Source organism: Neptunitalea chrysea, from assembly GCF_027924145.1.
GTDB lineage: Bacteria > Bacteroidota > Bacteroidia > Flavobacteriales > Flavobacteriaceae > Neptunitalea > Neptunitalea chrysea.
On the sequence record NZ_BRVP01000005.1, the window covers coordinates 1 to 115,343 of the forward strand.

Genomic DNA, 115,343 nt, shown 5'->3' on the forward strand with positions numbered 1-115,343 from the left:
TGCTAACAAATAGGGTTGGCAAACTAGCTTCTTACCAATTTACCCAATGAATCTATTAATTGTTGATTATCCTCCAATGCTATCTTTGCTACTGATTAATATTCACTAATCCAGTCATCAATCTTTACAAAGATATAAAAACTACCCTACAATTAAGTAAGATAAAATCATTCAACTCAAAAACAAAGGTTATTATTATTTAGAGTCTTTAATGCTGTTCAGACCTTTATATTGTTTAGTATCGGTTCGATTTTAGTTTTAGAGACGATGGTTTTAATATATTCCAATTTTTGATTTCTATGCGTAGAGTAAAGTAATTCACAACTGTTTGAATCAGTATTAGCGGAGTAAAGGCTTCTGAATCTTAGAATAAAACTATAATTCTTAAGGTTACAATTTAAAAGCTGTCAGAAATTTTGGAATTTAATATGATTAAATATGGATAATGGCCATTTCCTTTGTATCAAAACAAACCATTTCACGTCATAAAAAACCACTTTTTGTTTAACCATTGTTTAACCAAGTGGCACAAAAAAAGGCCTTTGATTTCTCAAAAGCCTTGGTTTATCTTGTAGCGAAGACGGGAGTTGAACCCGTGACCTCAGGGTTATGAATCCTGCGCTCTAACCAACTGAGCTACCTCGCCATATGTTGTGCATCTCTCAATGCGGGTGCAAATATATAACTTAATTTAAATACTCCAAATACTAATTGAAAAAATAATTATTTCTCTTTTTATTTTGATTTTTTAATTAAATACCTATATTGTCGTTCTGATATAATTTTTACAATTAACGAGCATTTCTATGGAAGAAAAAATAAAGTATGAGTTAGAATTTGTGGTTCAATCATCACCATCTTTGTTATATCAATATATTTCAACACCTTCAGGCCTTTCAGAATGGTTTGCAGATAATGTAAATTCGAGAGGTGAGTTATTCACTTTTATTTGGGATGGAGCAGAGGAAGAAGCAAAATTGGTTAAAAAGAAAAATGGCGAATTAGTAAAATTTCATTGGGCAGCTAACGATGATATATCGTTTTTTGAAATGAAGATTGTTGTTGATGAAATTACAAAAGATGTATCACTTTTAATTACTGACTTTGCAGATGAAGATGAAGTGGATGAGGCTAAAATGTTGTGGGAAAATCAGATATCTGATTTAAAACAAGTTTTGGGTTCTGCCTAATTCTTCTAAAAATATAGAATTAAGTATCTTTGCCCTGAAATTTTCAGGGCTTTTTTTATGATTAATTATAACGGTACAATACAACCTACAGATAACAAGCAACTTACCTTTAATAATAGAGGTTTTAAGTATGGTGATGCACTTTTTGAAACCATTAGAGTGATTGATGGAAAGGTAATTTTTGGAGAGGAACACTATTTGAGGTTAATGGCATCTATGCGTATTATGCGTATGGAAATACCTATGGAATATACACTTGAATTTTTTGAAAGTGAAATTCTTAGACTTGTTAACGCAACCGGAATGAAAGGAAAGCCTGTTAAGGTTAGGTTTAATGTTTTTAGAAACGATGGAGGGTTGTACACACCTGTAAATAATGATGTTACGTTTTATATACAGGCTACTCCGCTAAAAAATGCCTTTTATATTATTACAGATGATGTTTATGGGGTAGATATTTTTAAAGATTTTTACCAGGCGCCGGGTTTATTGTCTTCACTTAAAACAACCAATAAAGCTTTGCAAATTATAGGGGGTGTGTATGCAAAGGAAAATGATTTACAGAATTGTTTGGTATTAAACACTAATAAAAGTGTAATAGAGGCGTTAAACGGAAATTTATTTTTAGTAAAAGGGACTACTATTAAAACACCTCCCATTGCAGATGGTTGTTTAAATGGGATAGTAAGAAAACAGGTTTTAAAACTACTTCAGAAACTTGAAGGGTATACCGTAGAGGAAGTATCTATTTCTCCGTTTGAATTACAAAAGGCAGATGAATTGTTTATTACGAATTCGGTTATTGGTATTCAACCCATAAAAAAATATCGCAAAAAAGAATTTACAACTACTTTTGCAAAAGGGTTGATAGGTAAGCTAAACGCTGTTGCACGTTTAGGGTAGCTTAGAGGTATTATATACAATCTAAAAAATTAATTAAAACTAGGGTTTTCTGGGGCGTTTGCCCATAAAAGGTAATCTCCTCCCAACTCTTGTATTTTCTCTTTCCAGAAGGTACGAGATGGTTTTCTAATAACATTACTGCTATAGGTGTTTTTGGCAATAACCCATGAGTTGGCATTAAGTTCGTCTATTAGCTGTTCCGCTTCCCACCCTGAATAACCTAAAAAGAATTTAATATCAGATTCTCTTATTTTGCTGTCATTAATAAGATGAATAATGCTTTCAAAATCGCCACCCCAATAAATACCTGAAGCTATTTCTATACTGTTAGGTATCATTTCAGGAATCTTATGTATAAAATAAAGGTTTTCTTGTTCTACCGGTCCTCCATTATATACCTTAAAGGTTTTATGAATTTCAGGAACAAGTTCATTTAATTTAAAGTCTAACGGTTTATTTAAAATAAATCCTACCGAACCAATTGTGTTATGATCTGCTAATAAGATCACCGACCTATTAAAGGAAATGTCACCAATAATGGAAGGCTCGGCAATAAGTAAAAGTCCTTTCTGGGGTTTTAGAGCTTCCATACGCAATAACTTTTAATTAAACTTAAAATATTTTATTTAGAATAACAAATAAAGCATACAATAAAAAAAGCACCTTACTTTAAGGTGCTTTGGTATATGATATATCGTAAGGATATTAATTAATAGCGTCGCTTAATTCTGCACCTGCTTTAAATTTAACAACTTTTTTAGCGGCAATTTGAATTGTAGCTCCAGTTTGTGGATTTCTTCCTTCTCTTGCTGCTCTTTCAGATACAGACCATGATCCAAAACCTACTAAAGAGATTTTACCACCTTCTTTTAAAGTTTTTTCAACATTTCCTAAAAATGATTCTAAAGATTTTTTAGCTGCTGCTTTTGTTATACCAGCATCTGCTGCCATTGCATCAATTAATTCTGTCTTGTTCATAAGTTTAAATTTAAATTATAATTTGGGTTCACTAATTTTTGTAAAACCATAACAAATTTATACGGATTTCGTTATTACACAAGTATTTCAAGGTTAAATCGGTATATTTGTTAATAACTTAACACCATTGTTAATAAACGCGCTTTTATCTTAAGGCTTTTTTAATATTGCCAGTGTTTACAAGGGTTAATCCATTAACGCGTTGGGTGCAAAGTTAAAGCCATTTAAAACGGCACTAATATGCATTCGTTTTTTTGCTGGCATTTGTATTTCGTTTAATTTTATGTATCCATCTTGTACAGCTACTTTTACACTTTTTTTGGAAACTACTAAAGTTCCTGGTTTTTCTGCTACCGAAACAATTTCTTTGCTTACATCATAAACTTTTATGTTATATGATTCTCCTTCTTGTTGTAATAGTGTCCATGCTGTAGGATACGGACTCATACCTCTAATAAAGTTATAAACGTTTTTAACGGTATCATCCCAATTTATTTTACAAGTGTTTTTATGTATTTTAAAAGCATCTTTTGTAATTTGATTATCATCTTGTAACGTAGTACTAATAGTGTCTGTTTTTATTTGTGCTACGGTTTTCACTACTAAATTTGCACCAACATGCATTAGTTTATCATGCAGTGTTCCGGCGGTATCTTTTTCATCAATAGCTACTTCTTCTTGTAAAATCATTGCACCGGTGTCAATTTTTTCGTCAATGAAAAAAGTAGTTACTCCGGTTTTTTCTTCGCCATTTATAATAGCCCAGTTAATTGGTGCTGCTCCACGGTAGTTTGGTAATAAAGAGGCATGTAAATTAAAAGTTCCGTATTCTGGTAATTGCCATACCACTTTAGGTAACATTCTAAAGGCAACCACTATTTGTAAGTTGACCTTTAAAGCTATTAATTCTTTAGTAAAGTCCTCGTCTTTTAAGTTGGTAGGCTGTAATATATTCAGGTTTTTTTCTAGAGCGTATTGTTTCACAGCCGAATATTGTAGTTTTCTACCTCTACCGGCTGGTTTGTCTGGTGCAGTAATAACACCTACTATGTTATAGTTTTCTTCAACTAATTTATCTAAAATGGTAACCGCAAATTCTGGTGTACCCATAAAAACTATTCGCAAGTCTCTCATATTATAATAGGTCAAATTCGTTTTTGGTATTTATATTAATGATCTCGTCTTCCATCATTTTTTTTAATGTATTCAAGATGTGTTTTTCAGTAAATTGTAAAGTACTGTATAATTTTTGTGATGTAGCCGGAGCTTGATTTAATATATGTATAATATCTTGTTTTACCTTTTCGTATGTAGGTTCAGATAGTTTTAGTTTATCTGCAATACATACCGAACATATTTTACACTCCTCGGTATCGGTTTCTCCAAAATAGGCTAAGAGTTGTTGGCTTTTGCAAACTGAATCGTTATTAATAAACGAGATTAGAGACAATACTTGCTTTTTTATATGTGTATTCTGTTGTACAATTTGTTTGGCTATTGTATTAATTGTTTGATTGTCTTCTCGTGGTGTTAAAAATGTAATTTCAGTATCGGCCTTGGTACTATTGTATGTTATAATATCATTTTTTTGCAATTGATTAAGCAACTCTATAATAGTAGTTTCTTTAGTACCACATTTAGTAGCAATAAGTGACGGATTAATGTTGGTTTCATAATTAAAGACACCTCCATAGGTTCTTAAAATTACGTCCATAGGCTGTTTTACATACGAATATTTGGCTACATAATTTTCAAAAGTAGCTTGGGAAGTATGAATATGTATAAGGTGCTTTTCAAAGAAATTTTCACTTAGTGATATAATAGAAAACCGATCGAGCATTTGTAGTGCCAAATAGGTTACCGATTGTGAAAGTTTATAGCTATTACAAAATTCATTAAAATTAAAGGAACAGGTTTCACCTGAACCTTCACCAAAAGGAATTTGAAAATAATTGGTTAGTTTTCGGTAAATGAATTTTATAATATCAACATTTGGTAATACATCTATATACTGATTAATGGCCTTGTATTCTTCTGCTTTATTTTTAAACAAAATAGCAAACGACTTTTTACCATCTCTACCAGCTCTACCAGCTTCTTGAAAGTAACTTTCAATGCAATCTGGATAACTAAGATGAATTACAGTACGTACATCAGGTTTATCAATCCCCATTCCAAAGGCATTGGTAGCTACCATTACCTGTATTTCATTAGAAAGCCACTGGTTTAGTCTAACCACTTTTTCATTAGCGGTAAGTCCACCATGAAAGTAAGTAGCCTTGAAATTTTCTTTTTCAAGAAATGTACTTACTTCTTGTGTGGCTCTTCTGTTTCTAACATATATAATAGAAGTACCTGTATTTTTTCTTAAAATTTGAACTAATTTAAAATTCGGATTTTCCTCTTTTAGCGTCATGTAGGCTACGTTAGGTCTCGCAAAAGAGCTTTTAAATAACGTTGCGTTTTGAATACTTAGATTCTCCTGAATATCTTCTAAAACCTGTTTGGTGGCGGTGGCGGTAAGCGCTATTAACGGACAGGTAGGAAATAACTCTTTTAAAATTTTACAATTTCTATATGCTGGTCTAAAATTATTACCCCACTGACTAATACAATGAGCTTCGTCAATAGCTATCATAGAAACATCCATTCGTTTTATGCGTTCTATAACGAGTTCTTGCTGAAGACGCTCAGGAGAGAGATACAAAAATTTATAATTACCGTAAATAGCATTATCCAGAGTAGCATCTAAATCAGCTTTAGATAATCCACCTGTAATAGCCAGCGCTCTTATATTTTTTTCGGTAAGCTTTTGCATCTGTTCCTTCATTAAGGCTACTAGCGGAGATACCACAATGCAAATACCGTCCTTAACCATTGCAGGTACCTGAAAGCAAATAGTTTTACCACCTCCTGTTGGTAACAAAGCAATAGTGTCTTTGTTGTTTAAAACAGAGGTAACAATATTTTCTTGTAGGCTTCGGAAATCGTTAAATTTCCAATAATGCTTTAATATCTCCTTTGGTGTTGGCATTAATTAACTGTTATTAAGAGTACTTAGTATAAAATCGGCTCTTTCTTCAATAGTACCAAAAGGCACCTCAATTAAGTTGTAACCGTACTTTTTGTAGGTGGTTTTAAGATTTTCAAAAATTAAAATAGCCTGCTCATAGTTCTCATAACGTTCGTTATCAGAAATGTAAATTTCTTTCCAGGGGGGTAAAATAAATATAGTGTCGTAAATATACTGTTCACATGCATTTACAAAGATAGGAGGATAGGTGTTATTAATAAAATCCATATAAGCCACAACATCATGTATCCCTCTATCAAAAAAAAGATATGGAGTATCTAAATGAATTGTTTTGTATTGTACTATTCTACCATGCAAAAGGCGTTCGCTAAACAAGATAGGGTCTTTTAAAAATAGTTGATCTATCCCTTCACGTTTGGCTTCAAGAATAATTTCTCGGGATATTTCAGGTAAACAATGATGTTTCCTTTTTAACAGTTCGTTAATTATAGAAGTTTTTCCTGAACCTGGTCCGCCGGTAATTACAATTTTTTTTGAACTCATACATACTGTAAACAGGTTGTAAAAGTACTTATTTACCAGTATTAGCACAACCCCTAAATTTAAAAGAAGAAATTAATAGGAAAGATTGAGTATCTTTGCACTATTAATAAAAGAATATGAGTACTGAAAAAGAAGAAGAATTTTATAGTAGATTAAAAGAAGAATTGGGTAACACTTCTTTATGGCCATCAGAATATTTGTATAAATTTATTATACCTAGCGATGCTGAAAAAATGGCTTATATAGAAGGTTTATTTAATGGTAAAAATGCAGATATAAAAACAAAAGAATCTGCTACCGGTAAATTTTGTAGTATTTCAATAAAATTGAAATTGAAAAATCCGGATGAAGTTATTTACTATTATAAAGAAGTTGGAAAAATAGAAGGAGTAATAGCATTATAACTAAATGTTTTTTATTATTTTGCAAATAAATATATTGATTCTTTAATAAATTGAGATTTTGATAGACGCTATTGAATATAATACTGAAAGAGAAAAACTAATTATACCAGAATATGGAAGACATATTCAGAAAATGGTTAATTATTGCAAATCTATAGCTGATAGGGCAGAGAGAAATAAGGTTGCACAATCAATTATAGGAGTAATGGGAAATTTAAATCCGCACTTAAGAGATGTGCCAGATTTTCAGCATAAATTATGGGATCAGCTATTTATTATGGCCGATTTTGATTTAGATGTAGATTCACCATATCCTACTCCTTCAAGAGAATTATATGCGCAGCGTCCAGAACCTTTAAATTATCCGCAGAACTATCCAAAGTATCGTTTCTATGGAAATAATATTAAACGTATGATTGATGTTTGTAACAGCTGGGAAGAAGGCGACCTAAAACAAGCATTGAAGTTTAGTATTGCTAACCACATGAAAAAAAGTTATTTGAACTGGAATAAAGATGTGGTAGAAGATGAAGCGATCTTTAAACATCTTTATGAGCTTAGCGATGGGAAAATAAATTTGGCTAGATTTGAAGAAGATCTTTCTTCTAGCTCAGACCTTTTACGTAGTAAACAAAAACAACGTACAAATAACAAAAATAACAATAGAAATAAAGGAAAAGGTTATATTAAAAAACGTTATTAATTACCTGAATTTTAATGGGAACTTTTAAGATAGAGGGAGGCCACAAGCTTCAAGGGGAAATTACACCTCAAGGAGCAAAAAATGAGGCTTTACAGATATTATGTGCTGTTTTGTTAACAGACGAAAAAATTACAATTCACAATATTCCAGATATTGTTGATGTAAATAAATTAATTAATCTTTTAGAAAACCTAGGAGTTAAAATCCAGAAAAAGGGCAAGGGAAGTTATATTTTCCAGGCAGATGATGTAGATTTAAATTATTTACATTCAGAGCAGTTTAAGGAAGAAGGAAGAGGACTTCGTGGTTCTATTATGTTGGTAGGCCCTTTATTAGGTCGTTTTGGTAAGGGCTATATTCCTAAACCAGGGGGAGATAAAATAGGTAGAAGACGTTTAGATACGCATTTTGAAGGTTTTATAAAACTAGGGGCAACATTTAGATATAATAAGGAAGAGCATTTTTACGGTGTAGAAGCTGAAAAACTAACAGGTGCTAATATGTTACTTGACGAGGCTTCTGTAACGGGTACCGCTAATATTATTATGGCTGCTGTTTTAGCAGAAGGAGTTACTACCATTTATAATGCGGCTTGCGAACCCTATCTGCAACAGTTGTGTACTATGTTGAATTCGATGGGAGCAAATATTACAGGTGTTAGTTCCAATTTATTAACCATTACAGGGGTTGATAAGTTAGGTGGATGTGAGCACACTATGTTACCCGACATGATTGAAATTGGTAGCTGGATTGGTTTGGCGGCTATGACAAAGAGTGAGTTAACCATTAAAAATGTGAACTGGGATATGTTAGGGTTGATACCTAATGTATTTAGAAAATTAGGGATTACTGTAGAAAAGAAAGGTGACGATATTTTTATACCTGCTCATGTTGATGGATACGAAATTCAGAATTTTATAGATGGTTCTATTTTAACTATATCTGATGCACCATGGCCAGGATTTACCCCAGATTTATTAAGTATTATTCTGGTAGTTGCCACTCAGGCTAGAGGCGAGGTATTGATACATCAGAAAATGTTTGAGAGTAGATTATTCTTTGTGGATAAACTAATTGATATGGGAGCTAAGATTATTTTATGTGATCCGCACCGTGCAACAGTTATAGGACATGATTTTAAATCTACTTTAAAGGCAACAACTATGACTTCACCTGATATTAGAGCAGGGGTGTCTTTATTAATTGCAGCGCTTTCTGCTAAGGGTACTTCTACCATACATAATATTGAGCAAATAGATAGAGGGTACGAGTTTATTGATACACGTTTAAGAGCAATTGGTGCTAGAATTGTTAGAGTAAGTTAATCTTTAAAAATTTTAGTTTACTTTTAAGTAATAATCTAAAATCAAGAATAGGATATCGTTATATGACAAAAAAGTATATTATAGGAGTTATAATTTCGGTAGTAGTACTTACCTGTAACCAAGTATTTATACAATATTGGTTACAGAAAAAGAAGGAAGATGCTGAAATTATTAATATTGCTGGTAGACAACGTATGTTAAGTCAGCGTATTAATCTTGAGCTTTATAAAATACACAATGATCATACAAATACCGAAACACTTGAGAAATTAGAGAAGCAATGGCTAGATGCCCATGAAATGCTACTTCATGGAAATGAAAGTCTTAATTTTACGGGGGTAGAGGATACAAAATCATTAGCATTATTAAATGGCCTAACTTCTAGAATGAAGAGTATCGCTAATGATATTTCTAAAGAGAGGTATTTAAGTGAGACTTCACTTAAAGATTTATCTGTTAAATTAGATTTGTTTTTAGTTGAAATGGATATTACGGTAAAGGCCTTAGAAAATAGTGCTAATAGAAAATTAACTTTCATAATTATAACTGAGATTATTTTAGCACTTATTTCAATAGGAGTAATTGTTGCAGAGGTTCTTTTAATTTATAAGCCTATAAGTAAACGATTAGAAGAACAAGTGTTAGAAATTCAAAAATCAGAAGTAGAGCTTAAGTTAAAAAATACAAAACTTGAAAAAATTGCTCAGATACAATCGCATAAATTAAGGAAACCACTTGCCAATATTTTAGGTTTAGTGCATCTTATTGAGTTTGATGATAGAGAAGAATTGAATGATCTTTATTTGGAAAAACTTAAGCATTGTGCTGAAGAGTTAGATGAAACAATATCTTCAATAGTAAACCAAACTAAAACGGTAGATAAAACAGTAAACAAGGAAGATGCTTTATAAATAAGTTATTTTTACCATAACTCTACGATTGGCGGCTTTATCTTCCTCCGTTTTTTCAGGATATACTTTGGGTTTTTTAAACCCATAACCTATGTACGAAAGTCTACTTTCTCTTATACCTCTTACTACAAGATAATTAAATACAGCATTTGCTCTATCTTTAGATAGTTTCATTTGCTTTTGCTTAAAGGTTTCTCTGTAATAAGTATATACATCTCCACAGCATACATGTCCTTCAATTCTTATTTGCACACTTTTATGGTTTTTAAGTTCCTGTACTAATGTATCTAATATTTTCTGAGATTCTTCTTCAAGATTTGTGGTGTTCAAAACAAAGTGCAAATTTTTCAATTCAATAGAGTCTCCGGGCTTAACATTAGTAAAAGGTTTCCCCATAAATTCATTAGGGTTAAGTGGTATGTATCCTGTTTTTTCTGCAAACATAATCACAACATCAACACGTCTGCTTTCAAGATCTCCCTTTTTGGCATTGTGTTGTACTAAGGTTTCTTTTGAAACCAGCTCTCCGTGTGCAGAAGTATTAATGCTATTTATAAGTTGCGGATAGTTTTGTTTAATGAAGTCTTTAATAATATCAGCACGCTTTTTGGCTAATTTCATATTATAGTCTTCAGAAGCCACATAATCCGTATATCCTGTAATATTGAAATAGTAATTATTACCATTGTTAAGCGTATCAAGTGTTTTAGATAATAATTGTTTTTGTTCTTTGGTTAGCGTATGTACATCCATACCATAAAATAATTGAACAAGTTTATTTTGTGAATACACAAAAACACTTAGGAAAAGAAAGAATAAACACAAGAGGTTAGATTTCATACTTGTTTATTTTTTCTAAAAATACAAAAATCATTCACTATTTAAAGCCTCCTTGTAAGTATTTAAGCATCTGTTTCTTGCAAACGAATGCTCCACTATAGGATTTGGATATTTAGAGGTTCCGAATTCAGGAATCCATTTTTTTACATATTTATGATGTTTATCAAATTTGTCTAATTGTGTTTTCGGATTAAATATTCTAAAGTAAGGAGCTGCATCTACCCCAGAACCAGCAACCCATTGCCAATTACCAATGTTACTAGCCATTTCGTAGTCTAACAATTTTTCGGCGAAATAAGTTTCACCCCATTTCCAGTCAATAAGTAAATGTTTGCATAGAAAGCTACCTACTACCATACGTACTCTATTATGCATATATCCGGTTTTGTTTAGTTCTCTCATACCAGCATCTACCATTGGGTAACCTGTTTTTCCTTCTTTCCAAAGTTCAAATTCAGATTCATCGTTTCGCCATTGTATGGCATCGTAAGCAGGTTTAAAGCTTTTGGTAATGGAATGAGGAAAATGCCATAATATTTGCATGAAAAACTCTCTCCAAATGAGTTCATTTAAAAAGGTTTCATTACCCGATTGTTTGGCAGTTTTCACCATTTCTCTAGTACTTACTGTGCCAAAACGTAGATGTGGACTTAGATTAGATGTACTCTCTTTACCAGGAAAATTTCGTGTTTTTTCATAATTATTTATAAGTGATATAGAAGTATTAAATGGCTTTACTTTTATTTTTGAATGGGTAAAATCAATGTCGGACAAGGAAACGTTGGGGAGTGAAGAGTGCTGGTACATATTATCTAATACCTTGTCAGAAGGAAATTTATTAATCATTTCAGGAGTAAATATTTCTTTCCATTTTTTCATATATGGTGTATAAACCAAATACGGATTTCCATCTGATTTTACGATCTCATTTTTTTCAAATATTACCTGATCTTTAAAAGTATACAATGTGCAGTCTTTAGATTTTAAAAAGACTGCAATCTCTTTATCCCTTTGTAGTGCATAGGGTTCATAATCGTGATTGGTATAAACCTCTTTAATCGTATATTTTGAAAGTAACTTTTTAAATACATTCTCAGGAGTATCATAATATATTGCAATAGAGCTATTATGTTTGTTTTGTAGTTCCGACCGTAAACTTTGTAATTGATCAAAGATAAAAGTTACTCTTGCATCATCTTTCTGTAAAGAAGCTAGAATTTCTTTGTCGAATATGAATATAGGGAACACCTTATAACCGCTTTTTAAAGCATTATAAAGCCCTTTATTATCATACAAGCGTAAATCTCTTCTAAACCAAAAAATGACCCGCGGCTGCTCTTTCATTTTAAAAAGAATTGAATTGTAAAGTCGTAGGAATGTGCTCTAATTTGCCGAAAATAGAAGCTAATTTATCAGCTCTATAATGAAATATTTCTTTGAGTTTAGGAAGTACCATTATAGGGTGTGCCATTTGCCCTAGTATACCGCCAGGTAATTTATAGTCTACCACATCTCTCATGATGATGCCGCCATCTGTAACCTCTAAAAAATGTTTGTGATGCCAAAGCTGATAAGGACCAAAACGTTGTTCATCAACAAAATACTCTTTGTCTTGTACATGAGTGATTTCTGTAACCCACTTGGTTTTAATGTTGGCTACGGGCGTAACAATATATTGAATAATTTGACCTTGGAACATTTTATCCTCAGTACCTGAGAGTATATTAAATCCCATATAGTCAGGGGTAATAGTTTTTAAATTTTCTGGTGCACATAAAAATTCCCATGCTTCTTCTAACGATATGGGTAAACCTTGAACTGATTTTAATTGATACATCTTCATGAAATTAAAGATACAATAATTTTGTTTAATAGATTTTAAAAAATATTAAACAAAATAGAATACGTTTATTTTAAGTAAATATTAACATCTACGATAATGTCTTTGTTTAATTTTAGGCTTAATCAAAAACTAATTAAAATGAAGAATATTACACTTGCCATTATTTGTGCATTTGTTGGGTTTATGAGTTATGCTCAAATAAAAACACCACAAGCTAGCCCAGGAGCTAAAATTGAACAAACAATTGGTTTAACAGAAGTTACTGTTACCTATTCAAGACCTTCTATGAAAGGACGTGAGATTTTTGGAGACTTAGTTCCTTATGATAAAATTTGGAGAACGGGTGCCAATGCCAATACAGTAATTACATTTAGTGAAAATGTATTTTTTGGTAACACCGAAGTAGAAAAAGGTTCATACGCTATCTATACGAAACCGGGGAAAAAGAGTTGGGAAATGTATTTATATGCTGATACTAACAATTGGGGTGCTCCTAGAGATTTTGATATGGAAAAAGTGGTAGCAAAGGCTACGGCAGAAGTAATGGAAGTACCTTTTCAGGTAGAAACATTTACTATTGACTTTAATAATTTAAGAAACAGTGGTGCAGATTTAGAAATGATTTGGTCTAATGTATATGTCGCATTTCCTATTAAAACTATGACTAAAGAGCAAACAGTAAATAATATTAAAAAGGTAATGAGCGGACCATCTTCTCGTGATTATTATAGTGCTGCTGTTTTTTATTACACTGAGAATATGGAAATGAAAAAGGCTGTAGAAATGATTGACAAAGCAATTGAAATGGAAGGTGATAAGGCGGCATTTTATATGTATCGTCAGCAGTCATTAATTCATGATAAAGCGGGTGATAGAAAAGGAGCTATAAAAGCAGCAAGAATTTCTTTACAGAAATCTAAGGAAGTGGGAAATCAGGATTATGTTAAAATGAATGAAGATACCTTAAGAGAGTGGAAGGCACTATAAGTGATCTTTAATAATAAAATGAAAAAGCTGTTCGAAAGAGCAGCTTTTTCATTTTAAATAATAGGTATGTACCACGTCATATTGCTTAATAAGTGGATTGTATTTTCTTAGGTAGATAGCGTTGCAATCAAAAGAAGTTGGATGAAATTTTAATACTTTCTTACCTTTTTCAATATGTTCAGGATGTAGTCTTCTTCCAATAGTTAAATGCGGATTTACTACATCTCCTTGTAAACTAAGCTTTTGATGAAATAGTCTCATAACGTTTATAATATGATCTTTAGAAGTACTATTTGGGGCAATGTAGAGCGTACCAGTTTTATCAAAACTTTTAATTTCAGCTAAGTGAATTTGAAACGATTTTAAAACGTTACAGACACTTATTATTTGTTCGTGTATATGTTGTAAAGAGTTACTGTTTCCTTCAAACTCTCCAATAGTAAAATGAGCCATCGAATTTTTACTATGATACCATCCTATACAATCAGATAGTCTTAGTTTTAGAGCTCTTACGTGCTTTACAGTGCTATCATCAGGTATAATAGCAATTGAGTACTTATGAATATTCATAACACAATTATTCGTTAACGGTAGTGGTAAAAATACAGTTTAAACGTCCGAAATAAATACACAATTATGAGTATTTATTGTAAAAAGATTACCTTTTTAAACAGCTTCTTTTATATAAAAACCATTTGGTGAATTTGTGTCAAATATGTATATTTAGTAAGCACAAGGTGGGGGCAAGATTATATATCAAAACATTACCAATTTTTAGGAGAGTACTACAAATCAAACATATATATGGATAGATAATAATGTAGAAGATTAACTATGAGAAATTTATTAGTTTACTTGTTGTTCTTGCTTATATTTTTTGGGTGTAGTTATTCAAAAAAAGATTTAGTAGGTATTTATGTTAAAACCCCATCAGTAAATACAAATGATACGCTTTACTTGTATGAAAATAATGAGTACACTCAAAAAATATATTTTAAGACAGTAGAGCTTTTTTGATAATTGTTTTTATAGAAAGAGTTACTCTTCCGTATCGTCATCTACTCTAGTTAACCATTTTTGGTCTATTTGTTTACTAGCTTTAGCACCTAATTTTTTTAGTTTTTCTACTTTGGTAAGCAGATTTCCTCTACCAGTAAGTTTAGTCATGGTTCCGGAGTAACTGTTTTGTACAGTTTGAATTTGTTTTCCTATTTTTTCAAAATCTTCTAGTAGTCCTTTAAACTGGTCGTATAGTCTACCTGCCTGAATTGCAATTTCTAAAGCATTCTTATGTTGCTTTTCGTTTTGCCACATACTATCTATGGTACGCAATGTTGCTAATAGGGTAGAAGGAGTAACAATTACAATGTTTTTTTCAAAAGCCCAAGAATATAAATTGGTGTCTACCTGTGAGGCAGCAGCAAAGGCTGGTTCTAACGGAATAAATAAGAGTACAAAATCAGGACTTTCTATTTTATATAAATCTTGATAGTTTTTAGCGCTTAATTGCTCAACATGTTTCTTAACAGAAAATAAGTGCTCTTTTAATAGAGCAGGTTTTAAGGTTTCATCCTCTTCATTTACATAGCGTTCATAGGCTATAAGGGAAACCTTAGAGTCGACAATCATTTTTTTGTTTTCGGGTAAATGAATAATTACATCGGGTAATACGCGTTTACCTTCTTCTGTGGTAAAACTGTTTTGTACAGTATATTCACTACCTTTTTCAAGTCCTGATTTTTCTAGTACACGCTCTAAAACTAATTCGCCCCAGTTTCCTTGCATTTTAGTATCTCCCTTAAGTGCTTTGGTAAGATTGCTGGCTTCCTTAGTTATTTGTTGGTTGAGTTCGCGCAGGCTCTTTAATTGCTCTGTCATAGACGTATGTCTAATTACATTTTCTTTATTTGAGTCGTCAACCTTTTTCTCAAAGAGCTGAATTTTTTCTTGTAACGGACTTAATATGTTTTTAATGTTCTCTTTGTTCTGTTCTGTAAACTTAGAACTCTTTTCTTCTAATATTTTGTTAGCAAGGTTTTCAAACTCCTTAGTAAATTTTTCTTGTAACTTTTCTAATTCTCCTTTTTGTTCTTGAGAACGTTCATGCAAGTGTACATAGTCTGCTTCTTTTTTAGAAAGCTGAATAGCTATTGCTTCTTTTTCCTGACGTAGTTTTTCTGTCTCATTATGGTATATTTCTAATTGCTTTTGAAACTGCTCTTTTTGTTGTAACCATTGCTGTTCAATGGTTTTTTGCTGAGCGGTTAAAGCGTCTAACTTAGATTGTAACCCTTGGGAATTTGCATTGTTTTTAGAAGTTGCAATCGTTTTTCCGATATAGAATCCTATAGCGCCTCCTAGAATTAATGTAATGATAGCAATAATGGTTTCTGACATGAATTATTGAATTTTTTTGAACGGTAAAGATAAAAATAAAAGAGGGAATATAAATTGTGTAATAATGCTATAAACAAAAAAACACCTGTGAATTTCACAAGTGTTTAAATGTTGAATTTTACTCTATAATTGAGATGAAATGCTCAAAGACTTGTCTCTAAATAGCATTAATTGACTAAAGAAAGTTCACCACTTTCTAATGCCTTGTTTAAATCAACCGTAACGGTTTTATAAAATCGGAAGAATTTTTTACCATCTTTTCTAGCAATGGTTACTTCATTATTTTTGCCAACTTCCGTTATTACAATAGGAGTATTATAAACACTCTTATAATTGGCAACGGTGCCTCTTTTTATAAGTGTGTTTAATTTAGGGAAATCAATAGTATGAAATTCATTTCCTTTTGGTGTATTAATTACATACACGTCTCCTTTTTTTGGTTGATGGTTAACTGTAGTGTTGGTCGTAAATGCAGTTGTAGTAACAAAGATGATAGCTGCTACGCAAAGCTTCTTTAACATTGGTTATTATAATTTAAAATTTACGGGCGTAAATTTATAACCCTTAAAAGAACTATGATAGAATAGTTTTTAACAGGTTATTAGTCTTGTAACACTTTTTGAATACTAAGAAAGTTTGTATCATTAAAACAAACTAAATGAACTGTTTGTGTTGCAGTTTTTTAGTTTTTATAACGAAACAGGTAATAGTATTTAATATATCAATACGGGTGCACTATCTACACATTCAACCCCTGCAGGTTCTTGAGGGACATCACAGGTAGAAACCATCTCCCATTTATTATTATAAATGTTCTGAAAGCTATTGTAGTCTTCAACTAAGGCGAAAAATTGATCCGTATTTAAAGTCGTATTGTAGGCTATATACGCAGATGGACCACCACATGCTTTTTCTCCTACAGCTGTATAATCCCATTCAGAGGCATCTGTACACTCCACGCTTTGACCAAACTCAACAATTTTATCAAACTTTTCTTGTAGCTTAATGGTATCTTCTTCAAATGTAAGTTTATAATCTTCCTCGGCACATGCAACAAAAAGTAAGCTAAATATTAAAAACGCAGTGTACGATATAAATTTCATGATAATAAGTTTATCTAGTAGATGTAATAATTTTAAAATAGTTGCTTTAAGAAAGCTCACAAATTTAGTAACTATTTAAAGAAGTTTCCTTATGTTCTTAAAACTAAATTTTCAGTAAGGATTTTAGTAAACTACTTTGGGCTAAGCCTACGAAGTAATTAGTAAGCATTGCATTTCTACTTCGAGACAAGTCTCGGAGCATTTCATCTCAATTATTGAGTAAAACATAAAAGTAAAAAAAGCTCTTATTTCGGGTTTCTGTTGTTATTTTATTTTCAAAGAAATTATCTCGTCATGTGAATATAGAAACGCACTTAAGCGAAGATTATATTTGCGTAGCTAGTATTGTTTGCCATATAAACTAGCCATTTTTTTGTCCTATTAATAAGGTATTTGTATTTCGTACCTTTTTAAAGGTTTGTAGGTTGAAAGAAGCATTAAAAAAAGTTTCCAGCGTTTGGGTTTGTTTTTCGTTATTATCAGTAAGTGCCGCGTTAAAAATAAACCATCCGTTTGTATTAATTGAATTTTTAAGATTGACTAGAAATTCAGATTCGTAGACTAAGTTGGGTACTTCAGTGTCAATAAATAAATCGATGATAATTAAATCGAACGAGTGTTGATGCTGTTTTAAAAACTCAAAGGCATCTGCTTTTATTATGGTAGTGGTATCGCTGTTTGCAATTCCAAATTCTTCTTTGGCTATTGTAATCATTAAAGGATCTATCTCTACAGCAGTAATCGTATTGTTATAGTTGAGTTTTTGTAAGGTTTCAATCACACTTCCTGCTCCTAATCCTAATATAAGAATTGATTCAATCTTATCTAGCGGAATTTTATGTAACCCGAATTTCAATATTTTTTGAAGTGATCCGTAAGAGTAATTTGCATTTTCAGTATCCACCATTTTTTTTCCATTGAATAGGGTAATTTCAATGGTTCCACTAAAATTAGATTGATATTTGTTCGTGGTAACCGGAAATATAAAACTAAGTATTCTAATAAACAGGTTTTTTTTCAAAACTTATTTTGTATTTTGAGTGAGCAAGTAAATTTATAAATAAAAAATTCTTAATTTTACAAACCAAATACTTTTGGAAATATAATTATGAGTCAAAAAGTTCTTCTTTCTTCAAAAGAGATAAATGTAATCCTTCATCGTTTGGCTTGTCAACTTATTGAAAATCATTTAGATTTTAGTGATACTGTACTTGTGGGAATTCAACCGAGAGGTGTTTTTTTAGCAGACAGATTGGCAAAAATGTTGTCGGAGTTTTATGGAATAGATAACATAAAAGTAGGGAATTTAGATATTACTTTTTTTAGAGATGACTTTAGAAGGAGTGATAAACCTTTAGAAGCAAATTCTACTAAGATTAACTTTTTAGTAGATGATAAAAATGTGGTTTTTATAGATGATGTACTCTATACGGGTAGAAGTATTCGATCGGCATTAACTGCTATTCAGTCATTTGGAAGACCAAAAGCAATTGAGTTATTAACGTTAATAGACAGACGTTTTAGCAGACATTTACCTATACAACCTACGTATAGAGGTCGTCAGGTAGATGCAATTAATAAAGAAAAAGTTATTGTACACTGGGAAGAACAAAATGGGGAAGATACAGTGTACCTTGTAAATAGATAATTAATTATACCAGTAAATTTATAGAAAATGAGTGAGTTAAGTGTACCACACTTATTAGGGATAAAGTATATTAACGAAGCAGATATTCAATTGATTTTTGAGACAGCAGATCACTTTAAGGAAATAATTAATCGTCCTATTAAAAAGGTGCCTTCGTTAAGAGATATTACTATTGCCAACTTATTTTTTGAGAATAGTACCCGAACCAGACTATCCTTTGAGTTAGCAGAGAAAAGGTTGTCTGCTGATGTGGTTAATTTTTCGGCGGCACAGTCTTCTGTAAAAAAAGGAGAAACACTTATAGATACCGTTAATAACATCTTATCTATGAAAGTAGATATGGTAGTTATGAGGCACCCAAACCCAGGAGCAGGCGTGTTTTTATCTAAAAATGTAAAAGCAAGTATTGTAAATGCAGGCGATGGGGCTCATGAACATCCTACACAGGCTTTGTTAGATTCGTATTCTATTAGAGAGCGTTTAGGAGATGTAGCAGGAAAAAATGTGGTAATTGTGGGTGATATTTTACATTCTAGGGTAGCACTATCAAATATTTTTGCACTTAAGTTGCAAGGAGCCAACGTAAAAGTGTGTGGCCCAAAAACACTTATCCCAAAATATATAACTTCGTTAGGAGTTGAGGTTGAAACTAATTTACAGAAAGCTATAGAGTGGTGTGATGTGGCTAATATGCTTCGTATTCAGAATGAGCGATTAGATATTAGTTATTTTCCATCTACCAGAGAATATGTGCAACAATATGGTTTAACTAAACCAATGTTAGACAGACTAGACAAAGAAATTGTAATTATGCACCCAGGACCTATTAATCGTGGTGTTGAAATTACAAGTGACGTAGCCGATTCTGAACAGGCAATTATCCTTGATCAGGTTGAAAATGGAGTTGCTGTTAGGATGGCGGTAATTTATTTATTAGCATCTAAAATTAAGTAAGTTATGATTGTAACAAAAAGCAACAATACAAGTATTGTTACTAATGAGAAAATGACCGTAACAGACTTTTTAGCGAAACTAAAGGAGTCTTACAACGAAATCAAAAATGATCATATTATTATTAATTTGTTTTCAATTAATAAAATAGGAACTAGTGATATATTAGAGTTTTTACCATTATCTAATGAGCATAGGGGTAAAAACAAGTCGTTTGTAATAGTAGCTACAGGTATTAAATATGACGAGATACCAGAAGAATTAGAGATTGTACCTACTTTACAAGAAGCTCATGACATTGTTGAAATGGAAGAGATTGAGCGTGATTTAGATTTTGAAGAATAATGAAGGTTACCATTTTAGGTTGTTATAGTGCTACTCCACGAACGTTAAATAATCCAACATCTCAGGTGTTGGAAATTAATAATAGGATATTTCTTATTGATTGTGGTGAGGGTACACAAGTACAGCTTAGAAAACATAAAATTAAGTTTTCTCGTATAAAACATGTGTTTATATCACATTTACATGGAGATCACTTTTTTGGACTTCCGGGTTTGGTGTCAACATTTCAAATGCTAGGACGCGAAACCGAATTACATATTTATGGTCCTAAAGGAATTAAAGAGGCCGTACTTTTGTATTTAAAATTAGGGAATTCATATACCAGTTACCCGCTTATATTTCATGAGCTTACCGGTGCAGAATCTGAGATAATTTTAGATGATGAAAAAGTAACTGTAAGTACTATTCCTCTAAAACATAGAGTGTATACCAATGGCTATTTGTTTAAGGAAAAACCAAAGGAACGTAAGTTAAATATTAATGCAGTTCTTAATTATGAGATAGATAAATGCTATTATCAGAATATTAAGAATGGTAAAGATGTTACCCTTGATGACGGAACGGTTGTTTCCAATGAAGTCTTAACTTTTGATGCTCCTCCTTCTAAAAGCTATGCCTTTTGTAGTGATACTATTTATAAACCAGATATTGTACCTATAATAGAAAAGGTAACCACCTTATATCACGAATCTACCTTTTTAGATAAGCACAAACATTTATGTGCGCATACCAAACATACAACGGCGTATGAGGCAGGGTCAATTGCTAAGGAGGCAAATGTGGCTAATTTAATATTAGGACATTATTCTACACGGTACGATAATATTCACGACTTTAAAAAAGAGGCGCAAACAGTTTTTGAAAATGTTCATCTTGCCGAAGATGGAAAAGTTTTAGAATTTTAATTGTCTCGTAAGAAATAGCTTCTTTTAGTACCTGAATTATTTCATTCAAGAATGGTGTTTGTAAAATCTTCATAAAAATTAGGTAAACACACGTATAACTTCTTTTAAAAGATAACTAGAACTCGTAAATTGCTTATCAAATTTAGAATATGCAAAAAGATTTAGGCGAGTATAGAAAAGTATATCAGAAAAGTGAACTATTGGAAAATGAGGTTCCTGATAATCCTATGCAATTGTTTCAGACTTGGTTTTATGAAGTGGATAACCAAAATACGGTAGATGAAGCAAATGCGATGAGCGTGGCAACCATAGGAGCAGATGGTTTTCCGAAAACACGAGTGGTATTACTTAAAAAGTATACCCATGAGGGGTTTATTTTTTATACAAATTATGATAGTGAAAAGGGACATGCTATAGCACATAATCCGCATGTGTGTTTATCTTTTTTTTGGCCGGGTAGCGAACGTCAAATTATTATAAAAGGAACAGCTGAAAAAGTACCTGGTAATATGTCGGATGGGTACTTTGAATCGCGTCCGCACGGGAGTCAACTAGGGGCATTGGTGTCTCATCAAAGTGCTGTGATAGCTAATAGGTCGGTGTTAGAGAATGAATTGAATGTTTTAGAAGAACAATTTAAAGGGAAAGATGTACCGAGACCACCACATTGGGGTGGTTATTTAGTACGTCCGCAGTCGATGGAGTTTTGGCAGGGTAGACCTAACAGATTACATGACAGACTGCGCTATACATTACAACCCGATTACGAGTGGAAATTAGAGCGTTTAGCTCCTTAAAACTATACCATGAAAAATCTTGTATTTATAAGACATGGGAAATCTTCTTGGGATTATGATTTTGCCGACGATTTAAGGCCATTAAAAAAACGTGGTGTTGAAGACGGAAAATTAATAGGGGAAGAATTGATAACATGGAATTTAAATCCTGATGCTATTTTTTCGAGTCCGGCTAAGAGAGCATACGACACATGTAAGATAATCTCTGAAAAAATTGGTTATGATATAGATAATGTTGAAATTTCGGAGTTATTATATGATTTTGATGGTAAAAGAGTTCTTAACTTTATTATAAATTTAGAAGAGGATTTGGATACAGTAATACTATTTGGGCACAATCATGCTTTTACGGCATTGGTAAACTCGTTAGGTAGTGTAAGTATATCCAATGTGCCAACAACTGGCGTTGTTTGGATTTCTTTTAATACAAATGATTGGCATATAAAACAGACAGGAACAACAGTTAAAACATTATTTCCAAAGCAACTAAAAAACTAAATGGATACTGTAAAAAAACAATACGTTAATAGGGAGCTAAGCTGGCTTCAGTTTAATGCACGAGTACTACAAGAAGCGGCCGATCCAACAGTACCTTTGTTGGATAGGTTGAGGTTTATTGGTATATTTTCTAATAATTTAGATGAATTTTTTAAAGTACGTTATGCTACGGTAAAACGTATAGCTCATTCATCTGAAACAGGAGAGAATGTACTTGGAGGTAGAGCAGCAAAAGATCTTTTAGAAGATATTACCGAAATAGTAATTAAACAACAGTCAGAAAGTTTAGATATTCTTAGTGAAATTGAAAAGCAGTTACGAGAAGAGCATATTTATATTATTGATGAGACTGGAGTTTTAGAAGCTCATAAGGCTTTTATTAAAGATTATTACCTTACGAAAGTAGCACCGGCTTTAGTGACTATCATTTTGAATGAGCTTAATGAGTTTCCCGTTTTAAAAGATAGTGTGGCTTATTTAGCGGTTCGAATGATTTCTAAAAAGGAAGCTCAGGCTTCTGGTATCAAACGTTTTATGAAATCTGTAGCGGTTATAAATGAAAGCAGATATGCTCTTATTGAAGTACCTAGAACTATTGATAGGTTTATTGTGCTACCAAAAATAGGGGATGTTAATTATATTATCATGCTAGATGATTTAATTCGCTATTCTTTAAATTCTATTTTTGGTATTTTTGAGTATGATGAGATTTCTGCGCATATGATTAAGATTACTCGTGATGCTGAACTTGATATAGATAATGACCTTTCTAAGAGTTTTATTGAAAAAATACATAGTAGTGTTAAGGGAAGAAGTAGTAGTGAACCAGTACGTTTTGTGTATGATGAGAAGATAGAAAAAGAAACTCTTAATTATCTGATGAAGAAAATGGGAATAGACGATATGGATAGTGTTATTCCTGGAGGAAAATATCATTTCAGAAAAGATTATATGGGCTTCCCAAGTCTTGGTAGAACCGATTTACAATACAATAGCTATCCACCTTTGCCTATTAAAGGCCTAGATATGGAGGGCAGATTGTTACCAGTTATTGCAAAGAAAGATTACTTGCAATATACTCCGTATCATACTTTTTCTTATATCATACGTTTTTTAAGAGAAGCAGCTTTAGACCCACAGGTAAAAACCATAAAGATTACTATTTATCGTTTGGCGAAATTGTCTCAGGTGGCTAGCTCATTAATTAATGCGGTTAAAAACGGTAAAAAAGTTACTGTTCAGATAGAATTACAAGCACGATTTGATGAGGAGGCTAATATTAAATATGCAGAGCTTTTACAATCTGAAGGGGTAGATTTAAAATTTGGTGTTCCTGGATTGAAAGTACATAGTAAAATTTGTGTTATAGAGCGATTAGAGGAAGGTAATGTAAAGTATTACGGATTTATTAGTACTGGTAACTTTAATGAGTCTACCGCTAAGATATATACCGATTATACCATATTTACATCGCATCAGCCAATATTAAAAGAAGTGAATAAGGTATTTGAGTTTTTTGAAACTAATTACCGTATTCATAAGTACAAACATTTAATTGTTTCTCCGCATTATACTAAGAGTTCTTTCTCTCGATTGATTAAGAATGAGATTAAGAATGCAGAAGCAGGGAAGCCTGCTTTTATAAAGTTAAAGATGAATAGCTTAACTAGCTATAAAATGGTTGATAGGCTGTATGAAGCGAGTAAGGCAGGTGTGAAAATACAAATGATTGTTAGGGGTGTTTGTTGCTTAGTACCTGGAATTGAAGGTTTGAGCGAGAACATTCAGGTAATTAGTATAGTGGATAAATTTTTAGAGCACCCTAGGTTATACATTTTTGGTAATGGGGGCGATCCGGTATATTATATATCATCTGCCGATTGGATGACTCGAAATATTGAAAACAGAGTAGAGGTATCTTGTCCTGTTTATGATGAAGATATTAAAAAAGAACTTATGGATACGTTTGAGATATGCTGGAATGATAATGTAAAAGCCAGACGTATTAATGAACAACAAAATAATAAATATAGAACCAATGATAAGGCTAAAGTACGCTCACAGTTTGCTACTTATGAGTATTATCTTAAGAAGAGTAAGGTTCTGAAATAATTTAAAGAATGCTATTATGAAAGTTAGAAAGTTTGCCGCAATTGATATAGGTTCCAATGCAGTTAGGTTGTTAATTTCAAATGTTTTAGAAGTAGATGGGGCATCTCCTGTATTCTCTAAAAGCAGTTTGGTTAGGGTACCAATTCGTTTAGGAACAGATGTATTTTTGAACGGGAAGGTATCTGATGAGAACGCTGAGCGTTTAGCAGAATCTATGAAAGCATTTAAATTGCTAATGGGGGTTCATAAGGTAGAAGCTTATAAGGCATGTGCTACATCGGCAATGCGCGAGGCTAAAAACGGAGAAGAACTTACCAAACTGATAAAGAAAAAGTCGGGCGTTCAAATAAACATTATAGACGGTTCTGATGAAGCGGCTATTATTGCAAATACAGATTTACAAGCACTTATTGAAGGAGATAAAGCGTATTTATATGTAGACGTAGGTGGGGGGAGTACCGAGTTTACTGTGTATTCTAATGGAGAAACTATTGCTTCTAAATCTTTTAAAATTGGGACTGTTCGTATTTTAAATGAAATGGTAAAACATGAAACCTGGGTTGAGGTAGAACAATGGATTAGAGAGAATACCAAAGACTTTTCAAAAATATCTTTAATAGGTTCTGGAGGAAATATTAATAAAATTTTCAAAATATCTGGTAAAAAGGAAGGTACACCATTAACATATAAGTACTTAAGTAGTTACTACCAGTTTTTAATGTCGTTTTCTTATGAAGAACGCATCTCTATTTTAGGGTTAAACCAAGATAGGGCAGATGTTATTATTCCGGCAGCACGTATTTATATAAGTGCTATGAAATGGAGTAAGGCTATTAAGATTTATGTTCCTAAGATAGGATTGTCTGATGGTATTGTAAAAAGTTTATATTATAGCACCATAGAAGGGAATAAAGTGGTAGATACTGAATAAGTATCTACCCTTGTATAGTTTATCCGTGCATGGTTTCTTTTTTACCTAAATCAAGCATTATTTCTGCTTCAAAGGTAAGTAGGTCTTGCCATTTTTGATCTACTTCTTCACGTTTTCCATATTTTCTGGCAAAGCCTAAGAACATGGTGTAGTGATTTGCTTCACTTGCCATTAAATTTTTGTAGAATTCTGCTAATTCAGGGTCGTTTATTTCTTCAGATAGTAATCTGAAACGCTCACAGCTTCTGGCTTCTATTAGAGCGGCATATAGAAGTTTGTTTACCATGAAATTAACTCTGGAACCTCCTTTAGGGAAAAAGGTCATTAATCGGTTTACATATTCATCTTTACGGTCTCTACCCAATGTCCAGCCACGAGCAATAATTCTATCGTGTACCATTTTAAAATGACTAATCTCTTCTTTTACAAGAGCGGTCATTTCTTGTACTAAGTCTGTATATTCAGGAAAAAGTACAATAAAAGATATGGCGGTACTAGTAGCTTTTTGTTCACAAAAAGCGTGATCGGTTAAAATTTCATGAATGTTTTTCTCAACAATATTTACCCATCTTGGGTCGGTAGGAAGTTTTAAGCCCAGCATAATTACGTTGTTTTGCACAAAAGTAAATAAAATAAAAAAGACATTTCGCCCTAACCCGAAATGCCTTTTTTAAATATGGCAATTGCAATTTTTTACTTGTACCTATTAGACGCATAAAACTTAAAAAGGTTGCGTTTAAAAAATTAATTTATTTTGAGAGTTGAACAATTTTGTTTGTGGTATTCCAGTTTCTTGCAGTGCTAGCGGTTTGTAATGCTTTTTCTATCACCTTATTAGTAAGTTTAGATTTACCGGCAGATTCCCTATAATAAATGTAGACAACATCATTAGTAACCGTGAATTTATCGGTTCCAAAATTCATATCTAAAAAAGTTTCGATTTCTTTAGATGCCGGAATATTTTGAAGGTAACATACATACATTTTTTTTAAGTCAAAGTCAGAAAGATTGGTGTACGGATTGTTAGTTAGTATAGTTTCCATTTCATAGGGTGTTTTTATAATAACAGAAACATTTTTAGTACTAAATTTTTCTTCAATCTTTTGTTCTAATTCAGAAGCATTAGGAGTAGTGTCACTTTCAAAAATAATATTACCACTTTGTATATAGGTGGCAACATTCTTAAAACCAAGTGATGTCCAAAAAAGTTTTAAGTCAGCCATTTTAATAATGTTTGTACCAGAAACGTTTATACTTCGTAATAGACAAATGTATGTAGGCATAGCTTTTTAGTTTTAAATATCCAAATCGAATTCTTTTCTAAGTAAATCTATATAAGGGTTTACTTCCCTTAATTTCTCATATTTTTCTTGTGGTGTAAAGATAAACTTCTTAGAAGTTTCTTCGTTTACAGTAACGTGTAACGATAGGTGATAATTTCTAAGCTTCTTTTTAAGGTATGCCAGTAAAGCATTCTGTTGATGAATAATATCGTGCTTAATACCTTCGTTTGGAGACTCAATCCAAATAGTAGTTTCATTCTTTAAAGTAGGTGTATCTACCGTAAGGTTAGAAGCCATTATTTTTTTACCTTCTTTTTCAAGTTTAGCAACATACTTTTGCCAGTATTCCTGCATTTGTTTTTCGGTAAACTTTTCTTTCGGAAGGTTGGATTCATCTATTACTTCCTCTCTTTTATTGGCTTCAAATTCTTTTTTTGTTCTGATACTGTTTAAAGAGAGCCCTGAAACTCTTTTGGGTAGATTTTTTAAATCAATTTTAGGGATTTCTTTTTTAGCATCATCTTTAGTATCCAGTGACTTAGGTTGTGCTACTTTAGCTGAAGTATCAGTGTTGTTAGATGTTGTTGTATGTGGAGTAGCCTCTTTAACTTCAACAGGGTGTGTACTTATAAAAAAGGAAGAAGGAATTATAAAGTTGCTACCTTTTTTTTTTTCTCCATCATAAGTGATAGAGGCAAGTTGCATAAGACAAAGTTCAATTAATAATCGTTGATTTTTACTTGTCTTGTAGTTGAGGTCGCATTCATTGGCTAGCTGCAGTGCTTGTAACAGAAATGGCATGGATGTTTTCCTGCTTTGTTCAGCATATTTTTGTTTGGCTTCATCACCAACTTCTAGTAAGCTTAACGTTGCCTCATTTTTACAAACCATTAAATCTCTAAAATGACTCGCTAGCCCTGAGATAAAATGATGTGCATCAAAACCTCTACTTAATATTTCATTAAATTGAATTAGTAAGTCAGGAATCTTATTCTCTAAAATAGCCTCAGTAGCGGCAAAGTACGTTTCAAAATCTAATACATTTAGGTTTTCTGTTACTGCTTTTCGTGTAAGCTTTTTACCAGAAAAAGAAACTACTCTGTCAAATATAGAAAGGGCATCACGCATGGCACCATCAGCCTTTTGAGCAATAATATGTAGTGCATCATCTTCAGCTTCTATACCCTGTTCTTCGGCTATATATTTTAAATATTCCTTTGCGTCTGTTACCGTAATTCGTTTAAAATCAAATATCTGACAACGAGAAAGAATCGTAGGAATTATTTTATGCTTTTCTGTAGTAGCTAATATAAAAATAGCATGTTTAGGGGGCTCTTCAAGTGTTTTTAAAAAGGCATTAAATGCAGCAGAAGACAACATGTGAACCTCATCTATAATATACACTTTATATTTACCTACTTGAGGCGGTATACGAACCTGATCTATAAGATTACGTATGTCGTCTACCGAGTTGTTAGAAGCAGCATCAAGCTCAAAAATATTGAATGCAAAATCTTCATCTTCTTGTTCGCTTCCATCAGCATTAATCATTTTAGCAAGAATACGGGCACAGGTAGTTTTACCAACACCTCTAGGACCGCAAAATAATAAAGCTTGTGCCAGATGATTATTCTCAATGGCATTAAGTAATGTATTGGTAATTGCTTTTTGACCAACTACATCTCTAAAGGTTTGCGGACGATATTTTCTTGCAGATACTATAAAATGCTCCATACGTAAGGGCAAATATAAAAAATGACCTTTGAATTATTGTTACTACTGTTTTTGTATTTATAAGGACTTATTAACATTGTTACGCATGTTAATTGGTAGATAGCAAGTAAATATTATTACATATCAACTAAAAAAGCTACTTTTGTGGCTAGAAGCAGGCTACCTTATCGCTCGGTTTTTCGAGAGGAAAGTCCGGACACCATAGAGTAAGTATAGCGGCTAACAGCCGTCCGTTGTAAGGCGAGGACCAGTGCAACAGAAAGAATGTACAGGTAATGCTGTAGTGAAATCAGGTAAACTCTATACGGTGCAACGCCATGTAAACCAACGTTTGAGAGCTGCTCGTTCAATGTTGGAGGGTAGGCGGTTAGAATGTACGGGTAACTGTATGTCTAGATAAATGGTAAGGCTTAGACAGAATCCGGCTTATGGCCTGCTTTTAATTTTCTTCTTCGGTATCGTCGTCTTCACTTTCAGGAATTTCAAAGAAGCTAAAAACACTTCCTCCGTATCTTTTTAAAAAGCTGAAGTTAGGCAATTGCGATAGGTCGGTATGTTTAGAATGTTCAATGATTAAGAAACCTTCCTCAGAAACTAAATTTCTTTCAAAGACTAATTTTGTTATGGTAGCAAATTGTTCGTCTGAGAAATCATAAGGAGGATCAGCAAAGACAATATCGGCTGAAATTAATGTTTTCCCCAAGAATTTAAAAACATCACTTTTAATAGTGTTGATATTAAAATCGAGTTCTTCACTGGTTTTAGAAACAAACTGAACACATCCCTGATTTTGATCTACCGCTGTGATTTCTGTACAACCTCTACTAGCAAATTCATAACTAATATTTCCTGTCCCCGTAAAGAGATCTAATAATGATACTTCATTAAAATAATAGTAATTATTTAAGATGTTGAAAAGTGATTCTTTAGCAAAATCTGTTGTAGGTCTTACCGGTAATTTAGCCGGTGCCATTAAACGTTTTCCTTTATGTTTACCAGAAATGATTCTCACTATTGCATGTTTATTAGAGCAAAATTTTCTAAAACCTCTTCTTTAGTAAGGTTTATATATTTATTAAATAATGCTTGTTCAGAGTATATGTCTACAAATCTAATATAAGTGTAGAGTATTTTATATAATGGATGATCGTCTTTTGTATTTGCTATAAGAATAGCGGGTATATTCTCGGTATCTAATTCTAATTGTTCAAATACAAATAATACATAATAAATAAAGTCTTCAGGAGTATTGTAATTAAAACTATTATATAAAATTAGTTTCTTCTGGTTGATAACGATAAGCTGAAATTCATTTGTATTTGTTAAGTGAATAAACACTTTAGAGCCTTCACTAGCTTTAGAGATATTAAGTAACTTGTTTACTAATACAGTAGCTATATGCTCATATTCAAATTCGCCAAACCAGTCTAGAAAAAAGTTATTAATATTAACAAAAGGGATGTATACATTAACGAGTTCTTTCCCTTCAATCTTATCGTACGTAATAAAGTCGTTAGGAAGAATTTTAATATTATATTTTAAATATTCTGCAAGTAACTCTTCATTAAAAACTGCGTCAGGTACAAAAGCCGATAAATTATTTAGATAAATAACTTTAAGAGTATCAAAATTTTGTTTTAGAATTTCGGTACTATTTATAATCTTTTTTACTTCTTCTAAGAGTGATTCAGGAGAATTGTTACGAGTGGCAAATGTAACCGACTGAAGTTCTTCTACGGTATTGCCAATGGTATTATAAATACAAAAAGAAAGTCCACTCAGACTAATCTGAATGGACAGTTCTTTATACGTTTTATGTAAGATATTATTTCTTGTTAGTTTTTGCGTCATAAATTGTTGGCCAGTTACCATTTGTACTAACTTCATCAAGAGAACCTACCAAAATTTCTGGTCCTGTAATATCTTCTGTAATATTTTCAGAATTTTTCTCCTGTTCAACTAAGTCAGCAGGCTGATCTGCAAGAATATCTTCTTTATTAGCTTTAACCAAAAATACAGGAGCACTATAATTATTCTTTATAATTGTAGCAGCTTCTAAATCAAATTTTTTATTATCTGTATAAGGAACAAACATCATTTTCTTATATCTGTCCGATTTTTTAAATAATGAGTCTTTTACAGAAACAGTTCCAATAGTATCAATAATTTTTCCTTCTTTAAGAACATCAATAGCGTACGCTTTATCATATTCCGTCCAAGAAGTATCTCTTTGAGAAGTAAGTGTAAATTCACCTGTTTCAATAAATGTAACTAACGTATCAAAACTTCCGGTATACTTACCATTTACAGTTTTATAAGCTTCTTCGCTATTTCTGATATCTTTCAGAGTTCTAACAACTTTAGCATAACGTTTTTCTTTAAGTTTTTTAAATTCTAAAGGACCTGAAACAGATTTATAAATCATGTAACAGAAAAAACCGCTTAATATCCAAAGGACAACTTGTGCTACTATTTTCATTTTATTAATTGTGAAATTATTTTATACTGGTTTACGCAAAGCTACAATTTTTTTTAATTCCAAAAAGGATTTAACAATAAAATCATTTTGACTATTTATTTACAAGAATAATGCCAAAAATGATGAGTAACCATTTTTCTTTTTTAAATTTGACCTTCAATCAATTTGAATGGATTCTTTAGCATTTTACAAACTTCTAAAAACGAAATTCCCCTTTGAACCTACTTCAATGCAAGACATAGTGTTGCAAAAGTTAGCAGAGTTCTTATTATCAAAGGATAACAATCGTGTTTTCTTACTGAAAGGGTTTGCCGGAACAGGTAAAACTACCATCATAGCCACTACAGTGATTAATCTGTGGCATGCCAAATTAAAAGCGGTATTACTAGCACCAACCGGTAGAGCAGCTAAAGTTATTACCAGTTATTCTAACACAACTGCATACACAATTCATAAGAAAATTTATTTTCCTAAGAAGCAGAAAAATGGCGGGGTCTCTTTTACATTACAGCCCAATAAGCATAGAAATACGGTTTTTATTGTAGATGAAGCTTCTATGATACCCGATATCAATACCGATTCAAAGTTGTTTGAAAACGGATCTTTATTAGATGATTTGGTGCAATATGTATATTCTGGACACCAATGTAAGCTACTTTTAATAGGAGATACAGCTCAGTTACCTCCTGTAAATTTAAGTGTGAGTCCTGCTCTTGAAGAACATACATTAAGTAATCATTATAATAAAGAAGTTACATCTTTGGAAATGGATGAAGTAATGCGTCAGGCAGAAGATTCGGGTATTCTTTATAATGCTACCAATATTAGGGAGCAAATTGCGACTTATTTCACAGAGAATTTTCAATTTCAGATTAACGGCTTTACTGATATAATTCGTTTAGTAGATGGTTTTGAAATTCAGGAGGCAATAGATCAAGCTTATTCCACTGTAGGGAGAGAAGAAACGGTGCTTATTGTACGTTCCAATAAAAGGGCTAATCTATATAATCAGCAAATAAGGAGTAAAATTTTATTTAATGAAAATGAGTTGACTCCAGGTGATTTTGTAATGGTAGTTAAAAATAATTATTTCTGGATTAAAGCTACTACAGAGGCCGGATTTATAGCTAATGGCGATATTTTAGAAGTTTTAGAAATATTTTCTATTAAAGAGTTGTACGGTTTTCGATTTGCAGAAGTAAAAGTACAAATGGTTGATTATCCTAGTATGAAACCTTTTGAAACTGTGCTTTTGCTTGATACTATAAAGGCGGAGTCACCTTCGCTATCATATGAAGAAAGTAATCGATTATATCAGGAGGTGATGAAAGATTATGAAGAGGAAACTTCTAACTATAAGAAGTTTTTAAAGGTGAAGAACAATCCTTTTTTTAATGCCCTTCAAGTAAAATTTTCATACGCCGTAACTTGTCATAAGTCACAAGGAGGACAATGGAATACTGTTTTTATAGAGCAACCTTATTTACCAGATGGTATTAGTATTGACTATTTAAGATGGTTGTATACGGCTATTACCAGGGCTAAAGAAAAACTCTACTTGATAGGCTTTAAAGATGATTTCTTTATAAATTAAAAAGGTAAGAATTTTAATTAGTATTACCTTAGCATATAATAGATATAATATTTATGAAAGTTATAGCAATGATACCTGCGAGGTATGCAGCTTCTAGGTTTCCGGCAAAATTAATGCAAGAACTTGGGGGTAAAACAGTTATTTTAAGAACGTATGAGGCAGCTGTAAATACAGGCTTGTTTGATGCGGTATATGTAGTTACTGATAGCGATATTATTTTTAACGAAATAGAAGGTAATGGTGGGAAAGCTATTATGAGCATAAAGGAACATGAATGTGGAAGTGATAGAATTGCGGAAGCAGTAGCTAATATGGATGTAGATATTGTTATTAATGTTCAAGGTGATGAGCCATTTACCGAGGCTAAAAGTCTTAGCAAGGTTATTGAAGTTTTTAAAGACGATCATGATAGAGAGATTGATTTAGCATCGTTAATGACTCCGTTATCTGATTGGGAAGATGTAGAGAATCCTAATAATGTAAAGGTTATTGTAGATAACCGAAGTTTTGCGTTGTACTTTTCTAGATCTCCTATACCTTACCCTAGAGGTAAAGAAATTGAGGCTACCTATTATAAGCATAAAGGTATTTATGCATTTAGAAAAGAAGCGTTATTGGCTTTTCCTAAAATGGAAATGAAAATGCTAGAAGCTACCGAAAAAATTGAGGCCATAAGATATTTGGAGTATGGTAAGAAAATAAAGATGGTAGAGACAGACGTGACCGGTATTGAAATAGATACTCCTGAAGATTTAGAAAAAGCAAAGAAAATGTTATCTGATGTTTGATAAAATTAAAGTAATTGGATTTGATGCTGACGATACCCTTTGGGTAAATGAAACCTATTTTAGAGATACGGAAGCAGTTTTTGGAAAATTGCTTTCGGGATATGAAACACCCAATAAAATAGATCAGGAGCTTTTTAAAAAAGAAATAGAAAACCTGGAAATCTATGGATATGGTGTTAAAGGCTTTGTTTTATCTATGGTAGAATCGGCTATAGAATTATCTAACGGAACCATATCTGCAGAGATTATTGAAGAAATTTTAAATTTAGGGAAGCAAATGCTTTCTAAACCTGTTGAATTGCTTGATGGGGTTACTGAAGTTTTAGAGGCCCTTTATGGTAAGTTTACACTTATAGTATTAACGAAAGGAGATCTTTTAGACCAAAAAAGAAAACTTGAAAAATCGAATCTAAGTGGTTATTTTCACCATATAGAGGTAATGACCGAGAAATCTGAAAAAGATTATGGAGAGGTTTTAAAACACTTAGATATTCAACCAGAAGAGTTTCTGATGGTGGGTAATTCTTTAAAATCGGATGTGTTACCCTTGTTGAAAATGGGGAGTAATGCCGTGCATGTTCCTTTTCATATTACTTGGGCACATGAGAAGGTGTCTGAAAAGGTGGTTGGAGAAACTAACATTGTTACCTTATCTTCTTTAAAAGAGTTATTAAATTACGTTTAGCCTTTTTCTCTATCAAAAATGAAATCAAAAGAACAAAATTGGGATACTTCTTTATATGTAGATAAACATGCGTTTGTATATAAATATGGAACAGGGTTAATAGATGTATTAAATCCTCAATCGGGCGAAAATATTCTTGATGTTGGTTGTGGAACAGGACAATTAACTGCTCAAATTAGAGAAAAGGGGTGTCAGGTGATTGGAATCGACGCTTCTGAGGAAATGAATAAAAATTTGTCGAATTTAGTAATGTCTGATTTTGGGTAAGCCTACATATGATAGACCTACCTTATTAGCAGATACTGAAAAAGGAATTGAAGATTGGTTATATATGTTTGCAACTAGTTTTTTTAAGGGAATACCAACTGATTTGGTAGGTGATATATGTACAGAGGTACAACAAAAGTTGTACCCCGTATTATTTAAAGATGAAAATTGGTATGCAGATTATAAACGACTACGTATAGTAGCACATAAGTAAGATTTAATCGTTTAGTCCATAATTTTTAATAGACTCTATTGGTGCAATTATATTATACCCTTCCCATACATTAGGATCATATTTTTTTAACTCAATACACTTATACGAATCCTGATTTTCGATTTTAGAAAATTCAGCTTCATCAATAATAGCATTTTCTAAAGCATAAAATTCTGTTATACTAAAAGAGTTTGTTTCAAAAGTAAAGTTTATCTTAAAAACGCTTTTGTCATCTGAACGATTGGTTTTGTTTTTCTTAAATTTTATGGGTCTACTTATATAGGCATAAACACCTTCTTCTTTTTTGGCAAACTTAAGGTTATACTTCCCTTTACTGTTTTTCTCAAAAACCCAAGAAATTCCAATACGGTCTTGTTTTACGTGAACACCTACTAAGAATTTTAGATTTAAGTTATGGAGGTTTTCACTTTCCAACATTTGGCAATCTAATCGTACTAAGGCATAATCCATTACGTTTATATACATTTTACCATAATATAAGGCACTTCCTTTTCTTGGTACAAATCTGATAATATAAGCCATCTCATTATTTATAGTTGTATAGCCTTCTAAGGTATATTCATATCTATTCTGTTTATCGAAAAAATCAACATCTTCGTTTTCGTAAAACATATTTAATGATTTATATTTATAGCTTAATTGATTTCTTAAGAAATTGGTGCTACTGGTGCTATCTTTTTCATTTTCAGTAACTAAAAATTCTTTAGTAGTAATAGAATCTTCCATCTTAAACATTCCCGATTTAACTTTATATGTAGCAGTAGTGTCTAAGTATTTGGTTAATAAATCGACTACCTTTGTAGTTAGCTTTTCAGAATTAATATCCTTATCATTATTTTTTAATAATACAGCCTTTTTTATTTGAATTTTAGAGGAGTCTTTATAAGTAAAAAACTTTCCATAGTATTCATCAAAAAATTCAAAATTCGAATTCTTATAGCTCTTTGTAAAATCTTCAATTTCTTCATTGAGTTTTTTTCTTTCCTTTCTATCTAAATCAGTTAATTTATTTAATTCAAGCTCTAAGTCTTCAAGCTTACTTTTATTAGTATTTCTAATAAAAAATGTTTGGTTTATATTTTCCGTAACATAATTAGAAGGAGCCATTTCAATCATCTTATTAACAATTTCTAAAGGAGTTAATTGTTTATTAGATACCAAAACTTCCCCAAGTTCTGTTACTTGCTCAATGAGTGTATATGTATGATTATTTTCAATTTCGGAGACAGCCACTTCAAATGTTTCATACCCCATAAATGATATTTTCATAATGGAATCTTTTAAATGTGTAGGGATTAGAATTGAAAAATCACCTTCGCCATTTGACAGTACACCATTACGATCTCCTATTTGTATAGTAGCATAGGGAATGGGAGCCTCATGAATATCTTGAATATGACCGGAAATTTGTTGGGCATTTAAACTAATTAATGAAATAAAAATTAAGAATAGAGTAGTAAGCCTTTTTTTGTGCTTCATATAACAAATGTAAATTACTTAGTTTAGTAGTCACTAAAATAAAGCGAGTTCGATATAAAACGGAATAATTCGCTATAATTTCTAAAGATAAAATTACTGAAATAATTTGTTCTATTCATAACCTTTATATCAGATTTACCCAAATTAGAGAAAAAGGTTAGCACACTAATAGAAAAAATCATTGCCTATATAAGGAATAAAACTATCATAGAATTTGATATGTATAACCTTAAACTAGCAGTTTAGTCATTCAACTAGTCGTACAGTTTCTTGTTGCAAGTCTAGATCAAAGCTGTTCAAACTTTCTTCTTCTTTTAGATTCAATTTTGTTTCTCGATAGGCTTTAGGAGAAATGCCATAAAAGTTTTTAAAAGAGGAAGAGAATTTTGAAATGTTTGAAAATCCAGTTGCATAAGTAACTTCAGAGATGGTTAATTTTTTGTCAGATAGTAAGATCCCTGCTTGTTTTAATCGTATATTTTTGATTAAATCTCGAGCTGACTGATTAGTTAGCTCTTTCAATTTTCTATATAAGTGAACCCTGCTTAAGCCAATTTCAGAAGCCAACATTTCAACATTCAATTCAGGATTGTTCAAATTTTCATTAATTACAGTAATAATTTTTTGTATTAATTTTTCATCCGAAGATTTTATGGAAATTTTATCTAATTGTTCTTCCGGGATTTGGTTGCCTCTATAGGTGTTTTTAAGTAGTTCACGATTGTGAATTAAATTTTGAACAGTTTTTGTTAAAATTTGAAGATTAAATGGTTTTGGAAGGTAGGCATCGGCACCAATATTTAAGCCTTCTAAATTATCTTTTTCTCTAGATTTAGCTGTAAGAAGAATGACCGGAATGTGATTAATATTGATGTGTTGTTTTATTTTTTTGCACAAGCTAATACCGTCTAGCTCTGGCATTTTTACATCACTGATGACTAAATCATATGGAGTTTTTAATATCATAGATAAAGCCTCTTTTCCATTCTTACTTTGTGATACATGATAGTGTTCAGAGAATTCCTTGGTAAGATACGCTCTCATCTCGGCATCGTCATCTACAATAAGGATTTTATATTTGCTTTTATTTTTGTTTTTTTCATTTTTAATGGATAGATCGGTTATGATTGGTATGGGCTGATATTCATCTAACGAGTTTGTGGTGTTTATAGACTCTTCAAATTTATCGCTATTAGATAAAAGTGAATTTTTTACTGGAATTTCAATAATGAAACAACTGCCTTTTTTGTCTAGATTATTTTCGGCTTTGATGGTTCCATGATGCGATTTTACAATGGATTTTGTCAAATGTAAACCGATTCCCGTACCTTTTGTGATATTCCCGGGAGATTGGTAAAATCTATCAAATATGTGGGTTGTATCTTTTTCTTCTATTCCTTTTCCATTGTCTATAATTTTAATCTGAAGAGTATCTTCTTTATGTGCTAATTCACAAAGACTAAGTTCAATTTTTATTTTACCATTATTAGGAGTGAACTTATACGCATTCGAAAGTATATTCTGTATAATTTTATCAAAATATCTAGGATCTACATCTACAAACAAAAAGGGTAGCTCATGTTCAAATTCAAATTCTATATTTTTATCTTCTCGCTGATCTTCAAATAAAGATGCCATCTCTTCTATAAGAGTGATGATTTCTGTTTTTTGAAATTTCATTTGAATTTGACCTGCATCTATTTTTCGCATATCCATTAATTGATCAATTAACAACATAATCCGATCACAGTTTCGCTTCATTATTTTATAGGAATATTGTCTTTTTACATCTGTATCGGTTACAATTAATTTTCTTAGAGGATTGGCTAATAATGAAATAGGGGTCTTTATTTCATGAGCTATATTTGTAAAAAACTGTAATTTGGCTTCATGAATTTGGTTAATATAGTTTTGCTCTCTGATTTTTTCTCGTGTTTTAAATTTTTGACGATATAAGATAATGATTGCAGAGGCTATTGATAACACAATACATATATAGATTGCAATAGCTAAGGGAGTTAAATACCAAGGGTTGCGGATTATTATAGAGATACTTTTTTCAGGAGAAAAGGTCTTGTACTCTTTAGCTTTTATTTTGATATTATAGGTTCCTGGGGGTAAATCATTGAATGTAGCCAAATTGACACCTTGCGGAAGTTGATTCCACTTTTCATTGTTCATGGAGTAAAAGTAGGTAAGTCTTTCAGATTCGATATAGTTTGATGTCGCAAACTCTATAGCAAAAGTGTTGTCGTTGTAGGCTAAGTTAATATTCTTTACCTTAGATATTTGGTCATTTAGTATATTGTTTTTTCCAGATTTAGTTCCTTTCACAACTTCTTTATTATTAAGATATAGAGCCGTAATTTTTAAATCAGGAATTTTTCCTTCATCAGTAATATGTTCAGGATCAAAATAGGTAATGCCATTGATACCTCCAAAGTAAAGGTTAGACTCATAATCATTACAGGCAGCACCTTTGGTAAATTCATTTCCTTGTAGACCATCATTGTAAAAGTAATTTGTAAATTGTTTTTTGGTCATATCAAATTTTGAAATTCCATAATGGGTACTAATCCATAGATGGTGATCATTGTCTTCCTTTATGGCGCAAATAAAATTGGAAGGAAGACCATCACTATCAGTGTAGTGAATTAGTTTTTGGTTATTTACTTCTTTGTAAAATATACCATCAGTGGTGCCAATCCATAGATTTCCTAGCGTATCCTCATAAATGGTGTTAATAACTTTGGTGTCAAGGATATGATTGGCGCCTAATGTATCGATAAAGCTACCGTTAGAGAGGTTTAAGGCACATAGTCCAGCGTACGTTCCTATATATAAAGTATTGTTGGTTCCAAGGTGCAAACAGTTTACCCAATTATTGAACAATCTATTTTCTTTTGCATCTACTGGGGTTTCAGATTCTTCTATAAAACCATAATTTGAGATTTTTCCAGAATCTATATTCATAGAATATATTCCGGAGCCCATTGTAGCAATCCATAGATTGTTTTGTGTGTCTTCGGTTATATCATAAATGTGTTCTACTTTTTGACTTTGGGAGCCACTTAGATTATCCATATAGTTAAAAGTTCCATGGATTTTATCTACTAAAGCAAGACCATTTAGATATGTTCCAACCCATAGATTATAATGACTATCTTCATAAACACATAAAATAGTTGTATTGATACCACTACGATAATGAATTGTATGGCCATCTTCACGAATTCCATAAATACCATCACCATCAGTACCAACCCATAAGGTATGTTGCTTGTCTTTGTAGAGTGCGGTTATATAGTTTGAACCAATAAGATTTTTTTCAAATGATTTATTTCCGATGTAATGGAATTTGTTTGCGGTGGGAGGTACTTGAAGTAACCCTTTTTGAAAGATACCTAACCATAGGTTTCCTGTGTTGTCAATGATGATGGAATGTACTTTAGCTTTGGATAAATTAAATTGTGAAATTCCAAAATTGGACGCTATAATCTGTTGTGTATCGGTATTGAATGATTTAATCCCGCAGCCATCTGAACCTATTAACAACTGTTTTTTTTCAGTTAGGTAAAGAGTTTTTATTGGAAGATTATCGTTATATGGATCTTTTATTTTTTTAAAAATATTATTTGAAGCGTCATATGCATAGAGGCCACCATTGAGTTTACCAACATAAAGGGTATGATGATGGTCTTCAACAATACTTGTTATATTACCATCAGGCTCATCGTATTGAAAATAATGGGTGCTTTTTTTATCTACATCATATTTATACAATCCTTTGTTTTGGGTAATAATCCATAGATTTTCATCATGGTCTTCAAATAATTTATAAATAAATCGAGTAGGGGTTAGGCCGGTTAACTGTTGGCCGTAAATTGTACCTTCTTTGGTGTGTAGTTTAAATATTCCTTCTCCTGAAGTAGCAATGAGAATATCACCATTCTTACGTTGAATCATTGAAAATATATGGGGAAATACTTCTTTTCTAGAGTTGTTATACAAAGAAACTTGTGAGAAAGATTGATTTTTATGATCGTATTGTTGCAAACCATTAATGAAACCAAAAAATAAATTCCCTTTCAAATCCTCAAAAATAGCTCGGGAATAATTATCTAAAACCGTCGTGGCGTCCCCTTTTTGATGTTTGAACACCTTCATTTTAGCCCCATCAAATTTATTTAGCCCGTCTTCTGTAGTAATCCAAATAGTTCCATTAGAATCTTGAAAAACTTGGTTGATCAAGCTACTGGATAATTCGGTATCTGTTGAAAATAGTCTACCTTTTTGTCCTAGTGCTCTTGTAAAGCAGCATAAGAAGAGTATAACGAATAATGTGGTTGATCTCATTAGAAATATTAATTGCTTGTTGATTACTTCGGTAAACTATTTCGTTTTCGTATAGCTTTATACGTAATCATGTATTGAATTACATGGTAGTTATATGAATGCATATAGTTTAATAGACTACAAGATATGTAATGATTTTAATATTTTCAATATTTACCTATATATTATTGTGTAATTGTATTTTTTTAAATGTATTATTTGTTTAAAATATAATTTAACCACAATGTGTGAGTGCTCAAATGCTTTTGTAATTCTTTTTTATAAGCGATTAAAAATTTTAAAAATTAGTATATAAAAGTACAGATTGTAACCTAGAGAACATAAATTGTAACGAGGGGAACTATAGATTTATATTGGAGTTACTAACTTCGCATAGTAATTAGTAAACAATTAATTACGGCGTTCATAAGGAATCATTTAATAAAGATATAGAGGATAACCCGAGTTGAGATAGCTAGGGATATTAATTTTGGTTAGCTTAGAGGAGATATCAATCTCCTCTTGCTTTTTTTTATAGAAGTTGTTCTATAAAATGTCTTTTCTTCTATAAGATGACAATAAAAAATAGATGTAACCTAAGAATAAATCTTTGTAACAAAATTTAGGCACTATCACTGGCTTTAAGAATACATTTGCTATAGAGGTGTTAATACGTACCAGTAAGGTATTTCTACTTTAAGTAGGCCAAATTATGAATATCGAATTCAGAAAAGATGAAAATTAGAAATTTTTTGTGGATATGTTTTGTAGGTATAATCAGTTGTACCAAACCTATAGAAAAGAACTCTTTAGACAGTTTTAAAGGAGTACTAAATAATAGATTTTATATTGGAACAGCTTTGAGTAATGAACAATTGATAAGAGAAGATAATAAAATTTTAAGAGAAGCTGCTAATCAATTCAATGCCATTGTTCCTGAAAATTGTATGAAGAGTGCTTTAATACACCCGCAAAAGGAAGTGTATAATTTTACATTAGCAGATCGATTTATTGAATATGGCTTACAACATGATATGTGGATGACAGGTCATACCCTTATATGGCATTCTCAAACTCCTGATTGGTTTTTTAAAGATAGTAATGGAAATGAGGTAAAACGTGATGAATTGATACATCGTATGAAGGATCATATAACAACATTAGTACATAGGTATAAAGACTTTATAAAAGGCTGGGATGTTGTTAATGAAGCGATTGAAGATGATGGTTCATATAGGGAAACTAAGTTTTACAAAATTATTGGACCTGAATATATTAACCTTGCTTTTAAATTTGCACGAGAAGCCGATCCAAAAGCAGAGCTATATTATAATGATTATTCTATGACATTGCCAGAAAAAAGAGCGGGTGTTATTAGAATGATAAGAGCATTGCAACGACAGGGAATAAGAGTAGATGGTATTGGTATGCAAGGGCATGTAAATCTTACATCTCCTAGTATAGAAGCATTTGAAAATAGTATTGTTGCTTACGCAGATCTCGGAGTTAAAGTAATGATTACAGAATTTGATATTTCGGTGCTACCGTTTCCGAATGAGCACTTAGGGGCAGATATAAATACCACTGTAAGTTATAAAGAGCAATTGAATCCATATAAAGAAAAATTGCCAGATACTATTCAGCAAAAGTTCAATGATAGGTGCTTTGATTTTTTTAAGCTCTTTTTAAAGTATGATAAAGCCATCACAAGAGTAACGGTATGGGGAGTAAGTGATGAATATTCATGGAAGAATGATTGGCCTATTACAGGTCGTACAGATTATCCTTTATTGATAGGAAGGAATCATAAACCTAAAGAAATTTTAAAGCAATTAACCACGTATGTAGCTAATAAATAGGTGTTAAATATATAATATAAAATGACAGAATTTTTTAAAAACACAGATAAAATAGCCTTTGAAGGTATAGAGAGTGATAATCCGCTAGCCTTTAAATGGTATGACGAAAATAGAATTGTAAGAGGTAAAACTTTAAAAGAGCATTTACGCTTTGCCATGGCATACTGGCATACACTTAATAATAAAGGTGGCGACCCCTTTGGGGCACCTACCGAAACATTTGAATGGGATGCTAAAGACGATGTTATTGAACGAGCTAAAGATAAAATGGATGCTGCTTTTGAATTTGCTTTTAAAATGGGAATTCCGTACTACTGCTTTCATGATGTAGATATTGTAGATGAGGCGCCTACACTTGCAGAATTTGAAAAAAGAATTCAAACAATGGTAGATTATGCCAAAGAAAAACAAGATGAAACTGGCATAAAGCTATTATGGGGAACTTCTAATCTTTTTACGAACCCACGTTATATGAATGGAGCTTCTACCAATCCTAATTTTGATGTGGTAGCTTATGCCGGAGCTCAAGTAAAGATAGCAATAGATGCTACTATAGCTCTTGGGGGAGAAAATTATGTTTTCTGGGGTGGTAGAGAAGGGTATATGAGCCTTTTAAACACCAACATGAAAAGAGAACAAGAACACATGGCACAGTTTTTAGGGATGTGTAGAGATTATGCGCGCAAACAAGGTTTTAAAGGTACTTTTTTAATTGAACCTAAACCTATGGAACCTACAAAACATCAATATGATTTTGATGCTGCTACTTGTTTAGGGTTTATAAATAAGTATGGTTTACAGAACGATTTTAAATTAAACTTAGAAGTGAACCATGCTACCTTAGCAGGACATACTTTTCAGCATGAACTACAAGTAGCTGTAGATGCAGGGAAATTAGGAAGTATAGATGCTAACCGTGGAGATTACCAAAACGGATGGGATACAGACCAGTTTCCTATTAATGTATTTGAAGTTACACAAGCCATGCTTGTAATACTTGAAGGTGGCGGTATTAAAGGAGGGGGTATCAATTTTGATGCTAAGGTGAGAAGAAATTCAACCGACTTGAATGATAAATTTATAGCCCATATAGCGGGCATGGATACCTTTGCGAGAGCACTCATCTCTGCAGATAAAATTTTAGAACATACAGCTTATAAAAAGCTTAGACAAGAACGCTATGCAAGTTATGATACTGGAAATGGAGCTAATTTTGAGAAAGGGACACTAACCTTAGAACAACTTTCTGAAATAGGTAAAGCTGCTGTTGAACCTCAAAAAATTAGCGGTAAACAAGAACTTTATGAACAAATTATAGCAAATAGTATTTAAAAGCATTTAGACTAATTTTATTTGAAATTTTCTTCATCGATGTAAGCCTTGGTAGTGTAATTTAAGTAAATGTGGCTAGTACTTATGGAGTTTGTTTTTAAAGAGAGTTTACTTCATCTCACTGAAAACACCCCTGTAAAAGGTCTTTTTAGTTTTAGAAGAAATGAAGCTACTTGTTACTAGCGGAAGGGAAGTTTCATAACGAATAATATAAATGAGTATATAAATGAAAAAAAGAGCAAAGATATTTTTAGGTTTTAGCGTAGGACTGGTGTTCATATGTAGCATTTCCTGTGATGAAAAACCGAAAGAAAATAAGAATACAGAAAAAAGCGGAGGGAAGAAGTATCTTACTTCTCCTTTGATAGAAGATTTATTTACTGCCGATCCTTCGGCACATGTTTTTGAAAATAAAATTTATATTTACCCATCTCATGATATTGATGCAGAGATTCCTGAAAATGATAATGGAGATCACTTTGCGATGAAGGATTATCATGTGTATTCTATGGATAGTATTGGGGGAAAGGTTACAGATCATGGAATGGTATTAGATGTTTCGGATGTACCTTGGGCTAAAAGACAAATGTGGGCACCGGATGCAGCTTATAAAGACGGAACGTATTTTTTGTATTTCCCTGCCAAAGATGCCAATGATATTTTTAGAATCGGAGTAGCAACTTCTGATACTCCTTACGGACCCTTTAAACCACAAAAAGAACCTATTTTAGGAAGTTTTAGTATTGATCCGGCGGTCTTTACCGATACTGATGGAAGTACTTATATGTATTTTGGCGGTATATGGGGAGGACAGCTTCAACGATGGACCAATGGTATATACGATTCAGAAGGTTCAATGACAGATTTAGAGGTAGATTCTCTGCCAGCTCTTAGTTGTAAGGTAGCTAAGCTTAGCTCCAATATGTTGAAGTTCGATGAGCCTGTAAGAGATGTTATTATTCTTGATAGCTTGGGACAAGAATTACGAACAGGGGATTATGATAGACGATTTTTTGAGGGTTCTTGGATGCATAAGTATCATGGTAAGTATTACTTTTCGTATTCTACTGGTGATACGCATTACTTAGCATATGCTATAGGAGAATCTCCTTTAGGACCACTTACTTATGCAGGACATTTTATGACTCCGGTTCAAGGATGGACTACGCATCATTCTATTATTGAAAGTAATGGAAAATGGTACCTTTTTTATCATGACACCGAACTATCTGGTAAAACTTGGTTACGAAATATTAAAGTAACAGAATTAGAGCATCTGCCTGATGGAACATTGAAAATGATTTATCCATAATTATAGATATATTTATTTGTTTGTTGTTAAAAGAGATATTTTCTGGGCTTAGAAAATATCTCTTTTTGTTTTGAATAGCATTTAGAATTTAATCTTTAAAAAGAAGTTAAGTAAAACGGAATAGAAGAAAATATGAGGAATATCTTTTTCTTGTAAATATGGGTGGGTAGGATTATAAATACTCTGCTCTATCATTAAAGATATTAATCAGGTAGTATTCGAAACAGTTGATATCCAATATCTATAGTGTTGCTCAAAATAGGGGATAAGACCGTGTATTTAGCCTCGTTCAAAATAAGCAAAATCGATGTCATGGGGGAATCTTCTGTGGTATGTTTTGGGTATGGCCGATACGCAAAACAATGAAAGGTGCTAATGTAAATATCGTAAAGGTCATTGGATTACGGAATGAATGTTAATTTGTGCGGATTGAAGTCCGGAAGCTCTTGCAGTAAGTTGAATTATACCAGGAGTATTTGTAGATTTTAGGATAGCAAGAATTTTTCCATTAAAGGCGTTTCTTTTAGACGATCCAAAAGAAGTCATATCTGAAGGATCCCCATTATCTGAAGCGATAAATACCCCAGGACCACTTATTTCAAAAGAGATCTCGTTATTTGCGGTGGGTACAGGAATCCCTTTAGCGTCTACTACTTGAACAGTAACGAAACAGAGATCTTCCCCATTAGCAATCATTTGAGTAGAAACTGTTTCAATTTTTAACTGGTGTGGAGCCATAGAAGTTGTTACACTATCTTCAGCCCACTTTTGTCCGTTCTTGTAGGCTATTACTTTTAGTGTTCCAGGGTTGTATTTAATAGTATCCCAGCGTAGACGATATTCATAAGCGCCTTTTTTCTTTCTTCCCATGGACTTTCCATTTAGAAATAATTCAGCTTCATCCCCAGAAGTAAAAACATGTACTGGAGTTTTTTTACCAATACGATCCGGCCAATTCCAATGGGGAAGAATATGAGCCATCGGAAAATTTGGACGCCATTTAGACTGGTACAAATAAAAACGATCTTTTTTAAATCCAGCTAAATCAATAACTCCATAATAAGAGCTTCTTGCCAAGTAATAAGGGGAGGGTTCTCCAAGATAGTCCCAACCACTCCATACAAACCCACCTGCCACGTAAGGATGTTGATCGAGTGAGGCAAAGACTTTATCAGCCGATGACCCAAAAGGAGCTGTGTATAACTCATAAGCACTAACATGCATGTTTTTGGAATCCCCTCCGGTACTATCCGATACAGGAGCACTGATTCGTTCTGTTACAGGGAATATATAAGTGCCACGACTACTAAGTGCCGCAGCATTTTCGCTACTTAAAATTACTTTATCAGGAAAGGTTTTATGAAATTTAGGGTATAAAGGAGCTGTATTAATTCCTTTGAGGTGTGCATAAGCGGGTGCATTTCGGATGCCTTCACCTTGGTAGTTAAGGCTAATAACATCGAGGGTTTCGGGCAAAGGCATATCAGGTTTAGCGTAATTCATAGATGCGGTCACAGGTCTTGTAGGATCTTCTTCTTTTACAATCAACTTAAGGCGTTTAGATATTTCAGCACCTGATATTCCGGTATATTGTTCTCCCACTTCATTGCCTGTACTCCATATAATTATGGAAGGATGATTTTTATCTCTTCTAACCCAGGCTCTCACATCTTGTTCATACCAGTCGTCAAATATTAAATGAAAATCATGCGGATTCTTTTTACGCTGCCATCCATCAAACATTTCATCTACTACTAGAAAACCCATTTTATCGGTTAAATCTAGAAGCTCTGGTGCAGGAGGGTTATGCGCTAGGCGAATGGCATTAACGCCCATTTCTGCAAGCATAGTAAGTTGTCTTTTAGCTGCTTTTACATTAAAAGCAGCACCTAAACTACCGAGGTCATGGTGTTGATTGACTCCCTGGATATATATTTTTTCTCCATTGACAAAAATACCTTTGTTGGCATCATAAGAAATAGTTCGTACCCCAAAGGTAGTTTCATAACGATCTATAATCTGACCGTTATTCTTTACTTCTGTAACAGCCACATAGAGGTTGGGAGATTGAGTAGGGGGAGGGCCCCAGAGTTTAGGATTTTGTAACGTTACCTTTGAAGAAAAAAGTGATGTATGGTAAGCATCAACGGTACAAGATTGTATAGGAAACGAAGTAATGACTTTATTCAAGTCTTCTGACTCGTAAATTTTGGTTAGAATTTCAACAGGCATTTTCTGGCCCGAGGTGTTTTTAAGCTTGACATCCATAGAAATTATGGCAGATGCCGATGATACATCTGTTGATGTAATGCGGGTTCCCCAATGATCAATATGTAGGCTATGAGTTTTAACGAGCCAAACATTTCTGTAAATACCGCCGCCAGGATACCACCTGGAGGAATGGTTAGGGTTGTCTATTCTAATGGCAATTTGGTTTGGAGCACCAAAATTTAGATACGGAGTCAAAGCAACTCTCCAAGAACTATATCCATAAGGCCATCCGCCAACTAAATGTCCGTTAACCCAAACAATTGCATAGGACATGGCTCCATCAAGATCTAAATAAATACTTTTCCCCTGATCTGAAATTGGGATATCTATTTTTTTACGATACCACGCTATCCCGTCGCTAGGGAGACGTCCCATTCCACCTCCAACTTTTGCATTCCACCCCTCCATAAAAGGACCATTTATAGCCCAATCATGAGGTAAATTAACTTGTTCCCAAGCGCTATCATCAAAGTCATATTGAACAAAAGGAAAATTAGATCCAGGGTCTCCTTGTGGTCTTTTGTAATGTTTTGATGAGTCTGCTAAAAACTCATTACCAGTAGGTAAAATGTATGGTTTTAACACGTGGTTATCAGCTGTCATTATCTCAGGAGCTGTAGGTTCCTGATCAGCCGGACGCGCTTCTTGTATTTCTTTTATTTCAGGACGCAGATCATAACATAAGCTATCTGCTGTTTTTTCGCTATCATATTTAAAAAATGTCCAACCATTATTTAAGCTTATGCGTTCTCTTGGAGGAGACAAAGGAGATGTTATTTTGGAATTACATGAAGAAAGGAGTGCTAAAATAAAAAGATTTTGGATCCACTTTCTATATTTTTTATGGGTATTAGCATGTGTCATAGGTTTCATAATTTACTTTTGATAAATACTTTCAATTGGAGATAAATAGGTATGGAGTTGCTTGGTTGTAAATACAATTTGTTGTAGGACAACACCTGGATCAATAGCATAAATTGTTAAGGTGTGTGCCCCTTCACTCAGTAACTCGTCTGTATGTACTTGTATACAATGATTACGGACCATATCATTCCAGTTATCGTTGGTGTCTTTTAGAAGCGTTAGTGTTGTTGGTTCATTGTCATCAATAGCGTAAGCAAATTGGAGTCCCCCTTTATTCATAAAATCCAACGTAGGAGATACATAAAATAATAGCGTACGTGACTCATTGCTTTGAACCGTAAACGCATAAGTTACCTTGTCCTGAAGGGTTATACTATCGGAAAACATTTTTACAGGTCTTATAGCGGAGTCTTTTCTACCTAGATATGGAATTTGTTCCCATCCACTGTTAGAGTTAAAATGGGTTGCCTTAAAGCTTACTACATCATTGTATTCAACAAAACCTTTAGGAGTAAAGCTATAAGGAACGAAGTCTACTTTTATTGTAGCGGACCGCTTGGGGGAGGTAATCTTAAATACCCCTTTTTGTATGTGGGATAGAATTTGCGACTCTTTCACTTTTACATACACCGTATAAACGGAGTCTACCGTTCCTTTTGTAGCAGAGAGGGAAAGCCATTTAGGTACATTCTTTATCTGAAATTTAAAAGGTTTTTTTCCTTGATTAAAAATTTGAAAACTTGTCTGTTGATGTAGGCTGTCCAATGGAGGAAGCGTAAGAATCTTTGTACTGGGAAAATAATTTATTTGGTTAGGAACAGCAATTCCCATTAGTCCTTCATCTGGTAATTCAATAGTATAAGTATCTGGTACTATATTTTCTTTTGGATCAGACCAGGAAGAATAACCAATATGGGTTTGATCCATAAAATGATCCCACTTTCCATGATTGAGTAAATGGTATTTTTTTGAAAGTGTTGCATCCTTTTGAAATAACTGTTGCACTTGTTTACCATACTTATTTGTGGTATTGCGTTTTTCTACAGCATACATTTTGTTTTTAGCGGAAGCAACATACATTTTAGTTAAGTTTGCAACAGCATTTACAGGATATTGAACCAATTGATAATAGGCTGATTGATATGTTGATGGTAATAGATTGGCTATACTGTCTGCTTTTGCATTCATTACGTCATATTCTGAAGTAATAAGGTTCGCCTCATTATTATAGGATAAACTGTATGTTTTTTCAGAAAGTAATTCTGGAGTTCTTCGACTGTTGTAGGTTGTATATTTTTGGAGTAGCGCTCCGATGGTTTTGGCATGGGCTGTGCCAAATTGTATTGCTGCCCAATTTTCTGGATATTTTTCCAGCTCTTTTAGACCTATTTTTTCAGGATTCCAAGCATAGTCTAAGAAGAAGTTAATTGGGTATTCCATAGGTTTGATATCACCTACATTTACAATCCATATTTTTCTGGCTTGGTAGGCATAAGCTAAAGACATTTGTTCATAGATCCGCGAAATTTGAGTAACATTGATCCATTTATAGCTTCTAGGGGCCCCTACATAATCCAAATGGTAATAGATTCCGTACCCTCCTTTGCGGGGAGGAGCTTTTGGATTTGGTAACATTCTTAAATTCCCCCAATTATCATCAGATAGTAAGAGTGTAACATCATCAGGCACTCGCATTCCTTGATCGTAATATTCTTGTACTTCTTTATATAAAGCCCAAACTTGCGGAGTTTCTTCAGCAGGCTTTTCGGTTACCTCTTCAATAATAAGACGTTGGTTTTTTACAATATTTTCAAGTAATTCAATAGCGGTTCCCTTCGTCATCGGTTCGTCTCCATCTCCTCGCATGCCTACGGTTACAATGCTTTCATAGTCTTGCATTCGTTGTATTCCTTTTTTCCAGAAGGCATTTAATTGCTCGGAATTTGTTGTATAATTCCATTCTCCTATTCCATATCTTCTCCATTCATCATGAGCTCTCATTAAAGGCTCATGATGAGAGGTACTTATCACAACACCATATCGATTGGCTATTTCAGGGTTAAGAATATCATCGTCGTAAAAAGCTTTTCCCCACATAGCGGGCCATAAAAAATTTCCTTTGAGTCGTAAGATTAATTCAAAAACTTTTTCGTAAAACTGATGGTTGAACCCCCCAAATTTTTCATAAGCCCAATTGGTTAAGGAAGGAGCTTCATCATTTATAAAAATACCTCTGTATTGTACCTTTGGCCCTGGATCACTAAAATTGATAGCTTTGAGATATAATTCTTCTGAATGGGGGATAGGTACATCTGCCCACCAATACCATGGGGATACTCCAATTTTTTTAGAGAGTTCATAAATTCCGTATATAGTGCCACGTTTATCACTTCCTAAAATATAGATATTATGAGGATTTGATGGGCTTTGAGTTATCAGGTAAGCCTCCCATTTTGATTTGATACCGGAAGTATCAATATGATCGGCCACCACAAGGCTGTCAATAAAGGGAGAGTGTAAGCTACCAACAATTATGTTGTAATGCTCAAGTTGGTTGTAAACAATTTCACAATCCTTTTTTGTAACCTTTTTAAGATCTGCTTTAAGATTATTCAGGGCAATTTTAATTCCTTCATAATCATTGGTATCCATGACAAGAGTGGCGGTTGAATTTTCAGTCACCAAAGGAAAAGTACTCCCATCTGTTTTTGTATAAGAGACTTCAAAAATTTGAGCGGTCATTTGTATGGGCAGGCAAATTAGCATCAACAGCAGGCCGAATAGGCAACTATTTTTGCATTTAGTGGTAAGATTCATAGTATTATAACGTTTTCGGTAATTGATGCATAATGTCAATAGTAAAGGATAGAATTTAACTGTATCGATCACATAATAATGTGTTGTAATTTATATTGAATTTTCAACGTTGTCTATCAATCCTACCTCGAGTCCTGTTAGCTCAGCAAGACCTTTGAGACGACCAATAAAGGAATATCCTGCGTAATAGGGTTTCTCTTTTTCAAGAGAGTGCAGGTAACCATGATCTGGGCGCATCGGAATTTGTTTGCCGGTATGTCTTGTATATTGTAGAATTAGCTTCATAATTGTCTTCATAGGAACATCTCCTTCAAGATGGTTTGATTCATAAAAAACACCGTTAGATGATTTAGTAACATTCCTTAAATGTAAAAAGTGAATGCGCTCTTTATGAGTTTCAAATATCGAAACTAAAGAGGTTGCGTTACCAGCACCTAAAGAACCAGTACAATAACATAGACCATTGGAAGGAGAGGGAACTTGTGAGAATATAAAATTCAATTGTTGCGCTGTACTTACAATACGAGGAAGTCCTAGTATTGAAAATGGAGGATCATCTGGGTGAATCGCCAGTTTAATTCCAAGAGCTTCTGCAGTGGGACATATTGCTTTTAAAAAAGCAATCAAGTTGTTTTGCAGATCTTTAGTGCTAATTTTTTGATATTCTTTTATTTGCTCTAGTAATTGTTGTAACGTAAAGTTATCGTTACTACCGGGGAGCCCTAATAAAATGCTTTTAGAAAGTGCAGACTTGTCAGCTTCTGACATGGAGATATAATATGCTTTTGCTTCTTGAATCTCAGGCTGCGTGTAGTCTTGACTAGCTAAAGGTCTTTGTAATATAAATAAATCAAAAACGCTAAATTTTACAGGATTAAAAAGAAGAACTTCTGCTCCTAGGTGATTTTTAAAAAAATGATCGGTGCGAACCCAATCTAATACAGGCATGAAATTGTAAGTAACAACTTTAATCCCTTGCTCGGCGAGATGCTTTAAACTAGTGATATAGTTTTCGATAAGTTTCTCGAAGTTTCCTGTTCTTTGTTTTATGTGTTCATGAACAGGTAGGCTTTCTACTACTTCCCATGTCAATCCATCACTTTCAATAATTTGTTTTGTGTTGGCTATTTCTTCTTTAGACCATATTTCTCCTACCGGAATGTGGTGTAATGAGGTTACAATTCCTGTAATTCCAGCTTGTTTGAGATCGGATAGGCTTAGGATATCTCCCGCTCCGTACCACCGCATTGTTTTTATTATATTACTTTTCATTAAAACCCAATTGAGTTACCTCCATCTATTGGTAAAATGGTTCCGGTAGTGTATTTTGCAGCTTCTGAGGCATAATAGAAAACAGCTTCAGCAATATCTGAGGGCTCTCCGAGTTTATTTAAAGGAGTTCTACTGAGTACTTTGTGCTTTCTATCTGGATCATTATCTAGCGCTTTAGAAGACATGTTTGTTTTTATAAACCCTGGAGCAACACAGTTTACCCGTATACCGTAAGGGGCTAAATCTACAGCCATAGACCTTGTAAGTCCTTCTATCGCGGCTTTACTAGCGCTATAGGCAGGTACTTGCGGAATACCATATATAGCGGCCATAGAACTTATATTAACAATAGATCCTTTGAGTTGTCCTTGCATTACACTGGCCACTTCACGACTTATTACAAAAACACTGGTGAGGTTGGTATGAATGATGTCTTGAAATTCTGATGTGGTAACTTCGAAGAAGTCCTTTTTCATGTTAATTCCCGCATTGTTTATCAAGATATCAATATGCCCTTCTTTCTTTTTTATGTGATGAATTATATCGGGTATTTTAGAAAGGTCTGTAAGATCGTGAAGAATATAGTTGGCATTAGTTCCTAAAGCTTCACAAGCGAGCTTTGTTTTTTCTTCATTTCTTCCAATGATGTAAGTGCGGATGTTTTCAGCACATAATTTCTTAGCAATAGCAAAACCAAGTCCGGCATTACCTCCGGTTACAATGGCAACTTTATTTGTTTTCATATAATAAGATTAATTCCATGAAGGATGTATGCCAGGTGCATACGGAAACTTCAAAGCTTTATAATAGTCTAATGTATGTGGGATTTCAGGGATAAATTCTGGAAGTGGCATTTTAGCAAATTGTTGAAAATATAACAAGCAGGCATTTCTCCACCATTGAGCTTCTGAATATTGAATTTCTAGTAACATACGCGTATCTTGATAGATGTCGTTGTTTACATAGGGCTGCATATGTTCCCATGTTTGTTGCATGTTCTTAACTTCGTTGACTCCTTGCTGATAGTACCAAGCCATTGTATACCATAGGGTATGTCCATTTTTCATTTTAAAATCCCATGGAACATGATAAAACCATAATAGATAGGCTTCGGGAATAGTATGAATGTTAGAAAATTGTTCTTGAATTTCTTTCGGATATTGTTCTAATGCATTACTACCGGTTTGTGTACGATCGAATCCGAGACCAAGGGAGTCAGCTCTATGATAGTATATGGAATTCCAATCGGGTCTTGACATATTTGCAATCCATGGTCCAGGGCCATAATGATGCTCTGCATTCATAATATGATGAAGCCCAAGAGGAGTCATATAATTCACTACAGCTTCTCGTGAATTGATAAGTAAGGGAGTCATTTGCTGAATGAATAAGGAATCAGTTGTAAAGGTCATACTTAGCCATTCTTTTGCAATGGATTCTGCACTTGTGGTAGGATCCCAGGCTTGTCTACCAAATCCATACCAATTGGCTTGAGCGAACGGATGTCCTGTCCAGTTCGTTTCTGTACCAATATTAGCCACTCCAGCCATCCCTGTAATTCTATGATCTTGATATAATTCACCATCAATTATTTTAGCAATAGTACTTCCTTTTCCTTTAGCATAAGTGTCAGTAGAGAGTACTTCCTCATATAATTTAGGTAAGAAAACAAGGTGAGAACCTTGTCCTAAGTATTCTTGAGTGATTTGAAATTCCATCATTAAAGACGTTTTTGGCATGGCTCCAAATAAAGGATGGTACGGTTCTCTTGGTTGAAAATCTATGGGACCATTTTTTACTTGCACTAAAACGTTTTCTTTAAAGGCTCCATCGAAAGGAGCAAATTCATTAAAGGCTTGCTTCGCACGATCTTCGGATTGTTGTTCAGAATATACGAAAGCACGCCACATAACTACACCCTGATAAGGTTCTAAAAGAGTAGCAAGCATGTTAGCTCCTTCTACATGAGATCTTCCATATGTGTTGGGGCCGGGTTGCCCCTCTGAATTCGCTTTTATCAGAAATCCTCCAAAATCTGGGATTTCTTTATAGATTTCGCTAATTTTTGACTTCCACCATTGAATTACCTCTTCATTTAAAGGATCTGCTGTTGGAAGTTTGCCCAATTCAATAGGAGCCGAAAATCGGGCTGTTAAGTAAACCTTTATACCATAAGGTCTAAAAATATCAGCCAATGTTTTCACTTTTTGCAGGTATGGAGAGGTCAATATATACGCATTGGAATTGACATTATTTAACACTGTGCCATTAATACCAATTGATGCATTTGCTCTGGCATATTCATAATAAATTTCCTTTTTAAACCCTGGTAATAAATGCCAGTCCCAAATTGAAAAACCAGCGTATCCACGTTCAACCGTACCGTCTAAGTTGTCCCAATGATTCAGAATCCTTAATTGTATCTTAGGACTATCGGTTATAGATATTGAGGAAATGTCTTTGTGAAGTTGCAATTGTTTTATAAAGCAATAGGTTCCATACAATAAACTAATATCGGTTTTACCTGTAATAATAAGGAGGTCTTTTTGATGAACTGTTATTGTTTGAATAATGAAACTTTCGTTGTTTACGAGTGATTGTGAATTGATTTTTTGCTTAAACTTAGAATCAAGATTGTCAATTTTAGCAATAATTATTTGAGGGGTAGTTGAGGTAAATGAAATACTGGTATCTAACATTTTGGTTGCCAGCATTTGTAATTCAGTTTTTATAATTTCCCCAGTTTCAGAGAAGGTCTTTATTTGTATATGTTTAATTTTTGAGGTATACGTTTCTTTGAGTTTATTGTTCAGTGGTTGAGAATAGGAAAGCCATAGTTCTTCGCTACTCTGAGAAAAACAAAAATTGCACGAAAAAAAAAGAATGAGTAAGCCAATAAGTGAATTGTATCTATTCATGATGAGCATGTTGCTTTTTATTCAATCGGTTGATACCATCAAAAATAGATAAAAAAACGAATAAAAACAAAAAAATCACTCAATCGATTGCATGAATGTTGCGTATTGTGTTTTTAGAAGATGTTAGCGGTTATGGTTGTTGTGTTAATAGCGTTTCGAAGATTTTCTAATAATGATGCTTGTGTCTAAAACAAATATTTCGGAAACACCGGCTATAGTTCTATCTGTGGTGTGTTCAAGAATTCGTTGAAATGAAAGCTCTCCCATTTTATAAGCAGGATGTGATACGGTAGAAAGGCTGGGTTCTATAATAGAAGCTATGGGGTCGTCGTTAAAACCGATGATGGCAATATCTTCAGGAATTCGTATTTGTTGTTCTTTTAAATATGTAATAGCACTCAGGGCTGCGGTGTCATTTGCAGAGAATATTCCGTCGGGTGGTAGGGGAAGTTTTAACAATTTTTCGGTAGCTATTTTTCCTTCTTCAAAGCTGAGGGATTTCAAGTTTATGATGAGTTCTTTGTCTATAGGAATGTTATGGTGTTTCAAGGCATCAAGATAGCCACTTCTTCGTTGGTTATATACGTTTAAATGCTGTGATCCGGCAAAGTGAGCAATTCGTTTGCAGCCTTGTTCAATAAGGTGTTGTGTGGCTTGGAAAGCCGAGTTGTAGTTGTCTATGATAACTTTGTAGCTGTTAAATGAAAGCGGAACTCTGTCTACAAATACTACTGGGATGCCTTGGTCTGTAAACTCTTTGAAGTGGTCGGTGTTTTTGGTTTCCATGGAGAGTGAAACAATTAAACCACTAACTCTGCTTTGGAGAAGGGTATTTGCGTTTGTAATTTCATCCTTATAATGATCGTTTGATTGACTAATTAAAACGTTGTACCCTGATTTTCTAGCAGCATCTTCAATACCGCTAATAAGTGTAGATACAAACGGACGGTTAATACGAGAAATGAGTATCCCAATCGTTTTGCTTTGTTTGCTTCTTAAACTGGCTGCTTGTGTGTTGGGTTTGTATCCCATTTCTTTAGCAGCTTTTTGAATATTTAAGGTAGTTTTTTTTCCGATGCTCTTATGGTTGTTTAGGGCTCGTGAAATAGTGCTTGGTGAGTAGTTGAGTTTTTTAGCAAGATCGTAGATGGTTATACTCATGGCGTGCAATAATGTTTAGTTGCGTAATTAATTTTGGAAGTGTAAATATATTAAAAATGAAAGTATGCTAAAGCAATGAGGTGGTTTTTGGGCGATTTCTCTATGTTTTTGGGTTTTTGTGTTAAAATAGAAATAGAGGCTTTGTTTGAATTTAAATTGTGTAAATTTACGCAATCGATTGTTTTTTTTAATCCGTAAGGAAAAGTTCTCGTCGTTTAAATGAGTTACAAACAAAGATATATTGTATGAAGACTATAAATATAAACCTTCTAGAAATGAGGATGTTGTTAATAACATTGCTTTTAGGAGGGTGTATGTATGCCCAAATAAACTTGCCTAAGCTGATAACTAATGGTATGGTGTTACAGCGAAATGCTGAAGTAAGAATTTGGGGGTGGGCATCTCCAGGTGAAAAGGTTACAGTTACTTTTCAGCAACAACATCAAACAGTAATTACCAATGAAGATCGTAATTGGTCAGTAAAGTTTTCTGATTTAACTGTAGGAGGACCGTATAATATGGTTGTTCAAGGGACTAATACCATCAATTTAAAAGATGTTTATGTAGGGGATGTTTATTTATGTTCTGGGCAATCCAATATGGAGTTACCAATGTATAGAGTAGCGCCTAAATATCCAGGAGAAATAGAGCAAGCTAATAATTTAAGTATACGGTATTTTAAGGTGCCAAAAGAATATACCTTGGAGGGCAGGCAAAACGATATTAGTGGTGGTAGCTGGTTACCGGTTACTCCAGAGAATTTATCAGATTTTTCGGCTGTAGCTTACTTTTATGCCAAGAATTTACATAATACATATAATATTCCAATAGGAATTATTGATGCAAGCTTGGGAGGGTCTCCGGTTCAAGCTTGGATTAGTGAGGAGTATTTAAAAGACTTTCCTACCTATGTTAAAGACATTGAACCTTTAAAAATAAAAGGAGCTATACAGCGATTGGAACAAGAGGATCAAGAACGTATTAAAGAGTGGTACCAAACGACGTATATAGGAGATGCATTAAATGAGAAAAAGGGTAGGTTTGGTGTGTTAGACTGGGAGAAGATACATGTTCCTGGTTTTTGGAAACAAACTTTAGGAGATATACATGGAGTAGTTTGGTACCAAAAAAAGTTTATGCTTGAAAAAAAGGACGATGGCAAAGAGGCTAAGCTTTTACTTGGGCGTATTGTAGATGCAGATTCCGTTTTTGTGAATGGCGTTTTTGTTGGAAATACCACATATCAGTATCCTCCAAGAAGATATCAAATTCCTAGTGGAATTTTAAAGGAAGGTGAGAATACCCTTGTGGTGAAAGTAATTAATGAAAGAGGTGACGGAGGATTTATAACTGACAAACCTTATCAATTGAATACAGCAGATACTGAAATTGATTTATCTGGAATTTGGTACTGTAAAATTGGAACAATAATGCCTGCGTTACAACCACAGCGTTTTTTTAGATGGAAACCTACTGGTCTTTACAACGCCATGATTCATCCTTTAAGTAATTATAGTATCAATGGGGTACTGTGGTACCAAGGGGAGTCTAATACAAATAACCCTAACGAATATAAGGAGTTGTTTGAAACACTAATTCAGTGTTGGAGAAAACAATGGAATTCAAATATTCCTTTTTTGTATGTGCAATTGGCTAATTTTATGGAACCTTCTAAGGTTCCAACAGATTCTAATTGGGCTAGATTACGCGAGGCACAATTGCAAACACTTGAATTACCAAATACAGCAATGGTTGTTACTATTGATGTAGGGGAGTGGAATGATATTCATCCACTTGATAAAAAGACTGTAGGAGATAGGTTGGCGAATGCAGCAGAATGTTTAGTATATCATGAGAAACAGGTAGTAGGCGGGCCTATATATAAATCGTTTAAAATACAAGATGATGCGATTATACTATCGTTTAATCAGACGGGAAGCGGATTAATGGTTAAGAATGGGCAAGAGTTAGGAGAATTCTCAATTGCAGGTTCCGATGGAATATTTTATTGGGCTCATGCTATCATTGATGGGAATACCGTTATTGTGAGCAGCAAGGAGGTATCTAGTCCGGTAGCTGTTCGCTATGCTTGGTCAAATAATCCAGTACATGCGAATTTATATAATAAAGAAGAATTTCCAGCCTCTCCTTTTCGTACCGATAATTGGTAGATGATTTGGTGTAAATAAAGATTTTTATATTTGGATAAATAACCCTTTAGAATTTAATTATATTCTAAGGGGTTATTTCGTTGATATGGATAGGATAGTTGTAAAGTATTAGAAGACTTCTTAACTACAAAATAATATTTTTATGGCATTACTAATAACTATTTCTACAAAAATTATTTGCTAACAACGGATAAATGTTTTGTTAGATATGATTGTCATCATAAATATGCTTATGAGGTATAGATTGTATGGTGGTTATTGTCTAAGTGTTTGTTTTTCATTTTATTATGGCGACTTTATATAGGTGTTCTAAATTGTTAAATAAATGTTAAAAACGCATTTTGTAACCTACTGAAAATTATATGTAACAAATGTGTAGCCCTTTGGAAAAAGTAAATTTTATCTTCGAATTGTAATTTAAACAATCAAAAAGAAAACGTTGTAGTTTTTAGGTATATGATGCTTATTCTACAGCTTTAACCTATCAAAATTTATTTTATGCAAAGTGTAGTTTTAAAGAGTTCTTCCCAACGATTTGGAGATTCAAGAAGAGCTAAAATAGTCTGTTCTTTAATTTTGATTTTATTTTCGGTTTTCATGTATGGTCAGGAAACCGTTACAGGTAAAATAACAGACAAAGATAAGGTGCCTTTACCTGGAGTAAGTATTCAGGTAAAAGGAACTGATAAAGGAACGTCAAGTGACTTTGATGGTAATTATACTATTGAGGCACCTACAAAAGATGCTGTATTAGTTTTTTCATATGTAGGTTTTAAGAACGAAGAGGTACTTGTAGGTAATCAGAAAGTTATTAACATCACTATGTCAGATGATCTTGAACAACTTGGAGAAGTAGTAGTGGTTGGATATGGTACTCAAAGAAAGGAAGCTATAACTGGTTCTGTTGCTTCTTTGGCCAGTGATGAGCTTAAAGAAGTACCATCTCCTAATGTATCGCAGGCTTTACAAGGTAGGGTTGTAGGAGTTGAGCTGTCTCAAACTTCTTCAAAGCCAGGGGCAGCTATGCAGATTCGTATTCGAGGTACGCGTTCTTTAACAGCAAATAATGATCCGTTAATAGTGTTGGATGGAATTCCTTTTTTCGGTTCTATTGGAGATATCAACCCTAATGATATTAAAAGTTTAGATATTTTGAAAGATGCATCGGCCACAGCTATTTATGGATCTCGAGGAGCTAATGGTGTTATTTTGATTACAACCACCAAGGGATACAAAGGACAAACAGCTAAATTCACCTATAATAGTTATGTGGGGTTAAAAACATTATTTGCAAGGTACCCAATGATGAATGGTCCAGAATTTGTTAAGTTGCGAGCATATGCTGGGATGTTTACTCAAAACGGAGAAGACGAATATGATGATGTGAATACAGATTGGCAGGATTTATTGTACTCAAATGCTCTTCTCACAAGTCATGATTTTGGTGTTTCAGGTGGAGGTGAAAAAGGAAGTTATAATTTTGGGTCAGGATATTACCGTGAAGAATCTGTACTTCCTGGGCAAGACTATCAACGATACTCATTAAGAGGTACTGTAAATCAGGAGATAGGAGTTTTTAAATTCGGAATTACAACCAATAACAACTATTCTGTTTCAAATGGAAATAACTTAGGTCTTTACACAACCCTAAGTACAACACCTATAGCTAATCCTTATAATGAAGATGGATCTTTAAAAGACATTGTAAAATTGTCGGCGGATAATCAGTATGTGTATACGAAAGAGCGTATAGAAGGATTAGGAGATAAATGGATTGATAGAACTAGGGCTTTCGGTACCTATAATAACCTTTATGGAGAAGTAGAAATACCAGGAGTTGAAGGGTTGAGTTATCGTACTAATATAGGTTTAAACTTAAGAGTTTCCAATAGTGGTTCTTATACAGGAGAAGGCGTATTTAGTTCAGAGCCTACAACTTTATCAAGAGCTTCCGTAGGAAATTCTTTCTTAACTCATTGGGTATTGGAAAATTTACTAACCTATGATCGTACCTTTGCTAAAAAGCATCATTTTAATGTTGTTGGATTGTATTCAGCAGAAGAGCGTCAGTACAATAGTACATATACTTCTGCTACTGATATTCCTTCAGATGCCTTTCAATTTTATAATTTAGGACAAGCTCAAGGAGAAATCACTGTAAATCCTGATTATCAAGGGTATTATAAAAGTGGTTTAATGTCTTACATGGCAAGAATCATGTATGACTATGATAATAAGTATATGTTTTCTGCAACCTGGCGTAACGATGGTTCTTCGAGACTGGCTTCAGGTCATGAGTGGCATAGCTATCCAGCGGTTTCAGCAGGATGGAACGTTACAAGCGAAAATTTCATGAAGGATATTAAAGTAATCAATCAATTAAAATTCAGAGTGGGTTATGGAGAAACTTCGAATCAATCTGTAGACCCTTATGCTACTTTAGGTAGACTTACTTCAAGACCTTATAATTTTGGAGATGATTATGTGACTGGTTTATATGTAACGACATTACCAAATCCAAATTTGGGTTGGGAATATTCGACCACCTGGAACTATGGGGTAGACTTTGGTCTTTTTGATAATCGATTGTCAGGAACCATAGAATATTATGTAACTAACACCAAGGATTTGCTATTAGGAGTTAATTTACCTTCAACTTCAGGGGTTAGTAGTTATACAGGGAATGTAGGAGCAACAGAGAATAAAGGAATTGAGTTTTCTTTAAAAGGAGTGATAGTTGAAACGGATGATTTCACTTGGGATGCCGGAATTAATATTTATGCCAATAAAAATAAGATTGTTTCCTTGGCATCAGGACAAGATAGAGATGAATCAAATTGGTGGTTTGTAGGACATTCTATTAATTCTATTTATGATTATAAATATGAAGGTCTTTGGCAAGAAGGGGATCCGTATTTAGATATTTTAGAGCCTGGTGGAAATGTAGGAATGATTAAAGTGAAGTATACTGGAGGCTATGATGACGATGGTGTACCATTAAGACAGGTTAATGCTGATGATCGCCAAATCATGAATGTGGATCCAGATTTTCAAGGGGGATTTAATACACGTGCAACCTATAAAAATTTTGATTTAAGCTTAGTAGGAGCATTTAAAAGTGGAGGCTTACTTATAAGTACGTTATATTCATCAGCAGGATATCTTAATATGTTAAGCGGGCGAAGAAATAATGTTGATGTAGATTATTGGACCGAAGATAACACAAATGCTAAATATCCGAAACCAGGGGGAATAGAGAATAGCAATAATCCAAAATATGGATCTACTCTTGGATATTTTGATGCTTCTTATGTAAAAATACGAGCCATTACATTAGGGTATAATTTTAACCAACAATTTATTAAGGATGTTGGTATAGACAATTGCCGACTTTATTTTACAGTTCAGAATCCTTTTGTTCTTTTTTCTCCTTATTATAAAGAATCTGGAATGGATCCTGAAACAAATTCCTATGGGGATGAGAACCAGGCAGTAGCATCTTACAAAGAAAGATTTTTAGTGATTGGAACTAACACCCCTTCCAACAGAAACTTCTTATTAGGTTTGAACTTAACATTTTAAAAAAAAACAATGATGAAACGTAAAAATATAAAACAAATTGTAGGAATCTTTTTAGCGGTTTTATTTACGGTTGGTTGTTCAGATATCTTAGAAGAGGAACCAAGAAGTATTTATACTCCCGATTATTTTAAAACAGAAGAAGGTGTGTATTCAGGACTTACTTCATTATATGCCCACCTTAGGTATATTTATGGAAACGGATATTACCTAAATGCTTGTTTAACAGGAACAGATGAGTATACGTATGGTCATGGTGCAGATGGTAATTTTAAGAATATGGATCTTTCAGGTGTAGGTACTTTAACAGCTTCTTCTAGTCGTTCGGATGTCCTTTGGAATAATACATTTTACAATATCAATACAGCTAGTGGAATTATTGAGAATGCTTCTGCTGTAGGAATAACAGAAGACTTAATCGCAGAAGCTCAGTTTTTTAGAGCATTTGATTATTTCTTATTAGTGCAAACTTTTGGGGGAGTACCTTTAGATTTGGGTGCAGGAGATTTGGCTTTTAACACTAGTACTGTAAGAACGTCAATCAGAAATACGGTTCCAGAAGTGTATACGCTGGCTGTTTTTCCAGATTTAATTTCTACGGTCAATAATTTACCTAGTAATGGTCGTGTTACAGGGGGAGTTACAAAAACACTTGCAAGATTGTATTTATCAAAGGCCTATCTTACCTATGGTTGGTGGTTAGAAAACCCTAATAATATAGCTACCTATCCTGAGGCGAACCGTACGGATCCGGATGGACATGATGCTCAATGGTATTATCAACAAGCATATGATGTTGCAATGGAGGCTATCAATGATCCAGGACCTTTCGGATTGGAGGATACGTATTACGATGTGAATGTGGGATCGAATGATCGAAATAAAGAAATGTTATTATATGCAGATCATACGGAAGGGAGTGAATATTATGATGGCTCTAGTCATTCCTATAATTCAGGATCATCTCCAGGTAATTTTGCGGTATGGATGGTTACATGGGATTACACCTTCTTACAGAGTGCCGAAGATACTAGTTGGAGCTCTGTGGTTAGATCTGTACAACGAGAAGCGGCTCAGGCTTATGGGCGTCCTTGGAAATGTATGGCTCCCCCTATTGGAGTTTTCACAAATACGTTTGCGGATAAGACTAATGACTCACGATATGATGGAACATTTGTTACTTCTTTTAGAGGAAACTGGAATAAAGGAGGATTGACTAATAGTGTATTGTATAATGCCAATGGTTTAGCAGTAGAACCCGGTGACGCTATTCTTACTTTTTTGGATGAAGAGCCTTCCGATGCTATTGATTATTCCAATTCATCTTATGATAGCAATGTGGGTGCTGGGGTGTTACCAGGACGATCTGATTTTGTGATTTCACCTCATGGAATTAGTCGTTATGCTTGGCCTAATCTTTGGAAAATAGGAACCTATAGAACGGATAATGGGGATGGACTTGGACAACCTAATGGAGGGATTACAAGACCTTTCCCTATAGCTAAATTCTCTGAGCTTTATTTTATAGCAGCAGAAGCAGCAGTGAAAGGAGCTTCTGGTAGTATGAGTGCTCGTGAGCTTGTAAATGTTATTAGAGCAAGAGCGGGTGTTTGGAGATGGGATAACAATGGAAATATTGAGAAAATAGAAGATGATAGCTCTGAAATGATGGCAGCTACTCCATCTGTAATTGACATTGATTATATTTTGGCAGAACGTTCTAGAGAGTATTATGGTGAAGGATATCGTTGGTATGATTTGGTAAGAACTCAAAAGTGGAGTGAGTATGCGGCTTCCTATCAAATATGTGGCCCTGGTTTAGGGGATCATACCCCTGAGACTTTTACACGAACTATAGAAAACTATATGTATCTAAGACCCATACCTCAAGGTCAGTTAGATGCTATGGAAATGTCGGAAACTGATATAAGTGCTTATCAAAACCCGGGATATGAATAAATAGGATTCTGTTTTTGAAACTATAAAAAAACAGTAAGAGTATTACGTTCTTACTGTTTTGTTTTATAGAGAAAGAATTTATTTCTCTTTTTTAAGGTAGGTAAGTTTATTTTTTTGGATTGTAATAGACATTCATAGAATTCTACTACTTTGTACTTAATGAGATACTAATATTGGTAAATATATTATTTACATTTAAGCTTCGCTTTTAATTACTAAACGGAAACCTTCTCCGTGGATATTTAAAATCTCAACGTCTTCATCTCTTTTTAAGTACTTTCTTAATTTAGCAATGTATACATCCATACTTCTTGAAGTAAAGTAGTTGTCATCTCTCCATATTTTTGTTAATGCTAGCTCACGTGGCATAAGATCATTTTCATGCAATGCTAATAAACGTAATAATTCGTTTTCTTTTGGAGATAGTTTAATTGGCTCTTCTTCTTCAAATGTAAGGAAACGTAATTTAGAGTTTAATTTAAATTTACCAATAGTAAATTCAAATTGTTTGCTGTCGGCTATTGAATCAACAGATTTTCTGCTAATAATACTTTGAATTTTAGCAAGTAAAACTTCAGAATCGAAAGGTTTATTTAAGTAATCGTCAGCGCCTACTTTATATCCTTTCAAAACATCTTCTTTCATTGTTTTAGCGGTAAGAAAGACGATTGGCACTGTATCATTTTTTTCTCTAATTTCTTTAGCTAAAGTAAATCCATCTTTATATGGCATCATTACATCTAAAATACAAAGGTCGTAATTATCTTTCTTAAATTTTTCAAAACCTTCCATTCCGTTTTTAGCCAATACAACATCAAAATCGTTCATAGATAAATAATCTTTTAGAACAATTCCAAAATTTGGATCGTCTTCTACTAATAAAATCTTTTTGTTAACTGTCTCCATAGTTTTTTTAAATTAAAGGTAACTTTATATAAAAGGTACTTCCTTTGCCTTTTTCGCTTTCAGCATATACCTCTCCTTGATGATCATCTACTATTTTCTTAACATACGCAAGACCTAATCCATGCCCCTTTACGTTGTGTATATCTCCCGTATGTTCTCTATAAAACTTTTCAAAAGCTTTTTTCAAAACGGCTTTGTTCATTCCAATTCCGTTATCTTGTATTTTAATAATAACGCTATTATTAACAACTTCTGTATAGACCTCAATTTGTGGTGGTCCCTCAGAATATTTAACCGCATTATCTAAAATATTAACCAAGACATTCGTGAAGTGAACATCATTTGCAAGAACTTCAGTTTTTTCTGCTTGCAGGTGTTCATTAATATATCCTCCACGATCTTCTACAATTAATAGTACATGTGTAATAGCGTCTGTTATAAGATCATGTACATCAAGTCTTTCTTTACTAATATTTAGTTCGTTTTTCTCCAAACGAGATATTCTTAACACATTTTCTACTTGCGCATGCATTCTTTTATTTTCTTCTTTAATCACATTTAAATAGTGATTTAACTTTTGAGTATCTCCCATTATTTTAGGAGATTTTACAGAGTCTAAAGCCAAGTTTATTGTTGCAATAGGCGTTTTAAACTCATGCGTCATATTATTAATAAAGTCGGTCTTTATTTCAGAAATTTGACGCTGTCTCAATAATTGAAGTAAGGCGCTTGAGTATGCAATGATGATAATAAGTGTAAAGGCTATAGAAAGTACAACCATTACAATTATAGAAGAAATTAAATATTTTTTCTTACTAGGGAAACTTACTATTAAATCGTATTCAATTTTATTTTCATTATCTGTAAATAAAGGAGCTGAATATTGACTTCCGTTAGCAATCTCAAAGTTATCAGATCTTATTTTGGTAGCAAGGGCATCACTATAAATACCATACTCGAATTTAAGATCTAAATTACGCGCTTTTAATTCCTTTTTTAATAACTCTTTAATTTTCTCTTTAGATGTCCTGCGTGTAATAGGAAACGTTTTTGCCACATCTTTATAAGCATTTAAATACATTGCCTTATCAAGATCGCTTAACCTTCTTATTTTACTTATATTATCTTGAGGAGATCTAATTCTTTTATTATCAATCAACGCTTCATTTTCGGTAGTTATTGTACTAACATTAATGTACCTTTTTAATTGAATAGAATCTAAGCTGTTTTCAAAGAGCGGTGAATACCCAAAATTTTCTTCTAAAATTTCATTTGAGTAAATAAACGGTTGATTCGTTTTTTCATCTATTCCTTTTAAGTAAAGTTGTCGAATAGATTTAATAGTTGGTTCAATAGAGTCTATGTTATTATTAATAAGTGTCTCAACGAAATGTTTTATTTCTTGGTTTTGGATTTCGTTAGTAACGGCAGTTAATGCCAACGAGACATTCATGGAAAATTGATCCTCCTTATCATCCACTGATGTCTTGATCCAATATCCTTGAACAAATATAATTCCAATGAGTGACAGACTCATTAAGATAACTAGCAATACGAATAATTTCTTACCCATCGGATCAAAATTAACAGTTTAATTTTAACATTTCAGGGCTTTTAACCTAACCTTAACAATAATGTTAAAACTTTAAGTGGTATGCTATTTTTTAGAAAGAATTTGAAGTATTTCATGTACTTGAAGACGCGTGTTTTCTAAATCTTTATTTGTTATAACATAATCAGATTGAGCAGTTTTTTGTGCATCACTCCACTGATTTTTCATTCTTGCTTCTATGGCTTCTTTAGTAGTATGATCACGCTCTAAAACTCGTTGAATTTTAATTTCTTTAGGAGCTGTTACCGTAATAATGACATCACAATGTTCATCTCCTCCAGATTCAAATAAAATGGCAGATTCTTTTATAACAAACGGAGTTTTTTGTTCATGATACCAATTCTTAAAATCGGCATGCACTTCGGGGTGTACAATGGCGTTCAATTTTTCAAGTAGTTCTTTATTGTGAAATACCTGTTGGGCAATAAAAGGTCTGTTTGGTTTATTGTCAATAATGGCTTCTTTACCCAAAAGATCAATTAAAGAATTTTTTATTTTTTTAGAGGACTCTATCAAGCTTCTTGCTGCTAAATCTGTAATGTATACAGGAACGCCTAATTCTTCAAACATTTTGGCAACTGTAGATTTGCCGCTACCAATACCTCCTGTTAATCCTACTATCATATTATTTTTTGCGCATTAATACCTGAAAGTTACTATCGTTTATTTCTAGAATTTCAATATTATCTGGTTTACTTCTTATAAAAGTTTTAGCAAAAGTGGAGGTAGAGTCTATAGCGGTGTAATCACAAACCAAATCAAAATCGTTTGTAGACAATGTTTTAAGATTATTTAAACTACCCTTACATAATACTTTTATTTTTTCAGGAAAAGGTTTTATAGTAATATTTTTAGGTACGTTTATAAATCTAACAGGTAAACTAATTTCTTTTTCGGAAAAGCGTTCGACTATACCACTAAGTTTTACCTCATTTTCAGAATACGATATATCTCCTGAAGGAGGCGTTGCTAACGCTATAGTAAAACTGAAGTCTTTATACACGTTTTCTATACTTTTATAATCAGTATTTACAATTGAAATACTATCTAATATTTCAGAAGGGCCATAAGCTGTAATAAATTTAGGTTCTACTGCAATAGCACCTTTTAATTGGTAACCATTTTTATAAATCAACTGAATTAATGGTTTTACCAAAAGCCGTTTACTTTTTAGAGTGTCTATTTGAATAGATACAGATTCAGGCGTTACAGCAAGTACATTACTCCTTTTAAATAGTTGACGTTCCAAAGCATTTTTGTATCGGCTATTAGATAAGTCAACGGTAATTTTATGTTCTCCTAAATTAGTAACGTCAATATTAAACTCCTTACTAGATAGATTGTGTCTTAACAATTGAAAACCGGTAGATTTTACCAGTACATTAACCTTTTCTAACGATTGATCGGAAATTATCTTTTGTTTATCTGTCTCATAAAATTGTAAGGTCACTGTATAGTTTTGCTCGTATTCTTTAGAAAGCTTAATTAGTAACCATATAATAAAAGAGAATCCAAGAAAAACAAGAAAAGTAATTGTTTTCTTGTTTCTAAATATTGTTTTTATAGATTTACTTTTACTCACTTCAATTTTATTTAAAGAATACTTGTGGAAACAAATCCTCTGGTTTTTTTTCTGATGTATTTAACTTGATAGTTGCCTTTAAAAAGGCATAACCATATCCTGAAAATTGAATTACAACAGCTACTAAAGATAATACAGCTATTTTAAAACTTTTGTTTTTTAACATACTTTCAGAGAAGATAAGGAGAAAATATAAAATATATCCATAAATAAAGTAATGCATGTTAAATAGTAACATGAATAGGCTAAATAGAAGCCCGGTAATAAATACCGAAGGAAACCAATACGTTATTTTTTTACTTTCAGGGTGCCAGGTATTTAAAATGGGTCTTGTTAACCCGAACTTGTACACTTGTTTATAAAAACTTTTCCATGATATTCTTCTTTTATGATACACAAAAGCACTATCAATATAAGCAGTTTCAAATCCCGCTTTCCATATTCTTAAAGTAAGATCAGGGTCTTCTCCAGGATGAATTTTACCAAAACCTTGTGTTGTTTCAAAAGCTTTTTTAGAAATACCCATGTTAAAGCTTCTGGGTTGAAACTTATTTATAGCTTTTTTACTACCTCTTATTCCACCAGTGGTAAAAAAGGAAGTCATACTATAGCTAATGGCTTTTTGTAAAGCAGAAAAGGACTTATGTTCAGCATCTCTACCTCCAAAACATTCAACATAGTTTTTTTTTAAGTAAGTGCTCACATTGGTGAGGTAGTCAGGCGGAATAATACAATCGGAATCCAGTATTATAAAATAATTTCCCTTTGCCTTTTGCATTCCGTAGTTTCTGGAGTCGCCCGGACCTGAATTTGATTTGTAATAATACGAAATATGAAGTCTATCTGAATAGTTCTCAATAACTTCTTTAGCATTAATATCTGAACCATCTTCAATAATTACTATTTCATAATTTTGATGGTATGTTTGAGAAGTCAGACTTTCTAAAAGTTCGTCTATTTCATCAGGCCTATTGTATACAGGAATGACTAGTGAAAAATTAAGCTCCATAAAGCAAATGTAGCTATATTCAAAAAAAAAAGCTACCCATTTGGGTAGCTTTATAGTTGTTTAATTATAAAGAATTAATTCTTTATAATTTTTACAGTTTTTGTTTTATCTCCAATAGTAACATTTACAAAGTAAGTTCCTGTTACTAAGTTAGACATGTTTACTTCATAAGTGCTAGCTTCTGGAGTAATAGTTAATACCTGTTGACCAACTAAGTTGTAAACAGCTACGTTTTGTATTGTTTCATTTGCTTTTAAGTTTAAAACACCATTTACAGGGTTAGGGTAATAAGTAAATCCTGTATTATCAAATGTTTCATTACTTAAAGCATCAGGACTCCATACGGCAATAGTGAAATCTGTGCTTGAAGGTGTATCATCATAATAGTAATATACACGAATATAATAAGTTTCACCAATTACATAATCATCTCTGTCGATTCTAGGATAATAGGTAGAAAAGCTATAATCACTATAGTCAATTGATGTTAAGCTACCACAACTACCAGAGAAAACTTCAATAACACCGTCAAAGTCATCTGTAACATCAATAGTAATGTTATTGGTAGTAGCTACAAAGGAATACCAAACGTCATCGTTAGCAGTACCTGCTTGAGCTGTTATACCAGAATCTGTTGCAGAAATAATTGTACCAGATATTTGAGTAGCATCAGCTAAAGAAGAAATATTATTTTCAACGGTTAACGAAATAGCACCAGAACATTCATCGTTTGCAGGAGGAGGAGGAGGAGTTCCTACACAAATATCAAAAGTTGTGTATTGAATACCTGTTGTCCATCCGTACACTCTTACATAATAAGTGTTTCCTGCGGTTAAACCAAAAACATCTAGCGTATCTGTGTCACTATCATTAATTAATGTAAGAGCACTACATCCTCCTGTAGTATCGTATACAGCCATACCCATACTAGTACTTGAATTAATATTTGTGGCTCCACCACTAACGTCTGCTACGTTGCTTAAACTTACTTTGTGAGAAGTTGTGGTAGCTACAAATGAATACCAAACATCGGTATTAGGAATACCTGTAATAATGTCTTCTTGTGCAGATGGTGTAGCTCCTTCAATAGACCCTGCAGTTGTTACACCACAATTTAAATCAGCATTTACTGTTAATGCAATTGCATTGTCGCAATCGTCATTAGGTTGTGTGGTAGTATTGTTGGGTGTACCTACACAAATATCAAAATCAATGTAATTACTACCATCATACCAGCTGTATACTCTAACTAAATAAGTGTCTCCAATAGTAAGTGATCCAACATATAATTGATTCGGGTCGCTTGTAGCTAAAAAGGTTAATGCATTACACCCCCCGGTAGCATCATAAAGTGCCATTCCCATATCGGTAGTCCATCCCCCGTCTACATTTGTTACATTACTTAAGGTAATCAAGTGGTTTGTAGCTGTAGCTTCAAAAGAAAACCAAACATCATCGTTAGCAGTACCAGAAACATCTGTAGCATCTTGAGCAGAGGTAGTAGCTGCAGTTGTTGTACCAGTGGTTGTAACACCACATTCTAGGTCAGCATTTACTGTTAAGGCAGTAGGGTTGTCGCATTCATCATTTGATGGAGGTGGAGCTAGGGTATTAAATGAATAAGGTCCTAACCATATACTTGTATCTGTGTCATTCATACCGCAATCTGCTCTCACATAGAAATCATAGTCGGTTGAAGCAGATAATCCTTCTAAAAGGTATGGATTATCGGCAGTATCATTTATGTTAGGAGTACCTGTTGGAGTAAATCCGGTTGTTCCCCATTCAATATCCCAGTTTAAGGAAGATCCATTTTCTGTCCATTCAAGCATTGCGGTAGTAGAAGTTATAGTATCTATACCTAAATAAGAAGGAGCAGGACAAGCAGGTAAGTCAGTAATACATACTTCATATGCTTCAGCCGAGTAATCATCTGTCCATACTTGTAATAAATAAGTAGTGTTAGGTTGTAAAACAGTAATTACGTTTTCTCCACTTGTGAAATTAGACTGGCAATATACTTCTGAACCTCCACAGCTATCATAAATCGCAGCCTTTAAATTGCTAACAGTACCCGAAATTACTTCAAAAGTAACCCCTGCAGTAGCGTTAGTAGTAAATGTAAACCATAAATCATTTTCAGTATAGTCATATAGTTCACAGCTACCTATAACACCACTATCAGATGCATTGTTAGTATCAAATAAAAGGCTGTTACAGTTTCCGTAAGTACCAATAGTAATACTTTCTGCACCTGCACATGAGTTATTTACGGGAGGCGTACCAACACAAATGTCAAAAGTATTATATTGCTCATCAGAATAGTAACTGTATACTCTAACGTAATACATGTTACCAACAGTTAAACCTGTTAAGTCTAATATATCAGGGTCACTATCATCAAAATAGGTTAATGAACTACATCCGGTAGTACCATCATAAACTGCCATTACCATATCTGTACTAGTATAAGTACCTCCAACATAAGTCACATTGTTTAATGATATTCTGTGTTCTGTATTTGTTGCTGTAAAATAGAACCATACATCATCATTGGCTGTACCGGCAGCATTACTGTTATCTTGCGCAGACTCTGTTGCACCTACTGTTGTACCGCTTACGGTACTACCACAATTAAAATCGGAATTCACTGTAATTTCAATAGCATCAGAACAATCATCATTCATAGCAGGACAGAAATAGCTGTAAGTTCCTAACTCATAATCACATAAAGCATCGGAATGAACCATGTTTAAAGTAGCGTAGGTGCCTGTAGCAAAAGGACCTATTTGAGTAACTCCCGTACCTGAGATTGGCCATGTTGTGGTTCCATCAGTAATACCAGTTGCATTACCTAAAGTAGTAACGTCAACATCTATATAATACAATTGATCATCACAATCTGGACTTACTACGGCAGCAGTTGCTTCAGCAGATATACATGATAATTCATTAACATCTAACGTGTAACTTATGCTTTGAGGATCTGCCCACGTTGAAATTAAAATGTAATATGTAACACCTACTGTTAAGGGCACGTGTAAGCTCATGTCGTCAGTACTGTTTGAGTTTGTTAAAGTGCTTACACATGTGGTAGAGGCGTCATCTATTAGGCCATCTAAAACAATGATTCCTGCGTAGGTGTCGCTAATATTGGTTAAATCAAAAATAAAGGTTCCATCTATTGATGGAGTAAATGAATACACTACATCATCTCCACTTAAGTAATTAGTAGAGCATGGGCTGTCAGAATCGACATAAGTGTTGCCGTAATTGGCTGTATTATCGTTAGTTGTGTAGGGTAAGGAAGATATTACAATGGGATTTGAAAAATCATTTCCTTGAGAAAAACCATACAAACTACAAAGTAATAATAGTAGAATAGTGGTAATTTTCTTCATTTTTTTGTTAAATTAATAATTATAAGCGCGCAAGTTAACTAAATTATAACATTTTGATCTGTTAAAATTATAAATTTAACAGAATGTGATTTCTGTAAAATGTTCAAACGTTACCATTAAAAGTAGCTATTCTTTAAGTAGACTATAAAATATGTGAAGAGTACAATGAGGTGTTTTTATATACCTAAACATAATTTAAATGTAATTGGTAAAACCTCATGGAGTGTAAAATAAAAAGGTGGCTTGTATAAACCACCTTCATATTTTTATGTTATAAGTTTTTTAAAGTGTTTGTTCAGTTTTATTTTTTTTAGAAGACCAACCAAATAATCCTTTCTCCATAATTAAATCGGCAATACCTTCTGGTAACATATCTTGCCAATCATTTGTACCTTCTTCAATTTTGCTAAGCACAGATCTAGAGAATATATCAAGACCCTTTAAATCATAGTTTGTAATGTCAACTACCTTTCCGTTAAATTTAAAGAACTTATAAAGTTCTTTCATTCTTGGATGCACTTTAAGGCTATCGCTATCTATAATTTGCCCCGTATGTGGATCTTTCATAGGGTGTAGATACACTTTAAGGTCTCTGTAGAATAATTTACCAAATGCTTCTAATATTCCACCGCTTAAATGTCTATAATAGTTTTCATCAAAAATTTCAACCAAATTGTTAACCCCCATTGCTAATCCCATGCGAGCTTTGGTATAGTTAGAGAAATATTCAACAACTCTATAGTATTCTTTAAAGTTAGAAATCATTACCGTTTGTCCTAAAGAGCATAGTAAATCAGCTCTATCTATAAAGTCTACTTCGTCGATTTCTCCTAATGATTTAAGATTCGATAAAGTAATTTCAAAAATAACTTCTGTTTTATCTCTATCTACTTTGTTTTCAGAAAGAAACATTTCGTATGATTCTTTATACATACTCATATTAACCTTGGTAACAGGTCTAAAACTACCTCTTAAAGCAAGTACGTTTTTTTTGTAGAGTAGTGCGGCAGCTAATACATTGTTTCCATTTTTATCAAACATTACCGCTTCTGTCATACCGTTTTTCACTAATTGCAAGCTCATTAAACGGTTATCTACATCTTTAAAACGAGGCCCTGAGAAATTAATGGTATCAATTTCAATGGTATCTCTTTCAAGATGATCGTACAAATATTTTAAAAGCTTCTTTGGTTTATTATGTTTGTAAAATGCACCATAGATAAGGTTTACTCCTAGTTTACCTAACGTTTCTTGTTGTAATCTTGCTTCTGTTTGGTGAAAACGTATGTGTAGAATTATTTCATTATAATCTTCAGACGGGTCTACTTGAAAACGAATACCAACCCATCCATGACCTTTATACTTTTTAGCAAAATCGATTGTAGTAACCGTATTAGCATACGAAAAGAAAAGCTTTTCAGGATATTTACCACGTAAACGTTCTTCCATTAATCGCATCTCATGACTAAGCATTTTTTTTAGACGCGGTTCCGTTACATAACGGCCATCATTTTCTGCTCCATAAATAGCATCACTAAAATCTTTGTCGTAAGCACTCATTGCTTTGGCAATGGTTCCTGAAGCACCACCTGCTCTAAAAAAGTTTCGAACGGTTTCCTGACCCGCACCAATCTCAGCAAAAGTACCGTAGATATCTTTGTTTAAATTAATACGTAAAGACTTAGCTTTTATCGAAGGAATGTTCTCTATCTCTTTATCTCCTTTAAGTATAATAGCCATTTTTATTTGTTGTGGTTTTGACAAAGTTAAAAAGTTTCATCATGTTTTCATTAAAAAACTCATAAATTTGAATAAAATTAGCAATATGCAAGTTACATTTCTTGGAACCGGTACTTCACAAGGTATTCCAATAATTGGGAGTAAACATCCTGTATGTTTAAGCACAGATAGTAGAGATAAAAGATTACGTGTTTCGGTCTTAATAGAATGGGATGATTACACGTATGTAATTGATTGTGGTCCAGATTTTAGAATGCAAATGCTAACTAATAATATAAGTAAAATAGACGGTATTTTATTTACGCATGAACATGCAGATCATACCGCTGGATTGGATGATATAAGACCATTTTTTTTTAGACAAGGAGATATTCCTATATATGCACACCAGCGTGTTTTAGAGCAGTTAAAAGTTAGATTTGCTTATATTTTTGCAACCGAAGACAGGTATCCTGGTGCTCCTGCAGTAAAAGAATTTGAGGTGAAAAATGAAGCTTTTAAATTGGGGAATACATATGTGACTCCTATAAATGTGTATCATAACAGATTGCAGGTATTTGGGTTTCGTTTTTTTGATTTTGCGTATTTAACAGATGTCAAAACTATTGAAGAGGAAGAGATGCAAAAATTACAAGGTTTAAAAGTGTTGGTGGTGAATGCTTTACGTATAAAATCTCATCATTCTCATTTTAATCTTGAAGAAGCCCTTGAATTTGTGGCTAAGGTAAAACCTGAGAAAACATATTTCACGCATATAAGTCATTTGTTAGGTTTTCATGAAGAAGTAGAAAAAAGTCTTCCGGATAACGTATTTTTGGCGTACGATAATTTAAAAATATCTATTTAACTCCGTAATTGTATGAAAAAGCAAATTTTTCAGTTGCTATTCATATTCGCTATTTTGTTAATTATTTTTCAGTTTGTAAGTGCTTCTAAGGCTTATAAAGAAACGAGTAATGTAATTAATGAGTTGAGAATTAAGAATAGAAAACTTAAAGATGAAACCAAAAAATTAAGTGATTCATTAAAAAATAACCTTATTAAGTTTTCAGATGTAGCCTATTTTACCTTAAAAAATGATAATCAAGCTCTAGATTATTTTAAGGATTCTGATATAGGTGACGTTTCAAAGTATGTGACACAAAAATTGTTGGAAACCAATTCTATTAAAGAGAACCCGTTAATTCCTTCTTCTGAGTTAATAGAAGGATTAAAAATTAACAAGGTAAATGTGATTAACCATAAATGGATTGTTTGCGATTTTACGAATGGTGAATATTGGGGGCAACTATTTTTAGAGTATACACTTAAAAAGGATAAAACCATATTTTTTGTAACAATATCTGATGTTGTTATATACAAATAAATAAGGTTCTCATATCTCATTTTGAGAGTAAATAGATTGTATGATAGTTTGGATTGTTTTTATAGCGCTGATCTTAGTTTTTTTAGCGTTAGATTTGGGTGTGTTTAATAAAAACGCACATGTTGTTTCTAATAAAGAAGCCGCATTATGGACAGTTGTGTGGGTTTCTGTAGCGTTATTATTTTCTTTAGGGATATTTTTTATCTATAAGTATGAACTGATAAAGAATGTTGAAGGATTGTCTGCCTCAAGGGCAATGATTAAGTATATTACGGGATATCTAATTGAATTATCTCTTAGTGTAGATAATATCTTTATAATTGCAGTAATCTTTTCGTCTTTTAAAGTTCCTCATAAATATCAACATAGAGTTTTGTTTTGGGGTATTATAGGAGCCATATTATTTAGGGCTAGTATGATATTATTTGGGGTAACGTTAATTAATAAGTTTGAATGGTTAACCTATATTTTTGGAGGCTTCTTGTTATATACGGCCATAAAGATGTTGTTTGCTAAAGAAGAAGAAAGCTATAATCCCAAAAAATCTTTAATTTACAAATGGATTCAAAAGATAATTCCGGTTAGTGATTCGATTGATGGGGAACACTTTTTTATTCATAAAGATCATAAACGAATAGCAACTCCTTTATTTATAGCTCTTATTGTAATAGAGTTTACCGATATCTTATTTGCTTTAGACAGTATACCGGCTATTTTAGGTATTACCAGAGATTCATTTTTAGTGTTTAGCTCTAATATTATGGCTATATTAGGATTACGATCAATGTATTTCTTTTTGGCTAATATGCTCAATAAGTTCAAGAAACTTCACTATAGTTTAGTGGTGATTCTCTCTTTTGTTGGAGTTAAATTGATTTTAGCAGGTTTTGAAATCGAATTTAAAGAATGGGTTTCACTAACTGTTATTGGAGTCTCTTTATTAGGAGGTGTATTATTATCGATATTCACAACATCCAATGAAAAACCATCGAGTATGTAAATAATTATATTTTATTGGCAAGCCAATTTTTGAAAGAATAAAAATTTTGTGGTGCCACACCATGACCTACAGGGTATTCTTCAAAAACATAATTGATATTTAAAGCGTCTAAAACTTTTTTAGAATCTCTTGCCCATTCAATAGGTAATACTTGGTCTACGGTACCATGTGATACATAAAAGTTTAAGTTTTTATGGTCTAAACTTTGGTAATCTTCTTGTAAGATATCTTTGTTAATATAACCACTTAGCGCAATTACGTTTTTTACCTTTTCAGGGTAGGATAGAGCTACAGCATAACTAAGTATAGTACCTTGACTAAAGCCTAGTAAGGTCACATTATCTTTAGTAAGGTTGTAATATTCACAAGCTTCTGTAATAAAGTTAGCCATTAAATCTCTTGAAGCTCTTGCTTGGTTATCATCACTCCATTTAGCCCCATTAGCATCAAATTCAATCGCATACCAAGCATAACCATAAGGAGGTAGCTGATATGGAGCCTGAACAGATATAACAAAAATATCCTCAGGTAATTCTGAAGCAAATGAGAATAAATCTTCCTCATTACTCCCATAACCATGAAACATGAATAAAACAGGTGTTTCATTAGTTATGGTGTTAGAAGGTCTTGTAATATGATGTAATGATAATGAATTGCTCATTTAATTTATTTTACAGCGTGGAACCATTTTTGAAAATACTTACCAATAATTGGTATGGGCTCTTGTTTGTATTGTATAGCGCTTATTAGCCCAAGTAGCCAACATATAAAAGAAACCACCCAAAATCCTAAGCTCATAATTATATATAATTCTGCAATAACATTACAAATAATAAAAAGAATAAATAATCCTAACATTTGTCTGATGTGAAAATATACATATTCACTTTTCTTTTCATCATTCATAAAAAAAGCAAGAATGGTACCTACAAAAGTAATATATGCTAATATTCCTAGATTCTTTTCATTATCCATTGTTACTCTATAATTAATTGCGATTTATTGTATATGCCATATACATCTCCTAAAAGTTTGCTACCTATAAAAGCGCTGTTTTTAGAGGAAGATAAAATATCACTTTCTTTAAAAGTGTACTCCTTTATAGGGTTAAAGAGAGTGATTTCGGCAGTGGAGTTAACATCAATTGAATTTGTGGTTAATCCAAATCTTTCTTTTCCTTTTAATAATAGTTCTATGGCCTTATCGATTCCAAACAATGTATTCAAGGCACCAAAAGCACTTTCTAGTCCAATAGTGCCATATTCAGCTAAATCGAACTCCAATTTCTTATTTTCAATAACTATAGGAGTGTGATCTGTAGTAACCATATCAATGGTACCGTCTAAGATACCTTCTTTTAAAGCGTCAATGTCTTTTAATGTTCTTAATGGAGGGAGTACCTTAAAGTTACTATCAAACCCTTCTAATACATCATCAGAAAAGAAAAGGTTGTGGATGGCTACACTAGAAGTTACATTTAGTCCTTTTGCTTTTGCCGTTCTAATAAGATCAACCGATGCAGCTGTTGAAATAGTTGGTATGTGTAGTTTACCTTCTGTATATTCTAATATATATAAATCACGAGCAACCTGTAAAGATTCCGCTAGGGCTGGTATTCCTTTAAGTCCTAGTCTGGTTCCTACCACTTCTTCATTAACAACACCTTTGCCGGCAATTTTTTTCTCATTAGCAAAAGATATTATAAGACTATCAAAATTTTGAGCGTATTGTAAAGCAATTTTTAGCAGGTTAGGATTGCTAACCGGTGTTTTAAAGTCACCAAAAGCAACGGCTCCTTCAGAAGCCATATCGTAAAGTTCTGCCAAATCTATACTTTCACTTTTCATTGTTAATGCTCCAATAGGATGTACATTAACAGCACTTTCTTTTGTGCGAGCATTAATAAAAGTAATAGCAGATTTGTTATCAATTACTGGCTTAGCTTTAGGATTTAATAGGATAGAAGTAAAACCACTTTTAGCGGTTGTGTGTATACCGTTGGCAATAGTTTCACATTCTTCTAATCCGGGTTCTCCAAAACATACACTACTATCAAACCAGCCTTTAGATATATGCAAATTAGGCAATTCAATTACCTGTGCATTGCTGTCTGTTATCGTGTCTTCAATTTTAGAAAAAATGCCGTTCTCAATTAAAATATCTTTTTGTTGATGGTGGTATTTACCGGTAGGATCTATTATAGTAGCTGACTTTAAAAGCGTTTTCATTTAAGAAATTTTATAATGAACATTTCTATACATAAGCAAATTACTGCAAAAATAATAAACCATTTCCAAAGCTCATTATTATTATTGATAGATTTTAAATCATTAAATAAAGAAGGTATATTGTCTACTGTATTTATTTGATTTGATTGTAAGTTTTGATAGGTTAAATTACCCTCATCTCGGTTATAGTTATAACTAACTAGGGCAACAGAGGTATCTTCATAGGTAATAGTGTAGTTACCTGATAATTCAGGTAATTTTTTAGTCGTTATTTTAACCTTGTTAGAAGAAGCTTCCTGCAAAGGAATAAAAGATTCGTTATTACCTTTTATTTCTAAAACAGTATCGTCTGGTAATTGAGTTGAAACTTCAATAATATTTGTATTGTTTATTGTGTAATAGAGTGTAGGGAGCTGAATACTAGCTTTACCAATATTGTATAATGTAGGAACAAATAAGTCTCTAAGTTCAGTGAAATTTGAGTTTTCTTGATTTATAGGAGCCGAAAAAACAAAATAGCCTTTTGAGGTTGTAAGAAAAGAATTTTCATTTTCTAAAGTTAATGCAGCTGTACCTCCTTGAATACTGTAATATGAATTTATACTTGGATATTGAAAGTTTGTAACTGACTTTTCAAAAACATCAGCATATAGAGGATGTTCAAATTTTATTGTAGTAATATATTTTTTCTGTGTGAATATCTCTCCAAATCTAATACCTGTTGTATGTAGCAATTGATTATATGCATTACTAGAGATTGTAGATGATGGAATAACCATAATATGCCCCCCATTTTTTACAAAAGTTTGTAATGTAGTAATTAAACCACTACTTAAATCATCAAGCTGATTTAGTATTATTAAATTTTGTTTGGTAAGACTATTAAAATCTAACTGATCTATTTGTTGTTCCTCGTAATTGAATTCCTCGTCTTTTTCATAAAGCCTTTTTAAAAAATCTGACGAACCATCAGTAATGGTGAGAATATTTATTTTCTTAGGTTTTTGTAGACTAAAGTATAAACTGTTATCATAAGATAGATTTTCATCTTTTAATGAGATGTATCCGTTAAAATCTGTTTGTTCAGGGATTGTAAAAATTGCTTCGCTTGGTTTATCTGAATCTAATGAGATAGCTGTTTTACCTATTACTTGATTGTTATTGGTTAACGATACAGTAATGTTGTCTACAGGTTCTAAAGAAGAAATTTCAGAAGCTAACTCAATATTACCAGCCTCTCTCTTTGAAATACGAATCGTATTGATACTAATGTTTTGTAGATTTTCAGGTGTAAGTTGTACAAAATGATTTTTTACTTTAGGATCTTGTATAAGATTAGAGCCCTTTGGTTTTACTTGAAAATCTGAAATAAATATAAAATGCTTTTCAGTATTAACCTTGTTTGTAAAGAAGGATAAGCCCTTTAAATAAGCTTGGTTATAATCTAATTGAAAATTACTATAAGGAAGTGTTGTTAACGTATTTCTTACGTTAGACACATTGGTGTCTTTAAAAGTTTTATCATTTGTGTATAATGTAAAAGTTGATTTACTGTCTATATTACTTAATATGTCTAAAACTGCTCTTTCAAAAAGAGGTCCTTTTTTTCCTTTAGCCTGCATGCTAAAAGAGTTGTCAAGGTATATTACAGTTTCTTTTTCTAAGGTATGTATAGCAGCATTTTTATCAATAAAGTACGGTTCTGTAAATGCAAAAATAATAGCTGCAAGTGCTAGTAAACGAGTTAAAAGGATGACCCATTTTTTTAGTTTTTCACTCTTGCGAGTTTGCAATTTTATTTTGCTAAGAAAAGCTACATTGGTAAACCAAACTTTTTGAAAACGGCGTAGTTGAAATAAATGAATAAGAATAGGGATGATAAGTAATAGTAAAGCCCAAAAAAGTTCCGGATGTTTAAATTGCATTCCTAAAGATTAAGTAAGCCAAATATAATTTAATTTTTAGGAAATATAAACAGCACATGCCAAATGTTTCTATATAAAGCTTAATGAGGTAATTTATTCTATTTATTAAAAGTGAAAATTAAATGACCGTCATTTCGTAAGGTTTCGGAATTTCAAATATGAAATTAGTGCCTTTTCCTAATTTAGACTCAACTCTAATAGTGCCATCTAAACTATAAACCAATTTTTTAACGGTAGCCAAGCCTATGCCAGTTCCGCGTTTTCCAAATCGGTCTGTAGTATCTAAATTATTAAATAGTTCAAATATTTTGCTTTGATCTTCCTTTTTAATCCCTGGTCCATTATCTTCTACAGATAAAATGTAATGTTCTTTATCTTCAGCGAAAGAGACGGTTATTTTTGGAGTTTCTTTATCGCAATATTTAATACTATTGGTAATTATATTTAAGAGTATTTGATGTAAAGCATTTTCGTTTGCGTATAGAACGGTTTCTTTTGGAGGTAGTTTTATTTTATAAGCATGATCTACATCTAAAATATCCATTAACTTTTTAAGTAGTGGTCTAAGCTCTATTTTTTTAACATCGTCATTTGCCGTATGATCACTTTTATAATAATCTAAAATACCTTGTATGTAGTTACTCATAGACATAGAGCTACCTTTTAAATATCCTAGGTAGGTGTTTACAATTTCATCTTCCAGCTCATATAAATCTAGCTTTTTCTTTAAGGTATCTATGGTAAGTGAAATGTTAGCCAATGGAGATTTCATATCATGTGATACAACACCGGCAAATAGCTCTAACTCTTCATATCGTTTTTTAAGCTCTTTTGTTGTATGACTAAGTTCTATATTGGCTTTTCTTAATTCAAAAATTCTGACTACTTGAGAAGCTAAAATTTTTAAACTCTCTTTCTGTTCTTTGGTAAGCAGCTTGGGTTTATGGTCTATGGTACAAAGTGTACCAATAGCAAACCCTTTTTCACTTACTAAGGGAATCCCCGTGTAGGCTATCACAGGGTTTTCACCATGCACTAACGGATTACTGCTAAAGCGGTCATCGTTTAGGGCATTTTCTACTTCTAGAATTTCCTCAGGTTTTGCTATAGCATAATTACAAAATGCAACTTCACGTGGAGTTTCAGAAATATCTAACCCTACTTTAGATTTAAACCATTGACGGTCTTTATCAATAATAGAAATTAAAGCAACTGGAGTTTCACAAATATGAGAAGCCAGTTTTGTGATTTCATCAAAATCTTGTTCAGGAAGGGTGTCTAATATTTGTAAACGCTTAATATCCTTTAAGCGGCGGGCTTCATTTTTCTTTAATGTAGTTTTCATTTTTAGACGTCCTTAGCTTTTTTTCAAAAGTATAAAAAATGTTAAGGAAATCATAATTTTTCAAATACTCCTAATCCAAAAAGAGCAAAATCATATTTAACAGGGTCTATAGGGTCAAGTTCTCTTAAAGAGGTGTCCAGTAAATTCAACGCTTTGGCATCATTCTGTTTTCGGTTTAGTAGTCCTAATTTTCTGGCAACGTTACCCGAGTGCACGTCTAAAGGACAAGATAGGTGAGCGGTAGGAATAGATTTCCATATACCAAAATCTACACCCGCTGTATCATTTCGTACCATCCAGCGTAAGAACATGTTAATTCTCTTAGCAGCAGAACCTTTTAATGGGTCACTAACGTGTTTTGTAGTTCTGGATGGATGCTCTAATTCAAAAAATATTTTTTTAAATTCTGAAATTGCCTTCTGAGTTGAACCATTAGCTACATTCATAGAAATAACATTTTCAAGCCCTATATAATTTGAATAAATATTCTTCAAACTTTTTATGAAGTAACTTATATCTATACTATTAAAGGTTCTATGTACAAAAGAATCAAAACGTTCAAGGTCTTCACCTTTATGGCTCATAACAAAGTCATAAGGGGAATTCCCCATTAATTCCATTAGTTTGTTAGCATTGGTAATAATACTTTTTCTGTTTCCCCAAGCTATTGTAGCAGCAAGAAAACCAGCTATTTCAATATCTTCTTTCAAAGCATATTGATGTGGAACCTGAATAGGGTCTGATGTTATAAAATCAGGATTGTTGTATAAATGTACTTTCTCGTCTAAGTACTCTTTTAAAAGTGATTTTTCTAAAGGTATGTTGCTCAAATCAACTGTTTTTAACTACTAATAGTGCCATCTTTCATTGTAAGTTTTCTGTCGGCCATATCTGCCAATTCTTTATTGTGAGTTACAATAACAAAGGTTTGCCCAAACTTATCTCTCAATTCAAAGAATAGGTTGTGTAGTTTGTCGGCAGATTCAGAATCTAAATTTCCGCTAGGTTCGTCGGCAAATACAACATCCGGATTATTAATTAAAGCTCTGGCAACGGCTACACGTTGTTGTTCGCCTCCAGATAATTCACCGGGTTTGTGATGTGCTCGTTCTTCTAAACCTAAAAAAGTAAGTAATTCCATTGCCTTTTTATTGGCATCAGATTTAGATGTACCATTAATAAAAGCTGGGATACAAACATTTTCTAAAGCAGTAAATTCGGGTAGTAGTTGATGAAATTGAAATATAAAACCAATGTTTTTATTTCTAAACTTAGAAAGTTGATTGTTTTTTAAATCTACGACAGAAGTGTCGTTTATTAAAATTTCGCTTTCCTTTCTCTTATCAGGGTTATCAAGTGTTCCTAAAATTTGCAAAAGGGTAGTTTTACCTGCGCCACTAGAGCCTACTATGGCTACTATTTCACTTTTTTCAATATGGATATCAACTCCCTTAAGTACTTCCAGTTTATCAAAAGTTTTATAAATATTTTTAGCCTTAATCATATTTTAAAAAATAGTATTGCTGCAAATGTGCTACATAAAATTGGTTTACAAAATAAATACTTACTAATAATACGTTAAAAAGGTAGACAATTATAAGTAATTGTAGTATTTTTATAATATGAGTAATATGAATGGAATCGCAATTTTTGCTGGTGGCTGTTTTTGGTGTACTGAGGCTGTATTTAAAAGAGTACAAGGGGTTCTGAAGGTAGTGCCTGGGTACTTAGGTGGTACCATTAAAAACCCTTGTTATAGAGAGGTAGCAATGGGAGTTACGGGACATGCAGAGGCGGTGAAAATTGAATATGATCCATTAGTCGTTTCCTATGATTTATTATTAGAAATATTTTTTGCTACACATAACCCTACCACATTAAATCAGCAGGGTAATGACATAGGTACGCAGTATCGTTCTGAAATTTTTTGTACTTCCGATGAGCAAAAGAAAAAAGCGAGGGAATATATAAAGTTGTTAGAAGCAGAGAATATTTTTAGAAATCCTATTGTAACAGCTATTAGTATAGAGCAGCCATTTTATAGTGCTGAAGATTACCATCATAACTATTATGACAATAATAGGTTTCAGCCCTATTGTCAAGTTGTGATACACCCAAAACTTAGAAAATTACAAACCATGTATTCTCAAAAAATAAAAGTAGAATACTAACTAAAGAATAATATCGTTTTGGTATTGTTTTTGAGAGAAAAACAGAAAAGGTTATATGAGGGAGAAAAAAATAAAATATCTTATTCTTGGAATAGTGATGGATGGATTGGGAATGTTATCTTATGCATTTCCGTTGTTTGGTGAATTAATTGATATCGTATGGGCTCCTATTTCGAGTTTAGTAATGAATAAGATGTATAAAGGGATATCGGGTAAAGTGGCTTCTATTATATCGTTGATTGAAGAAGGCTTACCAGGATTGGATTTTATACCAACATTTACACTAATGTGGGTTTATACCTATATTATTAAATCGGAGGACGAAAATACGGGAAAGTTGATCCCAATTAGGGTACGATCTTAAGTACTTGTTAAAAGGTGCTTTTTTTATAGGGTTGTACTGTAAATGTATTAGTTTTACCATATGCTTACAACCCAAAATCTATCTTATACCTATGCATCAGGAACTGCACTCAAATTTCCTGATATTAGTCTTGAAGAAGATGAAGACTTATTAATTTTGGGGGCTTCTGGTGTAGGGAAAACTACCTTATTACATTTAATGGGCGGACTTTTAAAACCTGATAGTGGTAGTATTACGCTTGCTAATCAGGGAATTCAAAAGTTAAGCCAGCGAAAAATGGATACTTTTAGAGGTGAACATATTGGTATTGTTTTTCAGAAAGCCATATTTATTCAATCGTTATCTGTTATTGATAATATAAAGGCTAAATTATTTTTTACAGAGACTACCTTATCTACTGAAGATATAACCTCTTTATTAACCACTTTAAATCTTGTTGATAAAAAAGATAGCTTGGTTCAAAAACTAAGTGAAGGTCAAAAGCAACGACTGTCTATAGCTATAGCATTAAGCAATAAACCAAAACTAATTTTGGCAGATGAGCCAACGGCTAGCCTCGATGATTTAAACGCTAAAAATGTAATAACCTTACTATTGTCTGAAGCTCGTAAACAAAAAGCGAATTTGGTGGTAATTACACATGATCATAGAATTAAAGAATATTTTAGTAAAACTATAGAACTATGAGTCTTTGGAGGTTAGCAATTAAGAATATGCTGTTTAAACCCCTTAATACTTTTTTAAGTATATTACTATTGGCTCTTAGTGTAGCTTTAATAAGCGGCTCGTTCCATTTAAAAAAGCTTTATGAGAATCAGATAACGGCCAATATTTTAGATATTGATATGGTAATAGGAGCCAAGGGTAGCCCGTTACAATTAGTTTTGTCTTCTGTGTTACATATAGATGCTCCTACAGGAAATATTAATTATGATAAAGCGAAGCAACTTACACGTAATGTTTATATAAAGAGTGCTGTTCCTATTTCTTATGGAGATAATTATAAGGGATACAGAATTATTGGTAGTACTCCAGAATTTTTAAAAGTGTATCATGCTAGCATACTTGAAGGACAATTATTTTCGAAAGTTAAAGAACTTGTGGTAGGCTATGAATTAGCCAGACAATTACACCTAAAAATTGGGGATAAAATTACTAGTTCTCATGGATTGACAGAGGGGATTGAAGAACATGACGATAAATTAATTATTACTGGAATATTAAAGCCAACAGGTACTATTATAGATCAATTATTAATAACGCCTTTGGAGACTGTTTGGCATGTACACGAGCATAAAGGAGAGGAGCTTGAAGCGCATGAAAAAGAAATTACTGCAATGTTGGTGTCTTTTAAAAACCCAATGGCAATGTTACAAATGCCCAGAAGAGTAAATGCAGTCCCCGGAATGCAAGCAGCTTTGCCTAAGTTTGAACTAGATAGGCTTTATGGTTTAATGGGAGTTGGTTTCAAGGCAATTTCTATGATAGGGTTAGCTATTTTATTGGTATCTGGTCTAAGTATATTTATAAGTTTGTATAGAGTAATTAAAGAACGTAAGTATGAAATAGCTTTAATGAGAACGTATGGAGCTAGTAGATTACAATTGTTCATAATTGTATTAATAGAGGGGTTTTTGGTTGGTGTTATAGGGGTTCTAGGTGGTTTTATACTTAGTAAATTGGCATTAAATGTTTTGAAAAACTATATAGAAACAGGGTATAAACTTAACGTTAAAGTATTGTTTTTACTTCCTGAGGAAGGATACGTTATCTTGGGCGTATTTGGTACTATAATACTGGCTACGTTATTGGCTGTTATACCAATTTTTAAAATGAATGTATCAAAAGTATTAGCAGATGAATAGTAAGTTATTAGTATTACTTTTTTTTGGAGTTTTCATTGGGGCTTATGCGCAACAAGAGATTACTTGGAAAGATTTAGCAAATGTTAAATTCTCAACCAAATATGTAGAAAGTGAAGATGGAGATGTTTTGATTCCGGTTTTTGGAGATGCCATTAAAAAAATTGAAGGTAAAGAAATTAGTGTAACCGGCTATTTTCTAAATCTAGATGCTAGTACAAAATCCTTTATGCTTTCTAAAAGTCCTATGTCTGCGTGTTTTTTTTGTGGAGCCGGTGGTCCTGAAACAGTAATAGAAATTCATTTTGCTAAAAAAGAGGAACAATATAAAACAGATAAAATAATTACAATTACAGGAGTTCTGAAGTTAAATCAAACAGATATTAATCATTGTAATTATATTTTAGAAAAGGCGAGGGGTACATCCTTTGATTAATATATAATAAGTATAGCCTTTTTAAAGGCTATACTTATTTATTTTTTGGGTATGGACTATTGTAAAATTACTACTCTACGGTAATAGCGTAGGTAGCTGTGAAATCAGTTTCACCACCGGCATTGGTAATATCACCATCACTAACACCAGACGCATCTTTATCTGGTTGGTGAATTAATGTAATAGTTAATGAAGCAGTACCGGCACTTCCTGTTACTAATGAAAAATCTATTCCAAGAGGTTTTCCATCGTCATCGGTATCGCTATAACTAGTTGAAGCAATAGCGCTTCCTCCTGTAATAAAAAAGAATTGGTGATCTGTATTTTCGTCAGCAACTTCTTCTGTTACATCTTCAGCCGGACTTTCAGTTTCATTTAATAGTTCTATTACTCCGCTGTAAGTTGTATTTGCAGCTAAGTTTCCTGAAACAGTTAGTACAGGATCATTTGGTCCATCACCATCTAAATCCTGAGATTGTAAAGTAATTACTTGTGAACCATTAGTTAGTGTTACATTCATAGTGGTAATCACTTCTTCTTCGTTGATTACTTCAGGGGTGTCGTCATCACTTGAACAACTCATGAATGAAAAGGATACAAGTAGTGCTATAAAAGGATATTTTAAAATTTTCATAATATTTATAATTAATATGTATTAGTATGTAAATGTTAATTGAACTTTGAAATTTCTGCCCAAATCATCTGCATAATAGCGTTGTCTGTTCAGATAATCTCTGTAACGTGTATTAAGCAGATTTTGAATACTAAACCCAACTGTAAGATCTGATTTTTTGAACCAGTTAAAGGTACACTGTGTATTAAAGTGTAAAAGTCCATACCCTTTAGGAGGTTCACTAAGAGCTACAGTTTTGGTAATAGTTCCATTAGTAGTGGTCGTGTATGAAATATCAAAGTCGTTATTTGGAAACCTGGTTTGTTTAAAAACGGTTTCATATTTTAAGCCTGCCTCAAATGAATTCCAGTCAGAACGTGTAAATAAGATACTGTTTGTCCAATTTGTTGCCGGAATATCAATTATCGGCCGATCATTCTCTGTGTCTTGTGCATATATATATGCGGCTTTCGATGAAAAGCTTAGATTAGGTACAATTGTATAATCTAATGAAGCATCAATTCCTGTAAATAAGGCATTAATTTGGCTGTATTCCCAAACAGGGAACGCCCCCCTTGTGGTTTGTTCGATACCTGTAGGTTGTAGCACTATAAAATCTTTAATAAGATTTATATAAGGGTTGATGTCAAATGATATATTATTTGATTGTTTTGAATAATTTAAGCTTAGCTTTTTAGAAACCTCTTGTTTCATGCGTAAGTCACCTAATTCTATAATGGCAGCCGAGTGATGTAAACCATCACTAAATAGTTCTGAAGCATTAGGTGAACGACTGGCTAAACTTACGTTAACTAGTAGATTGTTATTGTTTTTTAAAACAGTTTTTAAACCTATTGTTCCAGATATGTTATGGAAATTAAATATAGGATTTGTTAACAATTGGGTATCGTACTCATCTACAATAATATCAGCAAATTCTTCATCGTACCCACGTTCTACCCATCTCGATGTTATATAGTATTTTTTAGCATCTATATGATTGAAATCATATCGGGCTCCAATATCTAAAATGGTATTTTCAGATAATTGATGATCTAAACTACCAAACACACCCAAATTGAGTTGTTCATAATCAGGTATTAGTCTTCTTACACCCGTTTCAGGGTTAGGCGTATTTTTTTGATAATTACCCGAAATACCTATAGAAAACTTGTTTGATTGTACTGCGTCAAAATCAAAAACAGTAGAAAGGGAATGGGTATTTAAAACCATATCCATAGATGGTTTGTCTTTGTCGTCCCCACGTCTTATATCATATTCTTTACGATTGTTTTTCTGAAAATCGTATTGAAAACTAAGTTTTCCCAACTCTGAAAATCTTCTATAAAAATCAAATTTAGCTAAGTGATGCGTTACATCCTGGTATGGAGCATTAATGTTATAAGTAAAATCATTAATAACAGTAGGGGTGTTGCTTTCTAGTGCTTTAACTAAATCACTAACACTACCAATATGCGAGGCTCTTAAAATACCAATTTGTGTATTGTAATAACTATAATAGGTGTTAAAACCATATTCTAGTTTACGCAATCCGCCACCAATTGAAAAATCTTTTTCTCTAGATCCGGTATTTGATAATATATAATCAGGAGCTTCATAGTCACCAAGGTATTTAAAAGTACCTTGCCCTTTTGCATACCAACCACTTTTCTTTGTACTAATAATAGAAGAAGTAATACTTCCGCCACGACCATTACTTACACCGGTTAAAACAGTTTTGCCATATATAGAATCTGCTTTTAGAGGTTGTGTACCATCAATTACAATAGTGCCTCCTACAGCATCTCCACCATATCTTAACGCCGAAGCACCTTTAACTACCGTAATACTACTGGCAGTATTAATATCAACGTTAGGAGCATGTTCTACACCCCATTCTTGGTCTTGCATGCGTACACCATTATTAATAATTAGTACACGACTGCTATGCATACCATTTACAACCGGTTTTACTATAGATCCACCTGTGTTAAGAGATGAAATACCACTTATTTCTTTTAAGGCATCACCAATACTACCATTGCTATATTGTTGAATAACCTTTTCTGAAATAGTAGACTCTGCTCCAGAGTTTGTAGTGCTTTTTAAATGGTTGTCGGTAACTATAACTTCTCCAATTTCTTCAAGGTGATGTTCCAGTTTAATATTTTCTGTAGTATCTCCTTGTATTGCAATAGTTTTTAAGATACTATCACATTCTGGATGCGAAATTTGTAATTCAATGGTACCTTCACATAAATTTTCGATTTTGAAATTTCCATCAAAATCTGAGTATACTTCAACATCAGTTCCAATTATTTGTATAAGAGCTCCAAAAAGTGGAGACCCATCATGATAATCAGTTATTTTTCCTTTAAATGTATAGGAACATTTCTGAGCTGAAGCAATCATCGAAATTACCACAAAAATTATGGTAACAAATAATTTTTTCATATTAAAAATATAAGTTAAGACAGATGATGACTGAGTAGTCATTGTTAAAAACGATCTGTTAACTTAAAAAAGGAGGAGGCTTGTTGTATAGTGTAAGCGAGTGTAATTTGTTAAAATAAACTGGCACGTACGTTTCCAAATAATTATTTGGTAGTTGTACCTGAGGTAGAAATTCGAAACTAAAACTTTCTGCACTTAAAACAGGAGTTACATCTTGCGTTAGTGTAAACTTACAAACATCGCAATGCTCTATTTTAGATTTCTCATTCTCTAGAATATGAAAAAAGGCATGTAGGTTCGATAATTTAATCGAAATAAATACGATTAAAAAAAAGTAAACGATGCTATGTTTTAGTCCTTGTTTCATAAATTCGGTACAAACTTACATATAAGAACTCTACTGAGGTGTTAAAAAAAAACAAAAAGTTAATTTTTCTTTAGTGAAGAAAATCCTATTCTTGATAACATCTTTTTTTCAAAATTCCAGAAAAATTTAAACTGCCCAAATACAGTACCTACAAATAATAGTAAAGGGAAGTAAATAGGTAATATTGCAATGATTTCTATAATAAAATAAACGATACCCCAATACCATTCTACCCCTAAAATATTTCTGGTAAACCCAATAGAGCTAAAAATAGGCCTAATAATATATGCAGAAGTAGAACCGGTAATAGCAAATACAATTAAAATTAAAGTAAATTGAAGATTAGATTTAACGTTCCAGCGTTCTTTTAAGCTTCCCATAGGCGATACGTCAAATTCTAGGAATGAGTCCGGTTAATCGTTGATTATATTTTCTCTGAAAATAAATAAAGTAATTATACATTTGATAATTAACTTCATATCCGTAGTCTATATTAGGTGTATAATTTATTTGTAATTCGTATAAATTAGGATTGTAACGCTGAGGCATTGTAACTCTTCTGTTCCATTCATTAACAAACAATATATTTCTGTTTTCTAAGAATGTTTGCGAATAAAATCCTCTTGGTCTAGCCATAGACTGAAGCCAAGCATAAAAGCCTGGTTCAATAATAATTACTTCATATTCTAATGAGTCATTAGCAATAGTAATGGTATCACTTTCTTTACTATTAAAAATTTCAGTTTCTGTATCTGAAACCGTAGGAGTTTGAGGTTTACATGAAACAAAAATAATGAACAGTAAAAGTGCGATGCCTAAAATATGATATGTAAAACGTTTTAAAACCATATACGGTAAAAATACAAAATTTTGGGGTGAGAATTTTAGTGTTTAAATAGTAATTTTTAATTTTTAGAGTAGTTTAACAAAAAAGGCAGTAACCTTTGGGTTACTGCCTCCTAACTAACTAAAATTATAATTATCGTCTGCCTCTAGAAGTAGTTTTTGAGGTACTTCTTTGAGTGTTAGAAGTAGATCGTTTAACAGAGGTAGATCTGTTACTAGTGGTATTTCCGGTACTAGACTTTACTTTTGGGGTACTTGTTCTAGTAGTAACCCTTGTTTGTTTTGTTCTAGTTTGTGCTTTTGGAGTACTATTAACTTTTCTATTCGTGTTATTGTACGTTCTTCTGGTGGTTTGTTGTGCATTTCTTGTAGTGTTACCAGAATTATTACGGGTACTAGTTCTTGTTCTGTTATTTGCTGTATTAGTAGAACGTCTTGTAGTAGTTGCTACAGTTCTTCTATTACTTTTATTTGCATAGTATCTGGCACCTTTACTATTGTAATTAGCTCTATGAAATCTACCAACTGCTACAGTAGCTCGTCTGTTATTTTTATAAAAAGGACCATAATAGGTATATCTCCTTGGGGTATAATATCTTCTATATGGAGACGTATATACTACATGATATGTTGGTCTGGCAAAACATCTATAGAATGGTCTGTATATATAGGATCTGTTATAACTATTTATATATCCTGTGCAATGACTAAAATATCCGGTATTATAAAATACATGTAGTCCTCCAATTTGTACTAATCTACCCGTGTTGTACAGTATATTTACAGATCCTATAGCACTAACCCTACCATAATAATCATAGTAAATAGGTACATTTTCTATTTGAATGATAGCGCCATAGTCATCATATTGTACATATGAGTCATAATTATACCCTGAATTAAATGATATATTTACAGCACCTAAATTTACATTAGCGCTTACACCTGCATATTGACGTATATAAAAATCAAATTCTCCATTTGGATAAACTGAAAATGTTATTCCGCTTTCATCAAAGATGAATTCATTACCGTAACCATTAATATAGTTCGTATTGCTTGCAGTAAGTGTATTTGTATCATTTGCCCTTATAGATAAGGTTCCTAGAAGGGTAATTGCTATAAAAGTGATAATCTTTTTCATAATTCAAAGTTTTTGAACGTATAGTACGTTGTGATTAACATTTTGAATATTACAAGCACCGTGCCAAAGTTATTTCTATATAAAAATGAACCGTTACTACAAAAAGAAACCCCTGAAAGCTTATTTGCTTTTAGGGGTTTCCAACTAACTAACCAACCAAAAAAATCTAACTATGAAATTTCTTTATATACTTAGTCGCACTATTTACAAAATAATTACAGACCAGTAGTAAATTTATTTCACAGTATATATTTCAAAACCTATGCCAAACCATACATTATGATGTGTATAAGGTTATAAAGTTGTGTTAAAGCTTATCAACTAGGTATTGAGCTGTGTAGCTTTCCTTGCATGATAGAATTTCTTCAGGGGTACCAGCAAAGATTAAGTTACCACCTTTTTCACCTCCATCTTTCCCTAAGTCTATTATATAATCTGCACACTTAATAAGATCTATATTGTGTTCTACTACAATAATAGAATGTCCTCTATCTAATAGAGCATCAAACGATGCCAATAATTTCTTTATATCGTGAAAATGTAACCCCGTTGTAGGTTCATCAAAAATAAATAAGGTTTTTTCCTTTGAGTTTCCCTTTATAAGGAAAGATGCAAGTTTAATACGTTGCGCTTCACCACCAGAAAGGGTAGAGGATGATTGACCTAAACTTACATATCCTAAACCTACATCTTGTAGCGGACTCAGTTTATTAAAAATTTTATGCTGATTATGCTTTTTAAAGAAATCTATAGCATCATCAATAGTTAAATTAAGGATGTCATCAATGTTTTTATCTTCAAACTTAACTTCTAGTATTTCTTTTTTAAATCTTTTACCCCCACATGTTTCGCATTTCAAATGCACATCGGCCATAAATTGCATTTCAATAGTTACTTCACCTTCTCCTTTACAGGTTTCACATCTTCCACCATCTACATTAAAAGAAAAATGTTTTGGCATATAACCACGTAATTTTGCTACTTTTTGTTTAGAGAATAAATCTCTGATATCGTCGTAAGCTTTAATATAAGTAACAGGGTTAGAACGTGAAGAACGGCCAATAGGATTTTGATCTACAAATTCTATGGTTTTGATATTTGAATACTTTCCGGTGAGTTCTGTGAATTGGCCAGATTTTTCTCCGTACCCACCAAGTTCTTTTAGCATTGCGGGATATACAATTTTTTTGACCAATGTACTTTTTCCGCTACCGGAAACACCTGTAACCACCGTTAACGTATTTAAAGGAAAAGTTACATCTATGTTTTTAAGGTTATTTTCACGAGCTCCTATAACCTCAATATAGTTTTTGTAAGGTCTTCTTTTTGAAGGTACTTCAATGGCTAATCGACCACTTAAATATTTACCGGTTAACGTATTTGCCAGTAACAACTCATCATAGGTGCCAGCACTAACAACTTCTCCACCATACGTACCCGCTTCAGGACCTATATCAATAATTTCATCAGCAGCTTTCATAATATCTTCATCATGTTCTACTACTATCACTGTATTTCCTAAATCTCTAAGTGATTTTAATACCCCTATAAGTTTTTCTGTATCTTTTGGATGTAAACCAATACTAGGCTCATCTAAAATATACATAGAGCCTACTAAACTACTTCCTAACGAAGTTGCTAAATTAATGCGCTGACTTTCTCCACCAGATAGCGTGTTAGATTTTCTATTTAAAGTAAGGTACTGTAAGCCTACTTCAGATAAAAAGCTAAGACGAGAATTTATTTCTTTTAATAAACGAGAGGCTACTTTTTGGTCGAATTCAGAAAGTTCTAAATTTTTGAAAAAGATAGTTAGCTTTTCTAATGGCAACTCTACTAGTTCTGTAATAGTTTTATTTGCCACTTTTACATAATTGGCCTCTTCTCTTAACCGCTTTCCTTTACAAGCACTACATTTTGTTTTACCTCTGTAACGAGATAACATTACTCGGTTTTGAATTTTATAACTTTTTTCTTCTAACTCTTGAAAAAAGGCATTTAATCCCGTAAAATATTGGTTTCCATCCCAAACTAAACTCTTCTGATCATCTGTAAGTTCAAACCATGGTTTGTGAATAGGGAAGTTGAATTCATAGGCATTGTTAACAAGTTGATCTCTATAATAGCCCATACTTTCTCCACGCCAAGGAAAAATTGCATTGTCATAGATAGATAGTCCGGTGTTAGGAATCACTAGATCTTCATCTATACCTATGACATCTCCATAACCTTCACATTTAGGACAAGCTCCGTACGGATTGTTGAAACTAAACAAGTGAACATTAGGTTCTAGGAACGAAATTCCATCTAATTGAAACTTATTGCTAAAAATTTGGCGGTTACCTGTTTTTAGTTCTTCAACAATGCATTCACCTTTACCTTCAAAAAAAGCGGTATCTATAGCATCTGCAAGACGATTATTAAAATCTTCGTCATGTTTTACTATAATACGATCTACAACCAACTCAAAGTTATTAGAGAAGCCTTCAGGTAGTTCATCTATTCTTATCACATCATCCCCAGACTTAATTCTGGCAAACCCTTGTTGCTCAAGAATTTTTATAGTTTCATAAACAGATCTGTTCTCTGGAATTTGGATTTCAGCTAGGAGTAATAATTTTTCACGTTCTTCAAATGATGCAATGTAGTTCACTGCATCGGTAACTGTGTGCTTTTTAACCTCTTTGCCTGAGATAGGAGAGTAGGTTTTGCCTATTCTTGCATATAGTAATTTTAGATAGTCATAGATTTCCGTAGTGGTACCTACTGTAGATCTGGGGTTAGTACTATTTACTTTTTGTTCAATAGCAATTGCCGGAGCTATACCTTTAATAGCATCTACTTTAGGTTTATCTAGCCTTCCTAAGAACTGACGAGCATAAGAAGAAAGACTCTCTACATAACGTCTTTGTCCTTCTGCATATAAGGTGTCAAATGCGAGGCTCGATTTTCCTGAACCTGATAGCCCTGTTAATACAACAAGTTTGTTTCGAGGAATGGCAACCGAAATATTTTTAAGGTTGTGGAGTTTGGCTCCGAGAATTAAAATATTCTCTTTTGTATTTAGATTAGCGATATCTGTCATAATGAATGCAAAACGGCAAATTTACGAATCAATTATGAGTACTTAAAATAGAAAGAATATTCATTAAATGTTAAATTTTAAGATTTTCTTTGCTTTTTTAAATTATTAGTAGTTATATTTGGGACATAACCTCGCAAATTATTAGCCTATTGTTATAAGATTACTTTAAAAATTTAAGTTGAACCAATCTATACGAAGCAATTCGTGTACTTAAATTATTTTGGAGTAACAACATGGGAAATCTACAACAAGACTCGGAATTAGTAAAAGAATACATAAAGGGCAACGAGTATGCTCTTGAGGTATTAATTGACAGGCATAATCAACGTGTTTTTAGTTTCATCTTTTCTAAAGTAATGGATAAGGACGTTGCCGATGATATTTTTCAGGATACTTTTATCAAAGTTATTAATACACTGAAAAAAGGAAAATACAATGAAGAAGGTAAATTTTTGCCTTGGGTAATGCGAATAGCTCATAATTTGGTCATAGATCATTTTAGAAGAAATAAGCGAATGCCAAAATTTGAAGGAAGTGACGACTTTAATATTTTTTCTGTTATAGGCGATTCATCTTTAAATGTAGAAAACCAGATTATAAAAGATCAGGTAGATACAGACGTTAGAAAATTAATAGATGAGCTGCCTGATGATCAGCGAGAAGTGCTAATTATGAGGATTTATAAGAACATGAGTTTTAAAGAAATTTCTGAAACAACTGGTGTTAGTATAAATACAGCCTTAGGTAGAATGCGGTATGCTTTAATTAACCTAAGAAAATTAATTGAAAAAAATAACATTGTTTTGGTAAATTAAAACAATAAATGTGTTTTTGCTACGTTATTAAAATATAGTTAATCATACGCTTAATGATATGGCAAAAATATACTCTAAAGAAGAATCATTTCAAATGGAATGTGTGGCACCTAAAAAAGAAACAATTTCTCTTTTATTAAGCTATTCTAAAGCTTTGAGAATAGTAGAACATAAAAACATTCAGTTTAAATCTGTTTTAAACTAGAAAGAAATTAAAAAAGGCATTCAATATTTTATTGAATGCCTTTTTTAATATGATAAGCTTATAAATTTTTATTTATTCGCTTATTATATTTTTATTTTCTACACCAAGATTTTCAGCAATAAGTGCTTCTAAATCTTTACCATATTTATTTTTCTCAATAATAGCACCTTTACTGTCTAGTAAAAGAGAGGTAGGCATAAATCTAATTTTATAAGTTTTTGCAGCTTCTTCAGAACGTACTAGAGGGAAAGTTAATTGATCTACGTCAATCGCTCTTTTCCAAGCTTTTTCGTCTCTATCTGTAGAAATAGAATAAATGGTAAAACCATCTTTTTTATATGCATTATATAACTTTACTAAATTAGGATTTTCTTTTCTACATGGTTGGCACCACGAAGCCCAAAAATCAATCATAGTTACCTTTTGCTTCACATCATTAAGAGACAGTGTTTCTCCTGTAGGGGTAATTCCATTAACATTAGGAGCAATGCTACCCACACCAGTTCTCTTTATTTCGGCTATACTTTCCTGAATTTTTTTCCCTGTAGGAGTTGATTTAACTTCATCAGTTAATCCATTAAACATATCAATCATCATTTTCTGATCCTCTGAATTTCCACTTGGTCCAGGTACTAAACGTCGGTCAATTATCATTGCGCTTGCAAATGAGTTTGGATTATTTTTTATAAAGTCAATATTAAAATCATTTACATTTTTTCTAATACTTGATAATTTTTCTTGCAATTTTTGAAGCCCTAAAGTATCATGCTTTTGGTTTAGAATATTAGCAGTATTACTAAGATTTCTAATGCTATCATCGGCAGCATTAGATCTTGTGAATATTTTAAAAAAATCATCGTTGTATGGAGTTCCTCCAAATTTTGATTGATAAAGAGAGTCTTTTCTAAATTCAATTTTTAGATTACCTGATTTTTCAACAATAATTGGTAAACCGCCTTGAACGCTATCTACCAAAATAAATCCCATTTGTGGATATGTTGGGTTCATATCCATTATAAATTTGCCATTACTAACAACGGCAGTGTCTAATGTAATAATTTTATTTAATGTGTCTTTTTGTTTTAGATAAACGAATGTTCCGTCTGAAACACCTTGAGCATTAGCTTCTATATGAAAGCTTCCGTTATTATTTTTACAGGAAACCATAGTGACTAATGCAATTGAAATTACGAATAGAATTTTTCTCATTATTTAGTGAATTAAAGAACAAATGTATTAGTTAAATGGTAAAAAAATGAAAACCCTCTTTTATTTAAGAGGGTTTTAACATTTATATTCAGATTTATTTTAGAATTGATATCTAACACCTAAGGCGATATCTGGTCCAAAATTATCATTTCTCCAACTGTCAGAATCAAAGTAAAGTTCTGGTCTAAAGTCTAATGAAATTAATAATGGAATATCAAAGTTATATTCAATACCTATGTCGCCTGCTAAAAAAGCAAAGGCTCCACTATTATCTCCGTCGTACCCATCCATTTCATTATCGTATGACCATGATCCTAATCCACCCCCTGCACCTGCATACCAATTAAAGCCATCATCAATATTCCATACCCATTGGTATAGCGCTGAAACTTTAATGGCATCTACATAATTACTGTTACGCCATCCTAGATCGGCTTCCAATCTGTTAGTATTCTTTAAGGCTCTTTGGTAAGAAACTTCCCCTCCAAATCCATCATTATCTCCTAATCTTAAACCTAATGCATTTTTAGATATCTCTTGTGCTTGTCCACTTGTAATTGCTGCAACAGCAAATACTAGTAGTAAAACAATTTTTCTCATACTTTTTTTTTAGTTTTATATTATGACTACAAATTTATGTGGTCTTACTGTAATAAGACGTTAAATGAATCATAATACTACACCCAAAAAATCTCAAAATAATCCTGAACCCCTTGTTATTACTGATAATTTGTATAAGTTGATGTATGCAACAGATGCTTCAGTATATGCCGAAAATCCAGTTGGGGTTTCCTATCCTAAAGATGCAGAAGAGCTTAGAGAGGTTATAAAATATGCGTTAGACAATAAAATAGGCATTATTCCAAGGGCTGCTGGCACCTCATTAGCAGGACAGTGTGTTGGTAAGGGGATTGTAGTAGATATATCCAAAAATTTCACCAATATTTTAGCTATCGATGAAAAAGCTAAAACTGTAACTGTAGAACCTGGAGTAGTAAGAGATGAGTTAAATCATGTATTAGAGCCTTATGGTTTATTTTTTGCACCCAATACTTCTACTTCTAATAGATGTACCATTGGCGGAATGGTAGGTAATAATTCTAGCGGAACAACTTCTATTCAGTATGGAGTTACGCGCGATAAAGTTCTTGAAATGGAAATTATGTTGTATGATGGAAGTACAATGAGATGCCGTCCATTACAGGAAAGTAGGTTACAGCATAAGATGAGTTTATCTACTACCGAAGGTCAAATTTATAAAGGACTAATAGAGTTATTGAATAATCCGATGGTACAAAGAGAAATTGAAAATCAGTTTCCAAAGGCCTCTATTCATAGAAGAAATACGGGTTATGCCGTTGATGAATTAATAAAAATGAAACCAATTAATCCTTCGGGGAAGGATTTTGATATATGTAAGCTTTTATCGGGTAGTGAAGGTACATTAGGTTTTACTACTAAAATTACATTACAATTAGATGATTTACCTCCTAAGCGAAATGTTATGGTGGCAGCTCATTTTTATAGTATAGCAGACTGTTGTAATGCAGTACAAAAAGTAATGAAACACAATTTGTATACCTGCGAAATGATGGATAAGGTAATACTCGATTGTACAAAAAATAATAAACTTCAGGCTGGTAATAGATTTTTTATAGAAGAAGATCCACAGGCCATTTTAATGATAGAAATTATGGCGGGCTCTAAATTAGAGCTTAGTAAAAAGCTAAGAAGTTTGTTAGATTGTATAGAAGATGAGACAAAAGCATATGCTTCACCCTGTTTATATGGAGAAGATATAGTAAAAGCCTTTGAGCTTCGAAAGGCTGGTTTAGGGTTACTTGGTAATATGGTAGGAGATAAAAAGGCCGTTGCATGTATAGAAGATACAGCAGTTGCTATAGAAGACTTGGCAAACTATATTCAAGAGTTTAGTTTGCTTATGAAAAAGTATAATCAACAAGCTGTTTATTATGCTCATGCCGGTGCAGGAGAGCTTCATTTACGACCTATCTTGAACTTAAAGAAAGCTTCAGATGTTAAGTTGTTCAGACAAATTACTACCGATGTAGCGGCCTTAGTGAAAAAATATAACGGATCATTAAGCGGTGAGCATGGTGATGGAAGGGTACGAGCCGAATTTTTGGAGTTTATGATTGGGTCTAAAAATTATGAACTTTTAAAAGAGATTAAAAATCTATTTGATCCTCATTTACTATTTAATCCGAATAAAATTATTGAAGGAGCTCCTATGGATACGTCTTTAAGAACTCAATATGGAAAGGAAGTTTCTGAAGTAAAAACCCTTCTTGACTTTTCTGACTCATTGGGAATTTTAAGAGTGGCAGAAAAATGTAATGGGAGTGGTGATTGTAGAAAATCTGATCAATTTAATGGGGTTATGTGTCCTAGTTACCATGCTACTAAGGAAGAAAAAAATACGACAAGAGCCAGAGCTAATGTTTTAAGAGAAATTTTAATACACAATGAGAACGAAAATAAATTTGATTCACCTGAATTAAAAGAAGTTTTTGATTTATGTATTAGTTGTAAAGCCTGCGGTACCGAATGCCCAAGTAATGTTGATGCTTCGCTGATGAAAGCAGAATTTTTACATCAATATTATAAAAATCATAAAAGGCCTTTAAGAGATAAAATTTTGGCTCATAATTATGATTATAATAAAATAGCTGCTGTTTTACCGGGTATTACAAATTACTTTTTTAAGAGTAAAACTTTTTCATCGGTTATAAAAAAAATATTGGGGGTTGCACGTTACAGAAGCTTACCAAAAGTATATTCTTTTAACCTTAATAAGTTTAATGAACAGTTACAAGATACCTCAATAAGTTATAATAAAGTAGTTTTGTTTATAGATGAGTTTTCTAGATACAATGATGTACTTGTAGCTAAAGATACGTTAGAAGTATTGTATAGATTAGGGTATTATGTGGAGTTGTACTATGGTGAGAGTGGAAGAGCACATATATCTAAAGGATATTTACAGGAGGCCAAGGAATTGGCTATAAGGAATGTAAAGAGTCTTAAAAATAAAGTAACTCCTAAAATACCATTAATAGGAATAGAGCCTTCTGCAATATTAACATTTAGAGATGAATATATTAGGTTGGTAGAGTATGCTGATGATGCTAAAACATTGGCGGGTAACTGCTTTTTGATAGAGGAGTTTCTTGCTAAGGAAATCACCAATGGAACCATTAAAACAACAATGTTTACCGAAGAGAAAAAGCGTATTAAAATTCATGCTCACTGTTATCAAAAAGCATTATCCAATCAAAAAGTAACTTTTGATATGCTTAATATACCTGTTAATTATGAAGTAGCTATTTTAAATACCGGATGTTGTGGTATGGCAGGTGCTTTTGGATATGAGAAAGAACATTATGACGTTAGTATGAAGATAGGTGGACTTAAGTTGTTTCCGAAAATAAGAAAATCTGCACCGTCTTCAATTATTGTAGCAAACGGAACTAGTTGTAGACATCAAATATATGACGGAACCGGAAGAATAGCATTACATCCTATAACAGTGTTTAAAGATGCGCTTTTGTAATATTATAATTTTCCGGTAACCGTAATTGCTGCTAGTAAATCTTTGTAATTCATATCTTTAAGTTCATCGTCTGAGTAGAAGGGACTTAACTTGTCTTCAGAGTAATGGTACAATTTCCATTTTTTATTACTATACTCTAATGCGGTAAGATTTTCAATCCAGTCCCCTGAATTAAGGTATAAGCAAGTACCGTTTTTATTTACTTTTCTAACTAATTGTGGTTGATGAATATGGCCACAAATAACATATTTGTATCCATTATCTATAGCTAAATCGGCAGCCACTTTTTCAAAGTCGCCTACATATTTAACCGCTTTCTTAACACTATTTTTTATCTTTTTAGAAAGGGAGTATTTTTCTCTTCCCATTTTAACCAAACACCAGTTAATTAACTGATTAAGTAAGATAAGAAAATCATAGCCCCATCCACCTAATTTGGCTATCCATTTGGTATGTTGAATAGAGGCATCAAAAACATCCCCGTGAAAAACCCATGCTTTTTTTCCGTCTAAATCTAATACAGCTTTGTTAACAATAGAGATGTTCCCCATTTTAACATCAGTAAACTTTCTAAGCATTTCATCATGATTTCCGGTAATATAAATCACTTCGGTTCCTTTGGTTGAAAGATCTATTATCTTTTTAATAACCTGAAGATGTGATTTAGGAAAATATCTTTTTCTAAATTGCCATATATCTATAATATCACCGTTCAATATCAGCGTTTTGGCATTAATACTGCTTAAATACGATAATAATTCATTGGCCTGACAACCGAAAGTACCTAGGTGTACATCAGAAATTACGGCAATATCTACTTTACGTTTTCTCAATGGAATTTGTTTTCAACAAAATACGGGCTATAATTTAACCAGAACATTAAGCACTAATTAAGAGTAGATTAGACTTTTGTTAAATTAAGGTGAACTTATTTTGTAAAAAGGTGTTTATGTTAGGTTTTATTTAATTTAAAAAGATTAGGCAAAAAAAATCGGATTCCTTATTTTCGCTTACATTACAAATAATTAGCATGGCAGGAAATGTTTTTGGAAACCTTTTTAGGTTGTCTACGTTTGGAGAATCGCACGGAGCTGCATTAGGAGGAGTAATAGATGGATGTCCACCAAATATAGAAATTGATTTAGAAGCTGTTCAAATAGAAATGAACCGTCGTAAGCCGGGGCAATCTGCTATTGTTACACAGCGCAAGGAGCCCGATGAGGTTCGCTTTCTTTCTGGTATTTTTGAAGGTAAAACAACGGGTACACCTATCGGATTTGTTATCGAAAATACCAATCAAAAATCACATGATTATTCACACATAAAGGATGCTTACAGGCCAAGTCATGCAGACTATGTGTATGATCAGAAATATGGGGTTAGAGACTATAGAGGAGGAGGGCGTAGTTCTGCCAGAGAAACAGCTTGCAGAGTAGTAGCAGGTGCTATTGCGAAACAGGTATTGAAAGAGGTTAAAATACAAGCGTTTGTGTCTTCCGTTGGCCATATTACGATGGAAACTCCTTATCAGGAGGTAGATTTTAAATCAATTGAGGAGACGCCGGTGCGTTGTCCTGACATAGAAGTAGCTAAAAAAATGGAAAGCTACATTAAAGAAATACGCAAACAAGGAGATACTGTGGGTGGAGTAGTAACCTGTGTGATACAAAATGTACCTGTAGGATTGGGAGAACCTGTTTTTGATAGATTACATGCAGAATTAGGAAAGTCAATGCTGTCTATAAATGCGGTGAAAGGTTTTGAATATGGTAGTGGCTTTGAAGGTGCTAAAATGAGAGGTTCTGAACATAATGATATATTTAATACCGATGGAACTACCATGACTAATTTATCAGGTGGTATACAAGGAGGTATTAGCAACGGTATGGACATCTATTTTAAGGTGGCATTTAAACCCGTAGCTACCATTATGCAAACACAAGATACGATAGATAAAGATGGAAATATAGTAGAAATGCAAGGTAAAGGTCGTCATGATCCTTGTGTGGTACCACGTGCCGTGCCTATCGTGGAAGCAATGGCGGCATTGGTATTAGCCGATTACTACTTGCTTAATAAAACGTATAAATAACCAACAAATAACCAACACTAAATCAAATCATTATACATGAAGAAGCTCGCTTTACATTGGCAAATATTATTAGGAATGTTATTCGGGGTGCTTTTTGCACTTGGAATGGTTCAATTTTCCTGGGGTCCTGATTTTGTAAAAGACTGGATAAAACCATTTGGAAGTATTTTTATCAATTCCTTAAAGTTGATAGCAGTTCCTTTAATATTAGCTTCTTTAATTAAAGGAGTTTCTGATTTGAAAGATATTTCAAAGCTTTCTAAAATGGGGGGCAGAACGATTATTACCTACATAGTAACTACTGTTATTGCCGTGTCTATTGGTTTGGCTATAGTAAATGTGGTAAAACCAGGAAGAACCATTACGGAAGAGACAAGGAATGAATTGTTAGAAAATTATAAGGGAGATGCGGACAAAAAAATTGCAGATGCTGAAAAACAGAAGGAAACTGGCCCATTACAGGCATTAGAAGATTTAGTTCCGAGCAATATTTTTAAAGCTGCTACAGATAATGGTAATATGTTACAGGTTATCTTTTTTGCGATTTTCTTTGGTATAGGTTTAATTTTAATTCCGGAAGAACAGGCAAAACCTGTAAAAGCATTTTTTGACGGATTTAATGCGGTTATTCTCAAACTCATAGATGTTATAATGTTAGCGGCTCCTTATGGGGTTTTTGCGCTATTAGCTGCATTAATTGTAGAGTCACCTAGTGCAGATTTATTTGTTTCGCTATTTTATTATGCCCTTTGCGTTGTGGGGGGTCTTTCTATTATGTTGGGGATATATGCAATCATTGTTTGGATATTTACAGGTAAATCACCAGCATATTTCTTTAAAGGGATTTCACCAGCACAATTATTAGCTTTTTCTACAAGTTCTAGTGCTGCAACATTACCTGTAACGATGGAGCGTGTAGAAGAGCATTTAGGAGTAGATGAAGAGGTGACTAGTTTTGTGTTGCCAATTGGTGCTACAATTAATATGGATGGAACTAGTTTGTATCAAGCGGTTGCCGCAGTATTTATAGCTCAAGCATTTGGTATGGATTTAGATTTTACTACGCAGTTAGGTATAATTGCTACAGCTACATTAGCTTCTATAGGCTCGGCGGCTGTGCCTGGAGCAGGTATGGTAATGTTGGTAATTGTTTTAGGACAGGCAGGTATACCAGCAGCTGGTTTAGCTCTTATTTTTGCTATAGACAGACCTTTAGATATGTGTAGAACAACCGTAAATGTTACAGGGGATGCTGCAGTGTCTATGTTAGTGGCAAAATCGGTAGGTAAACTACATACACCCAAGCCTAAAGAATGGGACGATAATTATCATCAGAAATAATAAGCTGTATTTTGGGAATGAGATCTTTAATCTCTATAATCGATTATTGTGATGGTAGCAGAGAGTTATGTTAACAATGAAGTATCGCCTAATTTAGAATAAATAAAGATGGTTTTATATTAAAAAGAAACAAGAGGATGCCTTTTAGACATCCTCTTACCTTTTAATTTAAATTTATGTTACTTCCTCTTGGATGCTTAATTTGGTAGGATACATGTTTTTCTAAATGTTCACCAGCATTTATAGGAATCCTCCATTCCAGTATGCCTTTTTCTTCATCATAGGTGTCAGCATCATAATTCGATTCACTAACCTTGATTTCTTTATTTTGAGAGATAGGAATTCTATCTAAGAGTTTTACGGTAATTTTTTTATTTCCTGTGTTTTGTAAAGAAATGGTGTAGGCTCTGTCTACTATACGAGTATTACCAATAAATGGAGTCGATTTATAATTATTATCTAAGGTTCTTTTTACGGTGATAGCTGGTGCAACCCCTAAAGATACAACCATATCTTTTCTGGTTTGTAACGGATTTATAAACGTTTTACCAACATATAGTCCTGAAAAATAGACATTACATTCTCCCGGGAGTAGTTTAAGATCTTTCCAGTTTTCTAATGTAGCTGTTAAAAATACATTTTCGTTTAGTACTGGTGCTGTTACATATTCGTATGTTGCCTTTACAGACATTTGATCAATATCTACTACCGTAACATCCATTACAGACGAGATATTTTGATGTTTCTTTATTTTGTATTCTACGGATGTAATATTTTGTTTTTCAAAAACTTCTTTAGTGGTAATAACTATAACACCATTAGCTGCTTTAGATCCATATAAAGATGTAGATGTTTTGCTACTATTTTTTAACACTTGCATGGATTTTATGGAATTAGGATCAAGACTGTTAAAATAATCACTTGTTTGTGGTGTACCATCTATAATATAAACTGGAGGTTGGTTTTCATTGGTACTTACAAGTCCTCTTATTCTAATGTTGTCACTACTTCTAGGTGCTCCGTTTGTAGTAACAACATTAATACCACCAACATAACCACTTAAAGCATCGTTTACAGAAGACTTATTTTTTTTATCGATAAGTACCATATCATCTAATGTATAAATATCTGGTTGTAATGTTAGATTAATAAGTGAATTATAAACAGGTATTTTTTCAGGAATAAAACCAACGTATGAGATATTTAGATTTCTACCATTACCCACTTTAATTTTATATTTACCATTCACATCTGTAGTTGTACTATTAGATGTTTCTTCAATAGTAACTGTAGCTCCCTGAAGTGATTTTCCTTTTGAGTCGGTTACTATCCCTATGATTTCTTTTACAAAAGGATTGTACTTATAAGAAGTGTTTTTGCCACTGCTGTTTACCGAGTAATTTGTATTGTATGAGAAATTAAGATAATGAGGTGTTAGTTTGGGATTTTCAGTATTTACGGTAGGGTCTGCAGTAGAAAGGGTAACGGCTACATCATCCCAATTTTCTCCAGTATCCTGATACACATGTGCTTTGAAGAATATATCGAGATTACTATCGGTAGAGGCGGTTTTAATATCATATACAGGAAACCATCCGGCATTAGTAACATTATAGTTGATGTGTAAATCTAATTGAATGGGCTTATTGGTATTAAGAGTTACAGTAAGGACTCCTTTTTGCTCTTTGTTTTTAGAACCAAGTACGTTTAATTCATTTTGGTAGGTTTCTAACAACTCGGCAATACTATCTTTAGCTAAGGAGTGATGATATTTTTCATCTGCAATTTGATGCGTACGCTCTCTAAAATAGGTAGCAAATTGTTTTAGCTTATCTAAAGAAGCATTCTCTTCAGAAAGTACTTTTCTATTGTTTAATAGCAGTGTTTCCTCCTCATTTAGTCCTTTAACCATGTTATCAATAAGTGCAATCTCTTTTTGGTTGGCTTTCATGAACTGCTGTAGTTGCTTAGTTCTTTCAGTACCTGTTTTCGCAAAGATATATGTAGTATTAAAGTTCATGGCTGAAATAGCAGCTTTACTTAGACCACTTATCTGAATTGAGTTTTCATCAATAAAAGGAGAAAGGTTTGTGAATCTAAAGACGGTTTCTCCTGTTGGAAGATAGCATTTTGCAGTTCTTTCTATATGTGCACCCGATAGATATACGGTAGCATTGGTAATGGTAGACGGAGTTTCTTTTATGGGGTTATTAGCAAACACCCAAAAAGGAATAAAAATTAGTAATAGCTTTTTCATAATACCTTGTTTTATATGATAAAGCCAAGGTAGTGGAGGTTTGTATTTTGTAAAACCTCCATTTAGGGAAGTAGCAGTTTATGCTTGTAAAGTATACCGCTGGTTTAGGCTAAGATAATCGTATGTAAGAAGCACATGTTTAAAAGAAAAATCCGGAGCATGTATTATCATACCCCGGATCTATTTATGCAACTTAATATAGTTATTAAGATTTTAAAGAACCAACCATGTCTTCAGGTTTTACCCATTCGTCAAATTCTTCTGGGGTTACATAACCTAAATTAACAGCTTCTTCTTTTAATGTTGTTCCGTTCTTATGAGCGGTATTTGCTATTTCAGCAGCTTTGTAATAACCAATTTTAGTATTTAAAGCAGTAACTAACATTAAACTGTTACTTACTAACTCCTTAATTCTTGTGTGGTTTGGTTCAATACCAGCAGCACAGTGTTCTTCAAAGCTAACACAAGCATCACCAATTAAACGAGCAGACTGTAATACGTTAGCAGCCATAACAGGTTTAAATACGTTTAATTCATAATGTCCTTGAGTACCACCAACAGTTACAGCAACGTCGTTACCCATTACCTGAGCACAAACCATTGTCATAGCCTCACATTGTGTTGGGTTTACTTTACCTGGCATAATAGAACTACCAGGCTCGTTTGCAGGAATAATAATTTCACCAATACCACTTCTTGGTCCTGATGCCATCATACGAATATCGTTCGCTATCTTGTTTAAAGAAACCGCTAGCTGTTTTAAAGCTCCGTGAGTTTCTACTAAAGCATCGTGAGCAGCAAGTGCTTCAAACTTGTTTGCGGCAGAAGAAAAAGGAAGTCCTGTAAACTGAGCAATATATTGAGCCACACGAACAGCGTATCCTTCAGGAGTATTAATACCTGTTCCTACAGCTGTACCACCTAACGCTAACTCAGCTAAGTGTTCTAATGTGTTTCTTAGTGCTTTTAATCCGTGATCTAATTGAGATACATAACCAGAGAATTCCTGACCTAAAGTTAATGGTGTTGCATCCATAAGATGCGTTCTACCAATTTTAACTACGTCTTTAAACTCTTCAGATTTTGCTTTTAAGGTATTTCTAAGTTGTTCAACACCCGGAATTGTAGTTTCTACAATTCTTTTGTAAGCAGCAATGTGCATTCCCGTAGGGAAGGTGTCGTTAGATGATTGAGACTTGTTTGCATCATCGTTTGGTTGTAATGTTTTATCTCCTTCACCAATAACTTTACCAGCTAATTGATGTGCACGATTAGCAATAACCTCATTAACGTTCATGTTAGATTGTGTACCAGAACCGGTTTGCCAAATAACTAAAGGAAATTGATCGTCATGTTTACCCTCAAGAATTTCATCACAAACAGCGGCAATTAAATCTCTTTTTTCAACAGGTAAAACCCCAGCTTCATGATTTGTATAGGCAGCAGCTTTTTTTAAGTAAGCAAAACCTTCAATAATTTCTTTTGGCATTGAAGCAGAAGGACCAATCTTAAAGTTGTTTCTTGAGCGTTCTGTTTGGGCTCCCCATAGCTTGTCAGCAGGAACCTGAACTTCACCCATCGTGTCTTTTTCTATTCTATATTCCATAAGAATGTGTGTTGTTATTAATACAATAAATATACTAACAAATTTACGCAATATAGCCCATTTCAGACGTGTAAAAATGTAAATATTTGAATAGAAAAGTTTTTAAATAAACGTTTTAAAAACTAAGAAATAAAACTATATTTGTAATCAAATTCGAAAATTTCCGGAAATTATGTTTGAATTTCAACAGTATCTAGGCTTCTTAGCTTTTTTAACTATCCTTACAATGGGATTTTGGTTAATGATTTTCTTGCTAACCTTTGTAGTTCCTTACTGGGTTGGCGGAGGACTTATGGAGTTCCTAAAAGAAAAGAGAGATGCTAAAAGAGCTAAATTAGAAGAATAAAAAAAGAAGCCATATGGCTTCTTTTTTTTATCTATTATTTTAAGGCGTTGTCTATCCTTCATATTGCATGCCTCCGCCTTCATTATTACCTCTGTTTCCGCGTTCCTCTTTTTTCATGTTAAAACGGTAGGTAAAGTTTAAAGTTATTTGACGCTTCCTCCACTGAAATTCATTGTACGTATTTACATTGTCTGTAATAGTAGTAGCTTTTCTTATACGTGTGTTAAAAAGGTCGCTTACATTTAAAGATATCGTAGCATTTTCTTTGAATACATCTTTACTAAATGCAAGGTTGGTATGGAATTGTCCTTTATTTTCTCTCTGAGCCGATTTGTTAGGACCTCTATACATCATATTTGTTTGGAAGTCGATAGCCGCAGGTAAAGTTAATTTAGAGCTTATACGAGCAAACCAACTGAAGTTTTCAGAATCAAAATTCTGCGTAACCTCATCTCCTAAATAGTCGGTATATACAAAATCTCCTTCCTGAGTTTGTTGGAATATGTTTATATTACTTGATAATCTCCATTTTTTAAACGGATTATAGGTTGTTGTAAATTCAACTCCCCAACGGTCTTCTGTAGCTAAGTTAATGGGGTAACGTAGCATTACGGGAACCTGTGTACCTTCTACGTCTACAAATTCACCAGATTCCTGACTAACAAATTGGAATACTTGTGTGGAGTGATTGTAATAGGCAGAAGTGTTTAAGGTAAACTTATCCCATCTTTTAATAAGTCCTAAATCAAATGCATTGGTAAAAGTGGGATCTAAATCTGGATTACCCTGAAAGAAATTCGTATTACTAGATCGGGTAGGGAATGGGTTAATAAATCGTGACCATGGTCTTCTTAAACGTCTACTATAGCTAATAGTAGCTTGTGTTTTTTCTGAAAATTCATACCCTAAAAATACAGAAGGGAAAAGATTGGTATATTTTTTATTAGAAGTTTCATTAGTGTTAACTAAAGTTATATCTATGTCTGTAGATTCCATACGTAAACCACCTAATAAATTCCATTTACCTAACTTGGTTCCTAATTGAGCGTAGGCTGCGTTAATGTTTTCACGGTAATCTAAAACATTTGTGTAATCGTAATTTAATGTAAAAGTACCATCGTCTTCCATAATACCGTATTGGTAATCGGTTAGATACTTATTAAAGTTTCCTCTATATCCTGCTTCTAACTGACTTTGAAATTCTTTGCCAAATGGAAGTACATAATCTGCTTGAAGTAGACTTTTTTTCTGATTCTGATCATTTACGGTACGTTCCGTATCTTCTTGAGTACTGGTTGTTAAGTTGGTCTCATCTATGGTAGAGTCTTCTATTTCGTCACTTTCAGAGTATTGATAATCCACTGTTAGTTTATGGCCATCGGTTTTAAATCTTTTCTCATAATTAAATGAATATTGAATACTCTTTTCATCTTCACCCTCTACAGTAAATCGGTTTCTTTTGGCAACGAGGTCTCTGTTTTCATCATAGTTCAAGAAATCAATATTGGTATGATCTTCTCCATCTCCTTTAGAATATACAAATGAATTGGTAAATGAACTGGTAGAATCTATAAATACTTCAATTCCTATGTTGTTATTCCAGTTTTTACCCATACGGTCATAGTCCCTATATTCGTTCTGATAACTTTCAATAGTACCATCATCATTATAGTTTTCCTGTTCAAAAAGAGCTTCTCCTGGTCCTTTTCTATATCTATATGATGAATTGGTAAAAATATTAAAATGTTTGGTTCTGAAGTTAAGGTTAAATCCACCACCAAAATTATCCGGATTTCCTGCAAAGGCATTAACAGACCCGTTAACCCCAAGAGCTTTTCCTTGTTTTAATATAATGTTAATAATACCGGCAGTACCTTCTGCATCATATCGGGAAGAAGGGTTAGTGATAACTTCTACTTTTTCAATAGCATCTGCTGGTAGTTGTTGTAATGCAGCATTATCTAAACCTGAAAGTGCTGATGGTTTTCCATTTATAAGAATACGCACATTATCATTACCTCTTAAAGATATTCCTCCTTCAACGTCTACCGATACCGATGGTACATTATCTAGTACATCTGTAATAGCACCACCTTTTACGGTCATATCAGATCCTACGTTATAAACTTTTTTATCTAAACGTAGTTCAACAGTGGTTTTGTCTGCGGTAACTTCTACTGCATCTAACTGTGCAACATCTAAAGCTAGGGTAATAGTTCCCATATCTTTATCTGTGGTTAAGTTTTGATTGGATAGTTGATATGATTTATAGGAAATAAATTCTAATCTAATATTATAGGTTCCTGCGGGAGCTTCTACATTAAATTTTCCATTCATATCTGTAACTCCACCAGTTACATTGTTTGTTGCTACATTTTGTAAAACTAAAGTTGCATATTCCAGTGGTTCTTTAGTGTCTTTGTCTACAACAGTTCCATAGACTTTAATTGATTTGCTTTGTTGGGAGTACCCCATAAAAAAAATAAGCATGCTACAAAGGCATGTTAAAAATTTGAGTTTTTTCATAATGTGTTAATGGTTCATACAACGCTTAGGATTGCAAAGATGTCCTTAGGTTTAATGATTGTTGGTTAAAACTTTGTTAAAACACAAATGGATGGGATGTTAAAAAAAAACAGTCCTGAAATTTCAGGACTGTTTTTTATAATTGAACAATATTTGTACGAATACTATTGTAGTTGCAGAATACTAATAATTTGTTCTGCTAGCTCAACTCCAATTCTATCTTGGGCTTCATTAGTTGCAGCACCGATATGAGGAGTTAACGAAATTTTAGGGTTCATTAAAACTTTAATTGCTGGAGTTGGTTCGTTTTCAAAAACGTCTAATCCAGCAAATGCAACTTTATCACTTTCTATAGCATCAATTAAAGCAACTTCATCAATTACCCCGCCACGTGCAGCATTTACAATACCTACACCATCTTTTAATAGGGCAAATTCTTTAGAGCTTAATACATATCCGTCCTGAGCAGGAACGTGTAATGTAATAAAGTCAGCTAATTTAAAGATGTCTTCTAAAGGTTGTGTTTCAATCTCAACATTAATGAATTGACCATTGTAGAAATCTACTCTAACTTCAGATTTGTCTACAAACTTATCGGCAGCAATAACTTTCATTCCTAATCCTAGGGCGATTTTAGCAACTGCTCTACCAATACGTCCAAAGCCAACAATACCAATGGTTTTACCTCTAAGTTCTGTACCCTTTGCATACGCTTTTTTAAGTGCAGCAAAATTAGTTTCACCTTCTAAAGGCATGTTTCTGTTTGCATCGTGCAAGAAACGAACTCCTGTAAATAAATGTGCAAAAACAAGTTCTGCTACAGATTCTGAAGAAGCTCCAGGGGTGTTAATAACATGTAACCCTTTTTCACGTGCATAAGCAACGTCAATGTTGTCCATACCAACACCACCACGACCAATAATTTTTACTGATGGGCAAGTGTCAATAACATCTTTACGTACCTTGGTAGCAGAACGCACCAAGATTACATCAATTTGATGTTCGTTCACATAGTTAATTAATTGTTCTTGTGCTACTTTGGTTGTAATAACTTCAACTCCAACTTTTTCTAAGGCATCAATTCCACTTTGTGAAATTCCATCATTAGCTAAAACTTTCATTTTTTTGACTTATCTAATTATATTGTGTTTTCAAACTTTTTCATGGTTTCAACAAGTACTTCTACGCTTTCCAATGTTAATCCATTGTACATAGACGCTCTGTATCCACCTACACTTCTATGTCCGTTTAATCCATTAATGTTTGCTTCTTTCCACATTTTGTCAAATACTTCCTTATGACTTTCATCTACTAAGTTAAAGGTAGCATTCATAACAGAACGGTCTTCTTTAGTCGCAAAACCTGTAAATAATGGGTTTCTATCAATTTCGGTGTATAATAAATCAGCCTTTTGGTTATTCAATTTTTCAATTTCCTGAATACCGCCAAGGTTTTGTAACCAATCTAAATTAAGCATAGAAACATAAACAGCAAACACAGGAGGAGTGTTAAACATGCTATCCTTGTCTAAATGTACTTTATAATCTAGCATAGAAGGAATTGTTCTTGAAACTTTTTCTAAAACATCTTCTTTAACTACTACTAATGAAGTACCAGCAGGGCCTATATTTTTTTGTGCTCCGGCATATATTAAGTCGAACTTAGAAAAATCAAGTTGACGAGAAAAAATATCAGAACTCATATCACAAACTAACGGAATGTTAGTTTCGGGAAACTCTTTGTATTGAGTACCAAAAATAGTATTGTTAGAAGTACAATGGAAATAATCTGCATCTGAAGGTACAGCGTATCCTTTTGGTATGTAATTGTAGTTTTTATCTTTAGAAGAAGCTATTACTTCAATTTCACCAAATAATTTAGCTTCTTTAATAGCCTTTGAAGACCATGAACCTGTATCAGCGTAAACCGCTTTGTTTTCTAGAAGGTTGTAAGCAGCCATTAGGAATTGCATGCTAGCTCCTCCTTGTAAAAATAGTGCTTTATATCCTTTATCATTTAATCCTAAAAGTTCTAAGGCTAAAGCCTGCGCTTTATCCATTACCGCAATAAAATTCTTATCTCTATGCGAAATTTCAATAATAGATAAGCCCATATTATTAAAGTTAATCAAGGCCTCAGAGGCTTTTTGAAAAACTTCCTGCGGTAAAACACATGGTCCTGCACTAAAATTATGCTTTTTCATAAATCGTAACTTAAAATAAAAGTATTTGTGTTAATCAAACTGCAAAGGTGCTAAATATTGTTTTAATTAGTAATATAAAAACGATATTTTTCTAATATATTTTTAACAAGAAATCAACAGTGTCTATATTATCAGCGTATTCCCATAATTGCGGTTTTTGTGTTAATCCAAATCTCACTGTGGTTATTACAGAAACATTTCCAACCAAACACTGAATTTGATCTTTTTTGTTTGATAGATAGTTTCTTAGCTTGTTTAAGTCCTCGTATTCTTCATAAAAAAGTGTGGCTATAGGAGAGGAGAAGCTTTCGTCTTTTTTAAGCATTAAAAAGCCATTCTCAATCAATTTAAACAGACTCATTAAAAAAATAGCTTTGTTATAATCGTAATTATTAGCATATTTTTTCTCTTCAATAATTTCTTTATACGCATAAATAGCTTTAAAGAAAATATCGAAGTCATAATCTTTTGGAACAAATAGTTTCGAAACATTTCTGCATCCTAAACCATAATATCTAAAAATGTCTTCTCCCAGAGCTAGTAATTCTTCATTTGTTTCATGCCCCGTTAAAACTGCGGCCGAATTTCTATTTTTTCTAATGATACTAGGCTTGTCTTTAAAATAGTATTCAAAATAACGTGCTGTATTGTTACTTCCGGTAGCAATAACTGCATCAAAATGAGGAATACGTTCTGTTGTGAATTCAATCTTACCTTTAAATTCAGCTTCAATTTCCATTAGGTATTTTGCTAGAATAGGTAATAAGATGTTGTCACTTGTAGACTGTTTTATAATTGCCTTATGACCACTTATTAAAACAGATAAAAAATCGTGAAAACCAACTAATGGAATGTTACCCGCCATAATAATAGCGACACTCTTAGGCGTTTTGGTATTGACATCTTCTAAATTGTAGTTAGCAAGCCATTTAGTGATGTTTTCTTTAGTTAATACAGTAGACCAACTTTCACATGCAAATAGTACTTGCTCTTTGGTAAACCATGAGTTGTGTATATAAGCCATGTTGATTTGATCTGAGAACAAATCAAAAAATATTTCATTTTTTTCAATATTATTTTTTTTAATAATTCCTTTGTTAGAAAACTGACTTAAAAAGTTTCCTAATGTTGTAAAAGCATTGATCCTTGCATTAAAGTCCATAAAGGTTTGTTTTTATATTATAATGGCTTTATTTTTGTACAAATTTATGTAAAGAAAAAAATATGGCTATAATAATAACAGACGAATGTATAAATTGTGGAGCCTGTGAACCAGAATGCCCAAATACAGCAATATATGAAGGAGCAGATGATTGGCGTTATAGTGATGGAACACAATTAAAAGGAAGTATTGTGTTACCAGATGGTAAAGCTGCTAATGCAGACGATGCACAAACACCTGTTTCTGATGAATTCTATTATATTGTTCCAGATAAATGTACAGAATGTAAAGGTTTCCATGAGGAGCCTCAATGTGCTGCTGTATGCCCTGTAGACTGTTGTGTACCAGATGATGATCATGTAGAATCTGAAGATGTGTTACTAGCAAAACAACGTTTTATGCACCCAGAATAGTTTGGTGTAATGAGATTATATAAAAAAATACATAGGTAAGCCGCTTAACATTTCTGTTAAAGCGGCTTTTTTAATAACAAACCAACCATTTTCAGGTATTCTATTTTTAGATTTATAAAAAACAATTGTGTCTTGTTTCTCTAAGGTAACTTCTTTAGTTTTTTTTCAACCATTGTTAATTTCAATAGTAGTAACAGTGGTTTTTTCTGCAGTATTCTTTTTTTATGTTACTTAAAATTATTGAATCTCACATTTTTAGGCTTTTAAAACCATGTTAATAATGCTTACATGTATGTTAATGATTGTGGTTTGGTAAGTTAGCTTATTTTGGTTAGTACATTTTTTAATAAAGAAATGTATATTTGCGGCGACAAAAATTAAAAACATGAAAGCCGG

Annotated in this window: 99 protein-coding genes, 1 tRNA gene and 1 other RNA gene (1 of these 101 running past the window's edge); 43 read left to right on the forward strand and 58 right to left on the reverse strand. The window is 33.0% G+C overall.

Features of this window, described 5'->3' with window-relative positions:
* Positions 1 to 572: 572 nt before the first annotated feature.
* A tRNA-Met gene (locus NBRC110019_RS04355) sits at positions 573 to 646 on the reverse strand.
* Positions 647 to 806: 160 nt separating this feature from the next.
* On the opposite strand from NBRC110019_RS04355, the gene NBRC110019_RS04360 reads away from it, so the two are divergent.
* Complete coding sequence (locus tag NBRC110019_RS04360) at positions 807 to 1,190, forward strand: START-like domain-containing protein (RefSeq protein WP_281752767.1); 384 nt, start codon at positions 807 to 809, stop codon at positions 1,188 to 1,190.
* A 57-nt stretch (positions 1,191 to 1,247) separates the two neighbouring features.
* Positions 1,248 to 2,093: an aminotransferase class IV gene (locus NBRC110019_RS04365; RefSeq protein WP_281752769.1), complete on the forward strand. Its 846-nt coding sequence runs from the start codon at positions 1,248 to 1,250 to the stop codon at positions 2,091 to 2,093.
* Positions 2,094 to 2,122: 29 nt separating this feature from the next.
* Here NBRC110019_RS04365 and NBRC110019_RS04370 read toward each other — a convergent pair whose 3' ends face one another.
* From NBRC110019_RS04370 to NBRC110019_RS04390, 5 genes are all read right to left on the reverse strand, one after another.
* Positions 2,123 to 2,683 carry a YqgE/AlgH family protein gene (locus NBRC110019_RS04370; protein ID WP_281752771.1) on the reverse strand — a complete coding sequence of 187 codons (561 nt, stop codon included), beginning with the start codon at positions 2,681 to 2,683 and terminating at the stop codon, positions 2,123 to 2,125.
* A 115-nt stretch (positions 2,684 to 2,798) separates the two neighbouring features.
* Positions 2,799 to 3,071, reverse strand: a complete 273-nt coding sequence (locus NBRC110019_RS04375; protein ID WP_281752773.1) for an HU family DNA-binding protein — start codon at positions 3,069 to 3,071, stop codon at positions 2,799 to 2,801.
* Between the two features lie 186 nt (positions 3,072 to 3,257).
* A complete protein-coding gene (fmt, locus tag NBRC110019_RS04380; protein WP_281752776.1) occupies positions 3,258 to 4,205 on the reverse strand; it encodes a methionyl-tRNA formyltransferase in 948 nt (315 codons plus the stop codon).
* A 1-nt stretch (position 4,206) separates the two neighbouring features.
* Complete coding sequence (locus tag NBRC110019_RS04385) at positions 4,207 to 6,105, reverse strand: RecQ family ATP-dependent DNA helicase (RefSeq protein ID WP_281752778.1); 1,899 nt, start codon at positions 6,103 to 6,105, stop codon at positions 4,207 to 4,209.
* 3 nt (positions 6,106 to 6,108) lie between these two features.
* Complete coding sequence (locus tag NBRC110019_RS04390) at positions 6,109 to 6,648, reverse strand: AAA family ATPase (RefSeq protein WP_281752779.1); 540 nt, start codon at positions 6,646 to 6,648, stop codon at positions 6,109 to 6,111.
* A gap of 116 nt (positions 6,649 to 6,764) precedes the next feature.
* Between NBRC110019_RS04390 and NBRC110019_RS04395 the strand changes: the two genes are divergently transcribed.
* From NBRC110019_RS04395 to NBRC110019_RS04410, 4 genes are all read left to right on the forward strand, one after another.
* Positions 6,765 to 7,052, forward strand: a complete 288-nt coding sequence (locus NBRC110019_RS04395; protein WP_281752781.1) for a DUF493 family protein — start codon at positions 6,765 to 6,767, stop codon at positions 7,050 to 7,052.
* Positions 7,053 to 7,110: 58 nt separating this feature from the next.
* A complete protein-coding gene (locus tag NBRC110019_RS04400; protein ID WP_281752783.1) occupies positions 7,111 to 7,755 on the forward strand; it encodes a DUF4290 domain-containing protein in 645 nt (214 codons plus the stop codon).
* A 14-nt stretch (positions 7,756 to 7,769) separates the two neighbouring features.
* A complete protein-coding gene (gene murA / locus NBRC110019_RS04405) occupies positions 7,770 to 9,080 on the forward strand; it encodes a UDP-N-acetylglucosamine 1-carboxyvinyltransferase (RefSeq protein WP_281752786.1) in 1,311 nt (436 codons plus the stop codon).
* A gap of 62 nt (positions 9,081 to 9,142) precedes the next feature.
* Entirely contained in the window at positions 9,143 to 9,991 is an 849-nt protein-coding gene (locus NBRC110019_RS04410) for a type IV pili methyl-accepting chemotaxis transducer N-terminal domain-containing protein (protein WP_281752788.1), read from the forward strand.
* On the opposite strand, the gene NBRC110019_RS04415 is transcribed toward NBRC110019_RS04410, so the two are convergent.
* The 3 genes from NBRC110019_RS04415 to NBRC110019_RS04425 are packed head-to-tail and all read right to left on the reverse strand — an operon-like array spanning position 9,986 to position 12,674.
* On the reverse strand, positions 9,986 to 10,831 hold the full coding sequence (locus NBRC110019_RS04415) for an OmpA family protein (RefSeq protein ID WP_281752790.1): 846 nt from the start codon (positions 10,829 to 10,831) through the stop codon (positions 9,986 to 9,988). The genes NBRC110019_RS04410 and NBRC110019_RS04415 overlap by 6 nt on opposite strands.
* Before the next feature lie 30 nt (positions 10,832 to 10,861).
* Positions 10,862 to 12,175 (reverse strand): cryptochrome/photolyase family protein, encoded by a 1,314-nt coding sequence (locus NBRC110019_RS04420; RefSeq protein WP_281752792.1) that lies wholly within the window; start codon positions 12,173 to 12,175, stop codon positions 10,862 to 10,864.
* 1 nt (position 12,176) lies between these two features.
* Entirely contained in the window at positions 12,177 to 12,674 is a 498-nt protein-coding gene (locus tag NBRC110019_RS04425) for an SRPBCC family protein (protein ID WP_281752795.1), read from the reverse strand.
* A gap of 138 nt (positions 12,675 to 12,812) precedes the next feature.
* Between NBRC110019_RS04425 and NBRC110019_RS04430 the strand changes: the two genes are divergently transcribed.
* Positions 12,813 to 13,661 carry a DUF2911 domain-containing protein gene (locus NBRC110019_RS04430; protein ID WP_281752797.1) on the forward strand — a complete coding sequence of 283 codons (849 nt, stop codon included), beginning with the start codon at positions 12,813 to 12,815 and terminating at the stop codon, positions 13,659 to 13,661.
* A 48-nt stretch (positions 13,662 to 13,709) separates the two neighbouring features.
* Here the strand turns inward: NBRC110019_RS04430 and NBRC110019_RS04435 are convergent, their stop codons facing one another.
* The 5 genes from NBRC110019_RS04435 to NBRC110019_RS04455 form a co-directional block, all read right to left on the reverse strand.
* Positions 13,710 to 14,231 (reverse strand): 2'-5' RNA ligase family protein, encoded by a 522-nt coding sequence (locus NBRC110019_RS04435; protein WP_281752799.1) that lies wholly within the window; start codon positions 14,229 to 14,231, stop codon positions 13,710 to 13,712.
* Positions 14,232 to 14,699: 468 nt separating this feature from the next.
* Entirely contained in the window at positions 14,700 to 16,058 is a 1,359-nt protein-coding gene (locus NBRC110019_RS04440; protein ID WP_281752801.1) for a DNA recombination protein RmuC, read from the reverse strand.
* A gap of 167 nt (positions 16,059 to 16,225) precedes the next feature.
* A complete protein-coding gene (locus tag NBRC110019_RS04445; RefSeq protein ID WP_281752803.1) occupies positions 16,226 to 16,579 on the reverse strand; it encodes a hypothetical protein in 354 nt (117 codons plus the stop codon).
* Positions 16,580 to 16,771: 192 nt separating this feature from the next.
* Positions 16,772 to 17,161, reverse strand: a complete 390-nt coding sequence (locus tag NBRC110019_RS04450; RefSeq protein ID WP_281752804.1) for a hypothetical protein — start codon at positions 17,159 to 17,161, stop codon at positions 16,772 to 16,774.
* Positions 17,162 to 17,522: 361 nt separating this feature from the next.
* Positions 17,523 to 18,182 (reverse strand): spermidine synthase, encoded by a 660-nt coding sequence (locus NBRC110019_RS04455; RefSeq protein WP_281752806.1) that lies wholly within the window; start codon positions 18,180 to 18,182, stop codon positions 17,523 to 17,525.
* 87 nt (positions 18,183 to 18,269) lie between these two features.
* Between NBRC110019_RS04455 and pyrR the strand changes: the two genes are divergently transcribed.
* From pyrR to NBRC110019_RS04495, 8 genes are all read left to right on the forward strand, one after another.
* Positions 18,270 to 18,809 carry a bifunctional pyr operon transcriptional regulator/uracil phosphoribosyltransferase PyrR gene (gene pyrR, locus NBRC110019_RS04460; RefSeq protein WP_281752808.1) on the forward strand — a complete coding sequence of 180 codons (540 nt, stop codon included), beginning with the start codon at positions 18,270 to 18,272 and terminating at the stop codon, positions 18,807 to 18,809.
* A 27-nt stretch (positions 18,810 to 18,836) separates the two neighbouring features.
* Entirely contained in the window at positions 18,837 to 19,763 is a 927-nt protein-coding gene (locus NBRC110019_RS04465) for an aspartate carbamoyltransferase catalytic subunit (protein ID WP_281752810.1), read from the forward strand.
* Between the two features lie 3 nt (positions 19,764 to 19,766).
* Positions 19,767 to 20,105, forward strand: a complete 339-nt coding sequence (locus tag NBRC110019_RS04470; protein WP_281752812.1) for a ribonuclease Z — start codon at positions 19,767 to 19,769, stop codon at positions 20,103 to 20,105.
* The gene (locus NBRC110019_RS04475) at positions 20,105 to 21,010 is read left to right on the forward strand and encodes a ribonuclease Z (protein ID WP_281752814.1); all 906 of its coding nucleotides are present in this window, start codon (positions 20,105 to 20,107) and stop codon (positions 21,008 to 21,010) included. The genes NBRC110019_RS04470 and NBRC110019_RS04475 overlap by 1 nt, the downstream gene beginning before the upstream one ends.
* Positions 21,011 to 21,159: 149 nt before the next feature.
* Positions 21,160 to 21,807, forward strand: coding sequence for a pyridoxamine 5'-phosphate oxidase (gene pdxH / locus NBRC110019_RS04480; RefSeq protein WP_281752816.1), 648 nt, complete (start codon positions 21,160 to 21,162; stop codon positions 21,805 to 21,807).
* Between the two features lie 9 nt (positions 21,808 to 21,816).
* Positions 21,817 to 22,305 carry a SixA phosphatase family protein gene (locus NBRC110019_RS04485; protein ID WP_281752818.1) on the forward strand — a complete coding sequence of 163 codons (489 nt, stop codon included), beginning with the start codon at positions 21,817 to 21,819 and terminating at the stop codon, positions 22,303 to 22,305.
* Positions 22,306 to 24,417 (forward strand): polyphosphate kinase 1, encoded by a 2,112-nt coding sequence (gene ppk1 / locus NBRC110019_RS04490; protein WP_281752819.1) that lies wholly within the window; start codon positions 22,306 to 22,308, stop codon positions 24,415 to 24,417.
* 13 nt (positions 24,418 to 24,430) lie between these two features.
* The gene (locus NBRC110019_RS04495; RefSeq protein ID WP_281753044.1) at positions 24,431 to 25,348 is read left to right on the forward strand and encodes a Ppx/GppA phosphatase family protein; all 918 of its coding nucleotides are present in this window, start codon (positions 24,431 to 24,433) and stop codon (positions 25,346 to 25,348) included.
* Positions 25,349 to 25,367: 19 nt separating this feature from the next.
* On the opposite strand, the gene NBRC110019_RS04500 is transcribed toward NBRC110019_RS04495, so the two are convergent.
* From NBRC110019_RS04500 to dnaX, 3 genes are all read right to left on the reverse strand, one after another.
* Complete coding sequence (locus tag NBRC110019_RS04500; RefSeq protein ID WP_281752821.1) at positions 25,368 to 25,949, reverse strand: MiaE family protein; 582 nt, start codon at positions 25,947 to 25,949, stop codon at positions 25,368 to 25,370.
* A 148-nt stretch (positions 25,950 to 26,097) separates the two neighbouring features.
* Positions 26,098 to 26,631 carry a DUF1697 domain-containing protein gene (locus NBRC110019_RS04505; protein WP_281752823.1) on the reverse strand — a complete coding sequence of 178 codons (534 nt, stop codon included), beginning with the start codon at positions 26,629 to 26,631 and terminating at the stop codon, positions 26,098 to 26,100.
* Positions 26,632 to 26,643: 12 nt separating this feature from the next.
* Positions 26,644 to 28,365 carry a DNA polymerase III subunit gamma/tau gene (gene dnaX / locus NBRC110019_RS04510; RefSeq protein ID WP_281752825.1) on the reverse strand — a complete coding sequence of 574 codons (1,722 nt, stop codon included), beginning with the start codon at positions 28,363 to 28,365 and terminating at the stop codon, positions 26,644 to 26,646.
* 151 nt (positions 28,366 to 28,516) lie between these two features.
* Between dnaX and rnpB the strand changes: the two genes are divergently transcribed.
* Positions 28,517 to 28,809: RNase P RNA component class A (gene rnpB / locus NBRC110019_RS04515), an RNA gene on the forward strand.
* Here rnpB and NBRC110019_RS04520 read toward each other — a convergent pair.
* The 3 genes from NBRC110019_RS04520 to NBRC110019_RS04530 are packed head-to-tail and all read right to left on the reverse strand — an operon-like array spanning position 28,805 to position 30,844.
* Entirely contained in the window at positions 28,805 to 29,377 is a 573-nt protein-coding gene (locus NBRC110019_RS04520) for an RsmD family RNA methyltransferase (RefSeq protein WP_281752827.1), read from the reverse strand. The two genes, rnpB and NBRC110019_RS04520, sit on opposite strands and share 5 nt — an antisense overlap.
* Positions 29,377 to 30,216, reverse strand: a complete 840-nt coding sequence (locus NBRC110019_RS04525) for a DUF3822 family protein (protein WP_281752829.1) — start codon at positions 30,214 to 30,216, stop codon at positions 29,377 to 29,379. The genes NBRC110019_RS04520 and NBRC110019_RS04525 overlap by 1 nt, the downstream gene beginning before the upstream one ends.
* Positions 30,191 to 30,844: a hypothetical protein gene (locus tag NBRC110019_RS04530; protein WP_281752831.1), complete on the reverse strand. Its 654-nt coding sequence runs from the start codon at positions 30,842 to 30,844 to the stop codon at positions 30,191 to 30,193. The genes NBRC110019_RS04525 and NBRC110019_RS04530 overlap by 26 nt, the downstream gene beginning before the upstream one ends.
* A gap of 169 nt (positions 30,845 to 31,013) precedes the next feature.
* On the opposite strand from NBRC110019_RS04530, the gene NBRC110019_RS04535 reads away from it, so the two are divergent.
* From NBRC110019_RS04535 to NBRC110019_RS04555, 5 genes are read left to right on the forward strand one after another with little or no spacing between them, the layout of a single operon-like run.
* Complete coding sequence (locus NBRC110019_RS04535; RefSeq protein WP_281752834.1) at positions 31,014 to 32,438, forward strand: ATP-dependent DNA helicase; 1,425 nt, start codon at positions 31,014 to 31,016, stop codon at positions 32,436 to 32,438.
* A gap of 53 nt (positions 32,439 to 32,491) precedes the next feature.
* The gene (kdsB, locus tag NBRC110019_RS04540; protein WP_281752836.1) at positions 32,492 to 33,226 is read left to right on the forward strand and encodes a 3-deoxy-manno-octulosonate cytidylyltransferase; all 735 of its coding nucleotides are present in this window, start codon (positions 32,492 to 32,494) and stop codon (positions 33,224 to 33,226) included.
* Positions 33,219 to 33,911 carry an HAD family hydrolase gene (locus tag NBRC110019_RS04545; protein ID WP_281752838.1) on the forward strand — a complete coding sequence of 231 codons (693 nt, stop codon included), beginning with the start codon at positions 33,219 to 33,221 and terminating at the stop codon, positions 33,909 to 33,911. Before kdsB ends, NBRC110019_RS04545 begins: the two co-directional genes overlap by 8 nt.
* 18 nt (positions 33,912 to 33,929) lie before the next feature.
* The gene (locus NBRC110019_RS04550; RefSeq protein WP_281752840.1) at positions 33,930 to 34,178 is read left to right on the forward strand and encodes a class I SAM-dependent methyltransferase; all 249 of its coding nucleotides are present in this window, start codon (positions 33,930 to 33,932) and stop codon (positions 34,176 to 34,178) included.
* Positions 34,171 to 34,392: a hypothetical protein gene (locus NBRC110019_RS04555; RefSeq protein ID WP_281752842.1), complete on the forward strand. Its 222-nt coding sequence runs from the start codon at positions 34,171 to 34,173 to the stop codon at positions 34,390 to 34,392. The genes NBRC110019_RS04550 and NBRC110019_RS04555 overlap by 8 nt, the downstream gene beginning before the upstream one ends.
* Before the next feature lie 3 nt (positions 34,393 to 34,395).
* Here NBRC110019_RS04555 and NBRC110019_RS04560 read toward each other — a convergent pair whose 3' ends face one another.
* Together NBRC110019_RS04560 and NBRC110019_RS04565 are read right to left on the reverse strand one after the other, a co-directional pair.
* Complete coding sequence (locus NBRC110019_RS04560; RefSeq protein ID WP_281752843.1) at positions 34,396 to 35,892, reverse strand: carboxypeptidase-like regulatory domain-containing protein; 1,497 nt, start codon at positions 35,890 to 35,892, stop codon at positions 34,396 to 34,398.
* Positions 35,893 to 36,138: 246 nt separating this feature from the next.
* Entirely contained in the window at positions 36,139 to 40,248 is a 4,110-nt protein-coding gene (locus tag NBRC110019_RS04565; protein ID WP_281752845.1) for a hybrid sensor histidine kinase/response regulator transcription factor, read from the reverse strand.
* Positions 40,249 to 40,961: 713 nt separating this feature from the next.
* Between NBRC110019_RS04565 and NBRC110019_RS04570 the strand changes: the two genes are divergently transcribed.
* The 3 genes from NBRC110019_RS04570 to NBRC110019_RS04580 all read left to right on the forward strand — a co-directional run bounded on the left by NBRC110019_RS04570 (position 40,962) and on the right by NBRC110019_RS04580 (position 44,730).
* Positions 40,962 to 42,086, forward strand: a complete 1,125-nt coding sequence (locus NBRC110019_RS04570; RefSeq protein ID WP_281752847.1) for an endo-1,4-beta-xylanase — start codon at positions 40,962 to 40,964, stop codon at positions 42,084 to 42,086.
* A gap of 21 nt (positions 42,087 to 42,107) precedes the next feature.
* The gene (gene xylA, locus NBRC110019_RS04575; RefSeq protein WP_281752849.1) at positions 42,108 to 43,418 is read left to right on the forward strand and encodes a xylose isomerase; all 1,311 of its coding nucleotides are present in this window, start codon (positions 42,108 to 42,110) and stop codon (positions 43,416 to 43,418) included.
* Between the two features lie 226 nt (positions 43,419 to 43,644).
* The gene (locus NBRC110019_RS04580) at positions 43,645 to 44,730 is read left to right on the forward strand and encodes a glycoside hydrolase family 43 protein (RefSeq protein WP_281752851.1); all 1,086 of its coding nucleotides are present in this window, start codon (positions 43,645 to 43,647) and stop codon (positions 44,728 to 44,730) included.
* A 393-nt stretch (positions 44,731 to 45,123) separates the two neighbouring features.
* Here NBRC110019_RS04580 and galB read toward each other — a convergent pair whose 3' ends face one another.
* The 6 genes from galB to NBRC110019_RS04610 all read right to left on the reverse strand — a co-directional run bounded on the left by galB (position 45,124) and on the right by NBRC110019_RS04610 (position 56,033).
* Entirely contained in the window at positions 45,124 to 47,874 is a 2,751-nt protein-coding gene (gene galB, locus NBRC110019_RS04585; RefSeq protein WP_281752853.1) for a beta-galactosidase GalB, read from the reverse strand.
* A gap of 3 nt (positions 47,875 to 47,877) precedes the next feature.
* Positions 47,878 to 50,607, reverse strand: coding sequence for a glycosyl hydrolase 115 family protein (locus tag NBRC110019_RS04590; RefSeq protein WP_281752855.1), 2,730 nt, complete (start codon positions 50,605 to 50,607; stop codon positions 47,878 to 47,880).
* A gap of 165 nt (positions 50,608 to 50,772) precedes the next feature.
* The gene (gene uxuA, locus NBRC110019_RS04595) at positions 50,773 to 51,930 is read right to left on the reverse strand and encodes a mannonate dehydratase (protein ID WP_281752858.1); all 1,158 of its coding nucleotides are present in this window, start codon (positions 51,928 to 51,930) and stop codon (positions 50,773 to 50,775) included.
* A gap of 23 nt (positions 51,931 to 51,953) precedes the next feature.
* A complete protein-coding gene (locus tag NBRC110019_RS04600; RefSeq protein WP_281752860.1) occupies positions 51,954 to 52,697 on the reverse strand; it encodes an SDR family NAD(P)-dependent oxidoreductase in 744 nt (247 codons plus the stop codon).
* Positions 52,698 to 52,706: 9 nt separating this feature from the next.
* On the reverse strand, positions 52,707 to 54,872 hold the full coding sequence (locus NBRC110019_RS04605) for an alpha-glucuronidase family glycosyl hydrolase (RefSeq protein WP_281752862.1): 2,166 nt from the start codon (positions 54,870 to 54,872) through the stop codon (positions 52,707 to 52,709).
* Between the two features lie 144 nt (positions 54,873 to 55,016).
* Complete coding sequence (locus NBRC110019_RS04610; protein WP_281752864.1) at positions 55,017 to 56,033, reverse strand: LacI family DNA-binding transcriptional regulator; 1,017 nt, start codon at positions 56,031 to 56,033, stop codon at positions 55,017 to 55,019.
* A gap of 245 nt (positions 56,034 to 56,278) precedes the next feature.
* On the opposite strand from NBRC110019_RS04610, the gene NBRC110019_RS04615 reads away from it, so the two are divergent.
* From NBRC110019_RS04615 to NBRC110019_RS04625, 3 genes are all read left to right on the forward strand, one after another.
* Positions 56,279 to 58,204: a sialate O-acetylesterase gene (locus NBRC110019_RS04615; RefSeq protein WP_281752866.1), complete on the forward strand. Its 1,926-nt coding sequence runs from the start codon at positions 56,279 to 56,281 to the stop codon at positions 58,202 to 58,204.
* Between the two features lie 498 nt (positions 58,205 to 58,702).
* Entirely contained in the window at positions 58,703 to 61,786 is a 3,084-nt protein-coding gene (locus NBRC110019_RS04620; protein WP_281752868.1) for a SusC/RagA family TonB-linked outer membrane protein, read from the forward strand.
* Between the two features lie 12 nt (positions 61,787 to 61,798).
* The gene (locus NBRC110019_RS04625) at positions 61,799 to 63,742 is read left to right on the forward strand and encodes a RagB/SusD family nutrient uptake outer membrane protein (RefSeq protein WP_281753045.1); all 1,944 of its coding nucleotides are present in this window, start codon (positions 61,799 to 61,801) and stop codon (positions 63,740 to 63,742) included.
* A 195-nt stretch (positions 63,743 to 63,937) separates the two neighbouring features.
* Here NBRC110019_RS04625 and NBRC110019_RS04630 read toward each other — a convergent pair whose 3' ends face one another.
* From NBRC110019_RS04630 to NBRC110019_RS04660, 7 genes are all read right to left on the reverse strand, one after another.
* Positions 63,938 to 64,648, reverse strand: a complete 711-nt coding sequence (locus NBRC110019_RS04630) for a response regulator transcription factor (RefSeq protein WP_281752870.1) — start codon at positions 64,646 to 64,648, stop codon at positions 63,938 to 63,940.
* Positions 64,649 to 64,655: 7 nt separating this feature from the next.
* A complete protein-coding gene (locus tag NBRC110019_RS04635) occupies positions 64,656 to 66,221 on the reverse strand; it encodes a sensor histidine kinase (RefSeq protein ID WP_281752872.1) in 1,566 nt (521 codons plus the stop codon).
* Positions 66,222 to 66,305: 84 nt separating this feature from the next.
* Entirely contained in the window at positions 66,306 to 66,884 is a 579-nt protein-coding gene (gene coaE, locus NBRC110019_RS04640; RefSeq protein ID WP_281752874.1) for a dephospho-CoA kinase, read from the reverse strand.
* A 1-nt stretch (position 66,885) separates the two neighbouring features.
* The gene (locus NBRC110019_RS04645) at positions 66,886 to 67,842 is read right to left on the reverse strand and encodes a YbbR-like domain-containing protein (RefSeq protein ID WP_281752877.1); all 957 of its coding nucleotides are present in this window, start codon (positions 67,840 to 67,842) and stop codon (positions 66,886 to 66,888) included.
* Positions 67,843 to 67,849: 7 nt separating this feature from the next.
* Entirely contained in the window at positions 67,850 to 68,851 is a 1,002-nt protein-coding gene (locus NBRC110019_RS04650; RefSeq protein ID WP_281752879.1) for a glycosyltransferase family 2 protein, read from the reverse strand.
* Between the two features lie 74 nt (positions 68,852 to 68,925).
* Positions 68,926 to 72,252, reverse strand: coding sequence for a T9SS type A sorting domain-containing protein (locus NBRC110019_RS04655; RefSeq protein WP_281752881.1), 3,327 nt, complete (start codon positions 72,250 to 72,252; stop codon positions 68,926 to 68,928).
* A 282-nt stretch (positions 72,253 to 72,534) separates the two neighbouring features.
* On the reverse strand, positions 72,535 to 73,992 hold the full coding sequence (locus NBRC110019_RS04660; RefSeq protein WP_281753046.1) for a TonB-dependent receptor: 1,458 nt from the start codon (positions 73,990 to 73,992) through the stop codon (positions 72,535 to 72,537).
* Positions 73,993 to 74,077: 85 nt separating this feature from the next.
* Between NBRC110019_RS04660 and NBRC110019_RS04665 the strand changes: the two genes are divergently transcribed.
* From NBRC110019_RS04665 to NBRC110019_RS04675, 3 genes are read left to right on the forward strand one after another with little or no spacing between them, the layout of a single operon-like run.
* Entirely contained in the window at positions 74,078 to 74,839 is a 762-nt protein-coding gene (locus NBRC110019_RS04665) for an MBL fold metallo-hydrolase (protein WP_281752883.1), read from the forward strand.
* Between the two features lie 12 nt (positions 74,840 to 74,851).
* Positions 74,852 to 75,358, forward strand: a complete 507-nt coding sequence (locus NBRC110019_RS04670; protein WP_281752885.1) for a hydrolase — start codon at positions 74,852 to 74,854, stop codon at positions 75,356 to 75,358.
* A 40-nt stretch (positions 75,359 to 75,398) separates the two neighbouring features.
* Complete coding sequence (locus NBRC110019_RS04675) at positions 75,399 to 76,358, forward strand: TerC family protein (protein ID WP_281752887.1); 960 nt, start codon at positions 75,399 to 75,401, stop codon at positions 76,356 to 76,358.
* A gap of 4 nt (positions 76,359 to 76,362) precedes the next feature.
* Here NBRC110019_RS04675 and NBRC110019_RS04680 read toward each other — a convergent pair whose 3' ends face one another.
* The 7 genes from NBRC110019_RS04680 to NBRC110019_RS04710 form a co-directional block, all read right to left on the reverse strand.
* On the reverse strand, positions 76,363 to 77,019 hold the full coding sequence (locus tag NBRC110019_RS04680; RefSeq protein ID WP_281752888.1) for an alpha/beta hydrolase: 657 nt from the start codon (positions 77,017 to 77,019) through the stop codon (positions 76,363 to 76,365).
* A 5-nt stretch (positions 77,020 to 77,024) separates the two neighbouring features.
* Entirely contained in the window at positions 77,025 to 77,333 is a 309-nt protein-coding gene (locus NBRC110019_RS04685; protein WP_281752891.1) for a DUF4870 domain-containing protein, read from the reverse strand.
* Between the two features lie 2 nt (positions 77,334 to 77,335).
* Positions 77,336 to 78,586, reverse strand: a complete 1,251-nt coding sequence (locus NBRC110019_RS04690; protein WP_281752892.1) for a dihydroorotase — start codon at positions 78,584 to 78,586, stop codon at positions 77,336 to 77,338.
* Positions 78,583 to 80,511, reverse strand: coding sequence for a BatA domain-containing protein (locus NBRC110019_RS04695; protein ID WP_281752894.1), 1,929 nt, complete (start codon positions 80,509 to 80,511; stop codon positions 78,583 to 78,585). The genes NBRC110019_RS04690 and NBRC110019_RS04695 overlap by 4 nt, the downstream gene beginning before the upstream one ends.
* A gap of 118 nt (positions 80,512 to 80,629) precedes the next feature.
* Positions 80,630 to 81,856, reverse strand: coding sequence for a sensor histidine kinase (locus tag NBRC110019_RS04700; RefSeq protein ID WP_281752896.1), 1,227 nt, complete (start codon positions 81,854 to 81,856; stop codon positions 80,630 to 80,632).
* Between the two features lie 50 nt (positions 81,857 to 81,906).
* Entirely contained in the window at positions 81,907 to 82,686 is a 780-nt protein-coding gene (locus NBRC110019_RS04705; protein WP_281752898.1) for a TIGR02757 family protein, read from the reverse strand.
* A gap of 11 nt (positions 82,687 to 82,697) precedes the next feature.
* On the reverse strand, positions 82,698 to 83,360 hold the full coding sequence (locus tag NBRC110019_RS04710) for an ABC transporter ATP-binding protein (RefSeq protein ID WP_281752900.1): 663 nt from the start codon (positions 83,358 to 83,360) through the stop codon (positions 82,698 to 82,700).
* A gap of 127 nt (positions 83,361 to 83,487) precedes the next feature.
* Here NBRC110019_RS04710 and msrA point away from each other — a divergent pair, with 127 nt between their 5' ends.
* Genes msrA through NBRC110019_RS04735 form a run of 5 tightly spaced genes read left to right on the forward strand, consistent with a single transcriptional unit; the run spans position 83,488 to position 86,689 of the window.
* Positions 83,488 to 84,027, forward strand: a complete 540-nt coding sequence (gene msrA, locus NBRC110019_RS04715; RefSeq protein ID WP_309297639.1) for a peptide-methionine (S)-S-oxide reductase MsrA — start codon at positions 83,488 to 83,490, stop codon at positions 84,025 to 84,027.
* Positions 84,028 to 84,082: 55 nt separating this feature from the next.
* A complete protein-coding gene (locus NBRC110019_RS04720) occupies positions 84,083 to 84,391 on the forward strand; it encodes a hypothetical protein (protein WP_281752904.1) in 309 nt (102 codons plus the stop codon).
* A 60-nt stretch (positions 84,392 to 84,451) separates the two neighbouring features.
* The gene (locus NBRC110019_RS04725; protein ID WP_281752906.1) at positions 84,452 to 85,078 is read left to right on the forward strand and encodes an ABC transporter ATP-binding protein; all 627 of its coding nucleotides are present in this window, start codon (positions 84,452 to 84,454) and stop codon (positions 85,076 to 85,078) included.
* On the forward strand, positions 85,075 to 86,256 hold the full coding sequence (locus NBRC110019_RS04730; RefSeq protein ID WP_281752908.1) for an ABC transporter permease: 1,182 nt from the start codon (positions 85,075 to 85,077) through the stop codon (positions 86,254 to 86,256). Before NBRC110019_RS04725 ends, NBRC110019_RS04730 begins: the two co-directional genes overlap by 4 nt.
* Entirely contained in the window at positions 86,249 to 86,689 is a 441-nt protein-coding gene (locus NBRC110019_RS04735; RefSeq protein WP_281752910.1) for a hypothetical protein, read from the forward strand. Before NBRC110019_RS04730 ends, NBRC110019_RS04735 begins: the two co-directional genes overlap by 8 nt.
* A gap of 70 nt (positions 86,690 to 86,759) precedes the next feature.
* On the opposite strand, the gene NBRC110019_RS04740 is transcribed toward NBRC110019_RS04735, so the two are convergent.
* The 7 genes from NBRC110019_RS04740 to uvrA form a co-directional block, all read right to left on the reverse strand.
* Positions 86,760 to 87,323: a type 1 periplasmic binding fold superfamily protein gene (locus NBRC110019_RS04740; RefSeq protein WP_281752912.1), complete on the reverse strand. Its 564-nt coding sequence runs from the start codon at positions 87,321 to 87,323 to the stop codon at positions 86,760 to 86,762.
* A 21-nt stretch (positions 87,324 to 87,344) separates the two neighbouring features.
* A complete protein-coding gene (locus NBRC110019_RS04745; protein WP_281752914.1) occupies positions 87,345 to 89,756 on the reverse strand; it encodes a TonB-dependent receptor in 2,412 nt (803 codons plus the stop codon).
* A 58-nt stretch (positions 89,757 to 89,814) separates the two neighbouring features.
* Positions 89,815 to 90,123 (reverse strand): hypothetical protein, encoded by a 309-nt coding sequence (locus tag NBRC110019_RS04750; RefSeq protein WP_281752916.1) that lies wholly within the window; start codon positions 90,121 to 90,123, stop codon positions 89,815 to 89,817.
* 59 nt (positions 90,124 to 90,182) lie between these two features.
* Positions 90,183 to 90,503, reverse strand: a complete 321-nt coding sequence (locus tag NBRC110019_RS04755; RefSeq protein ID WP_281752918.1) for a DUF6787 family protein — start codon at positions 90,501 to 90,503, stop codon at positions 90,183 to 90,185.
* A 10-nt stretch (positions 90,504 to 90,513) separates the two neighbouring features.
* Positions 90,514 to 90,972, reverse strand: a complete 459-nt coding sequence (locus NBRC110019_RS04760; RefSeq protein ID WP_281752920.1) for a DUF6146 family protein — start codon at positions 90,970 to 90,972, stop codon at positions 90,514 to 90,516.
* Positions 90,973 to 91,102: 130 nt separating this feature from the next.
* Positions 91,103 to 92,113, reverse strand: a complete 1,011-nt coding sequence (locus NBRC110019_RS04765; protein WP_281752922.1) for a hypothetical protein — start codon at positions 92,111 to 92,113, stop codon at positions 91,103 to 91,105.
* 307 nt (positions 92,114 to 92,420) lie between these two features.
* Positions 92,421 to 95,198, reverse strand: a complete 2,778-nt coding sequence (uvrA, locus tag NBRC110019_RS04770) for an excinuclease ABC subunit UvrA (RefSeq protein WP_281752924.1) — start codon at positions 95,196 to 95,198, stop codon at positions 92,421 to 92,423.
* A gap of 233 nt (positions 95,199 to 95,431) precedes the next feature.
* Here uvrA and NBRC110019_RS04775 point away from each other — a divergent pair, with 233 nt between their 5' ends.
* Positions 95,432 to 96,013: an RNA polymerase sigma factor gene (locus NBRC110019_RS04775; protein ID WP_281752926.1), complete on the forward strand. Its 582-nt coding sequence runs from the start codon at positions 95,432 to 95,434 to the stop codon at positions 96,011 to 96,013.
* A 58-nt stretch (positions 96,014 to 96,071) separates the two neighbouring features.
* On the forward strand, positions 96,072 to 96,218 hold the full coding sequence (locus NBRC110019_RS04780; RefSeq protein WP_281752928.1) for a hypothetical protein: 147 nt from the start codon (positions 96,072 to 96,074) through the stop codon (positions 96,216 to 96,218).
* Positions 96,219 to 96,290: 72 nt separating this feature from the next.
* On the opposite strand, the gene NBRC110019_RS04785 is transcribed toward NBRC110019_RS04780, so the two are convergent.
* On the reverse strand, positions 96,291 to 97,427 hold the full coding sequence (locus NBRC110019_RS04785; RefSeq protein WP_281752930.1) for a TlpA disulfide reductase family protein: 1,137 nt from the start codon (positions 97,425 to 97,427) through the stop codon (positions 96,291 to 96,293).
* A 99-nt stretch (positions 97,428 to 97,526) separates the two neighbouring features.
* Positions 97,527 to 98,027, reverse strand: a complete 501-nt coding sequence (locus NBRC110019_RS04790) for a hypothetical protein (RefSeq protein ID WP_281752932.1) — start codon at positions 98,025 to 98,027, stop codon at positions 97,527 to 97,529.
* Between the two features lie 64 nt (positions 98,028 to 98,091).
* Here NBRC110019_RS04790 and NBRC110019_RS04795 point away from each other — a divergent pair, with 64 nt between their 5' ends.
* Positions 98,092 to 101,001 (forward strand): FAD-binding and (Fe-S)-binding domain-containing protein, encoded by a 2,910-nt coding sequence (locus NBRC110019_RS04795; RefSeq protein WP_281752934.1) that lies wholly within the window; start codon positions 98,092 to 98,094, stop codon positions 100,999 to 101,001.
* A gap of 2 nt (positions 101,002 to 101,003) precedes the next feature.
* Here NBRC110019_RS04795 and NBRC110019_RS04800 read toward each other — a convergent pair whose 3' ends face one another.
* A complete protein-coding gene (locus NBRC110019_RS04800; protein WP_281752936.1) occupies positions 101,004 to 101,834 on the reverse strand; it encodes a UDP-2,3-diacylglucosamine diphosphatase in 831 nt (276 codons plus the stop codon).
* Positions 101,835 to 102,031: 197 nt separating this feature from the next.
* On the opposite strand from NBRC110019_RS04800, the gene aroC reads away from it, so the two are divergent.
* Positions 102,032 to 103,093 carry a chorismate synthase gene (gene aroC / locus NBRC110019_RS04805; protein ID WP_281752938.1) on the forward strand — a complete coding sequence of 354 codons (1,062 nt, stop codon included), beginning with the start codon at positions 102,032 to 102,034 and terminating at the stop codon, positions 103,091 to 103,093.
* Positions 103,094 to 103,129: 36 nt separating this feature from the next.
* Positions 103,130 to 104,434, forward strand: coding sequence for a dicarboxylate/amino acid:cation symporter (locus NBRC110019_RS04810; RefSeq protein WP_281752940.1), 1,305 nt, complete (start codon positions 103,130 to 103,132; stop codon positions 104,432 to 104,434).
* A gap of 163 nt (positions 104,435 to 104,597) precedes the next feature.
* Here NBRC110019_RS04810 and NBRC110019_RS04815 read toward each other — a convergent pair whose 3' ends face one another.
* Both NBRC110019_RS04815 and fumC read right to left on the reverse strand, forming a co-directional pair.
* The gene (locus NBRC110019_RS04815) at positions 104,598 to 106,691 is read right to left on the reverse strand and encodes a DUF4139 domain-containing protein (protein ID WP_281752942.1); all 2,094 of its coding nucleotides are present in this window, start codon (positions 106,689 to 106,691) and stop codon (positions 104,598 to 104,600) included.
* A 205-nt stretch (positions 106,692 to 106,896) separates the two neighbouring features.
* Positions 106,897 to 108,297 carry a class II fumarate hydratase gene (gene fumC, locus NBRC110019_RS04820; RefSeq protein ID WP_281752944.1) on the reverse strand — a complete coding sequence of 467 codons (1,401 nt, stop codon included), beginning with the start codon at positions 108,295 to 108,297 and terminating at the stop codon, positions 106,897 to 106,899.
* A 172-nt stretch (positions 108,298 to 108,469) separates the two neighbouring features.
* Between fumC and NBRC110019_RS04825 the strand changes: the two genes are divergently transcribed.
* A complete protein-coding gene (locus NBRC110019_RS04825; protein ID WP_281752946.1) occupies positions 108,470 to 108,643 on the forward strand; it encodes a hypothetical protein in 174 nt (57 codons plus the stop codon).
* Between the two features lie 51 nt (positions 108,644 to 108,694).
* Here the strand turns inward: NBRC110019_RS04825 and NBRC110019_RS04830 are convergent, their stop codons facing one another.
* The 4 genes from NBRC110019_RS04830 to NBRC110019_RS04845 all read right to left on the reverse strand — a co-directional run bounded on the left by NBRC110019_RS04830 (position 108,695) and on the right by NBRC110019_RS04845 (position 114,534).
* Positions 108,695 to 111,133: a TonB-dependent receptor gene (locus tag NBRC110019_RS04830; RefSeq protein WP_281752948.1), complete on the reverse strand. Its 2,439-nt coding sequence runs from the start codon at positions 111,131 to 111,133 to the stop codon at positions 108,695 to 108,697.
* 200 nt (positions 111,134 to 111,333) lie between these two features.
* Positions 111,334 to 112,290: a D-2-hydroxyacid dehydrogenase gene (locus NBRC110019_RS04835; protein ID WP_281752950.1), complete on the reverse strand. Its 957-nt coding sequence runs from the start codon at positions 112,288 to 112,290 to the stop codon at positions 111,334 to 111,336.
* Between the two features lie 17 nt (positions 112,291 to 112,307).
* Complete coding sequence (gene serC, locus NBRC110019_RS04840; RefSeq protein ID WP_281752952.1) at positions 112,308 to 113,372, reverse strand: 3-phosphoserine/phosphohydroxythreonine transaminase; 1,065 nt, start codon at positions 113,370 to 113,372, stop codon at positions 112,308 to 112,310.
* A 91-nt stretch (positions 113,373 to 113,463) separates the two neighbouring features.
* Positions 113,464 to 114,534: an acyl-CoA reductase gene (locus tag NBRC110019_RS04845; protein ID WP_281752955.1), complete on the reverse strand. Its 1,071-nt coding sequence runs from the start codon at positions 114,532 to 114,534 to the stop codon at positions 113,464 to 113,466.
* A gap of 62 nt (positions 114,535 to 114,596) precedes the next feature.
* On the opposite strand from NBRC110019_RS04845, the gene NBRC110019_RS04850 reads away from it, so the two are divergent.
* Positions 114,597 to 114,947 carry a 4Fe-4S dicluster domain-containing protein gene (locus tag NBRC110019_RS04850; protein ID WP_281752957.1) on the forward strand — a complete coding sequence of 117 codons (351 nt, stop codon included), beginning with the start codon at positions 114,597 to 114,599 and terminating at the stop codon, positions 114,945 to 114,947.
* A 385-nt stretch (positions 114,948 to 115,332) separates the two neighbouring features.
* Positions 115,333 to 115,343: the start of a redox-regulated ATPase YchF gene (ychF, locus tag NBRC110019_RS04855; RefSeq protein ID WP_281752960.1), read on the forward strand. The gene runs 1,081 nt beyond the window's last position; 11 of the gene's 1,092 nt are visible here — the first part of the coding sequence; it begins with the start codon at positions 115,333 to 115,335; its stop codon lies off the right edge, out of view.

Bases quoted from the DNA above. Each gene is read 5' to 3' on its own strand.
- NBRC110019_RS04630 (WP_281752870.1), bottom strand. From the start codon at position 64,648: ATGGAGACAGTTAACAAAAAGATTTTATTAGTAGAAGACGATCCAAAT.
- NBRC110019_RS04440 (WP_281752801.1), bottom strand. From the start codon at position 16,058: ATGTCAGAAACCATTATTGCTATCATTACATTAATTCTAGGAGGCGCT.
- NBRC110019_RS04675 (WP_281752887.1), top strand. From the start codon at position 75,399: ATGATAGTTTGGATTGTTTTTATAGCGCTGATCTTAGTTTTTTTAGCG.
- NBRC110019_RS04465 (WP_281752810.1), top strand. From the start codon at position 18,837: ATGAGTGAGTTAAGTGTACCACACTTATTAGGGATAAAGTATATTAAC.
- NBRC110019_RS04720 (WP_281752904.1), top strand. From the start codon at position 84,083: ATGAGGGAGAAAAAAATAAAATATCTTATTCTTGGAATAGTGATGGAT.
- uvrA (WP_281752924.1), bottom strand. From the start codon at position 95,198: ATGACAGATATCGCTAATCTAAATACAAAAGAGAATATTTTAATTCTC.
- NBRC110019_RS04710 (WP_281752900.1), bottom strand. From the start codon at position 83,360: ATGATTAAGGCTAAAAATATTTATAAAACTTTTGATAAACTGGAAGTA.
- pdxH (WP_281752816.1), top strand. From the start codon at position 21,160: ATGCAAAAAGATTTAGGCGAGTATAGAAAAGTATATCAGAAAAGTGAA.
- NBRC110019_RS04415 (WP_281752790.1), bottom strand. From the start codon at position 10,831: ATGAAATCTAACCTCTTGTGTTTATTCTTTCTTTTCCTAAGTGTTTTT.
- NBRC110019_RS04760 (WP_281752920.1), bottom strand. From the start codon at position 90,972: ATGGTTTTAAAACGTTTTACATATCATATTTTAGGCATCGCACTTTTA.
- NBRC110019_RS04670 (WP_281752885.1), top strand. From the start codon at position 74,852: ATGAAAAAGCAAATTTTTCAGTTGCTATTCATATTCGCTATTTTGTTA.
- NBRC110019_RS04445 (WP_281752803.1), bottom strand. From the start codon at position 16,579: ATGTTAAAGAAGCTTTGCGTAGCAGCTATCATCTTTGTTACTACAACT.
- NBRC110019_RS04765 (WP_281752922.1), bottom strand. From the start codon at position 92,113: ATGAAAAAGATTATCACTTTTATAGCAATTACCCTTCTAGGAACCTTA.
- NBRC110019_RS04850 (WP_281752957.1), top strand. From the start codon at position 114,597: ATGGCTATAATAATAACAGACGAATGTATAAATTGTGGAGCCTGTGAA.
- uxuA (WP_281752858.1), bottom strand. From the start codon at position 51,930: ATGCGGTGGTACGGAGCGGGAGATATCCTAAGCCTATCCGATCTCAAA.
- NBRC110019_RS04550 (WP_281752840.1), top strand. From the start codon at position 33,930: ATGAAATCAAAAGAACAAAATTGGGATACTTCTTTATATGTAGATAAA.
- NBRC110019_RS04615 (WP_281752866.1), top strand. From the start codon at position 56,279: ATGAAGACTATAAATATAAACCTTCTAGAAATGAGGATGTTGTTAATA.
- NBRC110019_RS04580 (WP_281752851.1), top strand. From the start codon at position 43,645: ATGAAAAAAAGAGCAAAGATATTTTTAGGTTTTAGCGTAGGACTGGTG.
- fmt (WP_281752776.1), bottom strand. From the start codon at position 4,205: ATGAGAGACTTGCGAATAGTTTTTATGGGTACACCAGAATTTGCGGTT.
- NBRC110019_RS04565 (WP_281752845.1), bottom strand. From the start codon at position 40,248: ATGAGATCAACCACATTATTCGTTATACTCTTCTTATGCTGCTTTACA.
- NBRC110019_RS04560 (WP_281752843.1), bottom strand. From the start codon at position 35,892: ATGAAGCACAAAAAAAGGCTTACTACTCTATTCTTAATTTTTATTTCA.
- NBRC110019_RS04545 (WP_281752838.1), top strand. From the start codon at position 33,219: ATGTTTGATAAAATTAAAGTAATTGGATTTGATGCTGACGATACCCTT.
- NBRC110019_RS04655 (WP_281752881.1), bottom strand. From the start codon at position 72,252: ATGAAGAAAATTACCACTATTCTACTATTATTACTTTGTAGTTTGTAT.
- NBRC110019_RS04735 (WP_281752910.1), top strand. From the start codon at position 86,249: ATGAATAGTAAGTTATTAGTATTACTTTTTTTTGGAGTTTTCATTGGG.
- NBRC110019_RS04620 (WP_281752868.1), top strand. From the start codon at position 58,703: ATGCAAAGTGTAGTTTTAAAGAGTTCTTCCCAACGATTTGGAGATTCA.
- NBRC110019_RS04395 (WP_281752781.1), top strand. From the start codon at position 6,765: ATGAGTACTGAAAAAGAAGAAGAATTTTATAGTAGATTAAAAGAAGAA.
- NBRC110019_RS04835 (WP_281752950.1), bottom strand. From the start codon at position 112,290: ATGAAAGTTTTAGCTAATGATGGAATTTCACAAAGTGGAATTGATGCC.
- NBRC110019_RS04845 (WP_281752955.1), bottom strand. From the start codon at position 114,534: ATGGACTTTAATGCAAGGATCAATGCTTTTACAACATTAGGAAACTTT.
- NBRC110019_RS04360 (WP_281752767.1), top strand. From the start codon at position 807: ATGGAAGAAAAAATAAAGTATGAGTTAGAATTTGTGGTTCAATCATCA.
- NBRC110019_RS04600 (WP_281752860.1), bottom strand. From the start codon at position 52,697: ATGAAAACAAATAAAGTTGCCATTGTAACCGGAGGTAATGCCGGACTT.
- NBRC110019_RS04430 (WP_281752797.1), top strand. From the start codon at position 12,813: ATGAAGAATATTACACTTGCCATTATTTGTGCATTTGTTGGGTTTATG.
- NBRC110019_RS04750 (WP_281752916.1), bottom strand. From the start codon at position 90,123: ATGAAACAAGGACTAAAACATAGCATCGTTTACTTTTTTTTAATCGTA.
- NBRC110019_RS04685 (WP_281752891.1), bottom strand. From the start codon at position 77,333: ATGGATAATGAAAAGAATCTAGGAATATTAGCATATATTACTTTTGTA.
- NBRC110019_RS04795 (WP_281752934.1), top strand. From the start codon at position 98,092: ATGAATCATAATACTACACCCAAAAAATCTCAAAATAATCCTGAACCC.
- NBRC110019_RS04385 (WP_281752778.1), bottom strand. From the start codon at position 6,105: ATGCCAACACCAAAGGAGATATTAAAGCATTATTGGAAATTTAACGAT.
- NBRC110019_RS04785 (WP_281752930.1), bottom strand. From the start codon at position 97,427: ATGAGAAAAATTCTATTCGTAATTTCAATTGCATTAGTCACTATGGTT.
- NBRC110019_RS04390 (WP_281752779.1), bottom strand. From the start codon at position 6,648: ATGAGTTCAAAAAAAATTGTAATTACCGGCGGACCAGGTTCAGGAAAA.
- serC (WP_281752952.1), bottom strand. From the start codon at position 113,372: ATGAAAAAGCATAATTTTAGTGCAGGACCATGTGTTTTACCGCAGGAA.
- coaE (WP_281752874.1), bottom strand. From the start codon at position 66,884: ATGATAGTAGGATTAACAGGAGGTATTGGTAGCGGCAAATCTACAGTT.
- NBRC110019_RS04635 (WP_281752872.1), bottom strand. From the start codon at position 66,221: ATGGGTAAGAAATTATTCGTATTGCTAGTTATCTTAATGAGTCTGTCA.
- galB (WP_281752853.1), bottom strand. From the start codon at position 47,874: ATGAAACCTATGACACATGCTAATACCCATAAAAAATATAGAAAGTGG.
- NBRC110019_RS04365 (WP_281752769.1), top strand. From the start codon at position 1,248: ATGATTAATTATAACGGTACAATACAACCTACAGATAACAAGCAACTT.
- NBRC110019_RS04375 (WP_281752773.1), bottom strand. From the start codon at position 3,071: ATGAACAAGACAGAATTAATTGATGCAATGGCAGCAGATGCTGGTATA.
- NBRC110019_RS04410 (WP_281752788.1), top strand. From the start codon at position 9,143: ATGACAAAAAAGTATATTATAGGAGTTATAATTTCGGTAGTAGTACTT.
- NBRC110019_RS04485 (WP_281752818.1), top strand. From the start codon at position 21,817: ATGAAAAATCTTGTATTTATAAGACATGGGAAATCTTCTTGGGATTAT.
- NBRC110019_RS04650 (WP_281752879.1), bottom strand. From the start codon at position 68,851: ATGGAGCTTAATTTTTCACTAGTCATTCCTGTATACAATAGGCCTGAT.
- fumC (WP_281752944.1), bottom strand. From the start codon at position 108,297: ATGGAATATAGAATAGAAAAAGACACGATGGGTGAAGTTCAGGTTCCT.
- NBRC110019_RS04810 (WP_281752940.1), top strand. From the start codon at position 103,130: ATGAAGAAGCTCGCTTTACATTGGCAAATATTATTAGGAATGTTATTC.
- NBRC110019_RS04695 (WP_281752894.1), bottom strand. From the start codon at position 80,511: ATGCAATTTAAACATCCGGAACTTTTTTGGGCTTTACTATTACTTATC.
- NBRC110019_RS04605 (WP_281752862.1), bottom strand. From the start codon at position 54,872: ATGAATAGATACAATTCACTTATTGGCTTACTCATTCTTTTTTTTTCG.
- NBRC110019_RS04625 (WP_281753045.1), top strand. From the start codon at position 61,799: ATGAAACGTAAAAATATAAAACAAATTGTAGGAATCTTTTTAGCGGTT.
- NBRC110019_RS04500 (WP_281752821.1), bottom strand. From the start codon at position 25,949: ATGCTGGGCTTAAAACTTCCTACCGACCCAAGATGGGTAAATATTGTT.
- NBRC110019_RS04660 (WP_281753046.1), bottom strand. From the start codon at position 73,992: ATGGCTATTATACTTAAAGGAGATAAAGAGATAGAGAACATTCCTTCG.
- msrA (WP_309297639.1), top strand. From the start codon at position 83,488: ATGAATGGAATCGCAATTTTTGCTGGTGGCTGTTTTTGGTGTACTGAG.
- NBRC110019_RS04610 (WP_281752864.1), bottom strand. From the start codon at position 56,033: ATGAGTATAACCATCTACGATCTTGCTAAAAAACTCAACTACTCACCA.
- NBRC110019_RS04780 (WP_281752928.1), top strand. From the start codon at position 96,072: ATGGCAAAAATATACTCTAAAGAAGAATCATTTCAAATGGAATGTGTG.
- NBRC110019_RS04450 (WP_281752804.1), bottom strand. From the start codon at position 17,161: ATGAAATTTATATCGTACACTGCGTTTTTAATATTTAGCTTACTTTTT.
- NBRC110019_RS04830 (WP_281752948.1), bottom strand. From the start codon at position 111,133: ATGCTTATTTTTTTTATGGGGTACTCCCAACAAAGCAAATCAATTAAA.
- NBRC110019_RS04590 (WP_281752855.1), bottom strand. From the start codon at position 50,607: ATGACCGCTCAAATTTTTGAAGTCTCTTATACAAAAACAGATGGGAGT.
- NBRC110019_RS04825 (WP_281752946.1), top strand. From the start codon at position 108,470: ATGTTTGAATTTCAACAGTATCTAGGCTTCTTAGCTTTTTTAACTATC.
- NBRC110019_RS04815 (WP_281752942.1), bottom strand. From the start codon at position 106,691: ATGAAAAAGCTATTACTAATTTTTATTCCTTTTTGGGTGTTTGCTAAT.
- NBRC110019_RS04435 (WP_281752799.1), bottom strand. From the start codon at position 14,231: ATGAATATTCATAAGTACTCAATTGCTATTATACCTGATGATAGCACT.
- NBRC110019_RS04570 (WP_281752847.1), top strand. From the start codon at position 40,962: ATGAAAATTAGAAATTTTTTGTGGATATGTTTTGTAGGTATAATCAGT.
- xylA (WP_281752849.1), top strand. From the start codon at position 42,108: ATGACAGAATTTTTTAAAAACACAGATAAAATAGCCTTTGAAGGTATA.
- NBRC110019_RS04775 (WP_281752926.1), top strand. From the start codon at position 95,432: ATGGGAAATCTACAACAAGACTCGGAATTAGTAAAAGAATACATAAAG.
- NBRC110019_RS04745 (WP_281752914.1), bottom strand. From the start codon at position 89,756: ATGAAAAAATTATTTGTTACCATAATTTTTGTGGTAATTTCGATGATT.
- ppk1 (WP_281752819.1), top strand. From the start codon at position 22,306: ATGGATACTGTAAAAAAACAATACGTTAATAGGGAGCTAAGCTGGCTT.
- murA (WP_281752786.1), top strand. From the start codon at position 7,770: ATGGGAACTTTTAAGATAGAGGGAGGCCACAAGCTTCAAGGGGAAATT.
- NBRC110019_RS04535 (WP_281752834.1), top strand. From the start codon at position 31,014: ATGGATTCTTTAGCATTTTACAAACTTCTAAAAACGAAATTCCCCTTT.
- NBRC110019_RS04370 (WP_281752771.1), bottom strand. From the start codon at position 2,683: ATGGAAGCTCTAAAACCCCAGAAAGGACTTTTACTTATTGCCGAGCCT.
- NBRC110019_RS04525 (WP_281752829.1), bottom strand. From the start codon at position 30,216: ATGACGCAAAAACTAACAAGAAATAATATCTTACATAAAACGTATAAA.
- NBRC110019_RS04730 (WP_281752908.1), top strand. From the start codon at position 85,075: ATGAGTCTTTGGAGGTTAGCAATTAAGAATATGCTGTTTAAACCCCTT.
- NBRC110019_RS04725 (WP_281752906.1), top strand. From the start codon at position 84,452: ATGCTTACAACCCAAAATCTATCTTATACCTATGCATCAGGAACTGCA.
- kdsB (WP_281752836.1), top strand. From the start codon at position 32,492: ATGAAAGTTATAGCAATGATACCTGCGAGGTATGCAGCTTCTAGGTTT.
- NBRC110019_RS04680 (WP_281752888.1), bottom strand. From the start codon at position 77,019: ATGAGCAATTCATTATCATTACATCATATTACAAGACCTTCTAACACC.
- NBRC110019_RS04665 (WP_281752883.1), top strand. From the start codon at position 74,078: ATGCAAGTTACATTTCTTGGAACCGGTACTTCACAAGGTATTCCAATA.
- NBRC110019_RS04475 (WP_281752814.1), top strand. From the start codon at position 20,105: ATGAAGGTTACCATTTTAGGTTGTTATAGTGCTACTCCACGAACGTTA.
- dnaX (WP_281752825.1), bottom strand. From the start codon at position 28,365: ATGGAGCATTTTATAGTATCTGCAAGAAAATATCGTCCGCAAACCTTT.
- aroC (WP_281752938.1), top strand. From the start codon at position 102,032: ATGGCAGGAAATGTTTTTGGAAACCTTTTTAGGTTGTCTACGTTTGGA.
- NBRC110019_RS04690 (WP_281752892.1), bottom strand. From the start codon at position 78,586: ATGAAAACGCTTTTAAAGTCAGCTACTATAATAGATCCTACCGGTAAA.
- NBRC110019_RS04505 (WP_281752823.1), bottom strand. From the start codon at position 26,631: ATGCCTACATACATTTGTCTATTACGAAGTATAAACGTTTCTGGTACA.
- pyrR (WP_281752808.1), top strand. From the start codon at position 18,270: ATGAGTCAAAAAGTTCTTCTTTCTTCAAAAGAGATAAATGTAATCCTT.
- NBRC110019_RS04530 (WP_281752831.1), bottom strand. From the start codon at position 30,844: ATGAAAATAGTAGCACAAGTTGTCCTTTGGATATTAAGCGGTTTTTTC.
- NBRC110019_RS04790 (WP_281752932.1), bottom strand. From the start codon at position 98,027: ATGAGAAAAATTGTTTTACTACTAGTATTTGCTGTTGCAGCAATTACA.
- NBRC110019_RS04755 (WP_281752918.1), bottom strand. From the start codon at position 90,503: ATGGGAAGCTTAAAAGAACGCTGGAACGTTAAATCTAATCTTCAATTT.
- NBRC110019_RS04420 (WP_281752792.1), bottom strand. From the start codon at position 12,175: ATGAAAGAGCAGCCGCGGGTCATTTTTTGGTTTAGAAGAGATTTACGC.
- NBRC110019_RS04425 (WP_281752795.1), bottom strand. From the start codon at position 12,674: ATGAAGATGTATCAATTAAAATCAGTTCAAGGTTTACCCATATCGTTA.
- NBRC110019_RS04740 (WP_281752912.1), bottom strand. From the start codon at position 87,323: ATGAAAATTTTAAAATATCCTTTTATAGCACTACTTGTATCCTTTTCA.
- NBRC110019_RS04470 (WP_281752812.1), top strand. From the start codon at position 19,767: ATGATTGTAACAAAAAGCAACAATACAAGTATTGTTACTAATGAGAAA.
- NBRC110019_RS04700 (WP_281752896.1), bottom strand. From the start codon at position 81,856: ATGAAAACTACATTAAAGAAAAATGAAGCCCGCCGCTTAAAGGATATT.